The sequence below is a fragment of the Lysobacter sp. Soil_C_59 genome (assembly GCF_057656415.1).
On record NZ_JBDGKK010000002.1, the window covers coordinates 113,615 to 226,639 of the forward strand.

The following is a 113,025-nucleotide window of genomic DNA, read 5'->3' on the forward strand; positions in this document are numbered from 1 at the left end:
GCGCGCCTCGGCGATGCCGACCTTCTCGATGGCCACCGCGGTGGCTTCGCGCACCTGGTTCTCGGCCAGGCCCGGCGCGGCGGTCTCCGCCTTCACGCCTTCGGCGATCAGCTTCTTGGCCTCTGCATCCTTCGACGCGGCTTCCAGCTCGGCCTGCGCCAGGGTCGTGATCTCCACGGCCTTGTGCTTGGCCGCGGTCTCGGAGGCCTCGGCTTCCTTGACGGTGCGCACCAGGTTTTCCTGCGCCTCGGCTTCGGCGGCGATCACCTTGGCCTGGCGGTCGCGCTCGGCCAGCGAGACCACGCGCACTTCCTTGATGCGCTCTTCTTCCTGCGCCACGGTCTTGTCGATGGCGATGCGCTCGCGGGTGATGTTGGCGACGTCCATCTTGCCGGTCTCCACGACCTTGTCGCGCTCCACGCCCTGCAGCTGCACTTCGCGGTCGGTGGTGACCTGCTCGAGCTTGCGCGCGCGCTCGACGCGTTCGGCCTCGATGGCGACGGCGCGCTGGCGGTTCTGCTCGGCCACTTCGACTTCGCGCTGGCGGTTCTGGTCGCGGATCTGGATCTGCTCGTCCGACTGCAGTCGGGCCTGCTCGGAGATCAGGCGCTGCTCTTCCTTCACACGCAGCGTCTCGGCTTCCTCGCGGGCGCGGATCGTCTCGACCTCGCGCTGCTGGCGGGCCTCGGCCTCGGCCTGCTGGCGCTCCAGCGCCAGGGTGGCTTCGCGCGCTTCCACATTCTTCTTGGTGATGGCGAGCTTCTCGTTCTGCTCGAGCTCGTTGGTGATCACGTTCTGGGTGGCGGTCAGCTCGGTGATCTTGCGGATGCCCTCGGCGTCGAGGATGTTGTTCTGGTCGAGCAGGTTCTTCGGCGTCTGCTCCAGATAGTCAATCGCGACGTCCTCAAGGACATAGCCATTGAGGTCGTTGCCGATGATCTTGATGATCTCGTCGCGGAACTCCTGGCGCTGTTCGAACAGCTCGGTGAACTGGAACTTCTTGCCGACCGTCTTCAGCGCCTCGGAGAACTTGGCGTTGAACAGCTCATCGACCGCGTTCTTGTCCGAGGCGCGGTCGGCGCCGATCGCCTTGGCCACGCGCAGCACGTCGGCCTGGGTCTCGTTGACGCGCAGGTAGAAGGCCACGGTGATGTCGGCGCGCATGTTGTCGCGGCAGATCAGGCCTTCCTTGCCGCGGCGGTCGATCTGCAGGGTGATCAGGCTGATTCGCATGTACTCGGCGCGGTACAGCACCGGGATGATCAGGCCGCCGGTGAAGCGCACCTTGGGCATCGAGCTCATGTCGTTGACGATCAGGGCGGTGCCCTGGTCGACCTTGATGTAGAAGGCCTTGAACAGGCCGAAGATGCCAAGCATAACGACCAGCAAGATGCCAGCCCCGACCAGGAACGGGAGGACCAGGGACACGCTCATTTGCAACTTCTCCTTGTTGGATCCGTATCTCTACAGGGTGTTGAACTGTTGTTCGGAAATCACGCGATAGGCATGTTGCGCATCGAGGTACTCGATGAGCACGACCCGGTCACCGCGCTTGAAACGGCCGGATTCGTGATGGCGGACCTGCAGCACCAGCCCGGCGCCGCCGTCGTCGACCGTCGCCTGGCCGTAGCCGGCATCGACGGAGGGCGTGCTGACGGTCGCGGTGCGGCCGAGGATCGAGGGGTCGGCCGGCGGCCGCAGCTTCAGCAGCAACCGGCTCAGTGGGCGCAGCAGCAGCGAGGTCGCGAACAGGCCGGGCACCAGCATGGCCACGGCCACGGTGATGCCGACCACGATCCGCAACGCACCTGGCAAGTGCTGCAGCAACAGCAGCTGCACGAAATAGGTGCCCAGCCAGCCGATGAAGCTGAGCACCGTGGCCACCAGCATCACCGGTACGCCGGCCAGGCCGAGCTTGGCCAGCATCGCGGCGACTCCGGCCGCTTCGCCGTCCCCGTCGCCATCGCCGCCCAGCAGGGCGTCGGGACCGTCGGCATCGACCAGTCCGGTGGCGGCCAGCGCCCAGTACGCCACGCACACGGCGAGGACGATGCTGTACAGCAGCGTCGGGAAGGTCAGGCAGGTCTGCAGGAAGGCATTCATCGCTTGCCCTTGGTGGAGTCGTCGATGCCGCGGCCACGACGGCCGCCGCCGCGCGTGGGAGGTGCAGGCCCGGCCAGTCCGGGCTCTGACAGGCGTTGACCGATGCGGTCGAGCACGAGCTGCGTTCGTGCATCGCGCTCGTTGATGCCGGCCGCTTCGAGCTTGGCGTCCAGTTCGGGATTGCCGGCGACCGCTTCGTGGCGCCCGACGTCCCGCGCTGCCGCGCCTGCGGCCTGGTGGCGGGCACGCAGCAGCGATTCAATTGCCGTCTGCGGCAGCGTCGTCGCACCGGCCTGGCGTCCGGCCACGGTTTCCTGTGCGCGCTGCAGGGTTTCGGCGGCGCGCAATGCATCGAGCTGGTGCTGCAGGCGTCGCAGGCTGCTTTCGCCCTGGTCGATCAGGTGGCGCATCTTCGCCATCCACTCGTCCAGCCGGGCGACGAAGGCGTGCTCTTCGTCGCGCGCTTCTTCCAGTTGCACGACGGCCGCCGCGACTTCGCGGGCCAGTGCGACCTTGCCCGCCTGCAAGGCGGCCAGTGCCTGTGCTTCGCGCTGGGTGATCGCGAGCGTGGTGCTGTCGATGCGCTCCTGCGCGGTCAGTCGCTTGGCCTGGAAGCCGGCGAGGTTGGCGCGCCACTCGTGCAGGTGCGCATCGGTGTCGCGGATCTCTTCGTCGAGGTCGCGCTGGGCCTGGTGGCCGGCGATGGTCTCGCCAAGCTCGGCCAGTTGCTCGCGGACCTGGCCGAAGATGCGCGTGAACGCCTTCATCCAGGCACCTGCGCGGCGAATGCGGCCGGGCGCAGATACGGCCGGTAAGCCTCGGCGGCGCTGAGCACGTTCTCAGCCAGCGTCTCGATCTCGAACAGTACGTTGGCCAGGCTCGAATGCGTGTCGAGCAGGCCGAACATGATGTAGCAGGCGACGCCGCCGATGACTTCGATGCCCATCGTCGACAGCGGCAGCACCTTGTGCGTGCGCAGTACGTGCAGGTTGAAGGTGGCCGGGTCGATGACGTCCTCGACCGGCCACATCAGCGACTCGACGATGATCTGCTCGCCGCTGACGGCGATGAACACCGGCAGGTCGCCGTGGTCGTGCATTACCAGGTGCAGGCTTGGCTCGGTGCCCTCCACGACCTCCAGGCCGACGCTGCCCGACTGCACCGGCGCGGTCTCGGCCAGCGCCGTATACAGCGAGCGCACGGTCCAGCCGCTCGTTTCGCCGCTGTCGCTGCGGACTCCCATCGCCTCCGGGGTCTTGCGCAGGCGGCGCTCGACGGCGGCCAGCTCCTGGGCGTGCTCGGGCAGGATCCAGACGTCCTTTTTTACATAGCCCTCGCCCCGCATCCGCTCGCGGAACTCGCGCACGTACTCAGTCGACGACTTGGGACGCGGACCTTTCATGTAATCGAGCGTAGAACTTACATGAAACCTCCGCAAGCGGTCCTGGAGGGGGTTCCGACGAACGGTAGCGACCAGGATCTCCTGGCTGCCCGCCTACTGACCCACACCGTCCAACGCGGACAACCACCGTCATGGCTGCCCGGATGCGACCCCACTGCCCGACATCGGATGAGGCCACGACGCCGCAGGCACGTGTCGTCGTTGTCGGCAAACTGAGCACACTGAATGCTTCAGAAAGCCTCCCTCTGCACCTCACTTGCCGAACGACCGCAGGCGTATGCTGATGTTGCCGCCACCTGGGAGCCGGCCATGAAACGCACAATCATTCTGTTCGTCGCGATGGGCATCGCGATGCTGTCCGGCTGCGCCACCACGCCGGCCGTGTTCACCGACTACGACCCGGGCGTGAGCTTCGGCCAGTACCGGACCTACCGCTGGGCGCAGAAGCCGGAAGGCTATTCGCCGCTCGAGCAGCAACGCCTGGTCGCCGCGGTCGACGCCAAGCTGCGCGAGCGCGGCTGGACGCAGTCCACCGAAGCGCAGATCGACATCGTCGCCAACGTCGCCACCGAGACGCGCTACAGCCTCGACAGTTTCTACAGCGGCCCCGGATGGGGCGGCTGGGGCTGGGGCGGCGGCTGGGGTGGCTGGGGATGCTGCGGCGGTTGGGGCTGGGGTGCGAGCTACGGCTCGACCACGACCCGCGCCTACACCTACGGCACGCTGGTGCTGGACATGTTCGATGCGCAGAGCAAGCGCGCGATCTGGCGCGGCATCGCGCAGGGTACGGTACCGTCCAAACCGCAGCAGCAGACCATCAACATGCTCGCCAGCGTCGACAAGATGTTCGCGACGTTCCCGCCTGGCGCGCCGGTCGCACAGGCGCAGTAACAAGTCAGAACCTGCTGGTGCGGCGCCGGGGAGAGATCCGGCGCCGCACCGTTTCAGCCGCCCCCTTGCGGCGTGAACAGCAGGTCGTGGTAATCCCAGCTGAAATCCGCGAGCGGCGACACCGCCTTCATCGTGATGCGGTCGACCTTGCCGTCGGCGTCGATCCCGAAGCTCACGTAAGCCGGCTCGGCCGTGCGATCGTCCCAGCTGACCTTGAACGTGTCGTACTGCCAGTGCTCCAGCGTGCCGACCATGTTCGGCGTCTGCTTGAAGTCCAGGCGCAGGCGGCCCTTCTCCTGTCGGATCTCGATCGGCCCGTACCACGGGTCGGCAAACTTGCCGGCATAGCCGTTCAACGGCAGGGACGGGCGTGACGGCTTCTTCTCCGCCTTGCCCTTGGCGAGGAAGTCGAGTGCTCCCTGGACGCGGGCCTTCTTGTAGGCGGCGAAGTCGCCGACCCAATCGCGCTTGGGTCCGCCAAGGTAGTGGTCGAGTAGCTCAAAGGTGAGGCCGCGCAGGACCACGCCATCCTCGGAGTTGATCTGCAGCGAGAAGGCGACCTGCTTTTCCGGGATCAGCACCACCATCGTCTGCACGCCAAAGACTGCGCCGCCGTGTTCGATGATCTTGGCGCCGCGGTAGTCGCGCACGTCCCAGCCCAGCGCGTACGCCGAGAACTGCGGAGTGGCTTCCGCGATCGGCGCCGGATAGGCGTTGATCGGCATCAGCACCTGCGGCGTCCACATCTCGCGCGAGGCGTCCTCGCTGAAGAGACGGCCCTTGCCTTCCGGCAGCGCGCCGTGGGCGAGCTGGATCTGCAGCCAATGTCCGAAGTCGTTCGCGCTTGAGGACACGCCGCCGGCAGGCGACGCGTTGGCGCCCAGGCTCTGGCGCTCGTCGAGCACTTCCTGCTTGCCGACGCCGCGGAAGCCGCCGTCCATGCGCGCATGCGGCTGCACGCGGTTGGCGGTGGCCCAGCGGTCGACATCGCGCGTGGTCGAGGTGACCATGCCGGCCGGCTTGAGCACGCGCTCGCGCACGAAGGTTTCCCAGTCCTGGCCGCTGACCTCCTCGATCAGCTGGCCGGCGACGGCGTACAGCAGGTTGTCGTAGGCGTAGCCGCTGCGGAAGCTGGTGGCCGGCTTGATGTAGCGCAGGCGGCGCACGGTTTCGGCGCGGCTGAGCGAGGAGCGCGGCACGAACATCAGGTCGCCCGCGCCCAGGCCCAGGCCACTGCGATGCACGAGCAAGTCGCGGATGGTCATCTCGCGCGTGACCCAGGCGTCATACATCTGGAAGCCGGGGATGTGGTCGATGACCTTGTCGTCCCAGCCGATCTTGCCTTCGTCTACCAGCACGGCCAGTGCCGCGGTGGTGATCGCCTTGCCGGTCGAACCGGTCGGGAAGATCGTGTCGGCGTCGACCGGCTCGGGCGAGCCGAGTTTGCGCACGCCGTAACCCTTGGCGTGTACCACCTTGCCCTGCTCGACGATGGTGACGGCCATGCCGGGCACGCCCTGTTCGCGGATCACCGCGTTGACGTGCTCTTCCAGGTCGGCCGGCGGCGCCGCCCACGCGGCAAAGCTGAAGGCGACGCCGGCCACTGCCGGGACGATTCGCAGCAGGGTTCGCTTGTGCATGCGCTTGGCGGAGGTGCTCATCACAGAAGTGTTCATCCCAGACATTCGTTGATCAGTGCTTCGAACTCGGCGCCGCCGCGGATCGGGTCGGCGACGGCGCAACCGAGGCGGTCGCTTTCAGCCGCCAGCAGGCGGCGCGCGGCATCCTCGTCGAGGTGGGCGGTATTGAGGCTGACACCACCGCAGTGGATCCGCGGATTGGTGCGGCGGCCCAGCTGCAGGTTCAGCGCGATGGTGTCTTCGATGCTCGGCAACGCGTAGTGCGCATGGCCCAGCACGCGATCCCGGCCGGGCTGGTGGCAGACCACGACCACGTCGGGCTGGCTGCCATGGAGCAATGCCAGCGACACGCCGGCGTAGGCCGGATGGAACAGCGAGCCCTGGCCTTCGATCACATCCCAATGGCCAGTGGCCGCGTCCGGCGTGAGCAACTCGGCCGCGCCGGCAGCGAAGTCGGCGATCACCGCATCCATCGGAATGCCGCCGCCGGCGATCAGGATCCCGGTCTGGCCGGTGGCGCGGAAGTCCGCATCCAGGCCGCGGGAAGAGAAGGCGCGTGCCAATGCCAGCGCGGTGTACTTCTTGCCCAGCGCGCAATCGGTGCCGACGGTCAGCAATCGATTGCCGCTGCGCTTGCGGCCGGTGGCGATCGGCAGCTTGTCCGGCGGTCGCCGCACATCGATCAACTCGCGGCCATGGCACGTGGCGGCGCGCTGCAACGCAGGCAGTTCCGACAGGCGCATGTGCATGCCGCTGATGATGTCCAGGCCGGCCTCCACCGCGGTGATCAGCGCGGCCACCCAATGCTCGGGGATGACACCCCCGGCATTGGCGACGCCGATGACCAGCGCGCGCGCACCGGCCGCGTAGGCCTGCGTCGGCGACATCGCCGGCAGGCCCGTGCTGACACGGGCGCCAGGTAGCAGGTACTCGCCCACGCACCGCTCCGGTGCCCAGTCACGCAGACCGAAGGCGGTCTTGGCGTAACCGGGCTCCACCGTGTCCCCCAGGAACAGCAGGTACGGCGCGGGCAGCGCGGGCGATTCGGGTTGGTGCAACGAACGGGCGGCGTGCATCTTCGATCAGAACCTGTAGTCGACCTCGATGCCGAAGGTCCGCGGCTGGATGGGCGCGGCGACGAGCTTCTCGGTGACGTCGGTCAGCTCACTGGTGACGTCGCCGATGGACTGGTACGCGCGCTCGTCGCTGACATTCTTCACGTACGCGCGGAACGTCCAGTTCTCGTTGCTGATATAGGCGTTGAGGTCGGCAACGGTGTAGGCGTCCAGCTCCAGCGGCAGCGTGACATCGCTCATCAGCAGCGTCGGCGGCGTGGTGCTGGGATCGAGGATGTCCTGGCGCGTGGTGGTGCCATTGCGGCGCTCGCTGACGTAGCGCAGGGCGCCGCCGAAGTGCGCGGTCCAGCCGTTGGACAGCGGCAGGTAGTAGTCGGCCGTCGCATTCCACGACCACTCGGGCACGTACGGGAGGGCATCACCCTTGGCGCCGCTGGTGATCTCCACCAGGTACGGCGGCGACGAAGCCCGGATCACCGGGAAGCTCTCGTCGAGCTTGGCGTCGGTGTAGGATCCGTTAAGGCCGACCTGGAAGTTCTCGGTGGCATGGAACACCGTGGACAGCTCCATGCCGGTGCTGCTGGCCTTGCCGGCGTTGACCAGGCCGGACACGCCGTTGACCACCGAGGCCACCTGGATGTCTTCCCACGCGATATGGAAACCGGTCAGGTCGACCTGCACGCGGTTGTCGAGCCACAGCGACTTCAGGCCCAGCTCGTAATTGGTCAGCGTCGAGGAATCGACCTGCGACGGCAGACCTTCAACCAGCACGTTCGGGCCGCCCGGCTGGTAGCCGGTGGCGACGCGCGCGTAGATCATCGCCTCGTCGCTGAGCTCCAGCTGCGGGCTCAGGCTCCAGGTGAACACGTCCTCGGAGGAGCTGTTGGGCGTGTTGCCGATCGGAAGCAGGATGCCTTCAGTGACATTCTGCGAGAAGTCCTGGTCATTGCGCGCCCAACGCACGCCGGCGCCGATCTTGAAGTCGTCGGTGAAGTTGTAGGCACCGTTGGCGAAGAACGCGGTTTCCTCGTAGGTGCTCGGGATCGCCATCACCGCCAGCGTGCCGGCGATGCTGTCGTACGGCGCCGGCAGCGGCGAGCCGTCGAGCTGGTTCAACTTGGCGACCTGGGTCTGGACGGCGTCTTCCTTGGTGTAGAACACGCCGGCCATCCATTCGAACGGGCCGTTGTCCTTCGAGACCAGGCGGAACTCCTGGGTGAACTTGTCCAGGTCCAGGCCGATGTCGAACGACGAGCTGCCCGGCTCGGGCAGGCCGAGGAGCAGGTCGGCGACGCCGCCGAACTGGATGGTCGAGTCCTGGCGCTGGTTGCTGCGCGATTCCGAGTAGCCGGTGGCGGACACGAAGTCGGCCCAGCCCAGGTTCCAGTTGACGGTGGCCGAGTAGAAGTCGACGTCCTTGTAGAACGGTTCGTCGACGAAGACGTTGTTGGTGAGGTCGCCGAACATCGGCTTGAGCGACTCCGGATCGAGCGCGACCTGGGCGTTGTTGTCGCTGTCGACGGTCTGCCGCATCGCGGTCAGGTCGAGCGTTGCAGCCTCGCCCTGCCAGCGCATCGCCACGCGCGCACTGGTCTGCTTGCCCGAGTTGATGTCTTCCTCGCCGTTGACGCCGTTGTCGATGTAGCCCGGCAGCTCGTTCTGGGCGTAGCTCACGCGCAGGCCGAGGCGATCGTCGACCAGCGGAACGTTGGCGCCGAAGCGCGCGTTCCAGCCCAGGTCACCGGAATCCTCGACGCTCGACAGGCCGCCGCCGACGCGGAATTCGGTGGCGCTCAGGTCAGGCGCGACCGACACGTACTTGATCAGGCCGCCCATCGCGCTGGCGCCGTACAACGTACCCTGCGGTCCGCGCAACACTTCGATGCGGCCGATGTCGTAGGGCAGCAGGTCGAGGGCGAAGAAGTTGGCCGCCTGGTAGATGCCGCTGGAGCCCAGCGGGGTTTCGTCCAGGTAGGTGCCCACGGTCGCGCTGGACGACAGCGGCGACACGCCGCGCAGCGAGACCTGGGTCTTGCCGGGCGAACCATTGGTGCTGATGTACAGGCCCGGCACGGTGGCCTGGAAGTCGCTGAGCTGGGTGGCGTGCGCGTTCTCGATGCTCTCTTCGGTGATCACGCTGATCGAGGACGGCACCTCGCGGATGTTCTCCGAGCGCTTGTTGGCCGTGACCACGACCTTGTCGAGCTCGGTCGCGCTGTGACCGCCGGCGGAGGCGGCGTCCTGTGCGAAGGCCGATCCAGCCACTGCCATCGCCAGCGTGCCGGTGATGACCATCGCCAGCGGGCTGCGGCGCAGCGTTCGCATCGACGCGCGCGTGGATGCCATCGGGTTGCTGCTTGCGTCAACGTGATGCTGCATGTCGTCTTTCCCCTGGTGGTCTGTCAATGCGAACTAAGGAGTCGTCGGGGCCACGATCGTGGCCGCCGCCGGCAACTGCGCGACCGCTTCCACCCGGCGGGTGGGACGGTCGAGCAGCCACAGCAGGACGCCGGCGGCGATGCCGACAGCGCCCATGAGTACGAAGAAGGAGGAAGGCCCGAGCACGCTCCAGTACGTGCCCAGCAAGCCTGCAAGCAGGCTGCCGCCGAAGGTCGCCGAGAACCACGCGGCGATGGTGGTGGCGCCGTGGCCGGCCGGCGCCAGGCGCGCGAATAGGCCCAGGCCGATCGGCAGGATGAAAAGTTCGCCCGAGGTCAGCACCAGGAAGAACAGCGCCAGCCAGATCCAGCTGGCCTGCCCCGCCGGCGTGCTTGCGCTGACCGCGGCGAGCATCAGGTAGGCGCAGGCGACGCCGATCGCGCCCATCGCCATCTTGCGCGCCGGCGCGGGTTCGCGACCGTGTCGCGCCTGCCGCGTCCAGTGCGCCACGAACAACGGCGTGAGCACGATCACCAGCAGCGGATTGAGCGACTGGAACCAGGTCATCGGGATCTGGAATCCAGCGAACATCCGGTTGATGCCGGTGTCGGCCCACAGCGCGATCGTGTTGCCGACCTGCTCGTAGGCGCCGCGGAACAGCATCACCGTCAGTGCGATGGCGACCAGCACGCGCAGGCGCTGCCAAAGTTCATGGCGCTGCAACGCGACGGCGGGCGGGGCGGTCGTGTCCTTGCGCGTCGGATGCAGCCCTTCTTCGGGCAGGTGGCGAGCGCCGAGCACGTAGATCAGCAGGCCGGCGACCATGCCGATGCCGGCGGCGCCGAAGCCGTAGTGCCAGCCGTAGAGTTCGCCCAGCGTTCCGCAGACCAGCGGCGCCAGCAGGCCGCCGACATTGATGCCGACGTAGTAGACGTTGTAGGCCGAGCCGCGACGCGGGTCGTCCTTGGCGTACAGGCCGTCGATCTGGCTCGGCAGGCTCGGCAGGAACAGGCCGTTGCCGAGTGCGATCGCGGCCAGTGCGAAGTAGAACAGGCTTTCGGAGGCCATCAGGAAATGGCCGAACGCCATGATCGAGGCGCCGATGATCACGGCGCGACGACGGCCGAGCCAGCGATCGGAGATCACGCCGCCGATGATCGGGGTGAAGTAGACGGTAGCGGTGTACACGCCGTACACCAGCGACGCCTGCTGTTGGCCGAGCAGCAGCTGCTTGGTCATGTAATAGACCAGCAGCGAGCGCATGCCGTAGTAGGAGAAGATCTCCCACATCTGCGTCAGGAACAGCACCGAGAGGCCACGCGGCTGGCCGAACAGGTCCCGGCTGCGCGCGTTTGCGACCATGATCAGCGGCCGCCCCAGACGTTGCCGGGGCAGTCGACCTGGCCGTCGGCGTAGATCACCCCCGGGCTGCGGTCCTGCGCCAGGAACAACGCACCGTCGAGGTCGACGATGTCGCAATGCTGGCCGAGCACGAAGCCGGCGCCCATCGCCCAGCTGGTGCCGATCATGTTGCCGACCATCACCTGCAGGCCCAGCGCGCGTGCACGCTCGGCCATCAGCAGGCCTTCGGTGATGCCACCGCACTTGTCGAGCTTGATGTTGACCACGTCGAAGCGGCCCAGCAGCGGTTCGATCTCGTCCAGGCCCTGCACGCTTTCGTCGGCGGCGATGGCGACCGAGCAATCAAGACCGTCGAGGATGGATTCGTCGCCGCGCGCGCACGGCTGCTCGAGCAGCGAGACGTCCTCGTCGACCAGCACCGGCACCAGGCGCTGCAGGGTATCGGCGACATAGCCCTGGTTGGCATCGACGCCGAGCCAGACGTCGGGCCGCGCAGCGCGCACGGCGCGGACGCGGGCGATGTCGATGTCGACCTCACCGGTCAGCTTCATCTTGATCGCGCGGGCATGGGAGTAGGCCACCGCACCGGCGCCCATCACCTGCGGCTCGTCGGCACCCAGCGTGTAGGTCGTCAGCAGCGGCCGCGCCGATTCCAGGCCGGCGAGCTTCCACACCGGCATGCCGGCGCGGCTTGCTTCCAGCTCCCACAGCGCGCAGTCGAGCGCGTTGCGGGCGCCGCCGGGCGGCAGCAGCGAGCGAAGCTCGTCGCGGCTGAGCCCGGACTCGATCACTTCGCGATGCGATTCCAGCGTCGCCAGCATGTCGGCGGGCTCGTCGCGAAGGTAGTAGACCCCTGCCCCTTCGCCACGGCCCGTATGCGGGCCATGGCGCAGGGTCACCACCGTCACCGGCGAATCGCGGAAGACGTGACCGGAGATGCGGAACGGCTTGGCAAGGCGAAGCAGTTCATTGCGGATATCGACATTGACGGCAGTAGCCACTGAAGTATTCCTGCCGTCGTCAGTAGTTGGCGCCGTAGCCGAGGATGTTCTGGGCGATGCCGAACCACAGCAGCCCCAGCATCGACAGCGCGAGCACCACGCTCCACAGCTTGGCCGGCCAGCGGCGAGCGCCGCGCAGCACGTGCCATGCATTGGCCAGGCCGATCAATGCGCCCAGCGGCAGCACCACCAGGTTCAGCAGGCGCAGCGTGTTGACCCATATGTCGTTGGCCGGCGAGAGCATGTCGAGGCTGCTGAGCATGGCTATGGCCATTGCCACCGCGCCGCCCAGTGCGACCAGCACGGCCAGCGAGGCGATGCGGATGCGCTTGTGCCAGATCGCATCGGAACCGGTGAGCTGATACGGCACGCGGTAGTGGCGGCGCACGAGGGCCGAGATCGGCCAGGCCAGCACGGTCAGCAGCAGCGCGCCCAGGCCGATGGCGAGGATCGGCAGGAACACACCGCCCGAGCGGTACCAGGGCGTGCGATCGAAGACCATGAAGGGCGAGATCGGATCGGTGCTGAAGCGCACGACCTTGCCGTCGACCACCTTGGCGGCAATGCGATCCGGGCCGTCGACATCGCGCCAGACATACGGCGCTACTTCGCGCCACTTGCGCGGTGCACCGTTGGCGCCGAGCAGGTCGGGCACCGTGATGGTGCCGTCTTCGTTGGCGACCACGGTCGGTTGTCCGAGCAGGTAGGCCAGCGCGACGAAGCCATCCTCGGAACGGCGGCTGTTGTCGTAACGGCCGGCGATCTGCGCGGCGTGCTGCTTGGCCGTGGCTTCGTCGACCTTGCCTTCGGCGTTCGGGCCGGGCAGGTAGCGTTCGGCGAACTGCTGGAACAGTTCGGTGCGGACCACGTGCGCCGCGCCTTCCTTGCCGCCGGAGTTGACCGAGATGTACAGGCCGACGCCGTCATCCGGGAACAGGTGCAGGTCGCTGTGGAACCACTGCGTGTCGCCGGCGTGCGCCACCGAGCGGTGGCCATTGATGTTGGCCTCGTAGAAACCCAGCGCCATGCGGTTGAGCGGCGGCAGTATCGTCAGCGTGGTGTCGTGCATCTGCCGCGCGGTCGCGTCCGACAGGATGCGCGCATCACCGTAAGCGCCGTTGTTGAGGTGGGCGATCATGAACTTGGCCATGTCCGCGCCAGTGGCGGCCAGGCTGCCGGCCGGTGCCGGGTTGACGATCTCGTACGACTTGGCCTTGCCGTCCGACGCCTTCGCGTAACCGCTGGCCATCAGCGGCTGCAGGTGCTTGGGCAACGGCTGGCGGAAGCTCGAGTGCTGCATGTCGAGCGGCTTGAAGATGTGCTGGTCGATGTAGTCGTCGAACGACTGACCCGACACGCGCTGGACCACGTAGCCGGCCAGTGCGGTGGCGTAGTTGGAGTACGACGGCGTGGTGCCCGGGTCGTAGATGCGCGTGGGCACCCAGTGCTTGAGGTAGGCCTCGAGCGGGATCAGGCCTTTTTCCTCGTTGGCGATCAGCGCGCGCGCGGTTTCTTCCATGCCCGTGGTGTGGGTCATGGCCTGGCGCAGCGTCACCGGCTTGCCGTCGCGGGCGGGCACGGCGAAATCGAGGTACTTGTTGATGTCCTCGTCGAGGTTGAGCTTGCCCTGCTCGACCAGCTGCATCACCGCGGTCCAGGTCAGCAGCTTGGACACCGAGCCCGGGCGGAACAGCGTCTTGTCCGGATCGACTGGCTTGCGCGAAGCGACATCGGCGTAGCCGTAGCCCTTCTGCAGCAGCACCTGCCCGTCCTTCACCACCACCACGACCGAGCCGGCGATGTCGCCGCGCTTGAGCGCGTAGGGCATGAAGCCGTCGAGCCAGGCTTCGACGTCGGCACGGTTGAGCGCGGCCACGCCGGGCACCGGCGCCTCGGTCGCCACGGCCGGCGCATTCGACAGCGCCGCCGCCGGGGCGTCCGGTACCGGCACCGCAGGCTTCAGTTCCTGACCCTGCTGGGCCAGCGCAGGCGAACCTTGCAGGGCCAGGATCATCCCGATCAGGCACGAGACTGCAGTCAGACGCATCGACACGTACTCCCCAAGTTCAGGCCCGAAGGCGGATTCCCACTGGCGCATCCGGGGAAACCGGGCGCAGTCAGGTCGATTCGCGACCTGTTTGGGCAAGAATGATCCTAATCAGAGAATTGTCAACCCGTTCTGGCCAATCTCGGCAAAAGGCAGGATCATGGCTACCAGTCCCCGGTCCGCCGCCAGGCGCATCCGGACGAAGTGCCCGGCAGGAGCCCCCGCTAGATGACTTCGCAACACCCCACGATTGGCAGCCTGCTGCGCTCGCTGCGCGCGCGTAACGGCTGGACGCTCAAGGAAATGAGCGTGAAGTGCGGCATCCCGCTGTCGACGCTGTCCAAGATCGAGCACGACCGCCTGACGCTGAGCTACGACAAGCTGCTGCAGCTGAGCCAGCGGCTGAACATGCGCATGTCCGAACTGTTCGCCGAAACCGACGAGGCCTCCGAGCCGGCGGTGACCGCGCGTCGCAGCATCGGCCGCATCGACGACTCGATCCGCGTCAACACGCCCAACTACGACTACTACTACCTGTGCCCGGAACTGCGCCGCAAACGCATGATTCCGGTGGTGACGCGCGTACGCGCCAAGAACATCCGCGAGTTCGGCGACCTGGTCCGGCATTCGGGCGAGGAGTACATCTACGTGCTCGAAGGGCGCGCGGAAGTGCACACCGAGTTCTACGACCCGATCGTGCTGGAGGCCGGCGAGTCGGTGTACATCGACTCCAACATGGGCCACGCCTATGTCGCCGCCGAAGGCTGCGAGGAAGTCGTCCTGCTCGGCGTTTGCTCCAGCAGCGACGAGCAGCTGATGCAGTCGCTGATGACGCTGCACGGGGACGAAACGGCCCGCTGACGCTGTAGGAGCGAGCTTGCTCGCGAAAGGTCCGCTTCAGACCCTCAGTTCGCGAGCAAGCTCGCTCCCACACTGGCCGCGCACCCTGCCCGGCCACGTTGTTCAGCAGACTCCGGTTTGCCGAGGTGCCGCATGAACGACGAGCTGACTCCTGCCCGGATCATCGAGGTCGGCATGGGTTTCTGGCCGGCCAAGACCCTGCTTTCGGCGGTGGACCTGGACCTGTTCACGCGCCTGGGCCCGGCCGCGATGACCGGCGCCGAACTGCAGGCCGCGCTGGGACTGAGCCCGCGCGCCAACCCCGACTTCTTCGACACCCTGCTGGCGCTGGGCTTCCTCGAGCGCGACGGCGACGGCCCGCTAGCGCGTTACCGGAACACCGCCGAGACGGCGCTGTTCCTCGACCGCGCCAGCAAGGGCTACGTCGGCGGCTTCCTGTCGATGGCCAATGACCGCCTCTACCCGTTCTGGGGCGACCTGAGCGAAGCGTTGCGCAGCGGACAGCCGCAGAACGAGATCAAGCGCACCGGAGCCTCGATGTTCGACGAGCTGTACCGCGATCCGGCCCGGCTTGAGCAGTTCATGGGTGCGATGGCGGGCATCTCGGCCGGCAACTTCCGCGCCTTCGCCGAGGCCTTCGACTTCTCGCGCTGCACCACGCTGTGCGACGTCGGCGGCGCCACCGGCCAGCTGTCGATGGCGGTGGCCCGGCGCCACCCGCACATGCGCTGCATCAGCGCCGACCTGCCAGTGGTGACGCCCATCGCCGAGCGCGAGATCGCCAAGGCCGGGCTGTCGGACCAGGTGCGCGCGCAGTCGGTGGATTTCCTTACCCAGCCATTGCCCGGCGCCGACATCATCACGATGGGCATGATCCTGCACGACTGGAACCTTGAAGGTAAGCGTCACCTGGTGCGCGCCGCCTACGAGTCGCTGCGCAAGGGCGGCGCGTTCGTCGTCATTGAGAACCTCATCGATGACGCGCGTCGCGAGAATGCCTTCGGCCTGATGATGTCGCTGAACATGCTGATCGAGTTCGGCGACGCGTTCGACTTCACCGCGCGCGACTTCGACGGCTGGTGCCGGGAAGCGGGGTTCGAGCGTACCGAGGTTATTCCGTTGGGCGGGCCAGCCAGCGCGGCGGTGGCCTGGAAGTAGTCCCGGGCGCCGTTGGAGCGTGATTGCTCGCGAACCACCTGCCCTCGGCAGATCCGCCTCGCGAGCAAGCTCGCTCCTACACCTCGCGACCGCGCGGACGCAGCCACTCCAGGTCGCGCAGCGCCGCGTCGTAGGCAAGGTCGAGCTGTTCGCTGCGGTATCGGCTCATCTCGCGGATATCGGCTGCCAGATGCGCAACCCGCGCCGGATCGTATTCGGCCTTCTTTGCCCGGTACGCCGCCTCGATCTGCTCGCGGCTGGCATTGGCGGGCACGCCCAGCTCCTCATGCCACATCACCACCTGCCCCTGCGGAACAGGAGGCGGCCCCGCGCGGCCGCCCTGGCGCAGGTTGGGCCACATCACCGCCACCAGCCAGTAACCGAGCGCACCTGCGCCCACGATCACCATCAGCTCGGTCGTCGTCATCGCAACACCTCCAATCGCTGCTTCGCCTTCAGCAACCGCACATCGTCTTCGGCAAAATCCAGGGCCAGTTCCATGCGCTCGCCAATGGCGCGACCGGTGCGCGCGGCATCCTCGGCGGGCAGCACACGGCTGGCCACGTCGATGGCATTGCCACGCAAGCCCCTACGCAGCGACAAGCGCCGAATCAGGTTGATCGCATGCGGCGGGCAACACATCACTTCGAAACCTACCGAGCGCACCTCGCTGCCGCTCAGCCCCAGCACACGCCGGTACCGCCACAGCTGCAGCACCAGCCAGGCACACGTGGCGTACACCATCGCGGTCAATGCCAGCAGCGCCAGCGGATGCGCAAATCGCCACAACAGCAACGGCAGCGCCAGCAGCAGCAACAGCCACAGCAGCCGGCAACCACCCTTCAGTGCCGCCAGCCCGGCGACGAAATGATTCAGTCCGGCCCAGTGCTCCGGCCGCACGTCGGCATCATCGTCGAGCCAGGTCAGCCGAAACGACACGACGGTCGGACGCCACGGATTGGGAACGTAAAGGCGCCGACCGGCCAGTTCGAAGCCCGAACCAGTCGAAGCCCGCCAGCGCCAGCCCGAACGTTCGAGCACCACTTCGTCGTAGTGCAGCAACAGCATGGAGTCCTGCAGGTAGAGCGCAAGGACGCCAACCACCAGCAGGACCTCCATCGGCAGGTTCATTGCACCGTGCCGTCCTTCTTGCCGAAGAACTTGCGGAACGCCGCCCAGCCACCGGCCACGCCCACCAGGACCAGCTTCCAGGCCTTGGCAAGGAACAAGCCGATCGCCGCGAAGAAGCCCTTCTTGGAGGCCACCGCCGCGGCACCGCCGGTGATCAGCGCGGCCAGGCCGTACTCTGCAACGTGATCGCCGGCCTTGAACTCGGCGTACTTCTCGCCGGCGTTGAACGAGTAACCGGGCACCAGGCCCTTGAAGTCGGCAATGGCGGCATCGAGGCCTTCCGGATCGGCGACCAGGATCACTTCCATCACGCCGTGGCGGCCCAGCAGGCGGGTGTTGTAATTGACCACCTTGTGGCGCGACGGCTGGACCTCGGCGAGAACCGCCCATTCCAGCAACTGCAGGTTCTTGTCGTACTGCGGCTTGAAGCTCCAGCCTTCGATGTGCATCGTCTCCCAGCCGCGCTGGCGGCGTTCGACGTTGGATTCCTCGGTGCCTTCCTTGATCGAAGCAAGGATGTCGTCGGGCTCGAGCTTCTCGTCATCCTTCACGTAGCCGACTTCGTCGAAGCTGAAGAACGAGAACCAGCTCAGGTCTTCCGGCGCCAGCGTGTACTCGTCGCCTTCGCCGGAGGGGTTGTGCATCATCTCGTTGAGCTTGCGCGTGCCTGCCGCGCCGAGAAAGGCATAGCCCTTCGGAACGTCGATGGTGGCCTTGCCGGCGATCACGCCCTTGCTCGGACCGACCTGCCACGGCAGATTCGAAATTTCCGAGTCGCCGTCCGATTCCTGCGCGATCGCAGGCATGAGCCCGGCTGCCAGCGTCAGCGCAATCGCCGCCAGCACGGAAAACAGATGCTTCCGCATGATTCGTTCTTCCCCTGGTTGATGTGGTTTCGCACGAGCCAGCGGTCCCCACCGCCGGTCCCGCCGATGTTGCACATGCGCAGGACGGGGCCAAGCCTAAGGGCTGCGGCCCCGCGCGGGCAACAGGCAAGGCCGCTCCCGGCCTCCGGCGACCTCCGGAACTTCAGGCGAGCACGATGTCGAAGTGAAGCAGGCTCGCACCGGGCTCGATGTCCGGCGTCGGCGCGATCACCTTGGCGATGACCGTGTCCTTGCTTCCCTTGATCGCGTTGAAGATGCGGTCCTGGGTGTTGAGCTTCTCGCCCGGGAAGTACATCTGCGTCACCAGGTGCTCGTCGGCCGCGACCACGTCCAGGTGGATATGCGGTGGACGGACGTTGACCGGGTTGGCCGGGTTCATCGGATAGGCGCCCGGCTTGATCGTCTTGAACCGGTAGCGCCCTTCCGCGTCGGTCAGCTGCGTGGCGAAACCCTGGAAGTCGGGATCCAGCGGTTCCGGATTGGCGTCGTCGGGATGGTCGTAACGACCACCGGCATTGGCCTGCCACAGTTCGATGCGGGCTCCCGGCACGGGCTTGCCGTTGCTGTCCAGCACGCGCCCGGTCAGATGGATGACCTGCCCCTTTGCGCGCCCGGAACGTCCGGCGACAACGGTCAGATCCATGTCCTGGTCGAGCGGTCGCAGCGTGGGGTAGAACGGGCCGCTGGTCTGCGCGGGCGTGGCCGGGAGCAGGTTCCGTGCCAGGGCGCCGCCCCAGCGCGACGCCAGGACGAAGCCCGCGATTGCACCGAGCAGGTATCGACGCGGACTCGGCGCCTCGGGCACCTTGGGCACGTTGGGCATGCGCTGCACTCCCGCTGGACGTGATGATGGAAGAACGCTGCCGCTGCCGCGACGCGGACAACGCCATGCGGCGTCCCGGTTCAGGCCCACAGCCGCAGCGGCAACAGTCCCCAGTACGCCAGCACCAACGTCAGTTGCAGCACCGCCAGCATCGCCAGCAGGTCGACCCGGGTTGCTGCCGACAACGGCCGCCGCCGGTAACCCGTCGCAAGACCGATCAGCATCGTCACCGGCAACAGCAGCGTCACTGCGAACAGCAGGCCGCTGGCGACAGTCAGGTCACCCAGTTGCAGGAACGACTGTCGCAGGAAGAAGGGCAACGGCACGAGCAATGCCAGCACGCCGAGCAATGGAACGAACACCGGCCGCGGCACCAGCGCGCGCGGCGCGGTCACCAGTCTGGTCATGCCTGCGAGCAGCAACCAGGCCAGTCCGAGCAGGCCTGCGGCAAGGCTCGTCCACAGCGATGCCAGCTTCAGCAGCGACGTCTGCTCGTACGATTGCAACCCGGTGCTGATGACACGCGTGCCATCGCCGAGGGTCAGCGCCACGTGCGAAGCGATCGTGCGATCGTCGGCGCGGAACAGCGCTCCGCCCGCCGGCACCAGTGTCACTTCGGGCGACTGGAACGGCTTCAGGCTCAGGCCACCGCGGTCGCCGCGAACACGGACGAAGTTCAGCGTCGTGTCCAGCCAGGCGAATGATGCGAAACGGTTTGGTGCCGGAATGTAGTAGCCGTTCCAGCGTGAGGCATCGACCGGTGCGGATGCGGCCGGAGTTCCTGGCGTTCGCACACCGAGTGCGTCCACCAGCGCGCGATCCAGTCGGCCGTAGTCCGCGCCTTCGACATCGGCGTTGACGGCGACGAAGAAGGCACGCTGCTGCGCGGGGAACAGGCACAACATCGCCCGGTACCCGACCGTGCTGCCGCCATGGCACTTGCCGACGGCACCGTGGCGATCGCGGGTCGCCAGGCCAAGCCCGTAACCCACGCGCAATCCGCCCCGCGCTGCCTCGGTGGCCACGGGCTGCCCCATCGACTGCAGCAATGCGGCGTCGATGAAGGGCTCACCGTCGATGCGCCCATCACCCATCAGGAAGCGCGCCAGCCGGCCCATGTCGTCGGCGGTCGTCGTGAACTGCGACGCCGGCCTGAGGTCGATCGGCACCGCGAACTGCCGCTCCCCATCTTCGAAGTGCCCCATCGCCAGGCGCGGGTCGGCACCTGCGCCTTGCTGGGTGGTGAATGCGAACGTGCTGTCGTGCATGCCCAGCGGCCTGAGCAGGTGCGCATCGAGGTAGTCCTCGTACCGCGACCCGACCACCGCCTCCACGACCATCCCCAGCAAGGTGTAGCCGCTGTTGGAGTAGGAATGCCTGCTGCCCGGGCGACTGCGCACCTGCAACGGCATGGTTCGCGCGAAGGCTTTCGCCAATGGCGCATTGGCGTCCGCCTCCAGGCTGAAGACCTGCGAGAAGCGGGCGTCGTCGAGGCCGCTGGTGTGGTCGAGCAGATGGCGCACGCGCACCGGATCGCTCGCCTGCCACGGGTTATCGAACGCGATCCCGGGCAGCAGCGCCGATACTGGCGTATCCAGCGTGAGTCGCTTCTGGCTGACCAGATGCAACACGCCGGTGGCAAGCAGGGTCTTGGCGATCGAACCGACATGCACTCGAGCGTCGGCGGCCAATGCAGCACCGCCACGAGCATCCCTGATGCCTGCTGCGTCGGTGACGGTGCGACCTTCCGTCACCAGCGCCCAGACTGCGCCCTGCAGTTGCTGGTTTCGCAGCTGGTCCACCATGGTCGCTTGCAGGGCGTGTGTCTGGACGGGCGCCATGGCGGTAGCGGCCGACAACGGCAACAATGAAAGCACGCAGGCCAGGACCAGCCACGGGGCGCGCCGGAATGCGCCGGTTCCATCCTTGGGACGTGATGCCATGGCTGCCTGCTGGAATGCGGTGCTGGCCAGTGTCGGCCATCCACCGTCGAACAGACAAACAGCCGGGGTGAGGCACCCCGGCTGCGGCATGGCCTCAGCGCGTCACGCGCGTTCCGGCAGCACCCAGTCCGGCCGGATGAAATGGCAGGTGTAGCCCTCGGGGTAGCGCTCCAGGTAATCCTGGTGCTCCGGCTCCGCTTCCCAGAAGGGACCCGCCGGGGCGACTTCGGTGACGGCCTTGCCGGGCCACAACCCGGAAGCGTCGACGTCGGCGATGGTGTTTTCCGCCGTCTTCTTCTGCTCTTCGCTGGTGTAGAAAATCGCCGAGCGGTAGCTCAGGCCGACGTCGTTGCCCTGGCGGTTCTTCGTGGTCGGATCGTGGATCTGGAAGAACAGCTCCAGGATCTTGCGATAGCTGATCACCGCGGGGTCGAACACCAGCTCGATGGCCTCGGCATGGGTGCCGTGGTTGCGATAAGTGGCATTGGGGACATCACCTCCGCTATACCCGACGCGCGTGGACACGATGCCGGGATAACGACGCAGCAGGTCCTGCATTCCCCAGAAGCAGCCGCCGGCCAGGATGGCGGTCTCGGTTGCAGTGGTCATATCGGTACTCTCCAAGTGTTCAATCTATGTTAATCGCATGCGGGTTGATCGGACGCGATGTACAAGATGGAGCCGGTGCGGTGGAATTCAATGGGGCCCGGCCATGGTCGGGCTGACTCCGGTCGGAATATACCACGCTAGCGATTGCATCGCATACGTGATACGATCCCGGCCATCGATTCGGAGGCATCCATGAAAGCCAAACAGAATGAACGGGCCGCGGACCGGAAGCTGTCCGAGTTCCTGTGCTTCGCCGTCTACTCGGCCAACCTCGCCTTCGGCAAGGCCTACCGGCCCATCCTCGACGCGCTCGGCCTCACCTACACCCAGTACGTCACGCTCGTGGCGCTGTGGGAGCAGGACGACCAGACCGTCAGCGGGCTGGGCGAGAAGCTGTTCCTGGAGTCCAACACGCTCACCCCCATCCTGAAGAAGCTCGAGGCGATGGGCTTCGTGGAGCGCGCGCGCGATCCCGCCGACGAGCGCCAGGTGCGCGTGCGGGTGACCCGCGCCGGCCATCGCCTGCGCGAGCGCGCCGATGTCGACCTCGGCAATGCGACCGGACTGACCGCGAAGGACTTCAACCGGCTGCAGAAGGAAATCGTCACGCTGCGCAACAACGTGCTGGATGCCACCGAGCAGCGCGACGCGTGATCTTGATTCTCACCGCAAGGTCCTGAAACCGGCGCGGACTTCCTCGCAGAACAGTTCCGGCTGCTCCCACGACGGGAAGTGCCCTCCCCGCGAAAGGCTGTTGTAGCGCACCAGGTTCGGATACGCCCTCTCGCACCAGCTTCGGGGTGCCTGGTAGAGCTCGTCTGGAAAGGCACTGACCGCCACCGGCAGCGTCACGCCTTTCACGCTGAAGTACGCCGTCCTGTTTTCCCAGTACAGGCGCGCCGCGGAAATGACGGTGCCGGTCAGCCAGAACAGGGTGACGCTGTCGAGCACATCGTCCGGCGTCAGCCCTTCCGGATGGCCGTCGATCGAGCGCGCGATCATCTCGTAGCTCTTTGGATACAGATCGATCAGGTACGCGGCCAGGCCGATCGGCGAATCGGCCAGACCCGTCATCGTCTGCGGCCGATCGCCGTTCATCCGCGCGTAGCCGATGTGCTTGTACGCAAGCGCGAGTTGGTCGTACGCGTGCGATTCCTCCTCTGACATTCCAGTCGGCGGCGGCTCCCCACGCGAGGCCGCAGCATCGATGTGCCCCGGCACCGCGCCCGCCATGTTGGTGTGGATGCCGGCCAATCCCGGCGGATTCGTCGACGCCATCAGGTCGACGACTATCGCGCCCCAGTCCGTCCCCGAAGCCACCCATCGGCGGTAGCCGAGCCGATCCATCAATGCCGCGTAGGCGTCGGCGATGCGCGGCGGATTCCAACCGGTCGCGGCGGGCCGGGCCGAGAAGCCGTAGCCTGGCATCGACGGAATCACCAGGTGGAAGGCATCGGATGCATCCGCGCCGTGTCCGGTTGGATCGGTCAGCGGCGCGATGACCTTCATCCGCTCCACGAACGTGCCGGGCCATCCGTGCGCGAGAAGCAATGGCAGCGCGTCGTCATGCATGGACCGCACGTGGATGAAATGGAAGTTCAGTGCGTCGATGGTCGTGAGGAAGTTCGGCACGGCGTTGATCCGCGCCTCGAACCTGCGCCAGTCGTAGCCACCCGCCCAATGCCGCGCGAGCTTGCGCATCGTCGCCAGCCTTGCACCCTGGCTGGAGTCGTTGACTGTCTCGCCATCGGGCCAACGCGTGGCTTCGATTCGCCTGCGAAGCTCGGCCAGCTCGGCATCCGATGCGGTGAACCGGAACGGACGCATCCCGGCGGAGCTCGTGCCCGCAAGCTGGTTCATGTCGCAGTTCCTCTGGGCGAGGGCCCCGCGGGTCCCGGCAGGAACCCGCGGGGAGGTCGCATTACCGCAGGGTCTTGAATCCCGCACGGATCTCTTCGGAGTAGAACTTGGGCTGCTCCCAGGCGGCGAAGTGCCCGCCCTTGGGGAGCCGGTTGTAGTGCACCAGTTTCGGATACGCCTTCTCGGCCCAGCTCTTGGGTGCCTGGAACAGCTCGTCGGGGAAGGCGCTGACGGCAACCGGAATCGTCACGCCCTTGACCGCGAAGAACGGAACCTTGTTCTCCCAGTACAAGCGGCCCGCAGAGATCGCCGTGTTGGTCAGCCAGAACAACGTGATGTTGTCGAGCACGTCATCCGGTGTCAGCCCTTCCGGCGTGCCGTTGATCGAGCGGGCGATCATGTCGTAGCTGACCGGGTCGTGGTCGATCATGAAGGCGGCAAGGCCGACCGGTGAATCGGTCAGGCCCGTCAGCGTCTGCGGCCGGTCGCCCATCAGCAGCGCATAGCCGATGTGCCGGTAGAACTCGTGGAGCTGGTCGGCGGCCTTCTTCTCGTCGCCGGTCAGGTCCGCGGGCACCGGCTCGCCGATGAAGAGTTTCTTGTCGAGGTCCGGCGGAACCACATTGGCCATGTTGGTGTGGATTCCGACCAGGCCAGGCGGCGTCTTCAACGCCATCTGTTCGACGACAATCGCGCCCCAGTCGCCACCGGCCGCGCCCCACTTCTTGTAGCCCAGGCGTGGCATCAGCGTGTTGTAGGCGGCGGCGATGCGAACCGGGTCCCAGCCGGTCGTGGTCGGCCGGGCGGAGAACCCGTAACCGGGCATCGACGGGATCACGAGATGGAACGCGTCCGCTTCGGTCCCGCCGTGCGCGGTGGGATCGGTCAGCGGGCCGATGATCTTCATCTGCTCGATGATCGAGCCCGGCCAGCCGTGCGCGACGAGCAACGGGAATGCATTCTCGTGCTTGGAGCGGATATGCATGAAGTGGAAATCCAGCCCATCGATGTTGGTGATGAAGTTGGGAACGGCGTTGATCCGTTCTTCGACCTTGCGCCAGTCGTGCTTGGTGGCCCAGTGCTGGGCGAGCTTCTGGATCGTGGCCAGCTGGACACCCTGTCTGGAATCCTTGACCGTCTCGCTGTCCGGCCACCGCGTTGCCTCGATGCGCCTGCGCAGGTCGGCCAGGTCGGTGTCGGATGCCTTGTAGGTGAATGGGCGCAGCTCGGCCGAACCTGCGGCCGGCGCTGCTTTCTTCTCTGCAACTTCGTTCATGGCTTCTTTCCTTTCTGAGCAACCGATCAGACCCAATGGGGCAGCAGCAAGCGTGGTCGCCGTGGCGACGCACAATCTGCGTCTGGTTTGGAAAGTCGAACTTTCGGTGTCTGGCATGCAGCCTCCTTCGGCGTGCAGTTACCCGCCACGTGGAGCTGGCTCCACGCGAAGTTCTCAAGGCTCGGAATTTCCCGCTTCAATGCGGATATGGCCAAAACGGCAAAACACCGGCCGTCCGCGAGCGTCCTGCTCGCAGATGCGTTTCGTCCATCGGGGCGCGCGTACTCCGTACGCGACACGTGGGCGCAAGGCCCTGGAAGCTGTGCGGCTCACCGAGTCCAGGGCAACCGTTGCGGTTGCCAGGTGACCGTCTTCTGCGTGTCTGCCGCCATCAGTTCTACGCCGCGGCAATTACGTCCGCAAGCCCCTATGCGTGCTTGCTTTTTCGGCAGATCGCGACGGCGCGCTCCCGCATTGTTGGCCTGAAACTTGTCAGGCGGTAGTCGTGCCGGTCAGTTGCGCGTACGCAGCTGCGTGCCCAGTTGCTCGATCGCCGTGACCGCCGTTGCCAGGCCGTTTTCCTCGCGCATGCGCGCACCCAGTTCGCGCGCACGCTCGCGCACCGGTGCGGCCAATGCCTCGTCGATACGCCGTGCAAGAACATCTGCGGTGATGTCGCGCCCTTTGACCGCATCGGGAGCGACGCCGCGCCGCTGCATCTGCGCCGCCCAGAAGAACTGGTCGCCGGCAAACGGCACCACCACCGATGGAATGCCCGCACGGCATGCCGAATGCGACGTACCCGAACCACCGTGGTGGATCGCCAGCGCGGTGCGCGGCAGCAGCCAGTCATGCGCGGTCTCGCCGACCACGAGCACGTTGTCCGGCAGGTCGCTGGTATCCACGCCGCTCCAGCCGGGATAGAACAGCGCGCGCCGGCCGCGCAGTCCTGCGGTCAGTGCCTGCTTCAGGCGCGAGGTATCGAAGCCGGTCATGCTGCCAAAGCCGATGTACACCGGTGCTTCGCCTGCGGCGAGGAAGTCCTGCAACTCGCGCGGCGGCGCCCAGTCCGGTGACGGCAACAACCATTGGCCGCAGGCCAATGTGTTGGACGGCCAGTCATCCGGTTTCGACAGCAATGACGGCGACACGCCGTAGAGCATCGGATGACCTTCCCACATGCGCTTGCGCGGCGGCAGGCCACCGACCTGGGTGAGCGCCGCGTTGGTCGATCCCTTGAAGGCCCGCCACATCATCGCGCTGACGAAGCTGTGGCTGGCGCGATTGAGGAAGCCTGGCACCAGCGATGGCGGCAGGAACGGAGACGCAAATGCACGCGTTGGCGACAGCGGGATCATGCCGGCCCCGATCACCGGGATCCGCAGGCAATCACCGGCGGCCAATCCGACGAAGGCCGCCAGGCCGGAGACCAGCAACAGGTCCGCATCCCTGCCCTCATCGAGGATCGTGCGCAGCCACGATGACGCGTGGGCATTGGCGATCGCAGCCAGGGCCTTGGCCGTGGCATTGAGATCGCTGCTGCCGCCGACCACGGTGCCGATGCCGTGGCCGGGTTCGAGCGCCCCGCGGATGTCGCCTGCCAGGGCCTTGCTCGGCACCCCCAGCGCATGCGCGCTGCCGAGTGTCCCGGCATCCGCGAGCAGCAGCGTGTCATGGCCGGCGTTGCGCAGCGCGTGGCACAGCGCGGCCAACGGGCGGGTATCGCCCTCGGTGCCATAGGTGGCGGCGACAATTTTCACGCAGCGTCTCCTTCGGCTGGCATGGACAGGCGGTCTGCGCGCCAATGATCGCACCACCCCCGGCGCGTGCGCGACGGTGGCGGCGCGCGACCACGGTCACGTTTATGCTCTGGGCACGCCGGAGGGGAGTTCCCGGCGACATCGACGATCAACAGGGGGAATCCAATGCAGGCATGGAGGATGGCGGCTGTGTGCGCCACGATGGGCTTGGCAACGGGCTGCGCTTCGCTACCGGACGCGCGCGTCAATTACTACCTGCCGCGAGCGGAAGTCGTGCTCAAGGTGGAGCGTTATGTCACCTGCAAGAACGATAGGTTGCGGATGTGGCCGATGGCGACGCTGACCTCCGCTTACTCGGCCGATCCCGCGCGCGGTCCGATGCAGCTGGACCTGGCGGCGCTGGACCGCTGGTATGCCGGATCGGAGCTGGCGATAGCGCTCACCGCGGACGGTCGCCTCGCGTCCATCAACAGCACCAACCAGGGCGATGGCCCGGCCTGGGCGAAGACTGCGGCGTCGTTGGCGGGAATGGCGATCTCGCTGGGAACGGTGCCGGCACTACCGGTGGCGAAGATGGGTGGCCCGCTGGCGACCGAAGGGGAGGAAGCCCAGGCTCGCCGCCTGCTTTGTGGCCTTGCCAAGGACGCGCCGGAGGGTGTGGCCGTGTTCCCGTACAAGGCGCGGTTGCAATTCGACGATCCCATGGACAAGGGTGCGGTCGATGACGACTTCCCGGTCTATGAGTATCCGCGCGAGACCTGGCGCCTGGAGCCCGCGTTCGACGACACGTGGGCCGAGCGGGCGCTGGCACGCCTGGCCGGCGAGATGCACGCTTCCGCACATGCCCAGAGCACGCAGGCGCCGACGGCGGCGTTGACCGTCTGCACGGCAAAGGAAGGTGCGCGTTGCCCGGACTATCCGGTGATCCGCGCACGCGTGCCCGTGCAATACGAAGTAAGACTGCTGGAGAAGGACCGCGAGCGCTCCGTCGGCGTGGTTGCCGTGCCACAGGCCGGACGGATCTATGACCTGCCGCTGCCCGCCCCTCGCCTGTTTGGCAAGCAGACCGCGGGGCTCGTCTTCGCTGCCGACGGCAGCCTCACCGGCATCGCCTATGGCAGCACCGGCGGCGCAGCGGCCCTTGCCGAAGGCGGCACGTCGCTGGCGGACAGCATCACTGACACTCCAGCCGAACGCGCTGAGCGCATGAACCAACAGGCAGACGAGATCGCCGGCCAGGCGCGCCTGGAGCGCTGCCTCAGCGACCCGGCCAAGTGCGAACTGAGGTGACAGGCATTGCCAGTGCGCCGCAGATCAGCCGGCGCGCTGGCAACTATCCCAGGACCACCATCGCCCAAAGGCCGATGACGGCCAGGAAGTTGATCGTGAAGACAGCGCCGCGCAGGCGGATGTTGCTCGTCAGGATCTGCACGAGGCTGTGCAGCACGCGTCCGACGACGAAGATCCATGCCAGCACCAGCGCGTGGTCAGCCGCGTCTGTTTGCAGCAGGATGATGCAGGCCGCGTAGAAGAACAGCGGCCATTCGAACTGGTTGGAAAGGTTGGCGCTGATGCGCGGTTCGATGCGTGCCCACGGATTGCTGCCATCGGCGCGACGGCCGATGCCCCAGATCGCGGGCGCGCGCGCCAAGGTGAGCACCACGTACAGGAATGCGGCCAGCGCGACGTGCGCCGCCATGGGCAGGATCATTGGCGAGATCAGCGGATGCGACATCGTGGCCCCGGATCGATCGGACAGCGTCCATGCTGCCTGCTTCAAATCGGGGCCACAAGCGCACTCGCAGGTGAGCTCAGACGGTGACCTTGACGGCCACGTCAATGTTGCCGTGGGTGGCCTTCGAGTAAGGACAGATCTCGTGCCCCCTGTGCGCGAGCGCTTCGGCATCGGCCTGCGACATGCCCGGCAGGATCACGTTGAAACGGGCCTCGATGAAGTAGGCATCACCGGTCTGGCCAAGGTCGATCTCGATCTCCACGGCCAGGCCATCGGGCAGCTTGATCTTCTTCTCCTGTGCCGCCACGCCGATCGCCGAGTGATAGCAGGCCGACCAGGCACCTGCGAACAGCTGCTCCGCCGTCGGATGCGGCAGCACTGCGTCGAACGACTGTTCCTGGCTGGTGCCGGAGCCCGACGCCGAGGTCTTGATGTCGATGCGGCCGTGACCGCCGCGCGCCGCAGCATCGCGGGCGCTGGAGGCGGTGTGGGTTTTGCCTGTGAACAGGACTTTCTCGATCTTGGACATGGGGAGATTCCTCTTCGTTCCGGGAGGCGAGCAGACTCCCAATCGTCAGCGGCCCGGTCCGCGTGACTACGGCTTGTGCGCGAGCGGATCGGGGTGATGGACGTGCGGGATCTCGATGGCGCCGGTCAGGTAACCGTCGAGCCAGTCCTTGAAGTAGGTGTTCGCGATCAACGCCTGCGTGTCGGGCGTGAGCGTGTGGTCGTCGAGGATCGCGCCGTAGTAGCTGGCTGCCGGGTCTGCGATCACCGGCCGGTCGTCCTGGTAGCTGTACATGACCCACTGCACGAGTTCGCACAGCCGGTAGGTCTCCGGACCGGCGATCTCGATGGTGGAATTCGACGGTCGCCCGGCCACCAGGTCGGCCAGTCGAACGGCTACGTCGTCCGCCGCCACCGGCTGCACCAGCGCTGGCGACAGATGGACGATGTCCTTGCCGCTGCCTGGCGGAATGATGTTGGCCATGAACTCGAAGAACTGCGTCGCCTGCACCAGCGAATGCGGCACGTCGGAGCGTTTCACCAAACGCTCCTGCGCATCCTTGGCGCGGAAGTAGCCGCTGGTCTGCAGCCGTTGCGTGCCGACCACCGAAAGCGCGAGGTAATGCGAGACGCCGGCGCGCTCGGCGGCGGCCAGCAGCCGCTCGCTCGAACGCGTGAAGAACTCCGTAACTTCCGGCTCGTCGAACGAGGGCGCGTTGGTCACGTCGACGACGACGTCCGCGCCGTCCAGCGCCGACTGCAATCCTTCGCCGGTGACGGTGTTGACGCCAGACCTGCGCGAAGCGGCCAGCACGTCGTGCCCGCGGGCCTTCAATCGCGCGACGAGCTTGGATCCGACGAGGCCATGGCCGCCGGCTACTACGATCTTCATTGCGCCGATTCCTTCTGCAGCCGGCTTCGCGGCCGGCTACAGCAGACCCGGTTTCGAGTCCCGCCGGTAGACCGGGGGGTGGACACCCCGTGTTGCCCCATTGGCAACAATGCCGGGCAAGGCTGGCAAGAGGATGTCCAGGCCCCGTTCGGAGCAGCGTCGCACATCGAGATCGCGGGCCTGATCGACGGCAGTGCGTGACGATCATCACGATCGACAGCGGCCCTGCCAGTGCGCTGAGAAAAAGTCTCGTCATGTCGGCCGCAACGCGCAGCTTTGCGCGCGCAGGCCGATGCATACTCTCGCCGCTGTGTGATTCCCGGAAGCACCCGGGACGCTCTTGGGGAGCCGTCGCAGCTTGAGCGCAAGGTCGGCCGCAATGGCCACCGGCAGGGATGAATTCACTACCAGGGGATGCAATGAAGAAGGAACTCGTACTGGCGGCATTGCTGGCGGCGGCACCGTTTACCGCGTTTGCCGGCTCGTTGAACTACTCGTATATCGAAGGCGGTTACGCGCACCTGGCGAAAGATGATGTTCCCTCGTTCCGGATTGCGAGATTTCTCTCGGGGCGCCCCCAGGGGGAAGTGAAGAGCGACGGCTTCTTCGGCGTCGTCTCGGTGGCGGTGGGAGAGTCGTTCTACGGTTTTGGCAGTGTCCGCCGAGGCACTGACACCGTGGAGGTGCAGGTCCACGACACGTTCATGGGAGTCGTTTCCCGGACGTACGATGTCGACGTCACCGTGACGCGGGTCAACCTGGGTGCCGGCTATCACTACGGACTGTCGGATCGCACCGACCTGCTTGCCGAAGTCTCGGCTATTGATACCGACCTGGACATCGAGGACGAGGCCGAAGACGACAGCCGCTACCCGAATGGCTTCGGTGGCCGTGTTTCGGTTGGCGCGCGCTCGGCATTGACCGACGCTTTGGAGATCTGGGGCAAGGGCAACTACACCAGCGGAGACTTCTACGATTCCGAGCTCAGCGCCAGCGTCGGCATGCAGTTCCGCTTCGCCCCGAACTGGGGCATCACCGGCGAACTCGAGAGCGGCAGCGGCTACTCGCAGTACACGCTCGGCGTCCGCGCCAGCTTCTGATCTGCTCCTGGGCCCGGGCGCATGGCGCTCGGGCCTTTCAAGACCGCCAGGTCACTTCGGCTTGGAGTACCAAAGCGCGTTGACGATGATCCAGCGGTCGTCGAACTTGCCCATGTGGAAGAAGTCGACGAACCACGGCGTCTCCGCGCGCACTGCCGCGGTATTGCCGGCGACGTCCAGCACGGTGCAGGCGCGGTTCCATTGTTCTTTCGGCGTCTTCAGCGCGCCCTGCCGCGTCAGTTCGACCAGTTCTTCCTTGCTCATGCGCCGCAGTCCCAGGCGCTCGTCCGGGGTATCGCCCAGCACGCGCCGCTTGGCCAGATCCGGGTGCAGCGCGCGCGCGACGCGTTGCGGATCACCCTCAAGCTGCCCGTCGACATAGTCGAAGCACGTCGCCTCGATGGCGGCACGGGTGGTCGGGTCGATTGCGGCGGGCGACACTGCAGGCGACGCGGCGGTCGCTGCCGATGCTGCGGCAAGCACGAGGCTCATCATGGACACGCATTGCTCCTTGTCTGCGGGGAAGGGACTTAGCCGGAGCCTAGCGCCTCGTCTTGCCCGAGGAGAAGTGCGACATGGCACGGTCGGCCGGACCAGCGTCCGGCCAACACGGCCAAGGCCGTCAGAACGAGTCCGCGGGAACCCTGACCGCGCCTTCCATCAGCACGCGCGCACTGCGGCTCATGACCGCCTTGGTGACGGCCCACTCGCCGTCGACCAGTTTGGCCTGCGCACCGACGCGAAGCGTTCCCGACGGATGACCGAAGCGCACCGCATCGGGTTCGCCACCGCCGGCGGCTACGTTGACCAGGGTGCCGGGGACGGAAGCGGCGGTGCCGATCGCAACCGACGCGGTGCCCATCATCGCGTGGTGCAACTTGCCCATCGACATCGCGCGCACGTGCAGGTCGATGTCGGATGCGGCGATGTGCTTGCCGCTGGAGGCGACGTAGTCCTGTGCCGGCGCGACGATCGCGACCTTGGGCGAATGCTGGCGGGTGGCGGCCTCCTCAATGTTCTTGATGAGTCCCATGCGCACGGCGCCGTGCGCGCGGATCGCCTCGAAGCGCGCCAGCGCCTTCGGGTCGTCGTTGAAGGTCGGCTGCAGCTCGGTGCCGGTGTAGCCCAGGTCGGCGGCGTTGACGAAGATGGTCGGGATGCCGGCGGTGATCATCGTCACCTTGAGCGTGCCGACACCCGGCACTTCCAGGTCGTCGACAAGATTCCCAGTAGGGAACATCGAGCCACCGTCGCTGTCGTCAGCCGGATCGAGGAACTCCAGCGCGATCTCGGCTGCCGGGAACGTCACGCCGTCGAGTTCGAAGTCGCCGGTTTCCTGCACCTGGCCGTTGCTCATCGGCACGTGCGCGATGATGGTCTTGCCTATGTTCGCCTGCCAGATCCGCACCACGGCAATGCCGTCGGCCGGCACGCGGCTGGCGTCGACCAGGCCTGCACTGATCGCGAACGGACCAACGGCGGAGCTGAGGTTGCCACAGTTGCCGCTCCAGTCGACGAAAGGCTTGTCGATCAGGACCTGGCCATAGAGGTAATCGACATCATGGTCGGGCACCGACGCCTTGGAGATGATCACGCACTTGCTGGTGCTGGACGTCGCGCCGCCCATGCCATCGGTGTGCTTGCCGTAGGGATCGGGCGAGCCGATCACGCGCATCAGCAGCGCATCGCGCTTCGGGCCGGGGACCTGCGCCACTTCGGGCAGGTCCTGCAGGCGGAAGAACACGCCCTTGCTGGTACCGCCACGCATATAGGTGGCGGGGATGCGGATCTGGGGGAGATGGGACATTGGAATTCCGTCGGCCTTGGTGCGGTCAGGGGTTGTCAGGGAGCGGGCTCGTCCGGGATCTCGGCTTCGATCAGCTGCGCCAGCAGCGTCAGCGACTCCTGCCAGCCCAGGTAGCAGAACTCGACCGGGATCATCGCCGGGATGCCTTCCTGCACGATGTTGATCTCGGTACCGCAGACGACCGTCTTCAGGTTCACGGTGACCTGCATCTGCCCGGGCATGTTCGGGTCTTCGAACTCGTCGACATAGCGCAGCAGCTCGCCGGGCACCAGCTCCAGGTACTTGCCGCCGAAGGAATGGCTCTTGCCGGTGGCGAAGTTGGTGAACGACATGCGGTAGCTGCCGCCGACCTTGGCGTCCATGTGGTGCACCTTGCCGGTGAAACCGTGCGGCGGCAGCCACTTCGCCATTGCATCGGGATCGAGGAACGCACGGTAGATGCGTTCGGCGGGCGCGCGAAGCACGCGATGGAGACGCACGGTTCCGGTAGCTGCTGACATTGCCTTCTCTCCTTCCTGGGGGGACTGCAGGTTGCAGGCGGCCTAGGCGGCCTGCGCGGACTCAAGGAAATCGTTGGCGAAGCGCTGCAATACGCCGCCGGCGTCGTAGATCGACACTTCCTCGGCGGTATCGAGGCGGCAGGTCACCGGCACCTCGACGCGCTCGCCGTTGCGGCGGTTGATGACCAGCGTCAGCTGCGCGCGCGGCGTGCGCTCGCCGATCACGTCATAGGTCTCGGTGCCATCGATCGCCAGCGTGGTGCGGTTGGTGCCCGGCAGGAACTCCAGCGGCAGCACGCCCATGCCGATCAGGTTGGTGCGGTGGATGCGCTCGAAGCCCTCGGCGGCGATCGCCTCGACACCCGCCAGGCGCACGCCCTTGGCCGCCCAGTCGCGCGACGAGCCCTGGCCGTAGTCGGCGCCGGCGATGATGATCAGCGGCTGGCGACGCTCCATGTAGGTTTCGATCGCCTCCCACATGCGCGTGACCTGCCCTTCCGGCTCGATCCGCGCCAGCGAACCCTGCTTAACGTTGCCGGCCTCGTCACGCACCATCTCGTTGAGCAGCTTCGGGTTGGCGAACGTGGCGCGCTGCGCGGTGAGGTGATCGCCGCGGTGGGTCGCGTAGGAATTGAAGTCCTCTTCCGGCAGGCCCATCTTCGCCAGGTACTCGCCGGCGGCGCTGGACGCCATGATCGCGTTCGACGGCGACAGGTGGTCGGTGGTGATGTTGTCGCCCAGCACCGCCAGCGGACGCATGCCGCTGAGCGTGCGCTCACCGGCCAGCGCGCCTTCCCAGTACGGCGGACGACGGATGTAGGTGCTCTGCGGGCGCCAGTCGTACAGAGGGCCAACCTTCTCGCCGTGCTTTTCGCTGATGCGGAACATCGGCTCGTAAACCTGGCGGAAGTGGTCCGGCTTGACGCTGCTGGCGACAATCGCGTCGATCTCCTCGTCGCTCGGCCAGATGTCCTTGAGCGTGATCGGGTTGCCATCGGCGTCGTGGCCGAGCGCGTCGCGCTCGATGTCGAAGCGCACGGTGCCGGCGATGGCATAGGCCACGACCAGCGGCGGCGAGGCAAGGAAGGCCTGCTTGGCGTACGGATGGATGCGGCCGTCGAAGTTGCGGTTGCCCGACAGCACCGCAGTTGCGTACAGGTCGCGATCGATCACTTCCTGCTGGATCGCCGGATCCAGCGCACCGCTCATGCCGTTGCAGGTGGTGCAGGCGAAGGCCACGATGCCGAAGCCCAGCTTCTCCAGCTCCGACAGCAGGCCGGCTTCTTCCAGGTACAGCTGCACGGCCTTGGAGCCCGGTGCCAGCGACGACTTCACCCACGGCCGGCGAACCAGCCCACGGGCGTTGGCGTTGCGCGCGATCAGGCCGGCGGCAATCACGTTGCGCGGGTTGCTGGTGTTGGTGCAGCTGGTGATGGCGGCGATGATCACCGCGCCATCGGGCATCTGCCCCGGCACGTCTTCCCATGCACCGGCGATGCCGCGCGCGGCCAGGTCGGAGGTCGGCAGGCGCTTGTGCGGGTTGGACGGGCCGGCCATGTTGCGCACCACCGACGACAGGTCGAAGGTGAGTTCGCGCTCGTACTCGGCGGTCTCGAGCGCATCGCCCCACAGGCCAGCCTGCTTCGCATAGGTCTCGACCAGCTTGACCTGCGCGTCCTCGCGGCCGGTCAGGCGCAGGTAGTCGATGGTCTTGTCGTCGATGAAGAACATCGCCGCAGTCGCGCCGTACTCCGGCGCCATGTTGGAAATCGTCGCGCGGTCGCCCAAGGTCAGCGCCGAGGCGCCTACGCCGTGGAATTCCAGGTACGCGCCGACCACCTTCGACTGGCGCAGGAACTCGGTCAGGGCCAGCACGATGTCGGTGGCGGTGATGCCGGGCTGCGGCTTGCCGGTGAGGTTGACGCCGATGATGTCGGGCAGGCGCATCCACGAGGCGCGGCCGAGCATCACGCTCTCCGCTTCCAGGCCGCCTACGCCAATTGCGATCACGCCGAGCGCGTCGACGTGCGGGGTGTGGCTGTCGGTGCCGACCAGCGTGTCGGGGAAGGCGACGCCATCGCGCGCATGCACCACCGGCGACATCCGCTCCAGGTTGATCTGATGCATGATGCCGTTGCCCGGCGGAATCACGTCGACGTTGCGGAACGCCTTCTTCGTCCAGTTGATGAAGTGGAAGCGGTCCTCGTTGCGACGGTCCTCGACGGCGCGGTTCTTGGCGAACGCGTCCTTGTCGAAGCCGCCGTACTCCACTGCCAGCGAGTGGTCGACGATCAGCTGCGTCGGCACCACCGGATTGATCTGCGACGGGTCACCGCCACGCTCGGCGATCGCATCGCGCAGGCCGGCCAGGTCGACCAGCGCGGTCTGGCCGAGGATGTCGTGGCAAACCACGCGCGCCGGGAACCACGGGAAGTCGAGGTCGCGACGACGCTCGATCAGCTGCGTGAGGTAGGCGTCGAGCATCTTCGGTTCGGCGCGGCGCACCAGGTTCTCGGCGTGCACGCGCGAGGTGTACGGAAGCCGGTCGTAGGCGCCGGGCGCGATCGCCTCGATCGCGGCGCGTGCATCGAAGTAGTCGAGCGCGGTGCCCGGGAGCGGCTTGCGGTATTGGCTGTTCATGGCGGCTGCTGTGGTCTTGATCGGAGTGCGGCAGCGACACTCGGGCGCGGACTTCGCATCGTGTGGCCATGCGGAGCCCGGTCGGGCGAGTGCGCTGGGGCCGGGGAGATCCGGCACAGGCGATTATCCCGCAATTGGACGGGGGCCGGACCCCAATACTTGCCTTTGGACGTCAACTTGCCGCCGGAAGTGCCGCACCTGGGGCTCAGCGCAGGCGCTTGCGCAGGTCGACCAGGGCCTGGTCGGCCGAATCCACGCGGATCAGGCCCATGCGCGGGTATTCGATCTCGATCGTCACATACACCGTCAACGTCAGGATGGCGGCGAACACGAACCGGTGCAGCCAGCTGCGATCGGGGTTGATCGAGGTGCCGTAGCCGACCAGGAGCCCGGCGATCAGGCACAGGCCCGCCAGCAGCCAGTAGACGATGCGCGGCGGATGGTTGCGGGTCGCCGCGACGCGGGTGTCGGTGATGTCGAACATCTCGTTCAAGGAGTTGATCACCAGCGACGTCGCCGGCGGCGACGCATCGGGTCGACGGGTCGCCTGCACGGCCTTGCGCCAGATCTCGTCCTGCAGTGCCGAGCCCTGGTCCAGTTCCTGCTGCGTGTACTCGCGGTTCTCGGCGTCGCGGTAGGTCGCCAGGCGCACTTCCAGGTAGCGGCGGAACAGCGCACGCAGTTCCGGCTGTGCTTCGTCAGGCAACAGGTCGAGCCGCTGGTAGGCCGTGCCGATGGTGTTGGCCTCCTCGGCCACCAGATGGCGGCGATCGTCGAAGCGCGACGCCGCACCGAAGAAGGTGAAGGCGATCAGCAGCGCGAGCAGCCCGAACACGGCCCCTTCGGCGGCCTCGGCGCCCTTGGTCAGGCCGCGGTTCTCGCGGACAAGGTGGGAGATGCCCAGCCGTCGCCCGAGCTCGATGCACAGCACGATCCCCGCGAACAGGCCGGCCGAGAACAGCAGTACCTGCGCTGCGAAGCCCACGCTCGTCGCTCCACGGCGCCAGGTGCCGGCGCCCGGCCATGCAGTCTTGGCGAGCCGCCATTAGGCGGTTGTGAAGCCGTGAAACCGGGCGGCTCAGTCCGCGACGTGGACCACCAGCTTGCCGAAGTTCCTGCCTTCGAGCAGGCCGATGAAGGCCGCAGGCGCGTTCTCCAGCCCATCGACGATGTCTTCGCGCAGCTTCACCTTGCCCGCCGCGACCCAGGCGCTCATGTCGCGGTAGAACGGCGCGAAGCCATCGGCGTAGTGATCCATGATGATGTAGCCCTGCAGGCGGATGCGCTTGCGCAGCACCAGGCCCAGCAGCAGCGGCAGGCGATCGGGCCCGGCAGGAAGCTTCTGGTCGTTGTAGTGGGCAATCAGTCCGCACACCGGCACGCGTGCGCCATCGTTGAGCAGCGGCAGCACGGCATCGAGCACCGCGCCGCCGACGTTCTCGAAGTAGACGTCGATGCCGTCCTTGCAGGCCTCTGCCAGTTTCTGCGCGAACTGCGGGTCATTGCGGTCGATGCAGGCATCGAAGCCGAGTTCGTCTAGCACGTAGCGGCACTTGTCGGCACCACCGGCCACGCCGACAACGCGCGCGCCCTTGATCCTGGCGATCTGCCCGACCACCGCCCCGACCGCGCCACTGGCTGCGGCAACGACCACGGTCTCGCCGGGTTTGGGCTCGCCGATGTTCAACAGGCCGTGGTACGCCGTGAAGCCCGGCATCCCGAGCACGCTCAACGCGAGCGAAGGACGCGCGGCATTGCCAAGCGCCATCAGGTCGCGGCCGTTCGATAGCGAGTAGTCCTGCCAGCCGGAGCCGCCGAGGACGAGATCACCTTCGGCGAACTTCGGGTTGCGCGATGCGACCACGCGGCTGACGGTGCCGCCGACCATCACCTCGCCGATCGCGGTCGGCGGCGCATAGGACGGCGCCTCGCTCATGCGACCTCGCATGTAGGGATCGAGTGACAGATACAGCGTTCGCAGCAGGACCTCGCCTTCGGCGGGCGTGGCCACATCGAGTTGTTCGAGGCGGAAGTCCTGCGGCGTGGGCGCACCCTTGGGGCGCGAAGCGAGGACGATGCGGCGATTCACGTTTGCGGTCTGCGGCATGGGAGCTCCGGTGGCGATGCGACAGTGCTGCCGCGATCAGGCCGACATCTTATGCCCACCGCATGCCGCGCGGTCCGCGACACTGTGTTGCGCGTGCGGACCGGTGGAGTGCCTCCTGCCCGTCACGCAGGCATCACCGCAGGCGGCTGTAATGAGCGCCGTCCCCCGGCTGGCGTGCCCCGTCATGAAATCGCTCCTGCTCCCCATCGTGGTAGTCGTGTCGTCCCTGTGCGCATTCAGCGCGCAGGCGAAGTTGCCGCTGATCAACGCCACCTGTCCTGGCAAGCTGGACGTGCACGTCGACCAGGGCGGGCCGGTCTATGTCAACGGCAAGGAAGCCAAGCTCAACGCAGTCAACGAGAACTACTACGAAGCCAAGGATGCGGCGACGGGCACGACCATCTCCATTTCCATCAACCCCGATGGCTCGCCCGACGTTTCGTACACGGGCAAGAACCGCGCTAATGGTGTGTGCACGATCGCCAGCGATGCGACGGCCGCTCCGGCGGCTGCGGCCGCGCCCGCGGCTGCGTCCGGGCAGTCGCACCCTGCCTCGGAGAAGGCTTGCCTTGCGGCGGTGTCCAAAAAGACCAATGTCGCCAGCAGCAAACTTTCCGTGGCCGGGTCCGAGTTCAGTGAGGCCGGCATTTCCGTCTCGGTGCAGGTGCCTGGCGCGGACGCGCCCTGGGCCTGCATGACCGACCAGAAGGGCAAGGTCTGGAACGTCAGCTACACCGGGTCGGAAGGCAAGCTGTAACGCTACCCCGCGCGTTACGCCTCCGGCGTTCCGGTGTCCTTCCCGCCCCGGTCGAGGTCCTTGCGCGCATGCGTGGCGAGCGCCTGGTACTTGGCCTTGAACTCGTCCAGGGTCATCTCCTCCAGTTCCTCCAGGTCGAGCAGCGCGTTGTGCGCGCCGGCCGTGGCCCGGATCAGTTCGTCGAGCTTGACCTGGATCGCCTCGGTGTCGCGGTTCTGCGTGTTCTGGATCAGGAAGACCATCAGGAAGGTGATGATGGTCGTGCCGGTGTTGATCACCAGCTGCCAGGTGTCGCTGAAGCCGAAGATCGGCCCGGTCACCACCCAGACCACGATCAACAGCGCGGCCAGGGCGAAGACACGGGGCCGGCCGGCGAAATGTGCGGCGGCCTTGGCGAACCGCGTGTACCAGGACTTGTGCGTGCGCATGGGAGGACCTCGCTGGTCGGCAGACCATGGCCCCGCGTGCGTGGAGGCGCGGTCAACGATGGAACCGGACGCTGACCGCTCGGCGAATCCTGCCCTGCCCGTTGCTATCGCAGCAGGAGCAGCGCCGCACCTGCCAAAGCCAAGGCGGCGGTCCATGCGTTGCGCGCCGCGGCGCCGATCCACAGGCCGGGAGTCATCGCGATGCCCCGGCAGACGACGCTTGCGATGGCACCTGTCGTGCCCAACATCGTCGCCATGTGCACTCCAACCGCCGCCAACGCGAGCGTGATCGAGCCGGAGGCGGTGATCGCCCGGGCCGGGCTGTCGCTGATGCACAGCGGCACCAGCGCCGGGACCAGCATCAGTCCGGCGCCGTGGACGGTGGCCATCAGGCAGGACCAGAGCGCGATGCCAGCGTCGCTCGCACGCGAGCCCAGACTCGTGACCAGGCGATGCGGACCGGCGACGCGCAGCCAGCGATACGTCGCCGCGCCGATCAGCATTGCGCCCGCCAGGCCCTGGACCCGCGTGCGCTCCACCAGGATGCCACCGTAGACGGCAGCGACCACGATCGCGATCGATGCGAAGTGACCGATCGCGATTGGCAGCAGCGCTCGCCACGCCTGGTCACCATCGCGCGCATGCACGCCGCGCCGTGCGGCGAACATCCAGCCGTTGACCGGGCTCAGCCCATGCAACACGCCGAGTCCGGCAACAGCCAGCCAAGGCCACCAGGTTTCCATCGCCGCCCGGGCTCAGGCCTTCGACGCGCAGCACGACGCGGCGGGCGCGGCGGCCTCGTAGCGATCGTGGTGGCGGACCCATGCCATCGGGTAGTCAAACTCGTCCTCGTCGCGGCCTTTGGGCGTGAGCTCGAGCAGGTTGTAGGCATGCATCATCACCTCCACGCCGCGACCGTAGCGCGAGTAGGTGTGGAAGACCTGGCCGGCCTCGTCGCGATGGAACACGCTGATGCCCGGTGCCTCCTCGTGCGGGAACGGCTGCCGCGTGTAGTTGTAGTCGACCTTGCCGCTCGACATCTCGTCCTGGCTGAAGTTGACGCCGAAGTCATGGTTGAAGGTGGTGCCGTGCGATGACACCCACTTGAACTTCCAGCCCATGCGCTGGCGGAATCGTTCGATCTCGGCCAGCGGAGCGCGCGAGACAGCAAGCAGCGTGACGTCGCGTTGCGCCAGGTGCAGGTTGGCGCCGTCGTTGTGGTCGGCCATGAAGGAGCAGCTCTTGCAACCCTGCTCCCAGCCAGGCGCGAACATGAAGTGCTGCACCAGCAGCTGGCTGCGACCATCGAACAGTTCCGCCAGCGTCTTCAGGCCTTCGGGCGTATCGAAGACGTAGTCCTTCTGCACGCGCACCCACGGCAGTGCGCGGCGTTCACGGGCGATCTGGTCCTGCAGGCGGGTGAGTTCCTTCTCGCGTGCCAGCAGTGCCTTGCGTGCGGCGAGCCATTGTTCCCTGCCGACGACCGGGTGGTCAGCGGGTGAAAGGTCGATGGTCGGTTCGTTGAGTGCGGTGTTCATGATGTTCTCCGGGGTTGCGGATGGGCGGCTGCCCAGTCGCAGAGCAAGCCGCGCCCGTCTCCGGTCGGTCGACCGGAGGTTGAATGCAGCAGGAGGGGCGCTGTGCCGCTCGGGATCAGCGCGGTGGTCGGCGGACGGCGCGGACCTTTCCGCTCGGTCCGCCACCGCAATAAAACGTTCCGGCGCCGTCGGATTCGAGGCCACTTACGCCGGTGCCTTGCGGCATCTCGAGCCGCTCGAGCACGGCGCCGGAGTCGGCATCGATGCGTCGCAGTTCGCTCTCGTCCCCATCCCACACGCCGTGCCAAAGCTCGCCGTCGACCCAGGTCACACCGGTTACGAACTGGTTGGACTCGATGGTGCGGATGATGGCGCCGGTGTCGGGGTTGATCTGATGGATCTTCCGGTCGCGGTACTGGCCAACCCAAAGGCTGCCCTCGGCCCACGCCATCCCCGAATCGCCACCGTTGCCCGGCGCGGGGATCGACGCGACAACGGCACCGGTGGACGGATCGATCTTGTCGATTCGCGCTTCGGCGATCTGGTAGAGGTGCGTGCCATCGAAGGCGGTGCCGGCGTCGGCGGCGCACTCGACAGAGCGTTCGACCTCACCGTTTGCGGGATCGAAGGCGACCACTTTCGATCCGATCGCGGTCCATACATGGTGGCCATCGAAGGTGACGCCGGCGACGTTCCTTGCGCCGTCGAACGGCCCGTACTCGCGCACGATCTCGGCGGCGCGCGTGGGTACCTGTGCTGACGTGCTGGTTGCTGGATTGCGGCTCATCGGGGGCTCCTGGTGGCGCGCGTGGCGGCGCCGTGGGACCAATCTACTCAGGCGGCAGTGCGGCAGGGAGTAACAAGGTCGTCGTGAATCCGACCAGTGGCGGGGCCAGCCAGCGCTGCGCGCGGGCGCGGCCGATCGACCGCACCTGCCCGGCGGCTTCGAGCTCGGCGAGTGCGCGCTGGACCGTGCGCTGGCTGTCGCCCAGCGCCAGCGCCAGGGCCGACGTGGACCAGGCCGCACCATCGGCGAGCAATGCCAACAACGAGGCCTGGTCGCCATCGATCGGCGGTACCAGCACGACGATGCCGCGGTCGTCGGTAGGCACGAGCGCGAATCCGCGCGCACTTGCCTGGATGTCCAGCATCGGCGCAACCAGCGAGCGCAGGCGACCGATCTCGACGCGCAATCGCGCGCGGTGCGTCTCGTCCGGCTGGCGCGTGCGGAAGACGCGGGCGATCAGAGTGTTGCGCTCGACGTCGCCGGGCCAGCTTTCGGCGAGTGCACGCAGCAACGCGAACAGGACGGGGCGTCGCGCCAGCGGCAGCCATGCGTCACCGGAGCGCAGTCCGCGACGGCAAGCGTCGACGACGAGCACGTGCGAGCCCATCAGCGTCTCGATCTGCTCAAGGCGAAGCGGCTCTTCATGTCCGGCGTGGATGCGCCTGGCGGCGGCGCGGTCGAGTGCGGCGCGTGCCTCGGTCACCTCGGCCAGCAGCGCGGGGATGGCTGCGCGTTGCGCCGCCGCAAAGGCGCGATCGAGCGCCGAGCGCGCGTCCGCCGTGCGCAGTGAACGCAACGCCAGTTCCGCCGTGGCCAGTTCGGTGATCGCCGCCAGCGACGGCGGCAGGCCTTTTGCGTCGAGACCGATCAGCGCGGCGTTGGCCTCGTCGAGACGCCCCAGCAGAAGCAGCCGCCGTACCGCGATCAGTCGCGCCTGCAATGCATTGGCACGGTCGCCGCGTGTATCGAGCGCAGTGGCGGCTTCGGCCAGCGTGCGCGGCGAGCCACCTAGGTCGCGCATGGCCAGCGCCACCTCGGCCTCGGCGACGACACAGCGCGCACGCGCCAGCGCCTCACGCGCACCAAAGCCACGTGCCGCACGCCGCAGCAGTTCCCGTGCGCGCGGATACTCACCCAGCTGCGCCATCGCGATACCGCGCAGGGCAAGGGCCGGCGGGTCATCGCGCAAGGCAACACGCTTGAGCGCACCGAGCGCATCGCCGGCGACCAGCGCGCGACCGGCGGCGGCAATGAGGGAGTCCATCGCGGCAGGCTACCGCGCCTTCAGGCCCTCGCGATAGGCGCTCACGATCACTTCTTCTTGCTCTTGTTGAAGGCAACGGCGGCGCGGATGAGTGCCTTCAACGCCTTCTCGTCGATCTCGTCGCCTTCGTGGATGTCTATCGCGCGGCGAGTGTTGCCTTCGAGGCTGGAATTGAACAGCCCCAACGGGTCATCCAGCGAAGCGCCCTGGGCGAAGGTCATCTTCACCGCCTTCTTGTACGTCTCGCCCGTGCAGATGATGCCGTCATGCGACCAGGTCGGGACGCCCCGCCACTTCAATTCCTCGACCACGTCGGGATCGGCTTGCTTGACGAGGGCGCGCACCCTGGCGAGCGTCTCGCCCCGCCAATCGCCCAGATCCCTGATCTGCGCATCGATCTGCTCGGAGACCGTTCCTTCACCTACTTCCTTCGAGCCGCTCTTCATGGTGGTTGTCACTTCCCCAATTGCCTGCCAAATCGAAGAGCCGGGATTATAGGAGCAAGGCGTGAAGAGGCCGCCTGCCCCGCCTGGCATTCACAGAAAACGAGCGCATGCTGGACGAAATTGGTGGCCCCGAACCGTTCCGGAGGCACCATGTCGGCCACGACGACGCACGCCCACGAACGCCCCAACTCCTCGGTCTTCGCCAGGCGCCCGCTGGCCACTGGCGTTGCCGTCGGCATCGGCTCGCTGTTGCCTCACTTCTTCCTGACGCCGCAGGCCTCGCTCGGCTTCGCCGCGATACTCATCGCACTCATCGCCGGCATCTATTTCGGCTTCGCCGTGATGAACGGCTCCAGCCGCGACCAGATGGTGGAGTTCAACGTCGCCGGCCTGTTCGCTGTCGCGGGCCTGCTCGGACTGCTGCTGTGGCCGGTGCTGGTGGCCATCGCCTACTTCGCGCACGCCGCCTGGGACTTCGCCCACCACAACCGCTCGCGCCTGTCGCTGGTCAGGATCCCGAGCTGGTACGTGCCGTGGTGCGTGGTGATCGACGTGATCGTGGGAATCGGGTTGCTGGTGATATGGAGCCGCAACGGGTTGATCTGACCGCGTGTGGCGCGTTGATCGCCGGTGCTATGCAGGCCCGCCAAGGTGTAGCGGAGTACCGCCGTCGGCGAAGCCTAGTCTTCGATTCGGAAGGCCAGCTTCAGCCTCTTTACGGTCTCAGGCCAAAGCGGAGTCGTCGGCTGAGCTGCGGAGTTCTGATTTCCGAATAGCCCGGCTTCACGAACGGCTTTGGTCAACGGGACTGTCGCCAGCCACTTTATCGGTACGAATCGATCGGCTCGAACTGGATCGTGCGCGTCCGCGCGGATATCCGCGTGAATACTGCCAACATCCAAGTACTTCATTGGCCCATCCGGCGTTTCAACCAGGAAGTCCGCGGCAATGACAGGCTCGCCGGTAACGATTCCGACGCCAAGGTATCCAGTGCCGGGGCGATTGACCCAGACCCGTCGCCCGGGGACAAGCAAGCGCAATGTGCGGCTATACCACTCGCTGCCGCCAGCACTGATGAACCCGTACTTCTGCGCGTCATCCCAAGATCGCTGGCTGTCGCCATAGTTCGCGTACAGCTCACCATTCCAAGGCACGCGCTCACGCCGCGCAGTCTGGACTTCATGCTGCTTGTTGCGAACCTTGACCTGGTATTCCTCGGCTTCCTTCAGCGGAATGATCTGCTGAAACTCCAGGAGCAGGCGCTCGTCAAGCTTGTAAGCACCCATCCGGAAGCAGGTGATATCGAGCCCCTTCTGATTCAGCCATAGGATCGATGACGTCAGTTCCCGAGAGTAATCTTCAGAGAACAGGATGACCCTTACATCCGCGGCAAAATCGTCTTCATTCGGCTCAGCCCACCCGAGAAACTCGAGAATTCGCTCGCGGGCAAATCGCGCTTCCTCTGACCCGAGGAATCCTTCAAACGTGGAAATCGCCTGATCGAAGGTCATGGTCGAAACCATCGATGCGTAGCGAATGGCTTGGAGTTCCATATGGCTTCCCGTGTCACCGCGCTTCAGCTCGATGACGACCAGGTTTGCCTTACGATCCAGCGCCAGCAGGTCGATTCGCCGCTTCGACTCGTCCCAATCTCCGAACTCCTCGGCTATCACAAGGAGATCAGGAATGAGGTCGGAAATCTGCTCTCGCAGAAGCGCCTGAAGATCGCGTCGTTCACGAACCTCCGCGCGCGCGAGACTGATCCGCGAAACTCGCGCCAATCGACCGCTTTCGACCTCGTAGAAAGCCATAAGATCCTCTCAATCGGGTCAGCGATTGCGACCTTCATCTTGCCTGTATTGGGCAGCCGTCAGGTCTGGTCTGAAGACCGTTCTGAAGCAAGGCTGTCGTCGCCCTGGCAACGATTCAGATATGGGCCCACCAGGATTCGAACCTGGAACCAAGGGATTATGAGTCCCCTGCTCTAACCGTTGAGCTATAGGCCCGTGGGCTGCGCATCTTACCAGCCCACGCTTTCAGCCGGCTCGCCTCCCGGGCGAGCCCGCCGCTCCCTCAACGCCCCGCAGAGCCCGACATCGAATACGGCCGCTCCGCCGCCCCCGTAGCCCACGCCTTATCCGCCTGCGCCTGCATCGTGAAGTGCAACTCCCCGCCAGCCATGATCTCCTCATGCCGGATAAAAGCGCGCTCCAGCGGCTTGCCATTGAGCATCGCCCGGCCGATATACGGATGCGCCGCATCAAGCCCTTTGGCCACCACCGTGAAGCGCTTGCCATTGGGCAAGTTGAGGCTCGCACGCGGCAGGAACGGTCGGCCGATGATGTACTCGTTGCTGCCCGGCGCCACCGGGTAGAAGCCCAGCGCGGTGAACACATACCAGGCCGACATCTGCCCCAGGTCGTCATTGCCCGCCAGCCCATCCGGCCGCGCGGCGTACTGCGTCGCCATGATCTGCCCCAGGCGTTCCTGGGTGCGCCAAGGCTGGCCGGCGTACGCGTACAGGTAGGCGACGTGGTGGCTGGGTTCGTTGCCGTGCGCGTACCAGCCGATCAGGCCGGTGATGTCTTCCATGTGCTCGAAGATCTTCGGGTCGACCTTGGCGTCGAACACCGCGTCCAGGCGCGCGACCAGCTTGTCCTCGCCGCCGTGCGCGGCGGCCAGGCCGGCGACGTCCTGCGGTACGTACCACGAGTACTGCCAGGCGTTGCCTTCGGTGTAGTCGCTGCCGTAGCCGCTGGCGGTGGCGTCGAAGGGTTCGCGGAAGCTGCCATCGCGCTTGCGTGCGCGCATGAAGCCGGTCTTCTCGTCGAAGGCGTGGCGCCAGTTGGCGGCGCGCTTGCCGAACTTGTCCGCGACGTCCTTGTTGCCCATCGACTCGGCCATGCGCGCGATGGTCCAGTCGTCGAACGCGTACTCGAGCGTCTTCGAGGCGGCTTCGCCTTCCTCGTCGATCGGCACGTAACCCAGCTGCATGTACTGGGCGATGCCGTCGTAGGGGCCGTAGCTGGCGCTGTCGACCATGGCCTTGAGCGCCTTGTTGGTGTCATAGCCGCGGATGCCCTTCATGTAGGCATCGGCGATCACCGGCACGGCGTGGTAGCCGATCATGCACCACGTCTCCTGGCCGTGGAACGCCCACACCGGCAGCACGCCGTACGGGCTGTGCTCGTGCGAGGCCAGCAGCGAGTTGATGAAGTCGTTGTTGCGCTGCTCCGGCTGCACCAGCGTCAGCAGCGGATGCAGCGCGCGGTAGGTGTCCCACAGCGAGAACGTCGAGTAGTTCGTGAAGCCCTTCGCCTGGTGGACGGCGTTGTCCGGGCCGCGGTAACGGCCGTCGCTGTCCATGAAGAGGCTCGGGCCCATCAGCGTGTGGTACAGCGCGGTGTAGAAGCTGCGGCGCTGGGCTTCGGGCGCGTCGACATCGACGGCGCCGAGTGCCTGCATCCACTGCGCTTTCGCGGCGTTGCGCACGCCGTCGAAATCGAAGGCCGGCACTTCGGCGTCGAGGTTGGCGATCGCGCTGTCCTCGCTCACCGGAGAGATCGCGACCTTCACCACCATCGACTTGCCGGCGGCACCGTCGAAGTCGAACGCGCCGACCAACTGGCGGCCTTCGATCTGCGCACGCTGGCGCGGGTCCTTTTCACCCGGCGGCGGGAAGCCCTTGTAGGGAACGTCCTGCTCGGTGTCGTTGAACTGGTGGCCGCTGACCGGCTGCGAGAAACGCATGGCGAAGTACAGCTGGCGGCCCGGCGCCCAGCCGCGGGTTTCGCGGAAGCCGGTGACGGTGCCGTCCGCGCGCAGGCGCATGCGCGACCACTGCACCTTGCCCGGGTAGTCGTACATGCTGGTGCGCAGGTCGACCAGCACGTGCGCCGGCTTGCCCTTGGGGAACTGGTAGCGGTGCACGCCGACGCGCGGGCTGGCGGTGAGTTCGGCGCGGATGCCGTAGTCCTGCAACGTCACCGCGTAGTAGCCGGGCTGGGCGATCTCACCGTCGTGGCTGAAGCGCGACATGTAGCCGCTGCCGGGCTTGGCGACGTCGCCGCGCTCGAGCTTCACTTCGCCGGCGATCGGCATCACCAGCACGTCGCCGAGGTCGGAGTGGCCGGTGCCGGAAAAGTGCGTGTGCGAGAAGCCGGTGATCGTCTTGTCGTCGTAACGGTAGCCGGCGGCCCAGCCGTAGCCTTCCTTGCGCGATTTGATCTGGGTGTCCGGACTCAGCTGCACCATGCCGAACGGAACCACCGCACCCGGGAAGGTGTGACCTTCGCCGCCGGTGCCGATGAAGGGATCGACCGCGGCGTAGGCGCGGGATGCGGCGGCATCGGGTTTGGGCGCGGGGGCGGCGACGACCATCCCGGCCATCGCCCAGGTGCACACCGCCGCCAGCAGGAACAGGCGAGGTGGGACGGGTGATGAGGTGGTCTGGCGGGCAAGGCGGGGCATGGTCGCTCCTGGGGTCCGCGGCGTTGGCGGACAGAAAATTTGGATCGTTCTAAACCGCCGCAACCTAGCACGCGACCGCGCCCAAGTTCATGCTGCGGTGCAGAATGCGCCATCCGGGCCCCGGGGGCAGGATGTACGCAATTTAGAACGATCCAAATCCAACCAGATGCCTTCCGGACTTCCGCGATGACCCTACCGGTGCGTACCCGCGCCCGGGTAACCCTGGCCGACATCGCCAGCGCCTGCGACCTGTCGCGGGCGACGATCTCGCTGGTCCTGCGCGGCAGCCCGCTGGTCAACGCCGAGACGCGGGCGCGGGTGGAGGCCGAACTCAAGCGTCAGCGCTACGTCTATCACCGCGGCGCCGCCAACCTGCGCCGCAACGTGTCCTCGACCGTGGCGCTGGTCATCAACGACCTGTCCAACCCGTTCTTCGCCGAGTTCGCGGCGGGCGTCGACGAGGCCCTGGCCGCGGCCGGCTACGTCACCCTGCTCGGCAGCACCGGCGAGTCGGCCGAACGCCAGCAGACGGTGCTGGCCTCCCTGCTCGAGCACGACCCGGCCGGCATCATCCTCTCCCCCGCCGAAGGCAGCGACGGTGCGCGCCTGCGCGGCCTGCTCGGCCTGCATACGCCAACGTTGGTGTTCAACCGCGAGCTCGGCGCCGACTGGGATTTCCTCTCGCTCGACAACGTGCGCGGCGCGCGCATGGCGACGGAACACTTGCTGGCGCAGGGCCATCGCCGCATCGCCTTCTTCGGCGGGCACCAGGACTCCAGTTCGTGCCATCAGCGTCGCGAGGGCTACCGCGAGGCGCTGATCGCGGCCGGCGTCACGCCTGAGCCGCAGTGGCTGGTCGAATGCGCGCCGACGCGCCTGGAAGCGGCACGCCAGACCGGCGCGTTGTTCGTGCGCGATCCCGCTCCCACGGCAGCGGTTTGCTACAACGACGCGGTCGCGCTTGGGCTGATGGCAGGGCTGGCCACGCGTGGCCGTCGCGCCGGACAGGACTTCGCCCTCACCGGTTTCGACGACATCCCCGAAGCCGCCGTCAGCGCGCCGCCGCTGACCACCATCGCCGTCGACCCGCGCGCACGCGGGCGGCAGGCGGCCGAACTGATCCTGCAGCGATTGCGCGACCCGTCCGCCAACGTCGCCACCGTCGTCGCGCCGGTTCAACTGCAAGTTCGTAGCAGCAGCACCACCACGCAACCCCAAGGAGGAACCATCGCATGATGCGAAATGACCAGACTTCATCCACCTCGTCGCCCGCCACCGCCATCGCGGTACTGACCACGATCTTCTTCACCTGGGGCGCGCTGACCAGCCTCAATGACGTGCTGATCCCGCACCTGAAAGCCGTGTTCGAGATGAACTACGCGCAGACGATGCTGATCCAGTTCACCTTCTTCAGCACGTACCTTGTGATGTCGCTTCCGGCCGGCAAGGTGGTCGCGCGCTTCGGCTACAAGCGCAGCATCGTGATCGGCCTGGTCGTGGCCGGCATCGGTGCGCTGGCGTTCTTCCCGGCTGCCAGGATCCCGTCATACCCGTTGTTCCTGTTCGCGCTGTACGTGCTCGCCAGCGGCATCACGCTGCTGCAGGTCTCGGCCAATCCGTACATCGCGCTGCTCGGCGATGCGCCCAGTGCGTCGAGCCGGCTGACGCTGGCGCAGGCGTTGAATTCGTTCGGCCATGCGATCGCGCCGGCGTTGATCGGTCCGCTGATCCTGTCGGTCGCGGTGATCGGCGGCGCCGAGCTGGCGCAGATGCCGGTGGCCGAGCAGACCGCCTACCGCATCGCCCAGGCCGAATCGGTGCAGCTGCCCTACCTCGGGCTGGCCGTGGGCCTGTTCGCGCTGGCGGCGTTCGTGCTGCTGTTCCGCCTGCCGACGCTGACCGAGGCCACCGAGGGTGCCGACCACAAGCTCCACACCTTTGCCGAAGCCCTGCGCCATCGCCACCTGCGCCTGGGCGTGGTCGCGATCTTCGTTTACGTCGGCGCGGAGGTCGCCATCGGCAGCTTCCTGATCAACTACATCGCCAGCCCGGGCATCGGCGCGATGGACGAGTCGGCCGCGGCCAAGTACGTGTCCTATTACTGGGGCGCGGCGATGGTCGGCCGCTTCGTCGGTTCGGCGCTGCTGCGCAAGATCGAGCCGCGGATCCTGCTGGGCCTGTTCGCGATCGTCGCGATGGCACTGCTTGCGACCACCATCGCCACCGGCGGCCCGGTCGCGATGTGGAGCGTGATTGCCATTGGCCTGTTCAACTCGATCATGTTCCCGACCATCTTCACCCTCGGCATCGAGGGCCTGGGCCCACTGACCAGCAAGGCGTCGAGCCTGCTGGTGATGGCCATCGTCGGCGGCGCGGTGGTGCCGCTGCTGCAGGGCGTTCTGGCGGATCGCATCGGCATCCAGCACGCCTTCGTGCTGCCGCTGCTGTGCTACGTCTACGTCGCCTGGTACGGCTTCCGCGGTGCGCGGCGCGAGCCGGTACCGGTACTGGAACCGGCAGTGAGCACGCCATGAGCACGACGCAGGGCCGCACCGCGATCGCCTGCTTCGGCGAGGCGCTGATCGATTTCCTCGCGGTGCCGGCCGTGGCCGGGCAGCCGCGCCAGTTCGCCGAGTACGCCGGCGGCGCGCCGGCCAATGTCGCCGCCGCCGTGGCGCGGCTGGGTGGCAACGCGCGCTTCGTCGGCATGCTCGGCGCGGACATGTTCGGCGAGTTCCTGATGTCGCAGCTGCGCGCGATGGGCGTGGACACGCGCTACACCGTGCACACGTCGGCGGCGCGCACGGCCCTGGCCTTCGTCTCGCTCGACGCCGACGGCGAACGCAGTTTCAGCTTCTACCGCCCGCCGGCGGCCGACCTGCTGTTCCGCGAGGAACACTTCGACCCGGCCTGCTTCGACGACGCGGCCGTGCTGCACGTGTGCTCGAACAGTCTCACCGAGGCCGACATCGCTGACACCACGCTCGCCGGCATGCGCCTGGCGCGCGAGGCCGGTGCGATGGTGAGCATGGACCTGAACCTGCGTCCGTCGTTGTGGCCGGAAGGCGTCGACCCGGCGCCGCGCCTGTGGGACGCACTCGGGCAGGCGGACCTGGTGAAGCTGTGCCGCAGCGAGGCCGATTTCCTGATCCGTCGCGCCGGCGATGAGAAGGCGATGCTGCGCCGCCTGTGGCAGGGGCACGCCAAGTGCGTGCTCATCACCGACGGCGGCCAGCCGGTGCGCTGGTTCACACGCGATGCCGACGGCGTGGCACCTACTTTCGCCGTGACGGTGATCGACACCACGGCGGCCGGCGATGCTTTTGTCGGCGCGCTGCTGCACCGTCTGGTCGAACGCGGCGCCGGCGTGGACTCGCTGGTGACGCTGCTCGACGACCGCGTCGCACTCACCGATGCACTCCGACACGCCGCGGCCGGCGGCGCGCTGGCGACCACGCGCCACGGCGCGTTCGCCGCGATGCCAGGCCGCGACGACCTCGACCAACTACTGCGCCCCATTTCACGGACGGAACCATGAGCCGCATCCCCCCTTCATCGCCTGACTTCCGCAGCCAGGACTTCCTGCGTTCGCACATCGCCGAGACGATGGCGTTCTACCACCCGCGCGCGATCGATCCGCAGGGCGGTTTCTTCCATTACTTCCGCGACGACGGCAGCGTCTACGACGCCTCCCACCGGCACCTGGTGAGCAGCACGCGCTTCGTCTTCAACTACGCGATGGCAGCGCGCGAGTTCGGCAATGCCGAGTACCTGGACGTGGCGCGCCATGGCCTGCGCTACCTGCGCGAGGTCCACCGCGACCCGCGCAGCGGTGGCTATGCCTGGACCATCCGCGACGGCGTCGCCGAGGACCGCACCAATCACTGCTACGGCGTCGCCTTCGTGCTGCTCGCCTACTCCACCGCGCTCAAGGCCGGCATCAGCGAAGCCGCGCCGTGGATGGACGAAACCTGGGAGCTGTTGGAATCGCGCTTCTGGGAGCCGGCGCACGGCCTCTACCGCGACGAGGCCGACGCCGACTGGAACTTCTCCGGCTATCGCGGCCAGAACGCCAACATGCACATGTGCGAGGCGATGCTGGCTGCGTTCGAGGCCAGCGGCCAGCCGCGTTACCTCGAGCGTGCGCTGATGCTCGCCGACCACATGACGCGTCGCCAGGCCGCACACGCCGGTGGCCTGGTGTGGGAGCACTACGACCGCGACTGGAACATCGACTGGGATTACCACCGCGACGATCCCAGGCACCTGTTCCGCCCGTGGGGCTTCCAGCCCGGCCACCAGACCGAGTGGAGCAAGCTGCTGCTGATCCTCGATGGCCACCTGCGCAAGCGCGGCGTCTTCGCGCCGTGGTTGCGCGAGCGCGCGGCGCATCTGTTCGACACTGCGGTCGCTGCCTCCTGGGATTCGCGCCAGGGCGGTCTGTTCTACGGCTTTTCGCCCGAGACCGGTTACCCGGTCTGCGACCACGACAAGTACTTCTGGGTGCAGGCCGAGTCGCTCGCCGCGGCGGCGCGTTTGGCCCAGGCCACCGGTGACGCGCGCTACTGGGACTGGTACCAGCGCCTGTGGGATTACTCGTGGCGCTTCTTCATCGATCACGAGCACGGCGCCTGGTACCGCATCCTCGATCGCAACAACCGCAAGTACAGCGACGAGAAGAGCCCGGCCGGCAAGACCGACTACCACACCATGGGCGCGTGCTACGACGTCCTCCACCTGCTGCGCGCGCACGCGCCGGAGCCTGTTGTCTGATGAACCTTCGTCCCCTGCTTCTGAGTGTTCTGTTGTTCCCCACGGTCGGCGTCGCGGCTCCTCCCTCCCCGAAGAAACCCGCGACGCCGCCCGTACTTACCCAGGCGCAGGCCGCGCAGAGCGCCGAGCGCGTCAAGGCCGAGTTCCTGCATGCGTGGCGCGGCTATCGCCAGTACGCATGGGGCCATGACGGCCTCAAGCCGCTGAGCAACGCGCCGCACGACTGGTACGGCCAGTCGCTGCTGATGACGCCGGTCGACGCCCTCGACACGATGATCCTGATGGGCCTGGACGACGAAGCCCGCGACGCGCGCGAACTGATCGCCACGCAGCTGTCGTTCGACAAGGACATCGACGTCAAGCACTTCGAGATCACGATCCGCCTGTTGGGTGGATTGCTGTCGGGCTACCAGCTCAGCGGCGACGAGCGCCTGCTCAAGCTGGCCGAAGACCTCGGCACGCGCCTGTTGCCGGCGTTCGATTCACCGACCGGCCTGCCCTACGTCTACGTGAACCTGCGCACCGGCAAGGCCCACGGCAACGACAGCAACCCGGCCGAGTCGGGCACGCTGCTGCTCGAATACGGCACGCTCAGCAAGCTCACCGGCAATCCGGTGTTCTACCAGAAGGCCAAGCGTGCGCTGGTCGCAACCTACGAGCGCCGCTCGAAGATCGGCCTGGTCGGCGAGCGCTTCGATGTCGAGAGCGGCAAGTGGACGCAGACGCGCAGCCATGTCGGCGCCCGCATCGACTCGTACTACGAGTACCTGTGGAAGTGCTGGAAGCTGTTCGGCGACCGCGACTGCCTGGCGATGTGGAAGACCAGCATCGCCGCGGCCAACCGCTACTACCCGGAAGAGGTCAACGGCGCGCTGTGGGTCGGCCACGTCGACATGAACACCGGCAAGCGCACGGGCAGCCTGTACGGCGCGCTCGATGCGTTCTACCCGGGCCTGCTGGCGTACTCGGGTGACGTCGACCGCGCGCGCCGCCTGCAGGCGTCATCGTTCGCGATGTGGCGCGTGCACGGCATCGAGCCGGAGCAGTACGACTACCGCAAGGGCGAGGTCACGCATGCCGGTTACCCGCTGCGGCCGGAGATCATCGAATCGGCGTGGTACCTGCACCGCCTGACCGGCGACAAGCAGTACCAGGCAATGGGCCAGGAGATGTTCGAGGACTTCGTCCGCTACACCCGCACCGATTCGGGCTTCGCCACGCTCAAGAGCGTGGTGACCAAGGAGAAGGAGGACGACATGGAGAGCTTCGTGCTGGCCGAGACGTTCAAGTACTTCTACCTGCTGTTCGCGCCGGCGCAGACGCTGGACCCGGGTAAGGTGGTGCTCAACACCGAGGCGCATCCGTTGCGTAAAACCTGGAAGTAGCAGTTCCCGTCGTCCCGGCGAAAGCCGGGACCCAGGCCCGTAACGTCAAGGCAAGGACAAAGACACTGGGTTCCCGCCTACGCGGGAATGACGGCGTGAGGCAGCGTCACTGGATCCCGGCTTTCGCCGGGATGACGAGCAAATGCCGGGCAAAAAAAAAGCCCCGCGAATGCGGGGCTTTTTCGTCACAACTCTCGACAACCAATCAATCGATATCGAGGAAGCTGCGCAGCTGTTCCGAACGACTCGGGTGACGCAGCTTGCGCAGCGCCTTTGCCTCGATCTGGCGGATGCGCTCACGCGTCACATCGAACTGCTTGCCGACTTCCTCGAGGGTGTGGTCGGTGTTCATGTCGATGCCGAAGCGCATGCGCAGCACCTTGGCTTCCCTTGGGGTCAGGCCGGCGAGCACGTCGCGGACCGTCTCGGTCAGGTTGATGTTGGTGGTGGCCTCGACCGGGGACTCGATGTTCGTGTCCTCGATGAAATCGCCCAGATGCGAATCCTCGTCGTCGCCGATCGGGGTTTCCATCGAGATCGGTTCCTTGGCGATCTTCATGACCTTCCGGATCTTGTCCTCCGGCATGTCCATTTCTTTCGCCAGCTCTTCCGGAGTCGCTTCGCGGCCGTACTGCTGCAGCATCTGGCGGCTGATGCGGTTGAGCTTGTTGATCGTCTCGATCATGTGCACCGGGATACGGATGGTGCGCGCCTGGTCGGCGATCGAACGCGTGATCGCCTGGCGGATCCACCAGGTCGCATAGGTCGAGAACTTGAAGCCGCGACGGAACTCGAACTTGTCGACCGCCTTCATCAGGCCGATGTTGCCTTCCTGGATCAGGTCGAGGAACTGCAGGCCACGGTTGGTGTACTTCTTGGCGATCGAGATCACCAGGCGCAGGTTGGCCTCGACCATTTCCTTCTTGGCCTTGCGCGCCTTGGCTTCGCCATAGGCCATCTGGCGGGAGATGTCCTTGATGTCGGCCAGGGTCAGCAGCGATGCGGTTTCGACCGCGATCGTGGCTTCCTGCTCGGAGATGATCTGGTCCTTGACGTCACGCAGGCCCGACGACCACTTCTGCTTGCGCTTGAGCAGCTCGTCCACCCACTCCAGGTTGGTCTGGTTGCCTTCCCAGGCGCGGATGAAGTCCTTGCGCGGCATCTTGGCGACGCGCGTGGACAGGTCGAGGATGCGGCGCTCGTGGTCCTTGATCTTGTTGACGACCTCGCGCAGGTTGCGCACCAGCACGTCGGTCAGCGGCAGCGGCAGCTTGAAGGTGACGAACACCGCGGCCATGTCCTCGCGCAGCTTCAGCGCAGTCTTGTGGCCGGCACCGTGCTTGGCATGCGCCTTGAGGAACTTGTTGTAGTGGTCGGCCAACGCTTCCATGCGCGAGGCGACCTCGACCGGATCGGGGCCGCTGACGACCTCTTCGGCTTCCTCGGCGACGGGCGCTTCTTCCTCGTCGTCGTCGACTTCTGCATCGGGATCCACCACCACGACCGGCGCCGGCGGTTCCGGCACGTCGTCGAGGTGATCGTTGAAGCCAACAATGATTTCAGCCAGGCGCTTCTTGCCCGCCTTGTGCTGCTCGTAGTCTTCGAGGATCGAGGCGATGGTCGCCGGGAAGATACCCAGCGATGCCTGGACCTGGCCCAGGCCTTCCTCGATGCGCTTGGCGATGGCGATTTCGCCTTCGCGGGTAAGCAGCTCGACCGTACCCATTTCGCGCATGTACATGCGCACCGGGTCGGTGGTGCGACCGCCTTCGCCGTCGAGCGCGGTCAGCGCTGCGGCAGCTTCTTCGGCGGCGGTGTCGTCGACTTCACGGTTGCCCGTGCCGCCGTCTGCGAGCAGCAGGGTTTCGGCATCGGGGGCCACTTCGTGGACCTCGATACCCATGCCGTTGATCATGCCGATGATGTCTTCGATCTGCTCGGCATCGACGAGGTCGTCGGGCAGGTGATCGTTGACCTCGGCATAGGTCAGGTAGCCCTGCTCCAGGCCCTTGCTGATCAACTGCTTGATATCGGAGGAGGGGGGCTGACGTTCGTTGGCCATGTGCTGCGCCACCGCGCTATGAGAGGGTTGGGAACGTTCCAGTATATCAGGCCGGAGGGGTCGGGGCCGGACTCAGGAACGCAGAAGGAAGGTGACCGGGCCGTCGTTGACCAGGCTGATCACCATATGGGCACCGAAGCGCCCCGTTTCCAGCCCCCCTGTGTGTTTTTGCCTGCAGATTTCGACCAGCCTGCTGAACAAAGGTTCAGCCAGCTCGGGCGCGGCGGCGGTACTGAAGCCCGGACGCATGCCGCTGCGGGTATCGGCCGCCAGGGTGAACTGGCTGACCAGAAGCAACCCGCCACCGGTGTCCGCCAGACCGAGATTCATTCGGCCGGCCTCGTCGGCAAATACACGGTATCCGAGCAGACGTTCGGCCATCCGCTGCGCCTGGGCTTCGCCATCGCCCGGCTCCACGCCCACCAGGGCCAGCAGGCCGGGGCCGATGGCGCCGACAGTTTCGCCTTCGACCCGGACGGTCGCCTCGGTCACGCGTTGGATCAGGGCCAGCATGCGATTGGTCGGTCCGGTCGGCGGAAGCAGGATTCGGGGCTGTTGTAGCCTAATGCGCGCTCCGGGCGGAACCCCGGCGCGCTTCCCCCTCCTCGCCGAACCCTGCCATGACCGGCTTTGCCGCCCGCCTGCTCTACGCCTCCGCTGCCCTGCTCGGCCGCCTGCCCTGGTCGTGGCTGCTGCGCCTTGGCGATGCACTGGCGGCGTGGTGGCGCTGGCGCGACGTCCGCGAAAGCCGGGTGGCGCGGATCAACCTGGAACTGGCCTACCCGGACCTGCTGCCGGCGCAGCGCGACGAGCTGCACCGCGCGATCCTGCGCACCACCGCGCGCCAGGTGCTGGAAACCGTACGCCTGTGGACCCGCCCGCACGCCGAGAACCTGGGCCTGCTGCGCGAGCAGCACGGCACCGGACTGATGGATGCGGCGATCGCGGCCGGCCGCGGCGTGATCATCGCCGCCCCGCACCACGGCAACTGGGAGCTGCTCAACCAGTGGCTGGCCTGGCGCACGCCGCTGGCGATCCTGTACCGGCCGCCGGAGTCGGCGGTGGTCGAGGCGTTCCTCAACCTGGTGCGTGCTGACGCAGGGCACGACGACAGCGGCAGCGGCGAGCGCGTCACCCAGGTCCGCGCCGAAGGGCCGGCGATCCGCCAGCTGTTCAAGCGCCTCAACGACGGTGGCGTGGTCGGCATCCTTCCCGACCAGCAACCCAAGGCCGGCGACGGCGAGTTCGCGCCGTTCTTCGGCGTGCAGGCGCTGACGATGACCCTGCTCGGCCGCCTGGCTTCGCGCACCGGCGCGACCGTGCTGTTCGCCTGGTGCGAGCGCGTGGACACGCATACCGGCCACCCCGGCTTCGCCCTGCACATCGAGGCGGCACCTGCGGCGATGTCCGATCCGGATCCGAAGGTGGCCGTGGCCGCGCTCAACGCCGCGGTCGAGCACATCGCCCGCCGCGACCCGGCGCAATACCAGTGGACCTACAAACGCTATACGCTGCGACCGCCGGGTTCTGGGGAAGAGAACCCGTACTGGAACCGCTGACCGGGCGACGCCGTCGAACCACGGGCATCGCTGGCGCGGCCGACGCCTGACAGCTGACGGATGCCCATGCTCACGCCCGACCCGCCGCAAGCCTCAACCGACACTGGCGCCGATTCCGCCGCCGACTGGCAGCCGTTGCCGCCCCGCTCCCGCGCGCTGTTCCTGCTGGCAACGGTGCCGGTGGCGATCCCGTTTGCGTTCGGCGGGTTCATCTTCACGCGGGTCTTCAATCTGTCGCCGCTACTTGCCCCGCTGGGTCTGATCATCGGTCTGGCGCTTGGCATCTGGCTGGGCCTGAAGCAGTACCGCCACACCTTCTGGCGCCTCGACGAGGACGGCCTGGGGCTCCGCCGCGGCCGCCTGTGGCAGCGCGAGACGCGGGTACCGGCCACGCGCGTGCAGCACCTGGACCTCAAGCGCGGCCCGCTGCAGCGCCGGCGCAACCTGGCGACGCTGGTGGTGCACACCGCCGGCACGCGCCACAGCTCGGTGTCGGTGCCCAATCTGGACGCCGACGACGCAGAGCGACTGCGCGACCGTCTCGGCCGCCAGATCGACCACGATGACGACCAGTAACGGCCGCCGCGCGCACGGAGGGACCCCATGAACGGACCCGTGACCGCTACCGAGCCCGAGCGCCGCCTGCATCCGATGTCGTGGCTGTTCGTGCTGCTGCAGCAGCTCAAGCAGTTCATCGTGCCGTTGGCGGTGCTGCTGTTCTTCGGTCGAGGCGACCGCAACGAACTGTGGCCACTGATCGGCGTCGCCGTGCTGGTGGTGACCTCGCTGTGGCAGTACTTCACCTACCGCTACGGCGTTGCCGGCGACCACCTGGTGGTGCGCAGTGGCCTTCTCGAGCGCAGCCTGCGGGTGATCCCGTTCGCGCGCATCCACAACGTCGCCCTGCAGCAGTCGCTGCTGCACCGCCTGTTCGGCGTGGCCGAAGTGCGCCTGGAGTCGGCCGGCGGGGCCAAGCCCGAGGCGCAGATGCGCGTGCTCAAGCTCGACGATGCGCTTGCGTTGGAAGCACTGGTGCGACGTCGCGGCGCCGCCGTTTCCGCCGATGCGGTCGTCGATGAGCCCGCTGCCCACCCCCTGCTGACCCTGCCGCTGGGCGAAGTGCTGCGGCTGGGCCTGGTTTCCAACCGCGGCATGATCGTGGTGGGTGCGGCGTTCGCCGGCTCGGCGCAGTTCAATCCCAAGCTCATCCCGAACGTGTTTGAAGCCTTCGGCATGCGCCTGTTCGGCTATGCCGGCGAGCACGGCTTCGGCCCGGTCGAATATGCCGCCGCCGGATTGGCCGTGTTCGCGGTGCTGGTCGGCGCGCTGCGGCTGTTGTCGGTGATGCTCTCGCTGCTGCAGTACTACGGCTTCCAGTTGAGCGAGCACGGTCGCCGGCTCACGGTCGAACGCGGCCTGCTCGCCCGCTGGCGCACCAGCGCGTCGCGCCGGCGCATCCAGGCCTGGACGCTGCGCGAAGGCGTGCTGCACCGGCTGCTGAAGCGCCGCAGCCTCGAGGTCGATACCGCGGTGGCCGAGGATGGACGGCAGCAGCGCGCACTTCGCGAGCTGGCGCCGATCGCGACGCCGGCCGCCTGCGACGGCCTGATCGAACACCTGCTGCCGCGCGCTGACTGGTTGCAGCTGACGTGGAATCCGCTGCCCGTGTCGAGCTGGTGGCGGCTGTTCCTGCCGTCGGTGCCGTTCGTGCTGATCGTGTCGGCGGTGCTGTGCGTGCGCTTCGGCGCGTGGGGCCTGCTGGTCCTGCTGTGGCTGCCGTGGTCGGCGTACAAGGCACGCCGGCGCGCGCAGCGAGCCGCCTACGCCGTCGGCGCGGACATCATCGCGGTGCGCGAAGGCTGGTGGACCCGGCATTGGCGCTTCGCCGAGATCGACAAGCTGCAGGCCCTGCAACTGACGCGCTCGCCGATCGACCGCCGCTGCGGCACGGCCACGCTGTGGATGGACACGAGCGGCGCCGGCGCGCTGGCACCGCCGTTGCGCGTGCGCTTCCTGCCCGAGGCGCAGGCACGGGCGCTGTATGCGCGGCTGTCGCGGACGCTGGCGCAGCGGCCCTTGCGCTGGTGACTGCCTGGGTAGGAGCGAGCTTGCTCGCGATGGGCGCAGGAGACGTGGTTCGCGAGCAAGCTCGCTCCTACAGGTTCAGGGGCGCCAGTAGCCCAGCTCTTTGCGGATCTGCAGCGCGCGCCACCACGATGACAGCGGCTTGCGCCGCAGCGTGCCGAGCTCGCCGTTGAGCAGCGCCTCGGTCGCAGCCATCACGCGCTCGGAAGAGTGACCGTCGCGGTAGGGATGGATCGAATCGGCGTAGGCCGACAAAGCCGCGAGCAAGGAAGGCTCCGGCGCGAAGGCGCGCTCGAGCATCTGCGGCAGTCGTGCCGGGTCGTCGAAGTCGAGCATGTGCGGCTTGGGCGCGCGATTGCGGAACGTCACCACCGGCTTGCGCTGCACGACGAACTCCGACACCACCGAGGTCGTGTCGGCCAGCAGCACGTCGGCGGCACGCTGCGCGGCGACCAGTTGCTCGGTTTCGAAGAACGCGGCATTGGCACCGGCCAGCGAGCTATAGCGCGCGAACAGTTCCGGCGGGCACTTGGGGTGCAGGGTCAGCAGCCAGTAGCGGTCACCCCTGGCCACTTCCGCGGCGATCGCGTCGAACAGGTGGGGGGCGGCGCTCAGGCGTTCCGTGAAAGTGGAGGCGAACATCACCACCGGCCGCGAACCGGCCGGCGCGCGCAGCGCCGCCGAGGCACCTTCATCGTCGCGGAACAGTGGATCGAGCTTGGGCCAGCCGGTCTCGACCACGGCGAAGTGGCCGGCCTGCGCCGCCAGCGCCCGGAACGGCGCCGTCGTCGCCGGTCCCTGCGTGCAGTACAGGTCGAACAGCCCGCGCACGCGGAAATGGCCGCGTTCGTCCGAGCGCTTCTCGACATTGAAGCCATGGAACAGCTGCACCTTGGCGCCGGACACGAAGGGCGGCACCCAGTTGGCGGCGCTGAACACCGCGCGCGGTTTCAGCGCGACCGCCTCGTGCAGGCCTATCATTCGCACCGGCGCCGGCAGTTCGGCGCCGGCGGCGCCGTCGACGAACCAGGCGTGCACGCCGTGCCCCGCTGCTTGCAGCGCCTGCGCCAGCGGTTGCAGGATGGGCAGCGCATAGCGTTCGCTCGCGAACAACAGGTAATCGGCCATCAACGCTTCCTCGAATACGCCATCGACGCAGGACACGCCGGGCAGGACGCAGCCAGCGTCAGCATGCCCGTTGTCGGGCTGCATTATCGCGTTCAACGAGGCCGACCGCATCGGCGACTGCATCGACTCCCTGGCGTTCTGCGACGAGGTCGTCGTGGTCGACTCGCATTCCACCGACGCCACCGCGCAGATCGCCCGCGACCTCGGCGCCCGCGTGATCCAGCGCCCGTTCGAGGGTTTCCGCAGCCAGAAGCAGTTCGCCATCGAGCAGGCCACGCACGACTGGGTGCTGTGCCTGGATGCCGACGAGCGCGTCAGCGACGCCCTGCGCACGTCGATCGAGGCCGAACGTGCGAGCTCGTTCGGCGATGCCGCCGGCTTTCGCTTCTCCCGCCTGAGCGAGTACTTCGGCAAGTTCCTGCGCCACGGCAACGCCTATCCCGACCGGGTCCTGCGCCTGTTCGACCGCCGTCGCGGCGGCTGGCGCGGCACGCGCGAGGTGCACGAGGCCGCCAGCGTCGACGGTCCGGTGCGGACCATTGCCGGCGACCTGATCCACTACCCCTACCGCTCGCTCGAGCAGCAGCTGCTCAAGACCCAGCGCTATGCGCGGATGATGGCCGAGCACGACTTCGCCCGCGGCAAGCGGGCGACGCTGACCGGCCTGGTGCTGTCGCCGGCGTGGCGGTTCTGGCGCGGCTACCTGCTGCGTGGCGGCTTCCGCGACGGCTGGCATGGCCTGGTCTATGCCTACGTCCGCGCCAACTACGTGCGGCAGAAGACGATCATGCTGTGGATGCTGCAGAACGGGCAGCCGGTGAGCGGGCCCGACCGATGAACGCCAGCGTCGTCATCACCACCTACAACTGGCCGCAGGCGCTGGAACTGGCGCTGGAAGCACTGGCGCGCCAGCACGCGCTTCCATCTGAAGTCGTGGTCGCCGACGATGGCTCGCGCGACGACACCCGCGCCATGCTCGAACGCATCGCGCCCGCCTTCCCGGTGCCGTTGCGGCACAGCTGGATCGAGGACCGCGGCTTCCGCGTCTCGCTCGCGCGCAACCGCGCCATCGCCGCGACCAGCGGCGACTACGTGCTGCTGCTCGACGGGGACATGCTGCCGCACCCGATGTTCGTCGCCGACCACCTGCACGCCGCCGAACGCGGCAGCTTCGTCCAGGGCATGCGCGTGCTGACCGACGAGGAAGGCCGCGACCGCCTGCTCAGGCACGAGGTGTCGCAGCTGGGATTCTTCGACAGCGGCCTCACCCGCCGCCGTCACACGCTGCGGATTCCGCCGCTGGCGGCGTTGTCACTGCGCAGCACGCGCGGCCAGAGCGAAAGCGCGATCAAGACCTGCAACCAGGGCTGGTGGCGCGACGACCTTGTCATGCTCAACGGCTTCGACGAGCGTTTCGAGGGCTGGGGCCGCGAAGACAAGGACCTGGCCGTGCGCGCGTTCCATGCCGGGCTGGAGCGCCGTTCGCTGCGCTTCGCCGGACTGGCCACGCACCTGTACCACCCGGAGCGGCACGAGGAAGGCGCCAGCCCCAACGACGGCCTGCTCGCCGAAACCCGCGCCACCGGCCGCGTGCGCAGCCCGCAGGGACTGGACCGGCATATCGCCGAGTTCGCCGCGAATCCCCTGCCAGACCTGCGCGCAGGCTGATCCGGCCTAGCGGCAAGCCATCGCGGCGGCACCGGGCACCAGCGTCCATCCGCGCCGGTTGGCGTTGCCCAGGTGCTGCGTCTTGCCACTGTCGATGCATTCGGCCAGGGCCACGTCCTGCACCAGCAGCCAGCGCGTCGCCGGCGCCTCGCGCTGCCAGGCCAGGCCGCGCAGCATCTGTTCGTCAAAGTCGACCTTGAAGCCGAACTCGGCGACGCGACGGTCGGCCATCAGCAGGTTCTGTTCGCGCCATGCAACCAGGCCGAGCTCGGCCTGCGGGCCGATGCGACGACCGACTTCGGTCATCAGTCCGCGTGCCGACGAGGAATCGTTGAGCAGCGGCGCCAACGCCAGACCGAAACACACCCACAGACCCGTGAGTATCGCCAGCATCGCCGCGATCGGACGCGCGCGGCCGAACCAGAGCAGGCAACCGACGCAGAAAAATCCCAGTGCGGTGATGCTGGCGGCGAGCGCGGTGGATACGTCTTCGATCGATCGCTCGGCGACGAAGCGGCGCTCGAATCCGGGATCGCCCAGCAGCATCGCCAGGCCACCGGCGAGCAGGCCCACGGCCAGCACCGCGCTGAAGCCGAAGGCGAGCCGGCGCACGCCCTTGCGCCGGATCAGGCCCGGCAGCAACGGTCCCAGCGCCAGCGCCATCATCGGCAGTGCCGGCAGGATGTACATGTCGCGCTTGCCGTTGGGCAGGGTGAAGAACACCAGCACCAGTGCCCACCATGCCAGCGGCAACAGGTAGCGCGGATCACGACGACGCAGTCGTCGCCACCATGCCGGGATTGCCCACGGCAGCACCAGCACCGTCGGCAACCACATCGTCGCCATCACTTCCAGGAAGTACCAGACCGGCTGGCCGTGGTCCCACGAGGCGCCGTAACGTTTGGCGGTCTGGCGGATCAGGATGTCGTCGATGTAGGCGCGGTACTCGGGGCCGGAATTGCCCAGCGCCGCGATCAGCATCGGCACCAGCCACACGCATGCGGCCAGCACGAAGGCGAGCGGACCGAGCCAGAACTTCGCACGGCCGGCGTGCACCTTCACGTCCCAGCCGCGCAGCGAGGCGATGCCGGCGGGAATCAGCATCAGCAGCGCGATGAAGCCCACGCCCTTGCTGATCGTGCCCAGCGCCGCCGCGGCCCAGCCGAGCATCCACATCGGCCAGTTTGGCCCCTGGTTTCGCGACACTTGCAACACATGCCGCAGCAGTCCGTAGTTGGCCAGCGTGATCCAGAACACCACCAGCGGATCGATCTGCGCCTTCTTCGCCTGCCAGGTGAACTGCAGCGCGAACAGCAGCGCGTAGCCGGCGTAGAGGCCAACGCGACGGGTCCACAAACGGCGGCCGAGATCGACCACGCACCACAGCGTGCCCAGCGCGGCCAGCAGCGACGGCAACAGGAAGGCGATGCGCCAGTTGCCGAACACCGTGTATGCGATCGCCTGCAACCACATGAACAACGGCGGCTTGTCCGAGTACAGCTCGCTGCCGCGATGCGGGAACAACCAGTCGCCGCTTTCGATCATGTGCTTGGCGACGAGGGTGAAGCGCGGTTCGTCCGCCGGCCACGGATCGCGAAGACCCAGGCCCGCGCCGAGCACGAGCACGGCGATGATCCAGAACAGCGTGGTGTCGTTGCGCCAGGTCGGGCGCGAGGCGAGCGGCTTGAGCATGCGGCGGATGATAACGGGCGGGCGTCGTGACGATGTCGGAACAGGAGTCAATCCCGTCATCACAGGCGCGAGTCCCGTCATCCCCGCGAAGGCGGGGACCCAGCGACTTCGTTTTTGCCAGGCCGCCCGCACAAGCAACGACACTGGGTCCCCGCCTTCGCGGGGATGACGGGCACGGGGCGAACGGAGGTTTTAGCCCTTCCTGCGCAACCGTGCGTAGAAGAACCCGTCGCAGCCCAGTTCGCCCGGCAGCCGCTGGCGACCCACGCCGCTGGGTCGCCCGAAACGATCGTCCAGTGGCTCGGCGACCGCATCCGGCGTGCGCGCCAGGAACGCATCGACCTGCGCTTCGTTCTCGGCCTTGAGGATCGAACACGTCGCGTACAGCAGCACGCCGCCCGGCGCGACGGTCGCCCACAACGCATCGAGCAGGCGCGCCTGCGTCGCCACCAGCGCGGTCAGGTCGGAGGCGCGACGGTGCTGCAGCACGTCGGGCTGGCGGCGGATGATGCCGGTGGCCGAACACGGCGCATCCAGCAGCACCGCATCGAACGGCGTGCCGTCCCACCAGGCCTGCGTGTCGGCGGCATCGGCGGCGAGCAGCTGCACGCGATCACCCAGGCGCAGGCGGGTGAAGCCCGAACGCATGCGATCCAGGCGTTGTGCGTCGATGTCGAGTGCGACCAGGCGCAGCGATGCATCGCGCTCGAGCAGGTGCGCGGTCTTGCCGCCGGGTGCGGCGCAGGCATCGAGCACGCGCCCGGACGGCGGCGCGGCCAATGCCTCGACCACCAGCTGCGCGGAAGCGTCCTGCACGGACGCGGCGCCTTCGGCAAAGCCGGGCAGCGCCGCGACCGCGGCCGGCGTGTCCAGGCGCAGTGCATCGGGCAAGCGCTCGTCGACCTGCGCCTCGATGCCGGCTTCATGCATGCGGATGCGGTAGTCATCGCGCGACTGCTGGCGACGGTTCACGCGCAGCCACATCGGCGGTTCGGCGGCGCTGGCGTCGAGGATGGCCTCGGCGTCGTCGGGCCAGTCGCGATTGATCTGGTCGCGCAGCCATTTCGGCCAGTGCGCGTGCGGCTCGCCCGCCGGCAAGCCTTCGCGCTGGGCGCGGCGCAACAGCGCATTGACCATGCCGGCCTGGTGGCGTCGGCCCAGCGTGCGCGCGGCTTCGACCGTGGCCGCAACCGCGGCATGGGCCGGCAGGCCCAGAGGATCCAGCTGGGCGAAGCCGACGAACAGCAGCGCCTTCAGTTCGCTGTCGCGCTTGGGCAGCGGCCGTGGCACCCATGCCAGCAGCGCTGATTCAAAACGCGCAGGCTGGCGTAGCACGGCAAAGCAGATCGCTTCGACCAGCGCGCGATCGCGCGGATCGGCAATGCGAGGCAAGGCCAGCGCGAGTTCGGCCTTCAGCGAGCGGCCGTGGTTGAGCACCGCGTCGAGCACGCGTGCGGCGGCGGCGCGCGATGCAGCGCCACTGTGGCTCGTGCCGGATGTCTGGTCTGGGCGTGCCATGGCGGCCGTCAGCGCAGGTCCGGACGGCCGTTGAGGTAGTCGGCCGCGGTGATCGCCTTGCCACCGTCGCGCTGCAGCACGCGGATGCGCAGCACGCCGGCGGCGCAGGCGACATCGAGGCCATCGCGGCCGGCACGAATCAGCGTTCCCGGCGCGGCGCCGTGGGCCTCGTCCAGCGCGACCGCGCCGTGCAGGCGCAACCGCTCACCGGCGACGACCGCTTCGGCCATCGGCCAGGGGTTGAACGCGCGCACCTTGTTGGCCAGCACCGTCGCCGGCTGCGACCAGTCGAGGCGGGCCTCGGCCTTGTCGAGCTTGTGCGCGTAGGTGACGCCTTCCTCGGGCTGCGGCTGTGGCACCGGCCGGATGTCGGCGCGCAGCAGTCCCAGGCCATCGGCCAGCACCTGCGCACCCAGCGCGGACAGGCGGTCGTGCAACTGGCCGCCGGTTTCCTGTTCGCCGATCTGCAGCGACTGCGAGAGCAGCACCGGCCCGGTGTCCAGGCCCTTCTCCATCTGCATCAGGCACACGCCCGACTCGCTGTCGCCGGCTTCGATCGCGCGCTGGATCGGCGCCGCACCGCGCCAGCGCGGCAGCAGCGAAGCGTGGACGTTCCAGCAACCGTAGGTGGGGATGTCGAGCACCGACTGCGGCAGGATCAGGCCGTAGGCCACCACCACCATCAGGTCCGGCTTCAGCGCGCGCAGTGCGTCCTTGGACACGACCGACTTGAAGTTCTCCGGCTGGAAGACCTCGATGCCGCGCAGCAGCGCTTCGCGCTTGACCGGCGACGGCGTCAGTTCGCGACCGCGTCCGGCCGGGCGATCGGGCTGGGTATAGACGGCGACGACCTCACCGCGCTGCGAGGCCGCGCGCAGGCACGGCACGGCGAAGTCGGGTGTGCCGGCGAAGACGATTCTCATCGGGGTTTGGGGGCCAGGGGCGGGAGTGGTGAAGCGGGAAGGGGGAATGGGGAGCGTCAGGTTGACGCGCCAGACCGGATACGGGCTACTGGAGCCGGACGGGGAGCGTTACGAAGGCCAGTGCGGCGAATCACCGGCACGCCATCGTTCCCCATTCCCCCTTCCCGCTTCACGATTCCCGCGACTCAGGCCGCGGCCTGGCGCTTCTGCTTGGCCAGCTTCTTGCGCACCATCTCGCGCTTGAGCGGCGAGAGGTAGTCGACGAACAGCTTGCCGGCCAGGTGGTCCATCTCGTGCTGGATGCACACCGCCAGCAGGCCTTCGGCTTCGAGGGTCTGCGCCCTGGCGTCGCGGTCGAGGAAGCTGACGGTGATGCGGTCGGCGCGGGTCACGTCGGCAAAGATGCCGGGCACCGACAGGCAGCCTTCCTGGTACACCTGCTCGCCATCGCGGGCGGTGATCTCCGGATTGATGAACACCCGCGGCTGGTCGTGCTCCTCGCTGATATCCATGACCATGAAGCGCTGGTGCACGTCGACCTGGCTGGCGGCCAGGCCGATGCCCGGGGCCTCGTACATGGTCTCGAACATGTCATCGAGCAGCTTCTGGAATTCGGCGCTGGTGATGCGCGCAGGGTCGACCGGCGCGGCGACGGTGCGCAGGCGCGGGTCGGGGAATTCGAGAATCGGTAGCAGGGCCATGGCGAATGCGGACAGTGTTCTGGGACAGCGAATTAAATGGGGGCGTGTGTCACAACCACAACAAGTAGTGCGATTGTAACCCCGTTGGGGGGCTGCCACGCTTGCAACCGTGCGGTTCTTCTGGGCTATATTGCCGCGGGGCCCCGCCTTTACCGGCGGATGGGGAAGCTGCCTTGGGGCAGCACGTCACGGGGCCGTCGAACCAGGCTCATTTAGGGGAAAACCAGATGGTCACCATTTTCAAACCGTTGCGCACGGTGCTGACCGCTGCGTTGCTGACGGTCGCCACCTACGGCGTGGCCGCCGAGGTCGCGGGCAACCATCCTGACACCTACGTGGTCAAGAAAGGCGACACCCTCTGGGACATCGCCGGCAAGTTCCTGCAGAAGCCGTGGCTGTGGCCGGAGATCTGGCAGGCCAACCCGCAGGTCAAGAACCCGCACCTGATCTACCCCGGCGACGTGCTCTCGCTGGCCTACCTGGACCGCGTCGCGGTGCAGGAAGGTCCGCGTGAAGAGGCGCCGATCAACGCCATTCCGCTGTCCGACGTCGAGGCCTTCCTCAAGGACATGCGCGTGGTCGAGGAGTTCGAGAGCCTGCCCTACGTGGTCGGCCTGGAAGAAGACCGCCTCGCCGGCAGCCTCGACCAGGTGGCCTACATCAAGGGTCTGGCCGACGCCCAGCCGGGCCAGCGCTACGCGGTCGTCCGCCCGACCAACCGCTACCTCTCGATGGATCCGGAGCGTTGCTGCGACAACTCCGGTCGCCGCGCCGCCGACCTCGACTTCCGCGGCAAGCGCAACATCGGCCTGGAGTCGCTGTGGAACTACCAGATGCCGGCCGGCGGTGGCGAGTTCCTGGGCTACGAGCTGACCAAGCAGACCACCGGCACCATCAGCCGCGGCATCACCGGTGACGCCGAGGCCGCCACGCTGGTGATCGACGGCAACGGCCGCGAAGTCCGCGTCGGCGACCGCCTGATCCCGGTCGAGGCCCAGGCTTACGACCTGCAGTTCATGCCGCACGCTCCCAGCCAGGAGCTGGCGATCGACAAGGCCCGCGTGATCGCCGTGGCCGACATGCTCACCAGCGGCGGCAGCCGCGACGTCGTGGCGCTGTCGGTCGGCACCGCCGACGGCATCGACAACGGCACCGTGCTGTCGACCTGGCGCCAGGGCAGCGTCGAAGTGGACCGCGTCAAGGTCGGCCTCGACCGCAGCTACGACGCCACCGCCGGTAGCAGCCAGGTCAAGCTGCCGGACGAGTTCGCCAGCCACGTCATGGTCTTCCGCACCTTCGAGAAGGTCAGCTACGCGCTGGTCATGGACGGCATCCGCCCGACCCGCCTGGGCTACCGCCTGAAGCATCCGGACGCGACCAACTGATCGCGGCACTGGTCCTACGTACCAAGCCGACGGCGCCCTAGGGCGCCGTCGTCGTTTCCGGCCCAGGCTTGGGCGATGCCGCCCGCCACGCCAGCGCCCCCTGCCATTGCCGACGACCTCCACGCCCTGCTACGGCTCGTGCTTGCCGGGGGCGCGGCCGCTCCACGGCAACACCTGCTCGAACGCCATGGCGGCCCCGCACGGGCGCTGGCTGCGGGTGCGGCCGCCTGGCGCGAATGCGGCCTGACGGCTGCACAGGCAAGCAAGTTGTCCAAGCCCGACTCACCACGCCTGGCAAATGCCGAGCAGTGGCTGCGACAGCCTGGGCACCATCTGCTCGGCTGCCATCACCCGGACTATCCGGCGCTGTTGCTGCGCGCACCGAACCCGCCGCTGGCGCTGTTCGTCGCCGGCGATCCTTCCCGTCTCTGGCATCCCTCGGTCGCCATCGTCGGCACTCGCGGGCCCACGCCTGCGGGAATCGCGCATGCGGCCGAGTTCGCCCGCGCACTGGCGCGATCAGGGCTGGCGGTGACCAGTGGCCTGGCCGCGGGCATCGACACCGCGGCCCATGAAGCCACCCTCGCCTCCGATGGCATCACCGTGGCCGTGCTGGGCACCGGTCCGGACGTCGCCTACCCGCGCGGCAACGCCCGCCTGCTGGCGCGAATCGCGTCCGGCGGCGCGGTGGTCAGCGAGCATCTGCCTGGCACGGGTCCGTTGGCATCCCATTTCCCAAGCCGCAACCGGATCATTGCCGGCCTGTCGCTGGCGACCCTGGTGATCGAAGCGGCCTGGCAGTCCGGCGCGCTGATCACCGCCCGCCTCGCCGCCGAAGCCGGACGCGATGTCTTCGCCCTGCCCGGCTCGATCCGCAACCCGATGGCCCGCGGCTGCCACCGGCTGATCCGCGAAGGGGCCGGACTGGTCGAGGACCCGGCCGAGGTCATTGCCGCGCTGGCGCCGCAGGCACAGGTGCTGGCGCAGGACTTGAGGACGCGCCTGAACGCCCCAATTCACCCCCGTGACGAAATCGTTGGAGGGGCGGCGAGTGATTCAGCCGCCAGTGACCCCGACTACCAGCAGTTGTGGCTGGCACTGGGTCACGACCCCACCAATATGGATGAACTTGTCACACGGACTGGATTGACGGCCGCAGCAGTGTCCTCCATGCTGCTGCTCATGGAGCTTGATGGTCGTGTTCAGGCACAACACGGCCGGTACTTCCGCAATCGCTGAATGCGTCTTCGTCAGCGACCCGCGGGTCACCCGCAAGTTTCTGCCCACCGCGCCGCATGCGGCGCAGGCCGAGGGAAATGAAAGAGAGCATTCTGGACGTCCTGCTGTACCTGTTCGAGCACTACTTCACTGAAGACGCGGACCTTGTCCGCGACCACGATTCGCTCCGCAGCGGTCCTCTCTTTGACGAGCTCGGCAAAGCCGGGTTCAGCCCCGCCGAGATCAACAAAGCCTTCGAATGGCTCGATGCGCTGGCCCAGCAACGGCCCAGTGCAAGTACGCCGCGCGCCGACGGCCCGACCCGCATATATTTCGGCCCCGAGCTCGACCGGCTCGATGTCGAATGCCGTGGCTTCCTGATGTTCCTGGAGCAGCACGGCGTGCTCGATGCCGGCCAGCGCGAGCTGGTGCTCGACCGCGCCATGGCGCTGGACCAGGACGAACTCGACCTGGACGACCTGAAATGGGTCGTGCTGATGGTCCTGTTCAACCAGCCCGGTTCCGAGGCGGCCTACGCCTGGATGGAAACCCAGATGTTCGAGGACGAGCCCGAGCCGGTGCACTGAGCCGGCCCGCGCCTGCCCGAACCGACAGTCGCCCCCACCCGGGGGCCTCGCCAGAGCGCCTCGCGGTGCTGCCGCGGCGGAACGACCGCCGCGAGTTCCTGGCTGAACGCAGCGCCGCCGCATGCGCCGGCGATCCCGACTTCACGCAGTCGCGCTTGACAGCCGTGGCAGGCGCGTGCCCTCAATAAATAAAAGGAAGCCCCCCTGCGCCCGCCCCGATTGCCGGCCCAGCCTTCCTCAGACCTCAACCGTTACAACCGCCAGCAGCGCCGGAACAGGTCCTGCGGAGCCCCCATGGCCAAGAATCTCCTAATCGTCGAGTCGCCTGCCAAGGCCAAGACGATCAACAAGTACCTAGGCAAGGACTTCACCGTCCTGGCCTCCTATGGCCACGTCCGCGATCTGGTGCCCAAGGAGGGCGCGGTCGATCCCGACCGCGGCTTCGCGATGCGCTACGACCTGATCGAGAAGAACGAGAAGCACGTCGACGCCATCGCCAAGGCCGCCAAGAGCGCCGACGCGCTGTACCTGGCGACCGACCCGGACCGCGAGGGCGAAGCGATCAGCTGGCACATCGCCGAGATCCTGCGCGAGCGCGGCCTGCTCGAGGGCAAGACGCTGCAGCGCGTGGTCTTCACCGAGATCACCCCGCGCGCCATCAAGGAAGCGATGACGCAGCCGCGGCAGATCGCCACCGACCTGGTCGATGCGCAGCAGGCACGCCGCGCGCTGGATTACCTGGTCGGCTTCAACCTGTCGCCGGTGCTGTGGCGCAAGGTCCAGCGCGGCCTGTCCGCCGGCCGCGTGCAGTCGCCGGCACTGCGCATGATCGTCGAGCGCGAGGAAGAGATCGAAGCCTTCATCGCCCGCGAGTACTGGTCGATCGAAGCCGAGTGCGCGCATCCGACCCAGACCTTCACCGCCAAGCTCAACAAGCTCGACGGCAAGAAGTTCGAGCAGTTCACCGTCACCGACGGCGACACCGCCGAATCGGCGCGCCAGCGCATCGTCAAGGCCGCCAACGGCGCCCTGCATGTCACCGACGTGGCCAGCAAGGAACGCAAGCGCCGCCCGTCGCCGCCGTTCACCACCTCCACGCTGCAGCAGGAAGGCTCGCGCAAGCTCGGCTTCACCACGCGCAAGACCATGCAGGTCGCGCAGAAGCTGTACGAAGGCGTGACCCTCGGCGACGAGGGCACGGTCGGTTTGATCAGCTACATGCGTACCGACTCGGTGAGCCTGTCGGAAGAAGCGCTGGGCGAGATCCGCGACGTGATCGCCCGCGACTACGGCACGCGCGCGCTGCCGGACAAGCCCAACACCTACCAGACCAAGTCCAAGAACGCGCAGGAAGCGCACGAAGCGGTTCGCCCGACGTCGGCGCTGCGCACGCCGGCGCAGGTGTCGCGTTTCCTCAGCGACGACGAGCGCCGTCTGTACGAACTGATCTGGAAGCGCGCCGTCGCTTCGCAGATGGTCCCGGCCACGCTCAACACCGTCTCGGTCGACCTGGCCGCCGGCAGCGAACACAGCTTCCGCGCCTCGGGCACTACCGTGGTCGATCCGGGCTTCCTTGCCGTCTACGAGGAAGGCAAGGACACCAAGACCAGCGAGGACGAGGACGAGGGCCGCAAGCTGCCGGCGATGAAGATCGGCGACCGCGTGCCGCTCGAGCGCATCCACGCCGACCAGCATTTCACCCAGCCGCCGCCGCGCTTCACCGAAGCGGCGCTGGTGAAGGCGCTCGAGGAATACGGCATCGGCCGTCCCTCGACCTACGCCTCGATCATCCAGACCCTGCTGTTCCGCAAGTACGTCGAGATGGAAGGCCGCAGCTTCCGCCCGTCCGACGTCGGCCGCGCGGTCAGCAAGTTCCTCTCCAGCCACTTCACCCAGTACGTCGACTACGACTTCACCGCCAAGCTCGAGGATGAGCTCGACGCGGTGTCGCGCGGCGAAGAGGAATGGGTGCCGCTGATGGAGAAGTTCTGGGGCCCGTTCAAGGAGCTGGTGCTCGACAAGACCGAGTCGGTCGATCGCAGCGAAGCCACTGGCGCGCGCGAACTGGGCACCGATCCCAAGAGCGGCAAGCCGGTCAGCGTGCGGCTGGGCCGTTATGGGCCGTACGCGCAGATCGGCACGGTCGAGGACGAGGAGAAGCCGGAATTCGCTTCGCTGCGTCCGGGCCAGAGCATGCACACCATCGAACTGGCCGACGCGCTGGAGCTGTTCAAGCTGCCGCGCAAGCTCGGCCAGAGCAACGGCCACGAAGTCAGCGTCGGCATCGGCCGCTTCGGTCCGTTCGCCAAGCGCGGCACCGTGTACGCCTCGCTGCCGAAGGAAGACGACCCGCACACCATCGATTTCGACCGCGCGGTGTTCCTGATCGAAGAGAAGGAAGAAATCGCGCGCAATCGCATCATCAAGCAGTGGGACGACAGCGACATCCAGGTCCTCAACGGCCGCTTCGGTCCGTACATCAGCGACGGCAAGCTCAACGGCAAGATTCCCAAGGACCGTGAGCCGGCATCGCTGACGCTGGAGGAAGTCACCCAGCTGCTGGCCGATACCGGCAAGCCGGTGCGCGGCCGCTTCGGCAAGAAGAAGACGGCGGCGAAGAAGGAACCGGCGGTCAAGGTGGCCAAGAAGGCAGTGGTAAAGAAGGCCGTCGCGAAGAAGGCGCCGGCCAAGAAGGCTGCCAAGAAGGCCACCAAGAAGACGGCAGCCAGCAAGGCACCGGCGAAGAAGGCCGTGGCCAAGAAAGCGCCTGCGAAGAAAGTGGTGAAGAAGGTCGCCAAGGCCTGAGTTCTGCCAGCAGCCTGGCCCGGGCGCATTGCGCTCGGGCTATGCTTGTTCCATGTCGCTGCTGACCCCCAACGAAGCCGCCAGCACGCTCCATCGGGGCGCCGTCATCGCCTACCCGACCGAAGCGGTCTGGGGCCTGGGCTGTGATCCCTTCGACGAGTCCGCGGTCATGCGACTGCTTGCGATCAAGCAGCGGCCGGTCGAGAAAGGCATGATCCTGATCGCCGGTTCATTGGATCAGATCGACGGTCTGCTCGACTGGCAGGCACTATCGCCGCCGCGCCGCGAGGCCGTGCTGGCGACCTGGCCGGGTCCCAACACCTGGATCGTGCCGACCACCGCGCGCGTGCCGCGCTGGATCACCGGCGCCCACGACGGCGTCGCCGTGCGCGTCAGCGCCCATCCCACGGTCATCGCGCTGTGCGCTGCGTTTGGCGGGCCACTGGTCTCCACCAGCGCCAACCTCACCGGCGAGCCGCCCGTACACGCCCGCGAAGCGCTGGATCCGCGCCTGCTCGCGCAGCTCGACGGCGTGACCGAAGGCGAAACCGGCGGGCTCGGCTCGCCCACCACCATCCGCGACGCCTCCAGCGGCGCCCAACTGCGCGCGTAGCCGTCACGGGCACCGGCACGCCGGCTTAACGGCCAAGGTCGTAGCGTCCCGGCGCCGGGCGTTGATCGGCAACGCCGCGCGGACCAGGCCCATCAGGAGGCCGTCATGAAGATCTCGCAGATCTCGCTGCTGACGCTGGCGCTGCTCGTCGCGGTTCCACTCGCGGCACAGGACAAGGCGGCCAGGGCAGCGCAGCTCACGCCCGAGCAGCAGGCGATGATGCAGGCCTGGGAAGCGGCGGCGAAGCCGGGCGAACAGCACAAGCAGCTGGCCGAAATGGTCGGCAAATGGACCACGAAGCAGACGATGTGGATGGATCCGGCCACACCGCCGTTGACCGAGACCGGCACGGCGACCAACACGCTGGTGCTCGGCGGCCGCCACATCCGCCAGGACTTCAGCAGCAAGTGGATGGGCCAGCCATTCGAGGGCGTCGGCTTCATCGGTTACGACAACGTCACCGGCAAGTACTACAGCACCTGGATGGACAGCGGCTCGACCGGCATCTTCGTTTCGCACGGCGATTACGATCCGGCGACGAAGACCTACACCTACCTGGGCGAGATGGCGGATCCGGCGTCCAAGGGCGCGAAGGTCCCGGTGCGCCAGGTCGTGCACGTGGTGGACAACGATCACCAGGTGTTCGAGATGTACGAGACCCGTGGCGGCAAGGAAGCCAAGACGATGCAGATCGACTACACGCGACAGAAATGAAGGAGCAGCGGCCATGACCGCCCACTCGCACCTATCGCCGATGCCGTCGACGGCGCATGCTGCACGCATGTCGCGCCGTGCCATCCCCTCCGCTTTCCTGCTCGCTTCGCTGCTGGCCGCGCCGGCGATCGTCAGCGCCGGCGACATCACCATCTATCGCTGCACCGGTGCCGACGGCAAGCTGACCCTGCGCGACACGCCGTGCCACAAGGGCGAGACCCAGCAGGCCAAGGAAATGCAGCGGCCCAAGGATCCACCCAAGCGCGCCAAGGCCACGACGACGCGCGCTTCGTCGCGCGCCGTGGCAGCCACGGCCGCCACGGCGGCGGCGCCTGTCGCCACCACGCGCTACATCGTGATGACACCGCCCAAGCCCATGTACGAATGCACCACGCCCGACGGCACCAGCTACATGAGCGACACCGCCGAGGGCAACCCGCGCTGGATGCCGCTGTGGGCGCTGGGCTACCCGGTGGTGGATTCGCGCACTTCGCTCGGCGACAACATCGGCGGACGTCCCGGCCGGCCTTCGGGCACGCAACCCGGACCGCCGATGGGTGGCCAGTTCGTCTATGACCCCTATGGCCCCGGTTCCTGGGTCCGCGACGCGTGCAGCGAGCTGCCACAGCAGGAAGTCTGCGCACGCCTGCGCGATCGCCGCTGGGAACTCGGGCGCGCCTACAACAGTGCCCTGCAGAGCGAGCGTCAGCAGATCGACGTGGAGCAGCGCGGCATCGATGCACGCTTGGCCAATGATTGCGGTGATGCCTGATGCGGTTGACCGGGGGGAGCGTCGCGCGTCGACGACTGATCTGCTTGCTGTTGTTGCTTGCCGCGGCGCCGCTCGCGCAGGCGCAGGTGGTGATCTATCGCTGCACCGATGCCAGCGGCGAGGTGACGCTGCAGAACGGCACCCCGTGCCCGAAGGGCAGCAAGGAGGTCAAGCGCGTGGTCGAGGCGGCACCCTCGCAGTCTCGCGAGCAGTTCCTCTCCGGTAGCACCGCGCCGGCCCGGGCCGCACCGCCCGCAGTGCCCATGGCTCCGCCGGCAACGCCGGCTGCTGCTGCACCTGTGGCTGCGCCGGTTGCGTCGGCATCCGCGCCAGCAGTGCCTGCTACTGACCGCGGCCTGCGGACACCTCCGCCGCTGTTCGAATGCCGCACCTGGGAAGGCCGCCGTTACCTCGGCGACGACGCCCAGCCGCCGCCGCGCTGCATACCCGTGGCGGTGACCGGCCTGGACGGAACCAGTGCGACCGCCGCCGCCGGCTCGGCGTGCCAGATGGTCGACGACCAGTGCCAGGCGGTGCCCGATGCCCTGCTCTGCCAAGGCTGGACGCAGCGGCTGAACGATGTCGAGTCGCAGTCGGTTGGTGGCGGCGACAATCGCGCGTACGCTCAGGCCGAGGCCAAGCGCCTGCGCGCGATCATCGACGGGAGCAGTTGCGCGGCTCCGTGAGCACGCGACGCTGGCCTGGTCACACTGGCCTGCCCACACTGGCCTGCCCACACTGGCCTGGCCACACTGGCCTGAATCAGCGGCTCAATGCGTTTCCCCAAGCGTCGCGCGCGCTGTCCGGCGACTATCCCGACTACCGCGTGTGCCGCAAGGAACGCCGACTTGGAGATGGAATTGTCCGCGGTCCGTCCTGCTTCCTTCTGGTGGCTGCTGATCATCACGAGCCTGATGGTCGCGTCGGTGGCTGCCGGCCTGGTCTACACCCTGCGCGGTTACATCCCGGCGCATTGGCAGGTGCCGGTGCGTGCGTTGCTGTTCAACGTGCGCATCGACGACCGCGTCTGGGTCACGATGCCCGACGGCGTCCGCCTTGCCGGCACGCTGTACCGGCCGCGCGGCGCGAGCGGACCGCTGGCGACCGTCTTCATCCGCCTGCCCTACGACCGCAGGCACTACGGCGAGGCGCTGGGCGATGCGATGTTCTTCGCACGCCACGGCTATGCGGTGCTGGTGCAGGACGTGCGCGGCAAGTTCGAATCCGAGGGCGAAGGCTTCGTGCCGTGGCGCCATGCCACCGGCGACGGCGTGGCGACGCTGGACTGGATCACGCAGCAGTCGTGGTCGAACGGCAAGGTCGGCACGATCGGCTGTTCGGCTCTGGGCGAACTGCAGTACTCGCTGGCTCGTGCGAACCATCCCGCGCATGCGGCGATGATCCCCGAGGCAGCGGGCGGGGCCGCCGGACTGCTCGCCGGCAACGCCGACTATTTCGGCTCGTACGAGGGCGGCGTGATGCAGCTGGCGGGCACCGCCGGCTGGTTCTCGCGGCACGGCAGCAAGCTGCCGCACTCGGGATCTCCGGAAGTGCCGGGCATGGCCGGAATGCTGGGGCAGTTGCCCGTGGCGGACCTGGTCCAGCGCGCGCGGCCGGGCCCGAATTCCTACGTCGACGTCGTCACCACGCCCCTGGGTGACGCCGGCTGGAACGACCTGGACTACGTCACCGACGCCGACCGCATCACCACGCCGGCGCTGGTGATCAACACCTGGGGCGACCCGACCATCGCCGGCACGCTGGCGATCAGCGAAGCAACGCGCCGCGGATCCGCGCAGGCGGGAGCCAACCAGCACGTCATCATCGCCCCGGGCAACCACTGCGAGCACGAACTCATCGCCGACACGGGCCGCTTCGGCGAACTGCCGGTTCGCAATGCCGAACAGCCGTACCGCGAGTGGTACCTGAAGTGGTTCGACTACTGGCTGCTCGGCAAGGGCGACGGCCTGGCGAGCCTGCCGCCGTATCTGTACTTCGTCATCGGCGAGCAGCGCTGGCTGAGTTCGACCACCTGGCCGCCGGTGCAGTCACGGCACCAGCGCTGGTACCTGCGCAGTGGCGGCAAGGCCAACGGCCGCGACGGCGATGGCACGCTGGGTGCGCAACCCGATGGCAGCGAGCATTCCGACGGTTACCTCTACGACCCGCTCGATCCGGCGCCCTCGCGCGGCGGGCCGCTGTGTTGCAGCGCCGATCCGCATGCGCTGTCCGGGCCGGTCGACCAGCGCGACGTCGAAACCCGCAACGACGTGCTGGTCTACACCTCCGAGCCGCTGGAGGCGCCGATGCGCATCGTCGGACCGTTGCGTGCACACCTGACGGTCTCGTCCTCGGCGCCCGATACCGACTTCGTCGCCCGCCTCGTGCACGTATGGCCCGACGGGCGCGCCACCAACATCCAGGAAGGGGCGCTGCGCGCACGCTATCGCGACGGCATCTTCTGTCCGACCCGGATGGAGCCCGGACAGACCTACCAGTTGACCGTCGACATGCGTTCGATCGCCTACCTGGTGCCGCGCGGACACCGCATCCGCCTCGATGTCACCAGCAGCAGCTTTCCGCGGCTGGAGCGCAACCTCAACACCGGCGGCCTCAACTTCGACGAGTCCGTGCCGGCGCGGGCGCTCAATCGCGTCCACCTCGGCGGCGAAAGCGGCTCCTACCTGGAACTTCCCGTGCTGGCGACGCCGGAGCCGGAGGAATAGCGGTCCATCCTCCCTGCACGTCGGAAAGGTATGCTCGGCATCCCGAAGCGCTGGTGGCGCGGACGCCCCAGCCGACAACCTGTGGAGACCGTCATGCCGAACCCTCCTCGCCTGAAGGCCACCGACTTCGATCCCGAAGTGCTGCGACTGTTCGACCAGTATGTCCACGGCGCGATCGACCGACGCGGCTTCCTCGCCGGCGCGGCGCGATTCGCCGCCGGCGCCGCCGGTGCGGCCGGACTGCTCGCCGCGCTGAGCCCGCAGTTCGCCGCGGCGCAGCAGGTCAAGCCCGACGACAAGCGCCTGCTCGCCAGGCACATCGAGTTCCCTTCGCCCAAGGGTTACGGCACCGGTCGCGGTTACCTGGTGCGCCCGGCCAAGGCGCGCGGCCCGCTGCCGCTGGTGCTGGTGGCGCACGAGAATCGCGGCCTCAATCCGCACATCGAAGACATCACGCGGCGACTGGCGCTGGCCGACTTCATCGCCTTCGCACCCGATGCGTTGTTCCCGCTGGGCGGCTATCCGGGTGACGAGGATTCGGCGCGCACGTTGTTCGGCCAGCTCGACCAGGCCAAGACGCGCGAGGACTTCGTCGCCGCGGCCGGCATGCTGGCAGGTATCGAAGGTGGCAACGGAAAGCTGGGTGCGGTCGGCTTCTGCTACGGCGGCGGCATCGCCAATTTCCTTGCGACTCGCTTGCCCGATCTGAAAGCCGCGGCGCCGTTCTACGGCGCAGCCGCACCGCTGGAAGACGTGCCGAAGATCAAGGCCGAGCTGCTGGTGGTGCTCGCGGCCAGCGATGAACGCATCAACGCCAACTGGCCCGCGTACGAGGCGGCGCTGAAGGCTGCCAACGTGCGCTACACCTTGTTCCAGCCACCCGGCACGCAACACGGTTTCAACAACGACACCACGCCGCGTTACGACGAAGCCGCAGCGAAGCAGGCCTGGGAGCGCACGCTCGCGTTGTTCAACCGGACGCTGCGCGAAGGCGGCTGACAGGCGCAGCCACGCGGGAACACTGCGTTCCCTGCGTGACGACAACGTGTCCCGTATGCTTTGCGCGTTCCCACGGGATACAGCGCCATGGCTACCGACCGCTTTGCGTCCGCCGTGTTCGACGAATACCTGGAGAAGGCGGCCGGGCACGCCTCGGCCTACCTGCGCACGCTGCCCGATCGCCACGTCGGCGCGCGTGCGAGCCGCGAAGAACTGCTGCAGGCACTGAGCGTGCCGCTGCCCCGAAAAGGCGACGAGGGCGGTGAGGTGATCGACCTGCTCGCCGCGCAGGTTGCACGCGGTGCGGTCGCCTGCAACTCGCCGCGCTACTTCGGCTTCGTCATCGGCGGCGCCTACCCGGTCGCACTCGCCGCTGACTGCCTCGTCTCGACCTGGGACCAGAACGCCGGCATCTACGCGATCTCGCCGCTGGTGGCGGTGGTCGAGGAAGTCGCCGCACAGTGGCTGCTGGAACTGTTCGACCTGCCGCGCGAATCCGGTGTCGGCTTCGTCACCGGCTGCCAGATGGCCAACTTCACCTGCCTGGCCGCGGCGCGCCATGGCGTGCTGCGACGCGTCGGCTGGGATGTCGAGACCGACGGACTGGCCGGCGCGCCACGCATCAACGTCATCGCCTCGGCCGAGTCGCACATCACCATCGACGTGGCGATGCGCTACCTCGGCCTTGGCACGCGTGCCTTGCAGCGGGTCGAGAGCGACGGACAAGGGCGCATGCGCGTCGATGCGCTGCGCGAGAAGATCGCATCGTTGCAGGGCCCGACCATCATCTGCGCCCAGGCCGGCAACGTGAACACCGGCGCCTGCGACCCGCTGCGCGAGATCGGCCGCATCGCCAACGATGCCGGCGCGTGGTTGCACGTCGACGGCGCGTTCGGCCTGTGGGCGCGCGCCAGCGACGCGCAGCGCCACCTCGCCGACGGCATCGAGCTGGCCGACTCGTGGGCGACCGACGCGCACAAATGGCTGAACGTGCCTTACGACAGCGGCGTGGCGATGGTCCGCCATGCGCAGGACCATCGCGCCGCGATGACCTCGGCCGCCGCCTACCTGATCCAGACCCAGGGCGCCGAACGCGACGCCGTCGACTGGGTGCCCGAGTTCTCGCGCCGTGCCCGCGGCGTACCGGTCTACGCGACGCTGCGTGCGCTCGGACGCGACGGCATCGCCGACCTGGTCGAGCGCAGTTGCGCGCGGGCAAGGCAGATGGCCGAACTGCTCGCGCGCGAACCTGGCGTGCGCATCCTCAACGAGGTGGTGCTTAACCAGGTGCTGGTCCGCTTCGACGATGACGACGACACCACCCGCGCCGTCATCGCCGGCGTGCAGGCCGACGGCACCTGCTGGCTGGGCGGCACCAACTGGCAAGGCCAGGCGGCGATGCGGATTTCGGTGTCCAACTGGGCCACGACCGAGGACGACGCGGAGCGCAGCGTTGCGGCGATAGCGCGCGTATTCCGTTCATCGCGCCATCGCCCGAAGCAATCGTGAGAGGAGCAACACCGTGATCGAAATCATCCTGCTGCTGGGCAAGGACGACTACGCAATCGTGCATTGGGAGCAGGCCCCCGACGTGGTCGACTACAAGGGCAAGCCCTTTTCGCTGCGCGCCGGCCCGCGCGCCCCCGTGCCGACCGACGGCAGCGAGCCTGAGCCGGTGGCCGTCTATGCGCCGGACGAACTCACCGAAGAAGAGTTCCAGGACCTGTTCTATGCGCTGCAGCCGAAGATCCCGGAGCTTGCGCTGAAATACGCCTAGGCCCTGGCGGCCTGTCGCTTCCGCGTCCACTGCACCAGCGCCACCATGCTCGCCAGCACCACCACCGCGGTGATGATCGACGTCTCCGGCCCGAACTCGCCCCCGGTCAGCCAGGCCGGTCCGTGGTAGATGCTTTCCAGCGGCGCCTTCGCGCGCCAGTCTTCCAGGCCCGACAGCGGGATGCCGGTGGCGAAGATCGCGAAGTTCCAGGCGGCGTGGTGCAAGCCGACGACCCACAGGTTGCGCGAGGCGATGAAGACGCAGGTCCAGAACGCGCCGATCAGCGTCAACGCCAGCACCATCGCCACGTCGGCACCGGCGTTGAACCAGTGCATGACCGCGAAAGCCAGCGATTGCAGCAGCACCGCCGCGACCGTTCCCATCGCACCTTCGAGGGCGCGGAACACGATGCCGCGGAACACGATCTCCTCGATCACCGCCGCCGCCAGGATCGCGCCCGCGATCGGCGGCACGCCCTGCATCCCGCGGACCGCGACCACTTCGTAGTTGCCCATTGCGAACAGCGACAGTGTGGTGATCGAGATCAGCAGCGCGCCCGACAGCGCGCCAAGGACGATGCCCAGCGGAACGATGCGCAGCTCCGTGGCCGCGCGCTTCTCGTGGAAACGGACGTAGAGCCAGTAGCCGAGCAGGGCGAACGCCAGGATGCCGCTGCGCCTGAGCACGGCCGTCGCCGGCTCGGCCAGGTGGAATACCGCCGTCAGCGCGGGCAGCAGCAGTGAGCGGAACAGCAGCATCGACAGGGTGACCGCGGCCAGTCCCAGCACCAGCTTCAGCAGCGCCTGCCAGGCCCGCCGCGGAATCGAAGGTGACGCTGTCATGGCGACGCGACGCCGCGCGCCCGGTCGCGGCTGACCAGCCAGCCGAAGACCGCGGCGGTGACAAACATGATCAGGCTGTAGATCGCCGCGGGAATCGCCATCGTCGGATTATCGAGCAGGCTCGGGCTCAAGGCGACGGCAATGGCCAGCGTGCCGTTGTGGATGCCGATCTCCATGCCGATGGCGATGGCCTGGCGCTTGTCCATGCCGATGAGCCGGGGCACCCAGTAACCGACCAGCAGGCTGGCCACGTTGAAGGCGAGCGCGGCCAATCCGATGACCGGCGCGTAGGTGACCAGGGTCGTCCAGTCGCGCGCCACGGCCACGGCGATGATCGCCACCAGCACCACCACCGACGCGATCCGCACCGGACGGGTCATGCGCTGCGCGAATGCGGAGCGGCGCGCACGCACGGCCATGCCGATCGCCACAGGCACCAGCACGATCGCGAACACCTGCAGCACCTTGTCGAACTGCAGCGGCAATACATGGCTGTCGCCCATGAAGTACTGCAACGACAGGTTCACCAGCACCGGCAGCGTCACCACGGCCAGGACCGAGTTGACCGCGGTCAGGCTGATGTTGAGCGCGACATCGCCATGCGCGAGATGGCTGAAGAGGTTGGCCGTGGTGCCGCCCGGCGAGGCGGCCAAGAGCATCAGGCCGACGGCCAGCGCCGGGGCGAGACCGAAGGCCTTCACCAGCGCGAAGCACAGCAGCGGCAGCAGCACCGTCTGGCATAGCAGCGCGACCAGGATCGGACCAGGTTGGCGGGCAACGCGGCGGAAGTCCTCCAGGGTCAGCGACAGGCCCAGCCCGAGCATGATCACGCCCAGGGCCAGTGGCAGCAGCACGGTCAGCAACGATCCGGATGTCACGGTGGAACTCCCCTTCCTGGCCGGCGAGTGGACAGTAGGGGGATTCGGCCTGGGCCGCAATCGTCGCGACCGCAGCACGCTGCCATCGGATCAGCGGCCGATCATCTTCCTCAGTTTCGCCACCACCTCGGGCGTCAGCGGGCCGAGGATGCCGCGCCTGGCTGCTGGAATGTGTGCGGCCGGGTCTTCGTCGGCGAAGACGTAGTGGTCGACGATCGCCTTCCACGCCGAACGTTCGGCCGGCGGCAACGACTTGAATGCGAGGATGCAGTGCGCCAGCGCATCCAGTCCCGGTTCGGCGACATGGCCCGGATACGCCTCCGGCCGCCACCAGTAGTTCACCAGGGCGTTGAGCGTTTCCAGCGATTCGACGTGATGCCACCACACCGGCGGGATGTAGATCGCGTCACCGGGTTCGAGGTCGGCCACCTGGGCGTGCTCGATCGCGTCACGCAGGCGCGGAAAGCGCGGATCGTCCTGGTCCTGCAATCGCGGCAGGCTGATCGCCGCCGCGGTGGGGGCGAAATCGAGTGGACCCACGTACAAGTTGCGCACCTGCTCCGGCGGGAACAGCGTGAAGCGGCGCCGGCCGCAGACGACGACGGCGAGATTGTGCGAACTGTCGAAATGCGCCGGCGTGGTGACGCGGTTGCCCATCCACAGTCGCGGTCGCGCAGATGGGCCGAGCAGAGGCAGCGCATGCTCGTCCAGGATTCCCGGAAGGCTGTCGGCGATCAGCGCGCTCTGCATGGCAACGCCCGGCGTCTGCCCTTCCTCCTGCCGGCTATACGAAGCCAGTCGCTGCAGGACCTGGGTCACGGTCACGCGGAACCGCTTGTAGTTGAAGCCCTCCAGCTGCGCGTCGTAGCCAACCACGCCGCCGGCGTCGGGCGGCATGACGAGCGCGTCGACCGGCGTGCCGTTGTCGTAGCCGACCAGTGCCTGCGCGAACGCCGTGTCCGATTGCGTTGCGAGTGCCACCAGCGGCCAGTCCCGGCACAGGCCGCGCAGTACCACGGGCCGGCCGCCGTCGACGAGGCGCTCGGTGTTGATCGGTGGCGCATCGCGCGCGATTTCCTCGATGGCGGTCGGCATCAGGCTCGTGCAAGTCGCAGGGTGCGGATGTCGATGCTAACGGATCGGACGTTGCGGTGGCCCCGCTCAGGTCCTGCTCAGTCCGGCCCGCGAAGGCACAGCTGGCGCGCCGGCGACGCCACGCCGGTGACGTACTCGACCACCGAGCGCAGGCCGTCCTTGAGGCCGCGGTAGTGGACCAGCGCGAGCGCCTCCTCCGCCGTGACCCAGCGATGCTCGCCATGCTCGTCCGGATTGAGTCGGACGTCATCGGCCTCGACCTGCACGGCGAACACGCTGAACAGCTGCATCTCGTCGAAGCGGCGGTTGTAGATGGTGTACGTGTGCTCGGCAGCCCAGATCGCCAGCGCTGCCAGGCCATACGAAGCGAGCACGCGGTCGATGGCCTGCGTCATCGACTCGTCGTCGCCGCGCGGATTGCTGGGGATCTGCCAGAAACGGCCGCCGTTGAAGTAGCGGTCGGCTTTCAACTGCGAGCTGTGCAGCAGCAGGTAGCGGACCGCATCGGCATCACGCCGGAAGACCCACAGATCGAAGACGCCGGGGTTGAGTTTCATGGCCGGTTACCAGGTGCGCGCCGCGGGGACGCGCCGACTCTAGCATCGGACCGGCGCTCTATTCCTGGTCCGTAACCAGCTTCGATGTCGGCTGCGCGGCGCGTGCGCGGGGGTCCGCCCAGACACTGTTGGCCTCGCCATCGCGGGCGCGTCGCGCAGTGGCGCGTGCCAGCCAGGCGAAGCCAAAGGCCATGGCCAATGCGCCGGCATCGATGGCAAACAGCGGCCATTCGCCCTTCATCGCCGCCACCCACAGCCAGGCCCCGGTCACCAGGCCGTGCGCGACCGGCACGAAGGCGGTGGTTACGGCCGCCGCCCACAGCAGTTCCTGCGCCGCCCGCACCGGCGGCCGCAGCGCCGCCCAAAGTGCGCACAGCGCCCAGGTGACGAAGCAGGCGGTCTTGATCGTCAGCTCGACGTCGCCGGCTATGCGCAACGCCGGCCACTGCGCCAGCTGGGTGGCGACGAACGCCACAGAGATCGCCACGCACACGCCGATGCACACGCCGACCGTGGCCCGCGCCATGCCGAGCTGCGCCGCGCCCTGGCCGGGCTGGCGACGCTTGCGGCGCGACTCGACCCACAGCAGGTTGCCGGAGTAGAACAGGAACGCACCGCCGATGCCGAGCACGAAGTACAGCACGCGCACCCAGGTGTTGCCGTACTCGCCGAAGTGCAGCGCGTAGGCCGAGGCCAGCGTGGCGTGGTTGGCATCGCGGCTTCCGGGCAACTGCGTTGCCAGCAGCGCGCCGGTGTTGGCATTCATCGCCACCGCGCCGATCGGGCCGAGCGAGCCGGGCGATTCGCCCGAGATCTCGATGGTGGCATTGGCATCGCCGGCATGCGCCAGCTTGAAGTAGGCCGGCTCGAACGAGGCCAGGCCCTGCGCGCGCGCAATCTCCATGGAGCGCGCATGCAGCATCGCCAGCGAACCCATCGGCTGTTCGCGACCGGCGGCCGAGGCCACCGGTGCGGTGTCCATCGCAGGTCCCAGCGCGGCCATCAGTTCGCCGCGATAGATCAGCGGATTGAGCGCCATCATCACGACCATCACCAGGCACAGCAGCGCGCCGGTGACCGCGAACATCACGTGCATCGGCAGGCTCAGCACGCCGATGACGTTGTGCGCGTCCTGCCAGAAGCGCTTGAGGTTGCGACCCGGGCGCAGCGCGAACAGATCGTCGGCGAGCTTCGGCAGGTGGATCACCACACCGGAAATCAGCGCCAGCCCGTACAGCAGGCTGACGATGCCCATCAGGTACTGGCCGGCAACGGGGATGCCGAGCGAGTAGTGCAGCGCATTGACCAGTTCCGACAATGCGCCTCCCGGCATCCTGTCGCTGCCGTCGAGGTTGTCGAGCGTGGCGTAGCGCCACGTGCCGCTTTCGTCCTGCCAGTAGCTGGCCGCCTGCGGGTACTCGCCACCGGGGAAGACCATGCCGACGTGTTCACGCGCCTTGGGGTGGCGGGCCAGCGTCTCGTCGAGCAGTCGCTGCGCATCATTCAGGCCCTGCTGCGTCGACATCGGCGCATGCGGTGTCTGCCAGGCCTGCAGGTCGTGGTGGAACACGGTGATCGCGCCGGCGTAGAACGCCACGAACAGTGCGAAGCCGGCGACCAGGCCAACCCAGGTATGCACGCTGGTGAAGGTGCGCAGGGTGCTGGACTTGAGCTTGATCACGTCAGCGCACCCACTGCAGCGTCTGCAGCAGCCACAACGTGGCGAGGCTGACCACCGCGCCGCCACCGAACCACGCCCACGCGCGCTTGCCGTCGCGGAACTGGAAGGCGAGCGCCATCGCCGCCATCCACACCGCGAGGAAAGCAACGATGCCGGCGACCAGCGTCGACTGCCACGGGCCTGGCAGCAGCCAGCAGACCAGGCCGGTCACGCCGGCCGACAGCAGGAAGCCGGGAATCGCAGCGGCGGTGGCACGGCCCCACATCAGCGCGACTTCCTGGTTTGCGACGGCGTGGTTTGCGACGGCGCGGCTTGCGACGGCGTGGCTTGCGCGGGCGAGCGCAGCGCCAGGTACGGCAACGCCATCATGCCCAGCATCCACGTGCCGAGCATCGCGCACAGGCCGGCGCCGCCGCCGAGCAGGCGCATCCACAGCACCAGCCCGACCACCGCCAGCGCCAGGCCAATGCGCGTGGAGCGATGCGGATGCTTCGGCTTCGGCGTCCAGCGACAGTTGCGCGAACCGGCATACAGCGCCAGCGCCGACAGCAGCGTGCTGATCAGGGCCGACAATGCCAGTGCGGTCGTCACCATGCGTGTTTCATGCCTGCGTGCTTACCAGTGGAAGCGCGCAGTCGCGGTGACCGTGCGCGGATAGCCGTAGTAGCACCAGGCCGCGCTGTTGCAGGCGCTGATGTACTCCTTGTCGGTCAGGTTGTTGGCGTTGAGCTGCAGGCGCCATTGGCCAATGTCGTAGTGCACGGCGGCGTCGAACAGCGTGTACGACGGCGTCTGCCACAGGTTGTAGGCATCGCCGTAGTGATCGCCGGTGTAGCGCACGCCGCCGCCGAAGCCCAGGCCCGAGAGCGCGCCGGAGGTGATCGTGTAGTCCGCACCCAGCGAAGCCACCTGCTCGGGCTGCAGCGCGATTTCCTTGCCCAGCGACAGCGGGTCGTTAGAGCGGGTCACTTCCGAGTCGGTGTAGGTGTAGGCGCCGTAGACGCTGAAGCCGTTGCCGACGTTCCAGCGGCCTTCCAGTTCGATGCCGTTGACCTCGGTCTCGCCCTGCTGGACCGAGAACAGGGTGTGGTTGGGATCGACCGTCAGCGTGTTCTCCTGCACCAGTCGATAGACCGCCACGGTGGCGAGGACGCGGTTGTGCGCCGGCTGGTACTTCACGCCGGCCTCGATCTGCTCGCCGGTGGTCGGCACGAACGCGTTGCCGTTGAAGTCGGTGCCCACCGTCGGCTGGAACGATTGCGAGTAACCGATGTACGGCGCCAGGCCGTTGTCGAACAGGTAGTTGATGCCGACGCGACCGGAGAACTCGTCGTCGCTCTGGTGACCGCGGGTGCCGCCGATCAGCTCGCGCGTATCGGTGCCGACCCAGTCCTGGCGCCCGCCGAGGGTTACCACCCAGCGATCGAGCTTGATCTGGTCCTGGATGTACAGGCCGGTCTGGTCCTGGTCCTGCACGGTGCGCGAGGTGTAGTCGGGCTTGACGATCGGACTGCCGTAGACCGGGTTGAAGATGTCCAGCGTCGGCGCGGTGAAGGCGAATGCCTGCGCGTACTCGTTGCGCGAGTCGCGGTAATCAAGCCCGGCAAGCAGCGTGTGCTCGGCGCGACCGGTGTTGAAGGCGAACGTCAGCTGGTTGTCGATGCCGGTGTTCTTCGACTCTTCCTCGGTCGCCCACAGGTAGCGGAAGAGCGTGCGCTGGTCGGCGAGCAGGCCGAACGCACCGACGGTGACCGCCGGATCGATGTCGGTGGTGCCGTAACGCACGTTCTGCTTGAACACCGTGCCGCCGCCGAAGTCATGGCTGTATTCCCAGCCAAGCGACTTCATCGTCTTGTCGTAGCCGTTGTAGCCCGGCTCGCCGGTGAAGCGGTTGATCGGGATCTTGCCGTTCGGGTTCGGCAGCAGCGTGCCTTGCGACGGCAGGAACCCGCCACCGGCGACGGTGTCGTTGCGCTGGTAGCGCGCGAGCAGGGTCAGCGTGTTGGCTTCGTCCGGCTTCCAGGTCAGCGCCGGCGCGACGTAGTAGCGGTCGTCATGGACGTAGTCGACGACGTCGTCGCTGTTGCGGGCCAGGCCGGTGAGGCGGTACGACCACTCGCCGCTGCCACCAATGGCACCGCCGAAGTCGAACGCGGCCTGCACCATGTCGTAGCTGCCGACCTGCAGTTCGACTTCATGCAGTGCTTCGGTGACCGGGCGCTTGCTGACGTAGTTGATCAGGCCGCCGGGTGGCATCGCGCCATAGGTCACCGAGGCCGGCCCCTTCAGCACTTCGATGCGCTCCAGGCCGAACGGCTCGACGCGTGTGATGCTGGTGCCCGAGCCATCGGCCAGGGCGAGGCCATCGAGATAGCGAGCCGGGGTGAAGCCGCGCACCAGCAGCCAGTCGCTTCGGGGATCCGGGCCGTAACCGCCACCCTGGGTACCGGCCGTGTACCACACCGCTTCCTCGGCGCCGTGCACTGCGCGGTCGCGCAGCTGCTCGTCGGTGATCACCGACACCGAGGCCGGGATCTCGCGCAGCGGCGTATCGGTCTTGGTCGCGCTGCCGCTGCTGCGGGCGAGCGGCGCATGCACCTCGACCGAGTCCAGTTCGGTGGCCGAGGGCGACGCAGCCTGGGCACTGGCGACGACCGGCGCGGCCATGGCGGTTGCGAGGGCCAGGGCGAGGGCATGGCGGGAGACAGCTGCGGTGCGTGCAAGGGACATTTGGAGACCAGGCAGGGAGGTGGGCACCCCGTCCATGGGGTGTTGCGGCGGCCACCGGGTGAACCGGTAGACATTCCGCTCGGCAAGAGATGGGAATGATTCGCATTCTAAAGGCCGGGCCGGCCGAAGGGCAAACGTCCACGGACCCGTCATTCCCGCGCAGGCGGGAATCCAAGGACGTGGCCCCGGAGCCGTCATTCCCGCGAAGGCGGGAACCCAGCGTCGTCAGCTGTGCAATTCGGATCACGCAGCGAGAACCCGAGCAAAGTCACTGGGTTCCCGCCTTCGCGGGAATGACGGGGTGAGGGGGAACGTCCATGGGTTCCCGCCTGCGCGGGAATGACGGGGTGAGGGGGAACGTCCATGGGTTCCCGCCTTCGCGGGAATGACGGGGTGAGGGGGAAACGTCCTTGGATTCCCGCCTGCGCGGGAACGACGTGCCTCAGAACCCGTAGCGCAGGAACCCGCCATCCACCGCGATGCACTCGCCGGTGACATACCCGGCAGCTGGCAGGCACAGGAACGCCACCGCCGCCGCCACTTCCTCCGGCTCACCGATACGCCCCAGCGGCGTGCGCAGCAACACCTCGTCGAGGTAGTCCGGATCGGCCAGCTTGTCGGAGGTACGGCGCGTGCGGATGTACCACGGTGCCACCGCATTGACGCGGATGCCGTCCTCGGCCCATTCCACCGCGAGGTTGCGCGTCATCTGGTGCATCGCCGCCTTGCTCATGCCGTACGGCGCGCCAGTGCGCACGTGGGTCATGCCCGAGACGCTGCCGACGTTGACGATGCTCGACGCGGCGTGCCGGGTCAGCAACGGATGCGCGTAGCGCGAAAGCTCGAACGCGGAAAACACGTTCACTTCGAACACCTGCCGCCACTCGTCCTCGGTGTAATCGGTGGCGACCTTGCTGATGTTGCCACCGGCGTTGTTGACCAGGATATGCAGGCCTTCGCCGAAATCCTCGACCCAGTCGAGCAGCTCGCGGCGCTGCTCCTCGTCGGCGACGTCGGCGACGAAGCCCTGGATGTCGCGGTCGGGGAAGTCCTCGACCAGCTCGCTGCGCGCGGTGTCGAGCGCGGTCGAGTCACGCGCGGCGAGCAGCACGTCGGCACCGAAGCCGAGCAGTTCGCGCGCGATCGCGCGCCCGATGCCGGCGCTGCCGCCGGTGACCAGGGCCAGTTGTCCGTCCAGGCGCCAACGCTTCGGGTCCATGCCGCTCTCCGTATCGCACTGCGTGAAGGTGGTCGCGGCTGGGCACGTTGCCGCCGCTGTAGCATAGCCGGCAGACCAATCGAGGGTGCCCGGATGTCGCGATCGCTGCTGTGCGCGTTGATGGCGTTGGCATTGCTGGCCGGGTGCTCCAAGCCGAAGCCGCCGGACAAGGACCGGCCGCCCGAGCCGCAGGCGACGCAGTTGCGCGACGCGATGCAGGCGCCGCTGGAGCAGGCAAAGCAGGCCCAGGAAGAGGCGAAGCAGGCTGCGGAGGAGCAGCGAAAGGCGATCGAAGCGGCCACGGACGCGGCCTCGAACTAGGCGCGGCGACCGTCAGTCCGCAACGAAAAACGCCCGGCATGGCCGGGCGTTTTTCTGTTCAACCCTGCCGCATCACAACCCGCAGAAGCAGTACGCCAGCGCCTTGACCGGCACGCCCCTGGTCGGCTGGATCGCACTCTCGAGGAAGCGCAGGTCGGCCGCGGCCTGCGGCGAGGCCTTCGCCAGCAGGCTGCGGGCAATGTCGGACTCGCGCAGCCAGGCACCACCGGCACGGCTGCCGACGAAGCCGGTGAAGAAGCGCTCGAACGGCGTCGCCGCCTTCTCGATGTAGCGCACGTGGTAGCTGTCCTTGTCGAGCTTGGCCTTGCTGGCGGCGAAATCGATCGCCTGCTGCAGGCCGCCGAGCTCGTCGACCAGGCCGCGTTCCTTGGCCTGCTCGCCGCTCCAGACGCGGCCGCGGGCGATCGAGTCGACCTGCTCGACCGGCTTGTTGCGGGCCGTGGCGACGCGACCGGTGAAGTCGCGGTAACCCTTGTCGATCACCGACTGGATCACCTGGCCGACTTCCGGCTGCAGCGGACGGGTGATGTCGAAGGCACCGGCAAAGCGCGTGGTGCCGACGCCGTCGGAATGCACGCCGATCTTGTCGAGCGCGCGCGGAATGGTCGGGATCAGGCCGAAGATGCCGATCGAACCGGTGATGGTCGAGGCATCGGCGTAGATGCGGTCGGCATCCATCGAGATCCAGTAACCGCCCGAAGCGGCCAGGTCGCCCATCGACACCGACACCGGCTTGCCGGCCTTCTTCAGCGCGACCACTTCGCGACGGATCTGCTCGGAGGCGAACACTTCGCCGCCCGGCGAATCCACGCGCAGCACCACCGCCTTCACGTTGTCGTCGTCGCGGGCTTCGCGCAGCAGGGCCGCGGTGGACTCGCCACCGACCGTGCCCGGCGGCTGCTCGCCGCCGCGAATCTCGCCTTCTGCCACGACCACGGCGACCTGCGGACGACGCAGGTCGACCGCGTCCAGGCCGCTGTCGAGCTGCACCAGGTACTCGTCGAGCGAGGCCTGGCGGAAACCGCCTTCGGCATCGTCGTCGGCGATGCCACGCTGCACCAGCAGGTCGTCGACCTCTTCGCGCGTCTTCAGGCCGTCGACCAGCTTGGTCTGCAGCGCGAACTTGGCCAGGTCGCCCTGGGCACTGGCGATGCCGGTCGGCATCTGCTCGATGCCCTGCGCCAGCTGCGCGGCGTCGAGCTTGCGCGCCTTGGCGACGTCGCCGAGGTAGCGCTGCCAGACGTCGCTCATCCAGAACAGGTCGGCTTCCTTGGCTTCCGGCGATGCCGCGTCGAGCACGTAGGGTTCCGCCGCCGACTTGTACTCGCCGACCTTGAACAGATGCACGTCGACGCCGAGCTTGTCCTGCAGGCCCTGGCGGTAATAGGTGCGGTAGCGGCCAAGGCCTTCCAGCAGCATCCCGCCCATCGGGTCGAGGTAGACCTCGTTGGCCTGCGCGGCCAGCAGGTACTGCTTCTGGTCCATCATCTCGGCGAAGGCCACGACCTGCTTGCCGCTGGCCTTGACCCGCGCCACGGCCTGCGCGACTTCGCGCAGCGAGGCGAAGCCACCGGCCTGCAGTTCGTCGAGGTCGAGCACGACGCGTTCGATCCGCTTGTCCTGGCGCGCTGCATCGAGTGCGCGCACCAGATCACGCAGCTGCACTTCGCCGCCGCGCTCGCCCAGGGCCTTGCCCAGCGCGCGCGTCAGCGGATCGCTGCTGTACTGCTCGACCAGGGTGCCTTCCGGGGCGATGACCAGGGTCGTGCGGTCCAGCAGCGGCTTGGTCCGTGGACCGGAAAAGACGATCGCCAGGAACAGGAACAACAAGAAGAAGAACACCAGGTTGAAGACCAACCGGCGGGTGAAGTTCATCGCATCCCACAGCCCGACGAAGAACCGGGCGATCGGGCCACGACGGGCAGTGTCATTCATTGCAAAGGCTCCTGGCGTACGTTTCCAGCCTAATGGCAGGCAGCTTGGAATTCACCCGCCATTCGTAACACGGCCCACCGGCCCTCGGCGTGAGAGGCATGTAACGGGCCTGGACTAGTGGACAAGCAGTGGCGAAAAGGAAATGGCGGCGGGCGCGGAGAAGCTCAAGGGCCGCGCATCACCAGCCGGTCGGGCTGGCTCGAACGCAGGAAGCGGGTGCACAGCAGCAGCGCGGCCACGGTCAGTCCGGCGATCAGGCCGATCCACATGCCCTTCGGGCCCCAGCCCAGCCCCAGACCGAGGCCGGCGCCGAGCGGCATGCCGATGCCCCAGTAGGCCATCGCCGCGAGCAGCATCGGCACGCGCGTGTCCTTGAGGCCACGCAGTGCCCCGGCGGACAGGACCTGCACGCCGTCCGGGAACTGGAACGCCGCCGCGTACAGCAACAGTGACGCGGCCAGCGACGCCACCGCGGCATCGCTGGTGTAGAAGCTGACCAGCAGGTCGTTGCCGGTCAGCAGCACCAGTCCCGAGAACAGCTGGGTGCCGATGACGATCGTGTAGCCGGCATAGGCGGCACGGCGCACGCCGGCAAAATCGCCACGACCCAGGGCATGGCCGACCCGCACGGTGGTGGCTTCGGCCAGGCCCATCGGCACCATGAAGCACAGCGATGCCAGGTTGATCGCGATCTGGTGCGCGGCTGCCGGCACTTCGCCCAGGCGGCCCATCAGCAGCGCGGTGGCGATGAACAGGCCGCCTTCCATCAGCACCGTCACGCCGATCGGCAAGCCGGTGGCGAGCAGGCCGCGAATGATCGACCACTCGGGCAGGTCGAAGCGCTCGAACAGCTTGAGATCGGCGAAACGCCTGGACCGCCACAGCACGACGGCAAAACCAATCGCCTGCAGCCACAGCATGATCGCCGAGGCCACGCCAAGTCCGCCCGCGCCCATCTCCGGCAAGCCGAACTTGCCGAATGTGAGCACGTAGCCGACCGGCAACAACACCAGCAGGCCGCCGGCGCTCAACACCAGAGTCGGCAAAGTCCAGTGCAGGCCTTCGCTGAGATAGCGCATGCAGAAGAACAATGTCAGCGCCACCACGCCCCAGCGGATGCCGTGCAGGAAGGCGGTCGCGCCGGGGATGATCTCGGCGGTGATGCCCATCGGCCCCAGCGCCAGCGGGATGAAGGTCAGGAACGCGAACAGCACCAGCCCCAGCCCGAGCGCCAGCCACAGCGCCTGCCGGAACAGCGCGCCGATCTGCTCGCGCTGACCGGCGCCATCGAGCTGGGACACCGACGGCGGCACCGACAGCAGCGTGCCGATCGGCACCATCATCGGCAGCCACCACAGCGCGGTGCCAATCGTCACCGACGCCAGCGTGGTGGTGCTGTGGTGACCGGCCAGGACGTTGTCGACGAAGGCGATCAGGCCGGTCGACACGTGCCCGCCCACCAGCGGCGCGGCGAGGATGGCGGTGGTGCGGACTTCGCCGAGCAGCCCCTTGCGGGCGGGAATGGCGAGGGAAGCAGGCGGGGACATCGTTACAACCAGACGCACGACTGCGGCCGCGCGACCGAATCCGATGTCGGGCGCTGGCGCCGGGTCGCGGCGGGCCGCTATCTTAGCGGCTTGATCTGAACGGCTCGTTGCCATGGCCTGCACATGCCTTGGCGCCCAGGGGAGAGGGAAGTAGCGAATGAGCGCAAAAGGACACGAAGTTCCCAGCCATTGCGAGAACTGCAATGCGCAGCTCGAGGGACACTACTGCCATGACTGCGGGCAGTCGGTGGTCAATCCGGTGCGCGATGCCGGGCATGCGCTGGAGGAAGTGTTCGAGTCGTTCTGGCACCTCGACGGCCGCATCTTCCGCACCCTGCGCGACCTGATCTTCCCGGGCCGTGTCGCCAACAACTACCTCGCCGGGCAGCGCGCGCGCTACGTTGCGCCGCTGCGCCTGTTCCTGGTGCTGAGCGTGGTGACGTTCTTCTTCGCGCAGATGGTCATCCACGTCGACAACAACGACAAGGCCAATCCAATGGTGCAGCTCGAGGACGGCGTCTCGAGCAACAACAAGAATTCCGCCAAGCAGTCCAAGGCGTTCGCCAAGGCGAGCAGCATCGCCGACGTCGAACAGATCCGGCGCAAGAACCTCGCCGACCTGGCCGAAGCACGCGAGGCGATCCCGGCGGTGCTGCTGCATGCGCGCAAGGCGATCGATGTTGCCGTCGACGACGTCAACCGCGCCGCCGACGGCCGCATCGAGGCGATCGGCCGCGAGAAAGGCATGAGTGGCGAACAGATCGCCGCTGCCAAGGCCGAGGGCGCGCAACGGGCCGCCGCCGCGATGGAAACGGCCAAGCAGACCCTCGAGAAGGCCGCCGACCTGCCGACGCTGCAACGCCTGCGCGAAGAGCGACTGGCGCCGCACCACGTCAAGCTGGCGACCTTGCCGGCCACCGCCACGGCGGCGCGTCGCCATGAGCTCAACGAGATCCGCGACATCAACATCGCCGCCGGCTGCCGCGCCGCGCAGCTGCAGATCGCCGACGCGACCAGCACCGAAGGCAACCGCGTGCGCAAGGAGTCCGAGGACGCGCGCATCTATGGCGACCCCGACTGCTACGACCGCCTGACCCTGTTCGGCAGCGAGGAACCCTGGGACGAGGAAACCAATCCGCTGGTCATCGGTTGGGCACCGGCGTTCTTCAACCACTGGATCAACCGGCAGATCGCCCACGGCCGCGAGAACGTCTCGCGCGCGCAGAAGGATCCTGGCCTGTGGGTGCGCGCCCTGCTCGCCGCGGTGCCGTCGGCGCTGTTCCTGCTGGTGCCGGTGTTCGCCCTGCTGCTGAAGCTCGCCTACCTGGGCTCGGGCCGCCTGTACCTGGAGCACCTGGTCATCGCGCTCTACAGCCATGCCTACATGTGCCTGACGATGCTGGCGTTCTTCATCGTGATCGCGCTCGACAATGCGATCTCGCCGCACTGGGCCGGCTTCAGCTGGATCGGCGGCACGCTTGGCACGCTGCTGTGGCTGTGGCTGCCGGTCTACCTGTTGCTGATGCAGAAGCGGGTGTACCGCAACGGCTGGCCGGTGACCGTGCTGCGTTACCTGGTGATCGGCAACCTGTACTTCGTGCTGCTCGCCTTCGCCGCGACCTTCCTCGCCCTGGCGAGCCTGGTGCGGATGTGAGCACGGGCGGCGGCGAGGTTGTCTACGAGGTCAACCTCGACCTCGACGCCGCGATCGCCGACGACTATCGCGCCTGGCTGCAGGCGCACATCGTCGAGATCCTTGCCCTGCCCGGCTTCCTCGCTGCGACCCTGTCGCAACCGACGGAGCCGGCGGCGGCCCCGGGACGCGTGCTGCTGTGCGTGCAGTACACGCTGCAGGATGCCAGTTCGCTCGATGCCTACCTGCGCGACCACGCGCCACGGATGCGCAGCGAAGGCACGGCGCGGTTCGGCGATGCGTTCCGCGCGCAACGCCGCGTACTGGATGTGCTGGAGCGCTTCGCCCCGCCCTTGTAGGAGCGAGCTTGCTCGCGAAGCTTGTCCGTCGCCGCCAGGGTGATCGCGAGCAAGCTCGCTCCTACCAGCCAGCGGACAAAGGCCCTAGTGCTGCATCTGCTGCCACAGCCAGTCGCCGCGTCCATCGGCACCGGCGGTCAGCAGGCCGCGGCGCAATTCCTCGCGCCGGGCCGGCGGGGTTCGTTGAGCGAGCACGCCCAGATCCTTGCGCTGCTGCGGCGTCATCGTCCGCAGCGCCTGCAGCAGCGCCGCGTGTTCCTGCTCCGGCACCTGCGCCAGCAGCGGCTGCAACATGGCGTAGTCGCCGCCAATCGATGGCCCGAGCAACCAGCCACGACGTTCGCTGCGATCGAGCGCGTCGAACTGCGCGCGCCAGGCGCGCTGCTGCTCGGCCGGCATCGTCGCCAGCTGCGTCGCGGCTGCCTGGATGCGTACCTGCTCCTGCGCCGGTAGCGCACGCCAGGCCTGGTATCGCTCGCGAATCGCATCGCGTTCGCCGCGCGGCAGCGCATCCCATTCCGCCGCGCGTCGTGAATAGTCCGCGCGCTGCTGCGGCGACCATGCAGCCCACTGCTGCGTTTGCCGCTGCAACTGCGCGTGCGCCTTCGGCGGCAGCCTGGCCAGGACGTCGCGCAGCTCCGGTGGGGTCGACCCGGCCGAAGCGATGGCCAGCAACAGCGCCAGGGGAAGGAACCGATGGTTACGGCGCATCGGAGGACTCCGTCTCGGTCTCGCTGCCCGCCGGCGGTCCGGCCGCCTGAGACGGGGCGATGGTGTCGGCTGGCGGCACGTCGGCGGGGGGCGTCGGTTCGGTCACGCCCGCGTCCTGTTGCGCGGCGTACCAACTGTGGAACTCGAGGTCACGGGCGTCTGCCTGCGCCTGCGGATCGGCCAGCAGGTCGAAGTCACGGTGGGCGATCAGGGCGGTTTCGGGGGAATAGCGCGCGGCCGGCTCGTCGCCTTCCGGCAACGGTTCCACGCGCACGCGTTTCACGCCCGGTTCCAGGCCCAGCGCACGCTGCCAGGGTGTCAGCAGGTCGGGCCAGATGAAGCTGGCCGCCAGCGCCAGCACGCACGTCGCCAGCATCACCCACAGCGAGGCCATCAGCCAGCGCGGCCGTGGCCGCGCCGCAGTCGGCGCGGTGGGCGACGATGCCGGTGCTGGGCCGCGCATCACCGCGTCGCGGGCAGCGCTGAGGCGCACCAGGCGGTCGGTCGGCAGGGTCTTGATGCGGCGATGGATCTGCTCGCGCAGGCGCTGCCACGCCTCCGGATCGGCTCGGCCATCCTCGTGGTGCGGCAGCGCCCGCTGCAGCGCCAGGCGGAAGCTGGGCTGGGACACGCCCAGGACGGCCGCGCCCTCGTCTTCCGACAGCCCGGCGGCGACACGCAGCAGCAAGGCCGCACGCGGGCCGCTGCCGAGCTCGCCAAGGCGGTCGGTCACATCGATCGGCAAGGCCACCGCGGTGCGGTTGCGCAGTTGCGGCTGGGCCAGCAGCAGGCCCCAGAACCGGGTCGGCCAGGCCGGCATCGCCAGCGACTCGGCCTCGCTTCGGAACTGCGCCATCGCCGCCGCCAGGGCGGCATCGCCCAGGCTGGCATCGCCGGCCTGGAGCTCGGCCAGGACCGCGCCACGACGCTCCACCCCGCGCAGGAACGCGGACAGTGCAGGGGGCGGGGTCGGGTTGTGGGAGGGGGAAGAAACGCTCATCGGGACTGCATCACCATGCCCCGCATCATAGCGATGACGACATGCCACAAAACCGCTTGACAACGCGCTAACACGTGCTCCGCGAAGCAGGACGCGGCCCGCACCCGAAAAGCGGTTGTGCACAGCAGTAATGGAATCGTCACACCGGGACGCCCGACCCCGCCCCATGACTGCATGACAGCGATGTTTCACAGTTAACTGATTGATTAAAAACAGAATAACCGCGTTGGCACTTTTTTCACCAACTTGCCCGCAAGGCCTGTTTTTCTGTAGTCGGACCAATCTCCCGACAGACCATGCACAGATTTATCCACAGGCGATGTGGATAAGGCTCAATTGCCTTGTACTTCCACCACTTGCGTGACTTTTGTCACAGAGCGGGGAGCAATGCCCCGCAACTTTCCCCGGGTGCCATGCCTGCCCTCGCGCCTCGGTAGACTGCGCCGATGCCCGATGCCCCGATGCCTGATTCGCCAGTCTGGCGACTGGCCCTGCCGCTGCCATTGCCCCGCCTGTTCGACTACTTGCCACCCGTGGGCGAGGCAGCGAGCGCGGGCGATGTCGGCAGCCGGGTGCGGGTGCCGTTCGGCAGCCGGGAACTGGTCGGGGTGATCGCCGAAGTCGGCGCCGCCGGCGACGACGCGCCGCAGCTCAAGCACGCCCTGGCGCGTTTGGATCCACAGCCGGTGTTCCACGGCGAGCTGTTCGAATCGCTGCGCTGGCTGGCGCGCTACACCCACGCCCCGCTTGGCGAAGTGCTGGCGACCGCCTTGCCGGCGACCCTGCGCCGCGGCGAGCCCCTGGCCGATACCCACGCCTGGGCCTGGCAACTGACCGAAGCCGGGCAGACGGCGCGCGAGCGCCTGCGCGCCGGCAAGCCGCGACGCCTGGCGGACCGCCTGCAGGACGGCGCCTGCGACGAAGACACCCTCGACGACGACCTTGGTGACTGGCGCAGCGCCGCCCGCGCCCTGGCCAAGCGCGAGCTGGCCGAACGGATCGCAGTACCGGTGTCGACGAGGGCACCCGCGCCCCGCCCCGGCCCGTCCCTCAACGCCGAGCAGCAGACCGCCGTCGACGCGGTGCTGGCCAGCCGCGACAGCTTCGCCGCCCACCTGCTCGACGGCGTCACCGGCAGCGGCAAGACCGAGGTCTACCTGCACGCGATCGCCGACTGCCTCGCGCGCGGCCGCCAGGCCCTGGTGCTGGTGCCGGAGATCGGCCTGACGCCACAGACGCTGGCGCGGTTCCGCGCCCGCCTCGGCGTGCCGGTACACGCGCTGCACTCGGGACTGGGCGACGCCGAGCGCGCCCGCACCTGGGCTGCCTTCGCCCGCGGCGAAGCGCGAGTGGTGGTCGGCACGCGCTCGGCGGTGTTCCTGCCGATGCCCGATGCCGGCCTGATCGTGATCGACGAAGAACACGACGGCAGCTTCAAGCAGCTCGACGGCATCCGTTACCACGCGCGGGACTTCGCCCTGGTGCGCGGCAAGACGCTCGGCATACCGGTGGTGATGGGCAGCGCGACGCCGTCGCTGGAAACCCTGCGCAACGCCCAGATTGGTCGCTACACACACCTGCGCCTGCGCGAACGCGCCGGCGATGCACAGCCACCGACCGTGCGCGTGTGCGACGTGCGCAAGCGCCCGCTGGAAGCCGGCCTGTCGCAGGAACTGCTCGACACGATCGGCCGCGCCCTCGATGCCGACGGCCAGGTGCTGGTGTTCAAGAACCGGCGCGGTTATGCGCCGGTATTGTTGTGCCACGACTGCGGTTGGAGCGCGCAGTGCCAGCGATGTGATTCGCCGATGACGGTGCATGCCGGCGGACGTCGCCTGCAGTGCCACCATTGCGGTGCGCGGCGGCCGGTGCCCAATGCCTGCCCCGATTGCGGCGGACTGGCGCTGCAGGCGCAGGGCGCGGGCACTGAACGCATCGAGGAGGCCCTGGCCACACGCTTCCCCGACGTCCCCGTTTTGCGCATCGATCGCGGCACCACCCAGCACCGAGATGCACTGGAGCAGCACCTGGCCCGCTTCGGCACGCAGCGCGGCATCCTGGTCGGCACGCAGATGCTGGCCAAGGGCCACGACCTGCCGCAGCTGACATTGGTGGCGGTGGTCGGCATCGACGAAGGCCTGTTCTCGGCCGACTTCCGCGCGCCGGAGAAGCTGGCGCAATTGCTGATCCAGGTCGCCGGTCGCGCCGGCCGCGCCGAACGCCGCGGTGAAGTGCTGCTGCAGACGCACCACCCGGGCCATCCGTTGCTGGCCACGTTGTTGACCGGTGGCTATTCCGCATTCGCCGAGGAAGAACTGGCGCAGCGCGAGGCCGCCGGTTTCCCGCCGTTCGCGCACCTGGCGATGCTGCGCGCGGAAGCCAAGCACACCGAGGCCTGCGAAGGCTTCCTGCGTGCAGCGCGCGCGATCGTGCACGACACCGGCGCCGCCCTCGACCTGCACGGGCCGCTGCCGGCGCCGATGCCACGTCGTGCCGGTTACCAGCGCGCGCAGTTGCTGCTTTCGGCGGCCGATCGACGCACTTTGCATTCGGCGCTGGATGCCGCGATGCCGGCAATCCATGCGCTGCCTGATGCGCGCAAGGTGCGCTGGTCACTGGATGTCGACCCGGTCGATCTCTACTGATCCAAGCCCGGCGTAGGAGCGAGCTTGCTCGCGAAGGGCTACGGACGCGCTCGATCGCGAGCAAGCTCGCTCCTACGGTGACGGTGTCCGCACAGGCCAGACCCACGCCGCAAACACGTACAGCACCAGCGCGATCAGCAGCGTCGCGCGCAGGCCGAACGCCATCGCCAGCAGCAGCGCCAGGATCGCCGCCAGCACCGACGCGCAACCGTTGAGACCCCACGCCCACGGCACGAATCCGGGCGCCGTTCGTGCCAGCCTCGCCAGCCCGAGCGGGAACGGCATCCCCATCGCGAACGCCATCGGCGCGATTCCGACCAGCCCCAGCAGTGCGCGGGCCATGGGCGACCACGACGCGGCGTACTCCATGGCGATGGCGAACACCGCCACCTGCCACAGCACTCCCAACGCGATCGCACGAACCGCCCAGCGGATGTGCAACGTGATGGCCTGAGGTGAGGCGTCATGCCGGGCCAGCCAGCGCTGCGCCTGCAGGCTTCCCGCGCCGGCGAAGAGCAGCACGCCGGCGAGCCCGGCGGTCGCCGCCAGCAACGGATGCCCCACCAGCAGCGTCAACCGCGACAGCGTCGCGATCTCGATCAGCAGGAACGCCAGCCCAAGCGCGGTGAAGTAGGCCGCAGCGCGCGTGCGCGAGATCTCGCCCGGTTGCGCTGCATCGCCTTGCCCCAGCACCCGCAGCGGCAGCAGCACCAGAAGCAACGCCAACGGCAATGCCTGTACCAGCGCCGCCACCAGCAGCAGATACCCGGAGTCGAGCAGCACCGCACTGCCCTCCCCCCGCAACTTCCACAGCTCCGGCAGGCTGCGCCAGCGGAAGTAGTGACCGAAGTACGGACGGTCATCGCTGGCGGGCTCGATCATGAACTTGTAGTCGTCGGCGAACCGGTTCGCACGCGGCGACAGCAACGCCTGCGCGCCATTGAACAGGTACGGCGGGTCGAGCACGTGCAGATTGTTTGCCGGATCGAGCCGGACGCCCGGAAGAAGCACCGCATCGAAGCCGCGTTGTTCCGCGAAGCGCGCCACCGCCGTGACTTCGTCCTGCGTGAAGGGGCGCCGCGACAACAGCCAGGTGCTCGCATCCCAGTTGCGGATCGCCGCGACGTGTCGGGCGGGCATGGCAACGCCGCGCAATCGCAGCGCTCCGGCCATCGTCGCCGCCAGCTTGAGCTCATCGCGCGGTGGCTGCTTGCTCCAGCGCGTGATGGCAATCATTCCGGTCGGCGACAGGCGTTCGAGGTAGTCACCCATCGCTTCGACGGTCAGCGCGTACTGCTCGCTCGCCGACTGCACGCCGGCACCGCCGCTGGCGAATGATTCACCACCGGCCAGCACGATCAGGTCGTGTTGCCTGCGGTCGGCGCGCACATGCGCACGCGGCTCGGCGACGACGGTGTGCACGCGTGGATCACGATAGAACTGGCCGGCATAGCGGCCCTCGTCGTCGCGCACCATCGCCAGGCGTTGCGCGGACAACTCGACCGCGTCGACGCGGGCCGCTCCCAGCGCCAGCGCCTGCAAGACCTCCATGCCGCCGCCCGCGCCCAGCACCAGCACCGATCGCGGTTTCCGCGCGTGATAGGGCAGCGCGGACGTCATCGCGTCAAGCCATTGCCGAGGCTGCGCGGCGGCAGTTCGCGTGATCACCGACAAGCCGTCGCCGTCGGTGAACAGACCACGCTGCGCCGGCGGTTCGCCGACGTAGCCGAGGCTCATGCCAGGCGCGTACCGCAACGGCACCCGCGGACTATCAAGTACCGTCATCCAGCCGTAAGGTCCCCAACGTTGCGCAACGACGTGGGCCTGCGGCAACAGAAGCGCCTTGCTCAAGCCCTTGTACGGGTTCGATTGCGGCAGCAGGAGCTTCGTCGGGATCATTGCCACCAGCAGGACCGCCACGAGCAGAGCCACGATCCGGCGCCAGTTGACGCGTGATACCAGGAAGGCCGCCCAGACACCGCCCAGTGCCGCCAGCACCAGGCCGCGGCCGGTCGGCAGGTAGCTCAGCGCCAGTGCTGCCATTGCACCGACGCCGGCGCCGATCAGGTCGGCACCGTACAGCGCCGGGATGCGCGCCCCGTAACGGGCGAAGGCGAGCCCGAAACAGCTGGCGGCGAAGAAGAACGGCACGGCCATCACCAGGTAGAGCGCGCCGAGCCACAGCAACTGGCGCAGATCCCAGACCAGCTCGAGGCCATTGAACGGAACCATTCGTGCCACCAGCAGGGCCAGCGCCGCGGTGACCGCGAACAGCAATGCGCACACCGCGAACACACCCTCGAATCGCGGCGCCAGATACTCGTTGCCGCGCCCGCGCAGCCACACCGCAAGCCAGCTACCGCTGGCGCCATGCCCCAGCAGTGCGAGGCTGATGATCATCACCGCGAACGGGTGCCAGTGTTCGATCGCCAGCCAGCGCATCAACAGCAACTGGTATGCGAGCGCGGCAGCCGAGATCAATCCGATGGCGAATGGCAATCGCCCGCGGGCTTCCTCCGGAACCGCGGCAAAAAGGCCGGCGTCGGCAGCTTCCGCCACGGTCGTCAGTGCCCGCCCGTCAACGGCACGAACCGCACCGGCAGCACCTGTCGCGTTCGCGCGCGCCCCTGCGCGTCCTTCTCCACCAGCATCAGCGTCTGGGTGAAGAAGCTGCTGCCGACCGGGATCACCATGCGCCCGCCGGGCTTTAACTGGGCCAGCAGCGGCGGCGGTATCGACGACGCGGCCGCCGTCACGATGATCGAGTCGAACGGCGCCTGCTCCTTCCAGCCGTAGTAGCCGTCGCCCTTTCGCGTGCTGACGTTGGCATGGCGCTTGAGCCGTTTCGCCGCCTGCTCGGCCAGCGGCGCGATGATCTCGATCGAGTACACCTGCACGTCGAACTCTGCCAGCACCGCCGCCTGGTACCCCGAGCCGGTGCCGATCTCGAGGATCTTCTGTCCCGTGCGCGGCCGCACCAGCGTGGTCATCAGGGCGACGATGTAGGGCTGCGAGATGGTCTGGCCGTGGCCGATCGCGAGCGGACGGTTCTCGTAGGCATGGCGGCGCTCGTTTGCCGGCACGTACTCGTGGCGCGGCACGCGGGCGAGTACATCGAGCACGTCGCGGTCGATGCGTGCGGTGGTGCCGGCGTCGGCGCGCGCCTCGGCTTGCAGCTCCGCGATCAGCGCGCGCCGTGGCTGCGCATAGGCATCGCCCTGCCGTGCGTGCGCGGTGGCGCAGCACAGCACCGCGACCGCGACCACTGTCACTGCCGCGGCCATGCGCGCGATTCCGGCGATGGTGGCACCGCCCTGCATGGCGGCGAGTCTAGGAGCTGTCCCGTTACCCTTTCGGCAAGGGAGGCGTGAAGGCCTCAGGTTTTCTTGGCGACCTTGGGTTTGGCCCGCTGCCTGGGCCGGATCCACAGGATCTGGTCTTCGCGATTGACCTCGAACAGGCCGGTGGCCTCGATCAGGTCGCTGAGTTTGCGGAAACCGTAATTGCGCGGATCGAACGAGGCCTGGTTGCTGATCTGGTGGCCGACCTGCCCCAGGTGTGCCCAGCCGTCATCGCCGCTGGCCGATTCCACCGCACTGCGCAGCATCTGCAGCAGGCGCGTGTCGTCGCGCAGTTCCTTGGCGCTGCGCGGCTTGTTGGTGACTGCCGTGGCTTCGGTGCTCGGCTCCCCCAGCGCTTCCAGGTAGGTGAACTTGGAACATGCATTGACGAACGGCAGCGGCGTTTTCTTCTCGCCGAAGCCATACACCTTCACGCCTTCGGTCAGTAGCCGCATCACCAATGGAGTGAAGTCGGCATCACTGGAGACGATCGCGAAACCGTCGAGATTGCGCGCGTAGAGCAGGTCCATCGCGTCGATGACCATCGCCATGTCGGAGGCGTTCTTGCCGCTGCTGTAGGCGAACTGCTGGATCGGCCGGATCGCGTACTCGTGCAGCGTCACCTCCCAGCTCTTGAGGTGCGGGCTCTTCCAGTTGCCGTAGGCGCGGCGGACGTTGGCCACGCCATGGCGCGCCACCTCGGCCAGGATCACGTCGATCTTGGCGGCCGGCGCGTTGTCGGCGTCGATCAGCAGGGCAATGCGGCGCTCGGGTTCGGCCATGACACGCTTCCTGGCAGGGCTCGGGGGTCCCGGCGAGCCTACCCCAGGCCGGCGGTGACGGCATGACGGGGGTGGGCGTACGAATGTTAGCGCTACCATGATCTAATCGGAGAGAATGAGCCCGACACCGAAGCCACCGACACCATGACCAGCCAGCTCGAACAACTGCGCACCCTGTCCGCCGTCGTCGCCGACACCGGCGACATCGAGGCGATCGCCCGCTTCCATCCGCTCGACGCCACCACAAATCCCTCGCTGCTGCTCAAAGCCGCCTCGATCCCGGCGTATTCGCCGCTGATCGACTCGGCGCTGGCGCAGGCGCGCGGCTCCGACCTGAGCGAGCGCGTCGCCGACGCGTCCGACGTCCTGGCCGTCACCATCGGCACCGAAATCCTCAAGCTGATCCCGGGCCGGGTCTCGACCGAAGTCGATGCGCGCCTGAGCTTCGACACCGACGCCACCCTGGCCAAGGCACGCAAGCTGGTCGCGCTGTACGAGAAGGCCGGCATCGGCCGCGAGCGCCTGCTGATCAAGACCGCCTCGACCTGGGAAGGCATCCGTGCCGCCGAGCAGCTCGAGCGCGAAGGCATCAACTGCAACCTGACCCTGCTGTTCTCCTTCGCCCAGGCCGTGGCCTGCGCCGAGGCGGGCGTGTTCCTGATCTCGCCCTTCGTTGGCCGCATCCTCGACTGGCACCTGGCCAACGGCGGCGAGAAGCCGGCCACGCCGCAGGACGATCCGGGCGTGCAGTCGGTCACGCGCATCTGGCACCACTACAAGCGCCACGGCTTCAACACCGTGGTGATGGGCGCGAGCTTCCGCAATACCGGGCAGGTGCTGGCGCTGGCCGGTTGCGATCGCCTCACCATCTCGCCGGAGCTGCTGGCCGAACTGGCCGCCAGCGAAGGCGGCGTGCCGCGCGCATTGAATGACACCGGCGACCGCGCACCGGCCCCGGCCGTGCTCGATGAAGCGGCCTTCCGCTGGCAGCACAACGAAGACGCAATGGCCAACGACAAGCTCGCCGACGGCATCCGCCGCTTCGCCGCCGACCAGCGCAAGCTCGAGGCATTGCTGGCCGATCGGCTGCGCTGATCGCCGCCCGTGGTCGCGGCATCAGCCGCGACCTGCCAACTTCCGGTCGGAGCGGCTGAAGCCGCCCCCGTCGGCTTGAGGCAAACTGTGCGCATGGATGCGACGACCCGGATCACTCCCGCCAACCGCCTGCGCAGCATCTTCAGCGGTTCGGTCGGCAACCTGGTGGAGTGGTACGACTGGTACGCCTACTCCGCGTTCGCCATCTACTTCGCACCGCATTTCTTCCCCAAGGGCGACAGCACCGCGCAGTTGCTCGACACCGCCGCGGTGTTCGCAGTCGGCTTCCTGATGCGTCCGGTCGGCGGCTGGCTGATGGGAATCTACGCCGACCGCCACGGCCGCAAGGCGGCGCTGATGCTGTCGGTGCTGCTGATGTGCGCCGGCTCGCTGCTGATCGCGGTGGCGCCGGGGCACGACAGCATCGGACTGGCCGCTCCCGCATTGCTGGTGTTCGCGCGGCTGCTGCAGGGCCTCAGCGTCGGCGGCGAGTACGGCACCTCGGCGACCTACCTGAGCGAGATGGCCGACGCTCGCCGACGTGGCTTCTGGTCAAGCTTCCAGTACGTGACGCTGGTGATGGGACAACTGCTCGCACTCGGGCTGCTGGTGCTGCTGCAGCGGCTGTTGCTGACCGAAGAGCAGCTGCACGACTGGGGCTGGCGCATCCCGTTCGTGGTCGGCGCGCTGTGCGCGGTGACTGCCTTGTACCTGCGTCGCGGCATGCAGGAGACCGAGTCCTTCATGGCCGCCCGCAGCCACGACGTGAAGCGTCGCGGCAGCCTGCGCGCGCTGCTGCAGCACCCGCGCGAAGTGCTGACCGTCATCGGCCTCACCATGGGCGGCACGCTGTCGTTCTACACCTTCACCACGTACCCGCAAAAGTTCCTGGTCAACACCGGTGGCTTCAGCAAGGCCGATGCCACGCTCATCTCGGCGGCGTCCCTGCTGGTGTTCATGCTCCTGCAACCGCTGGTTGGCGCGCTGTCCGACCGCACGGGGCGGCGCCCGATCCTGATCGCCTTCGGCGTGCTCGGCACGCTGTGCACGTACACCATCCTCAGCGGCCTCGCGGCGGCGGGCAGCGTCTGGAGCGCGTTCGCGTGGGTGATGACCGGGCTGGTGATTGTCAGCGGTTACACGTCGATCAATGCGGTGGTGAAGGCCGAGCTGTTCCCGGCTCACATACGCGCGCTCGGCGTGGGTTTGCCGTATGCGCTGACCGTGTCGGTGTTCGGCGGCACCGCCGAGTACCTGGCGCTGTGGTTCAAGAAGATCGGCCATGAATCGTATTTCTACTGGTACGTGACCGCATGCGTCGCGGTGTCGCTGTCGGTCTACGTGTTCATGCGCGACACCAAGCTTCATTCCCGCATCGACCGGGATCAGGATGATGCACAACAAGGAGCTGCCAACGCATGAGACCGCGTCCACGCATCGTTGTCGTCGGCGGCGGCTTTGGCGGCCTCTGGGCGACACGCGCACTGTCCGGCGATGACGTCGACATCACCCTGATCGACCGGCGCAACCACCACCTGTTCCAGCCGCTGCTCTACCAGGTCGCCACCGCCGGCCTGTCGTCGCCTGACATCGCCGCGCCGCTGCGCCACATCCTGCGCAACCAGCGCAACGTGGAGGTGCGCCTGGGCGAGGTCACCGGCATCGACATGCCGTCGCGCACGGTCACGCTCGCCGATGGCGAACAGCTTCCCTACGACTGCCTGCTGCTTGCCAGCGGTGCCACGCACGCCTACTTCGGCCACGACGAATGGAGCGGCGACGCGCCCGGGCTGAAGACGCTCGACGACGCGCTGGCGATACGTCGCCGGCTGCTGCTGGCATTCGAGCGCGCGGAGGCGTGTGACGATGCCGACGAGCGTGCCGCGTGGCTGAGCTTCGCCGTGGTTGGCGGCGGACCGACCGGCGTCGAACTGGCCGGCACGCTGGCCGAGATCGCGCGGCACACGCTCAAGCGCGAGTTCCGCAACATCGATCCGTCGCATGCCCGCGTACGGCTGATCGAAGCCGGCCCACGCGTGCTGGCTTCATTCCCGGAGTCGTTGTCTGCGAAGGCGCAGCGGCAGCTGGAGAAACTTGGCGTCGAAGTCGTGACTGGCACGCCGGTCAGCGCGATCGATGCGCGTGGCTTCACCCTTGGCGACCAGTTCGTGCCCGCGCGCACCGTGCTATGGGCCGCCGGTGTCGCCGCCTCGCCACTGGGCGCATTGCTTGGCGTCGAGCGCGATCGCGCCGGGCGCGTGCCGGTGGCGTCCGACCTGAGCGTGCCCGGCCATCCGGAGATCTTCATCGCCGGCGACCTCGCCAGCGTCGTGCAGGACGGGAAGCCCGTGCCCGGCGTGGCGCCTGCGGCCAAGCAGATGGGCGCGCATGTGGCCACGGCGATCCGTGCGCGCCTGGCCGGCAAACCGGCGCCGCCGTTCCGCTACCGGGACTTCGGCAACCTCGCCACCATCGGCCGCATGGCCGCGGTGGTCGACCTGCACGGGTTCAAGCTGTCCGGCCTGCTGGCGTGGTGGTTCTGGCTGGCCGCGCACGTGTTCTTCCTGATCGGCTTCCGCAACCGGATCATCGTGCTGATCAACTGGGCGTGGGCGTACTGGAGCTACCAGCGGCACGCACGGATCATCCTGGGGCAGGACAACCTAGACCGTCATCCCGGCGAAGGCCGGGATCCAGGCTCGCAGCCTTCGAAGTGACAGCGCGTCTGGACGCTTGATGCTCCGACACTGGATCCCGGCGTTCGCCGGGATGACGGTGAGGGGGTGGCGGCTTGGAGATGGCTGCAAAAGAAACGGCCCGGTTTCCCGGGCCGTTTCGCAAATCGCATCGCTGATGCTTACGCCGCGAACAGCGCGCGCATCTTCTTGAGCGCGTTCGCCTCGATCTGGCGGATGCGCTCGGCGCTGACGCCGTACTCGTCGGCCAGCTCCTGCAGCGTGATCTTGCTTTCGTCGTCGAGCCAGCGGCGCTTGATGATGTCGCGCGAACGCGCATCGAGTTCCGACAGGCCTTCGCGCAGCAGCGCCAGGTGGCCGTCTTCCTCGTCTTCGCGCTCGTAGGTCTGCGAGGGATCCTCGCCGTCCGCGCGCAGGTAGGCGACCGGCGACGGCGGCGCGCCATCGTCGTCTTCATCCGGCGCGTCGAAGCCGATGTCACGGCCCGACAGGCGCGATTCCATCTCAAGCACTTCGCGCTCGGAGACGTTGAGGTCCTTGGCGACCGCGCGCACTTCCTCGGCGTTCATCCAGCCCAGGCGGGTCTTGGACTTGCGCAGGTTGAAGAACAGCTTGCGCTGCGCCTTGGTCGTGGCGACCTTGACGATGCGCCAGTTCTTGAGGATGAACTCGTGCATCTCGGCACGGATCCAGTGCACGGCGAACGACACCAGGCGCACGCCCTGGTCGGGGTCGAAACGCTTCACCGCCTTCATCAGGCCGATGTTGCCTTCCTGGATGAGGTCGCCGATCTGCAGGCCGTAGCCGTTGTAGCCACGGGCAACATGCACGACGAAGCGCAGGTGCGAGTGCACCAGCTCACGGGCGGCATCGAGGTCTTCGCCTTCGCGGAACCGGCGGGCCAGCGCCTGCTCGTCCTCCACGGTCAGCACCGGGATGCGGTGCACCGCGTTGACGTAGGCGTCCAGCGAGCCAAGCGCGCTCGGCACGGGGATGTTGTTGGCGACCAGCGCAGTGGACAGGCCGCTATTGGTAAGGCTGTTCGTGGTCATGGCAGGCATCTTAGCAGTCGGGTTGTAGGACTGCTAAAGGGCCTGGAAGTTCCGCACTGTTGCGGTGGCAGAACAATGGAACCGTTCAGGTTGGGGAAGACGCCAAAGGCGGAGTCAGACAGCCAGCTGGCCACGGGGCGGCAGGGACCAGTCGATTCCTGCCTGCCCGCGCCGCTGCAGGTACTCGTTGGCGGCCGAGAAATGGCCGCACCCCAGGAACCCGCGGTGGGCCGACAGCGGCGAGGGATGCGGCGCCTTGAGCACCCGGTGCCGGCGGGTATCGATGACCTTGCCCTTGGCCTGGGCATAGCTGCCCCAGAGCAGGAACACCAGGCCCTCGCGTTCGCGGTTGAGGGTGTCCACGACATGGTCGGTGAAGCCTTCCCAGCCCTTGCCCTGGTGGGCGCCGGCGCGGCCTTCCTCGACCGTCAGCACGGCATTGAGCAGCAGCACGCCGCGCTGCGCCCATGGCAGCAGGCAACCGTGGTCGGGCCGGGCGACGCCCAGGTCGCGCTCGATTTCCTTGTAGATGTTGAGCAGCGACGGCGGCACCGGCACGCCGGGCAGCACCGAGAAGCACAGGCCATGGGCCTGGCCGTGGCCGTGATACGGGTCCTGGCCGAGGATGACGACCTTGGCCGCATCGAACGGCGTCGCGTCGAACGCGGCGAAGATGTTCGGGCCGGGCGGATAGACATTGGCGCCGGCGGCCTTGCGCTCGCGCAGGAACGTCGACAGCGCCTGCATGTCGGGACGCTGCAGGTAGTCGCCTATCCGCTCTTTCCAGGATGGCTCGAGTGCGATCCTGTGGGCGCGCTCGCCGCCGTCGTTCATGCGTCCAGCGTCGCCTGCTCCGGCAACCGCGACAGGCGCAGCTGGAACAGCGTCTTGGTGATCAGCAGGCGCTCTTCGATCGGCTTGAGCACCAGATCATTCGCGCCGGCGCGCAGCAGCGCGCTCTGGTTGTGGGCGTTCGCATCGCCGGTCATCACCAGCACCGGCAGGCGGCGCTTGCCGTGGCCGAAGTCCTGGCGCAGGCGCTCGAGCAGGTCGTTGCCACTGAGCGCGCCTTTCAGATACACGTCGGTCAGCACCAGGTCGGCGCCGATGTCGTCCTGGCCGCGGCGCGTCTCGAGGAACTCCAGCGCTTCCTCGACACCGATGAAGTGCAGCACGCTCAGGCCGGCACGCTCGAGCATGCGCTTGGTCGCCAGCGCGACGACCTTGCTGTCCTCGACGTAGAGCACGCGCGCGCCGGGGATCGGCTGCGGGTGCACGTAGCCGCGGATGAAGGCCGCCAGCGCGGTGTGTCCCAGCGCCTTGTCGAAATAGTCGGTGACGTCCTCGGTGAAGCTGCGCGACTCCAGGTGCGACTGCGCATCACCGGAGACCACGATGATCGGCACGTAGGCCTGCCCTGCCGCCTCGCGCACTGCCCGGGCGAGGGCGATGCCGTCGCCGTCGGGCAGCGACAGCGAGGTGGTGACCAGGTCGACGGCGCCGGCTTCGAGCGCGGCGCGCGCCTCGGCGATGCCGGCGCAGGGCACGACCACCGCATCGGCGAGTTCGCGCGTGAGCACGTCGCCGATGAGCTTGCGCACCAGCTTGGAACCGTCCACCACCATGATCCGCGGCGCGGTGCTGGCGAGGTGGCGAAGATCGTGGGAGGTCATGCGTTCACTGCTTACGAAATGGGCCGGGTCTGGCGCAGGTAATGACCGGTCACGAGACCGGCGCCGATCCAGCCGAGCAGGCCGGACCCGAAGACAATCGCCGCTGCCTGGCGCAGGTCGAAGCCGCGCAGGGTAAAGCTGCTGCCATAGCTGCGGGCTAGGTCGGCCAGCGGATCGCGCAGCGCCTGGTCGGCCGCCGTCAGCAGCGCCAGCGCGATCGCGCCTGCGACCAGGCCATAGCTCAGGCCGAGATAAAGGAAGGGGCGACGAATGAAGCCGTCGGTGGCGCCGAGCTGCTGGAGCACGGCGATTTCCTCGCGGCGCGACTGGATGTCCAGGCGCACGGTGTTGCCGACGACCAACAGTGCGCCCAGGCCGAGCAGGATCGCCAGCACCCAGGCCAGGCGCACGCCGAAGCGCAGCCAGCTGTCCAGGCGCTCGCGCCAGCCGGCATCGTGCTGGACGACGTCGACCTCGGGCAGGTTTTTCAGCGAGGCGGCGAGCATGGCTTCGTCGCCCTTGGGGCTGACGATCAGCACGCTCGGCAGTGGGTTGCCTTCAACGGCCGAGATGGCTTCGCCCAGTCCGCTGCGTTCGCGCAGCTCCTGCATGCCCTGCTCGGGCGTGCGCAGTTCCAGCGCGGCGACATCGGCGCGGCCTCGCAACTCGTCGGCGAGCGCACGAGCGCGGTCGAGCGCGACCGCCGGCTTGAGGAAGAGGCTGATCTGGCGCGCCTGCTGCACCGAGCCGGTGAAACGCTCGATGTTGCCCAGCGCCGCCCACAGACCCAGCGGCAGCGTGATCGCCACCGCCATCACGCCGATGGTCAGCGCGGTTGCCCAGGGCTTGTGGAACATGCGGCCGAGGCTGGCGACCAGGCTGTAGAGGTGGTGGTCGAACCAGGTGCCCAGGCGCGAACGCGGCGCCTGCGGACGCGCCTTGGCGGCCGGGGCCTGCGGCTTGGTCGCTTCCGAAGGCGCGCTCACTGGGCCAGGTCCTGCGGCGAGATGTCGTCGACCAGGCGACCCTGGTTGAGCACCAGCACGCGCTTTTTCATGCGCTTGACCAGCGCCAGGTCGTGGCTGGCGACCAGCACGCTGGTACCGCGCTCGGGCAGCGACTCGAACAGCGCCATGATTTCGGCCGACAGGGTCGGGTCGAGGTTGCCGGTGGGTTCGTCCGCGACCAGCAGGCGCGGTTCGCCGACGATGGCGCGGGCGATGCCGACGCGTTGCTGCTCGCCGGCAGACAGTTGCGTCGGCAGGGCTTCGGCACGCGCGCCCAGGCCGACCTTGTCGAGCACGCTGCGCACGCGCTTGCCGATGTCGCCACGGCGCAGGCCGCGCAGGATCAGCGGCAGCGCGACGTTGTCGGCGACGCTGCGGTCGGCGAGCAGGCGGTGGTCCTGGAAGACCACGCCGACCTCGCGCCGATGCAGGGCGATACGGCGGCCGCGCACCTTGAGCAGGTTCCGATCGCCGAACAGCACGGCGCCGCGGCTGGGCCGCTCGGACAGATGGATGAGTTTGAGCAGGGTGCTCTTGCCGGCACCGGAATGGCCGGTCACGAACAGCATCTCGCCCGGCGCCACTTCAAAGCTGACTTCGCTCAGCGCGTCGTGGCCGCCGCTGTATCGCTTGCTGACATTGTCGAAGCGCAGGACGCTCATCGCTCACCGGTGCTTGCTCGTGCCGCCAAGTATCGGTGGCGCGGGCGAGGAAGGCCAGCGGCCTCAATAAAACCGCGACGGTGATCGTGAAAGTCCCCTCTCCCGCTGGCGGGAGAGGGGCTCGGAGCGTCAGTGCTGGCTGCGCGGTGCGCGCGTGATCAGCGACTTCAGGCTGCGGCCGATGCGGTTGAGCAGGCCCGTCTTCTCGCCCGACGCAGCGGCCTTCGGCGGCTTCTGCGCGTGCACCTGAGTGGCCTTGCCGCCCTGCTGTGCCGGTGCTGCGGCGACGGCCGCTTCACCGTTGCCCTCGACGCGCTTGCCGCCACGACGGCGACGGCGCTTGCGCGGTGCGCGCTCGGCATCGGCCAGGCCCGGCGTCGGTGCGGCGGCTACGGCTGCGACCGGCGCTGCCACGACCGATGCACCGGCCTCGGCCACGGCTGCGGCCGCGCGCGGCTTGCGCTCGCCACGCGGCGCGCCGCCTACACGACGCTCGCCAGGACGGCCGCCACTGCTGCGACGCGGACCACCGGCGCCACTGCCGCTGCGACCACCCTTGCCACCGCCACGACGCTCTTCGTCGGCCGCACGCTGCTCGCGTGCTTCCTTGAAGATCGCGCCGATGCTTTCTTCTTCCTCGCCCGGCTCGCCGGCCGGCACTTCGCGCGGCGTACGCGGCAGCGCGACCAGCAGGTCGGGTTCGACCGCCACCACCGGCAGCTTCTGCTCGATGTAGGCCTCGATGTCCGGCAGCGACATCGCATAGCGCTCGCAGGCGAAGCTGATCGCGTCGCCTTCGGCGCCCAGGCGGGCGGTACGGCCGATGCGGTGGACGTAGTCCTCGGCATCGAACGGCAGGTCGTAGTTGTAGACGTGCGAGACGCCGTCGATGTGCAGGCCGCGCGCGGCCACGTCGGTGGCGACGAGGATCTCGAGCTGGCCCTTCTGGAACTTGTTGAGCAGCGACTCGCGCTTCTTCTGCGGCACGTCGCCCGACAGCACGCCGACGCGGTAACCGCCGCGCTCGAGCGCACGGGCAACGCGTTCGACGAACGCCTTGGTGTTGACGAACACCATCGTGCGCGCGCCTTCGCTGCGCGACAGCAGGCCGAGCAGCAACGGGATCTTTTCCTCGTCGGCCGGGAAGTAGACCTTCTGGCGGACCTTGGCGGCGGTGATGAACTCGGTCTCGACGACCACCTTCTCAGGCTCGTTCATGTGCTCGTACGCCAGCTCCAGCACGCGGTGGCTGAGCGTGGCCGAGAA

General features: G+C 67.6%; 102 protein-coding genes and 1 tRNA gene (2 of these 103 only partly in view). 37 read left to right on the top strand and 66 right to left on the bottom strand.

Going from position 1 to position 113,025, the window contains the following annotated elements; translation table 11 throughout:
• The 4 genes in view from AC3A3Q_RS04030 to AC3A3Q_RS04045 are tightly spaced (at most 30 nt apart) and all read right to left on the bottom strand, a layout consistent with a single transcriptional unit that may run on beyond the window.
• Positions 1-1,434 carry the 5' portion of a flotillin family protein gene (locus tag AC3A3Q_RS04030; RefSeq protein ID WP_487585008.1) on the bottom strand. The gene continues 594 nt to the left of window position 1, outside the view, so the window shows 1,434 of its 2,028 coding nt (coding positions 1-1,434); it begins with the start codon at positions 1,432-1,434; the stop codon falls past the left edge of the window.
• A gap of 30 nt (positions 1,435-1,464) precedes the next feature.
• Complete coding sequence (locus AC3A3Q_RS04035) at positions 1,465-2,103, bottom strand: hypothetical protein (protein WP_487585009.1); 639 nt, start codon at positions 2,101-2,103, stop codon at positions 1,465-1,467.
• Positions 2,100-2,870: a PspA/IM30 family protein gene (locus tag AC3A3Q_RS04040; RefSeq protein WP_487585010.1), complete on the bottom strand. Its 771-nt coding sequence runs from the start codon at positions 2,868-2,870 to the stop codon at positions 2,100-2,102. Before AC3A3Q_RS04040 ends, AC3A3Q_RS04035 begins: the two co-directional genes overlap by 4 nt.
• Entirely contained in the window at positions 2,867-3,505 is a 639-nt protein-coding gene (locus AC3A3Q_RS04045) for a YjfI family protein (protein WP_487585011.1), read from the bottom strand. The genes AC3A3Q_RS04040 and AC3A3Q_RS04045 overlap by 4 nt, the downstream gene beginning before the upstream one ends.
• Positions 3,506-3,814: 309 nt before the next feature.
• On the opposite strand from AC3A3Q_RS04045, the gene AC3A3Q_RS04050 reads away from it, so the two are divergent.
• A complete protein-coding gene (locus tag AC3A3Q_RS04050; protein WP_487585012.1) occupies positions 3,815-4,396 on the top strand; it encodes a DUF4136 domain-containing protein in 582 nt (193 codons plus the stop codon).
• Positions 4,397-4,449: 53 nt separating this feature from the next.
• Here the strand turns inward: AC3A3Q_RS04050 and AC3A3Q_RS04055 are convergent, their stop codons facing one another.
• The 6 genes from AC3A3Q_RS04055 to AC3A3Q_RS04080 are packed head-to-tail and all read right to left on the bottom strand — an operon-like array spanning position 4,450 to position 13,901.
• On the bottom strand, positions 4,450-6,057 hold the full coding sequence (locus tag AC3A3Q_RS04055) for a serine hydrolase (RefSeq protein WP_487585013.1): 1,608 nt from the start codon (positions 6,055-6,057) through the stop codon (positions 4,450-4,452).
• 11 nt (positions 6,058-6,068) lie between these two features.
• Entirely contained in the window at positions 6,069-7,112 is a 1,044-nt protein-coding gene (locus AC3A3Q_RS04060) for an N-acetyltransferase DgcN family protein (protein WP_487585014.1), read from the bottom strand.
• 6 nt (positions 7,113-7,118) lie between these two features.
• Positions 7,119-9,491, bottom strand: coding sequence for a TonB-dependent receptor (locus AC3A3Q_RS04065; RefSeq protein WP_487585015.1), 2,373 nt, complete (start codon positions 9,489-9,491; stop codon positions 7,119-7,121).
• A 33-nt stretch (positions 9,492-9,524) separates the two neighbouring features.
• Complete coding sequence (locus AC3A3Q_RS04070) at positions 9,525-10,853, bottom strand: peptide MFS transporter (protein WP_487585016.1); 1,329 nt, start codon at positions 10,851-10,853, stop codon at positions 9,525-9,527.
• A 2-nt stretch (positions 10,854-10,855) separates the two neighbouring features.
• The gene (locus tag AC3A3Q_RS04075) at positions 10,856-11,854 is read right to left on the bottom strand and encodes a dipeptide epimerase (protein WP_487585017.1); all 999 of its coding nucleotides are present in this window, start codon (positions 11,852-11,854) and stop codon (positions 10,856-10,858) included.
• A gap of 19 nt (positions 11,855-11,873) precedes the next feature.
• Positions 11,874-13,901 (bottom strand): serine hydrolase domain-containing protein, encoded by a 2,028-nt coding sequence (locus tag AC3A3Q_RS04080; RefSeq protein ID WP_487585018.1) that lies wholly within the window; start codon positions 13,899-13,901, stop codon positions 11,874-11,876.
• A gap of 228 nt (positions 13,902-14,129) precedes the next feature.
• Between AC3A3Q_RS04080 and AC3A3Q_RS04085 the strand changes: the two genes are divergently transcribed.
• Both AC3A3Q_RS04085 and AC3A3Q_RS04090 read left to right on the top strand, forming a co-directional pair.
• Positions 14,130-14,762 (top strand): helix-turn-helix domain-containing protein, encoded by a 633-nt coding sequence (locus tag AC3A3Q_RS04085; protein ID WP_487585019.1) that lies wholly within the window; start codon positions 14,130-14,132, stop codon positions 14,760-14,762.
• 132 nt (positions 14,763-14,894) lie between these two features.
• Positions 14,895-15,920: a methyltransferase gene (locus tag AC3A3Q_RS04090; protein WP_487585020.1), complete on the top strand. Its 1,026-nt coding sequence runs from the start codon at positions 14,895-14,897 to the stop codon at positions 15,918-15,920.
• 76 nt (positions 15,921-15,996) lie between these two features.
• Here AC3A3Q_RS04090 and AC3A3Q_RS04095 read toward each other — a convergent pair whose 3' ends face one another.
• From AC3A3Q_RS04095 to msrA, 6 genes are all read right to left on the bottom strand, one after another.
• Complete coding sequence (locus tag AC3A3Q_RS04095) at positions 15,997-16,347, bottom strand: hypothetical protein (RefSeq protein ID WP_487585021.1); 351 nt, start codon at positions 16,345-16,347, stop codon at positions 15,997-15,999.
• Complete coding sequence (locus tag AC3A3Q_RS04100) at positions 16,344-17,051, bottom strand: hypothetical protein (protein WP_487585022.1); 708 nt, start codon at positions 17,049-17,051, stop codon at positions 16,344-16,346. The genes AC3A3Q_RS04095 and AC3A3Q_RS04100 overlap by 4 nt, the downstream gene beginning before the upstream one ends.
• The gene (locus AC3A3Q_RS04105; protein WP_487585023.1) at positions 17,048-17,917 is read right to left on the bottom strand and encodes a DUF2167 domain-containing protein; all 870 of its coding nucleotides are present in this window, start codon (positions 17,915-17,917) and stop codon (positions 17,048-17,050) included. Before AC3A3Q_RS04105 ends, AC3A3Q_RS04100 begins: the two co-directional genes overlap by 4 nt.
• A gap of 163 nt (positions 17,918-18,080) precedes the next feature.
• Positions 18,081-18,761 (bottom strand): dioxygenase family protein, encoded by a 681-nt coding sequence (locus tag AC3A3Q_RS04110; protein WP_487585024.1) that lies wholly within the window; start codon positions 18,759-18,761, stop codon positions 18,081-18,083.
• An 80-nt stretch (positions 18,762-18,841) separates the two neighbouring features.
• Positions 18,842-20,704, bottom strand: coding sequence for a serine hydrolase domain-containing protein (locus AC3A3Q_RS04115; protein WP_487585025.1), 1,863 nt, complete (start codon positions 20,702-20,704; stop codon positions 18,842-18,844).
• A 102-nt stretch (positions 20,705-20,806) separates the two neighbouring features.
• Positions 20,807-21,313 (bottom strand): peptide-methionine (S)-S-oxide reductase MsrA, encoded by a 507-nt coding sequence (gene msrA / locus AC3A3Q_RS04120; RefSeq protein ID WP_487585026.1) that lies wholly within the window; start codon positions 21,311-21,313, stop codon positions 20,807-20,809.
• A gap of 192 nt (positions 21,314-21,505) precedes the next feature.
• On the opposite strand from msrA, the gene AC3A3Q_RS04125 reads away from it, so the two are divergent.
• Positions 21,506-21,967 (top strand): MarR family winged helix-turn-helix transcriptional regulator, encoded by a 462-nt coding sequence (locus tag AC3A3Q_RS04125; protein WP_487585027.1) that lies wholly within the window; start codon positions 21,506-21,508, stop codon positions 21,965-21,967.
• A gap of 9 nt (positions 21,968-21,976) precedes the next feature.
• Here AC3A3Q_RS04125 and AC3A3Q_RS04130 read toward each other — a convergent pair whose 3' ends face one another.
• The 3 genes from AC3A3Q_RS04130 to AC3A3Q_RS04140 all read right to left on the bottom strand — a co-directional run bounded on the left by AC3A3Q_RS04130 (position 21,977) and on the right by AC3A3Q_RS04140 (position 26,209).
• A complete protein-coding gene (locus tag AC3A3Q_RS04130) occupies positions 21,977-23,173 on the bottom strand; it encodes an epoxide hydrolase family protein (RefSeq protein WP_487585028.1) in 1,197 nt (398 codons plus the stop codon).
• 61 nt (positions 23,174-23,234) lie between these two features.
• Entirely contained in the window at positions 23,235-24,449 is a 1,215-nt protein-coding gene (locus AC3A3Q_RS04135; protein WP_487585029.1) for an epoxide hydrolase family protein, read from the bottom strand.
• A gap of 512 nt (positions 24,450-24,961) precedes the next feature.
• Positions 24,962-26,209 (bottom strand): glycosyltransferase, encoded by a 1,248-nt coding sequence (locus AC3A3Q_RS04140; RefSeq protein ID WP_487585030.1) that lies wholly within the window; start codon positions 26,207-26,209, stop codon positions 24,962-24,964.
• A 207-nt stretch (positions 26,210-26,416) separates the two neighbouring features.
• Here AC3A3Q_RS04140 and AC3A3Q_RS04145 point away from each other — a divergent pair, with 207 nt between their 5' ends.
• Positions 26,417-27,499 carry a hypothetical protein gene (locus AC3A3Q_RS04145; protein ID WP_487585031.1) on the top strand — a complete coding sequence of 361 codons (1,083 nt, stop codon included), beginning with the start codon at positions 26,417-26,419 and terminating at the stop codon, positions 27,497-27,499.
• 43 nt (positions 27,500-27,542) lie between these two features.
• Here AC3A3Q_RS04145 and AC3A3Q_RS04150 read toward each other — a convergent pair whose 3' ends face one another.
• From AC3A3Q_RS04150 to AC3A3Q_RS04160, 3 genes are all read right to left on the bottom strand, one after another.
• Positions 27,543-27,944 carry an MAPEG family protein gene (locus AC3A3Q_RS04150; protein WP_487585032.1) on the bottom strand — a complete coding sequence of 134 codons (402 nt, stop codon included), beginning with the start codon at positions 27,942-27,944 and terminating at the stop codon, positions 27,543-27,545.
• A 76-nt stretch (positions 27,945-28,020) separates the two neighbouring features.
• Positions 28,021-28,473 carry an Ohr family peroxiredoxin gene (locus AC3A3Q_RS04155; protein WP_487585033.1) on the bottom strand — a complete coding sequence of 151 codons (453 nt, stop codon included), beginning with the start codon at positions 28,471-28,473 and terminating at the stop codon, positions 28,021-28,023.
• Between the two features lie 66 nt (positions 28,474-28,539).
• Positions 28,540-29,343, bottom strand: coding sequence for an SDR family oxidoreductase (locus tag AC3A3Q_RS04160; RefSeq protein WP_487585034.1), 804 nt, complete (start codon positions 29,341-29,343; stop codon positions 28,540-28,542).
• A gap of 419 nt (positions 29,344-29,762) precedes the next feature.
• On the opposite strand from AC3A3Q_RS04160, the gene AC3A3Q_RS04165 reads away from it, so the two are divergent.
• Positions 29,763-30,443, top strand: coding sequence for an outer membrane beta-barrel protein (locus AC3A3Q_RS04165; RefSeq protein WP_487585035.1), 681 nt, complete (start codon positions 29,763-29,765; stop codon positions 30,441-30,443).
• Between the two features lie 51 nt (positions 30,444-30,494).
• Here the strand turns inward: AC3A3Q_RS04165 and AC3A3Q_RS04170 are convergent, their stop codons facing one another.
• The 6 genes from AC3A3Q_RS04170 to AC3A3Q_RS04195 form a co-directional block, all read right to left on the bottom strand.
• A complete protein-coding gene (locus AC3A3Q_RS04170) occupies positions 30,495-30,938 on the bottom strand; it encodes a nuclear transport factor 2 family protein (RefSeq protein WP_487585491.1) in 444 nt (147 codons plus the stop codon).
• A gap of 127 nt (positions 30,939-31,065) precedes the next feature.
• Positions 31,066-32,250, bottom strand: a complete 1,185-nt coding sequence (gene prpF / locus AC3A3Q_RS04175; protein WP_487585036.1) for a 2-methylaconitate cis-trans isomerase PrpF — start codon at positions 32,248-32,250, stop codon at positions 31,066-31,068.
• Between the two features lie 35 nt (positions 32,251-32,285).
• Positions 32,286-32,750 (bottom strand): SRPBCC family protein, encoded by a 465-nt coding sequence (locus AC3A3Q_RS04180; protein ID WP_487585037.1) that lies wholly within the window; start codon positions 32,748-32,750, stop codon positions 32,286-32,288.
• Positions 32,751-32,792: 42 nt separating this feature from the next.
• Positions 32,793-35,390 carry a Fe/S-dependent 2-methylisocitrate dehydratase AcnD gene (gene acnD / locus AC3A3Q_RS04185; RefSeq protein WP_487585038.1) on the bottom strand — a complete coding sequence of 866 codons (2,598 nt, stop codon included), beginning with the start codon at positions 35,388-35,390 and terminating at the stop codon, positions 32,793-32,795.
• Between the two features lie 205 nt (positions 35,391-35,595).
• Complete coding sequence (locus tag AC3A3Q_RS04190; RefSeq protein WP_487585039.1) at positions 35,596-36,375, bottom strand: bestrophin-like domain; 780 nt, start codon at positions 36,373-36,375, stop codon at positions 35,596-35,598.
• Positions 36,376-36,468: 93 nt separating this feature from the next.
• A complete protein-coding gene (locus AC3A3Q_RS04195; protein ID WP_487585040.1) occupies positions 36,469-37,497 on the bottom strand; it encodes an NADP-dependent oxidoreductase in 1,029 nt (342 codons plus the stop codon).
• Positions 37,498-37,648: 151 nt separating this feature from the next.
• Here AC3A3Q_RS04195 and AC3A3Q_RS04200 point away from each other — a divergent pair, with 151 nt between their 5' ends.
• Positions 37,649-38,254 carry a hypothetical protein gene (locus AC3A3Q_RS04200; RefSeq protein ID WP_487585041.1) on the top strand — a complete coding sequence of 202 codons (606 nt, stop codon included), beginning with the start codon at positions 37,649-37,651 and terminating at the stop codon, positions 38,252-38,254.
• Between the two features lie 14 nt (positions 38,255-38,268).
• Here AC3A3Q_RS04200 and AC3A3Q_RS04205 read toward each other — a convergent pair whose 3' ends face one another.
• The 6 genes from AC3A3Q_RS04205 to AC3A3Q_RS04230 all read right to left on the bottom strand — a co-directional run bounded on the left by AC3A3Q_RS04205 (position 38,269) and on the right by AC3A3Q_RS04230 (position 42,717).
• Positions 38,269-38,682 carry a low affinity iron permease family protein gene (locus AC3A3Q_RS04205; protein ID WP_487585042.1) on the bottom strand — a complete coding sequence of 138 codons (414 nt, stop codon included), beginning with the start codon at positions 38,680-38,682 and terminating at the stop codon, positions 38,269-38,271.
• 104 nt (positions 38,683-38,786) lie between these two features.
• Entirely contained in the window at positions 38,787-39,425 is a 639-nt protein-coding gene (locus tag AC3A3Q_RS04210; protein WP_487585043.1) for a hypothetical protein, read from the bottom strand.
• Positions 39,426-39,437: 12 nt separating this feature from the next.
• A complete protein-coding gene (locus tag AC3A3Q_RS04215) occupies positions 39,438-40,220 on the bottom strand; it encodes a DUF899 domain-containing protein (RefSeq protein WP_487585044.1) in 783 nt (260 codons plus the stop codon).
• Between the two features lie 115 nt (positions 40,221-40,335).
• On the bottom strand, positions 40,336-41,007 hold the full coding sequence (locus AC3A3Q_RS04220) for a Vgb family protein (protein ID WP_487585045.1): 672 nt from the start codon (positions 41,005-41,007) through the stop codon (positions 40,336-40,338).
• 43 nt (positions 41,008-41,050) lie between these two features.
• Positions 41,051-42,271 (bottom strand): helix-turn-helix domain-containing protein, encoded by a 1,221-nt coding sequence (locus tag AC3A3Q_RS04225; RefSeq protein ID WP_487585046.1) that lies wholly within the window; start codon positions 42,269-42,271, stop codon positions 41,051-41,053.
• A 47-nt stretch (positions 42,272-42,318) separates the two neighbouring features.
• Positions 42,319-42,717: a DUF1801 domain-containing protein gene (locus tag AC3A3Q_RS04230; protein WP_487585492.1), complete on the bottom strand. Its 399-nt coding sequence runs from the start codon at positions 42,715-42,717 to the stop codon at positions 42,319-42,321.
• A 150-nt stretch (positions 42,718-42,867) separates the two neighbouring features.
• Between AC3A3Q_RS04230 and AC3A3Q_RS04235 the strand changes: the two genes are divergently transcribed.
• Positions 42,868-43,323 carry a DUF6010 family protein gene (locus AC3A3Q_RS04235; protein WP_487585047.1) on the top strand — a complete coding sequence of 152 codons (456 nt, stop codon included), beginning with the start codon at positions 42,868-42,870 and terminating at the stop codon, positions 43,321-43,323.
• Between the two features lie 74 nt (positions 43,324-43,397).
• On the opposite strand, the gene AC3A3Q_RS04240 is transcribed toward AC3A3Q_RS04235, so the two are convergent.
• From AC3A3Q_RS04240 to AC3A3Q_RS04250, 3 genes are all read right to left on the bottom strand, one after another.
• Positions 43,398-44,528, bottom strand: a complete 1,131-nt coding sequence (locus AC3A3Q_RS04240; RefSeq protein WP_487585048.1) for a hypothetical protein — start codon at positions 44,526-44,528, stop codon at positions 43,398-43,400.
• Positions 44,529-44,650: 122 nt separating this feature from the next.
• Positions 44,651-44,723 (bottom strand) — tRNA-Ile (locus AC3A3Q_RS04245).
• A 67-nt stretch (positions 44,724-44,790) separates the two neighbouring features.
• Entirely contained in the window at positions 44,791-47,106 is a 2,316-nt protein-coding gene (locus tag AC3A3Q_RS04250; protein ID WP_487585493.1) for a GH92 family glycosyl hydrolase, read from the bottom strand.
• Between the two features lie 267 nt (positions 47,107-47,373).
• On the opposite strand from AC3A3Q_RS04250, the gene AC3A3Q_RS04255 reads away from it, so the two are divergent.
• The 5 genes from AC3A3Q_RS04255 to AC3A3Q_RS04275 are packed head-to-tail and all read left to right on the top strand — an operon-like array spanning position 47,374 to position 53,345.
• Positions 47,374-48,423, top strand: coding sequence for a LacI family DNA-binding transcriptional regulator (locus tag AC3A3Q_RS04255; RefSeq protein ID WP_487585049.1), 1,050 nt, complete (start codon positions 47,374-47,376; stop codon positions 48,421-48,423).
• Complete coding sequence (locus tag AC3A3Q_RS04260; protein ID WP_487585494.1) at positions 48,423-49,721, top strand: sugar MFS transporter; 1,299 nt, start codon at positions 48,423-48,425, stop codon at positions 49,719-49,721. The genes AC3A3Q_RS04255 and AC3A3Q_RS04260 overlap by 1 nt, the downstream gene beginning before the upstream one ends.
• On the top strand, positions 49,718-50,725 hold the full coding sequence (locus AC3A3Q_RS04265) for a carbohydrate kinase family protein (protein WP_487585050.1): 1,008 nt from the start codon (positions 49,718-49,720) through the stop codon (positions 50,723-50,725). Before AC3A3Q_RS04260 ends, AC3A3Q_RS04265 begins: the two co-directional genes overlap by 4 nt.
• Positions 50,722-51,960 (top strand): AGE family epimerase/isomerase, encoded by a 1,239-nt coding sequence (locus AC3A3Q_RS04270; protein WP_487585051.1) that lies wholly within the window; start codon positions 50,722-50,724, stop codon positions 51,958-51,960. Before AC3A3Q_RS04265 ends, AC3A3Q_RS04270 begins: the two co-directional genes overlap by 4 nt.
• Positions 51,960-53,345, top strand: coding sequence for a glycoside hydrolase family 47 protein (locus tag AC3A3Q_RS04275; protein ID WP_487585052.1), 1,386 nt, complete (start codon positions 51,960-51,962; stop codon positions 53,343-53,345). The genes AC3A3Q_RS04270 and AC3A3Q_RS04275 overlap by 1 nt, the downstream gene beginning before the upstream one ends.
• 205 nt (positions 53,346-53,550) lie before the next feature.
• Here the strand turns inward: AC3A3Q_RS04275 and rpoD are convergent, their stop codons facing one another.
• Positions 53,551-55,407, bottom strand: a complete 1,857-nt coding sequence (gene rpoD, locus AC3A3Q_RS04280) for an RNA polymerase sigma factor RpoD (RefSeq protein WP_487585053.1) — start codon at positions 55,405-55,407, stop codon at positions 53,551-53,553.
• Positions 55,408-55,479: 72 nt separating this feature from the next.
• Positions 55,480-55,920, bottom strand: a complete 441-nt coding sequence (gene dtd / locus AC3A3Q_RS04285) for a D-aminoacyl-tRNA deacylase (protein WP_487585054.1) — start codon at positions 55,918-55,920, stop codon at positions 55,480-55,482.
• A gap of 107 nt (positions 55,921-56,027) precedes the next feature.
• Here dtd and AC3A3Q_RS04290 point away from each other — a divergent pair, with 107 nt between their 5' ends.
• From AC3A3Q_RS04290 to AC3A3Q_RS04300, 3 genes are all read left to right on the top strand, one after another.
• Complete coding sequence (locus tag AC3A3Q_RS04290; protein WP_487585055.1) at positions 56,028-56,966, top strand: lauroyl acyltransferase; 939 nt, start codon at positions 56,028-56,030, stop codon at positions 56,964-56,966.
• A 66-nt stretch (positions 56,967-57,032) separates the two neighbouring features.
• Positions 57,033-57,542 carry a PH domain-containing protein gene (locus tag AC3A3Q_RS04295; protein WP_487585056.1) on the top strand — a complete coding sequence of 170 codons (510 nt, stop codon included), beginning with the start codon at positions 57,033-57,035 and terminating at the stop codon, positions 57,540-57,542.
• A gap of 27 nt (positions 57,543-57,569) precedes the next feature.
• Positions 57,570-59,054, top strand: coding sequence for a PH domain-containing protein (locus AC3A3Q_RS04300; protein ID WP_487585057.1), 1,485 nt, complete (start codon positions 57,570-57,572; stop codon positions 59,052-59,054).
• Between the two features lie 75 nt (positions 59,055-59,129).
• Here AC3A3Q_RS04300 and AC3A3Q_RS04305 read toward each other — a convergent pair whose 3' ends face one another.
• Positions 59,130-60,182 carry a CDP-glycerol glycerophosphotransferase family protein gene (locus AC3A3Q_RS04305; RefSeq protein WP_487585495.1) on the bottom strand — a complete coding sequence of 351 codons (1,053 nt, stop codon included), beginning with the start codon at positions 60,180-60,182 and terminating at the stop codon, positions 59,130-59,132.
• Between the two features lie 67 nt (positions 60,183-60,249).
• On the opposite strand from AC3A3Q_RS04305, the gene AC3A3Q_RS04310 reads away from it, so the two are divergent.
• Positions 60,250-61,017, top strand: coding sequence for a glycosyltransferase family 2 protein (locus AC3A3Q_RS04310; protein WP_487585058.1), 768 nt, complete (start codon positions 60,250-60,252; stop codon positions 61,015-61,017).
• Positions 61,014-61,847: a glycosyltransferase family 2 protein gene (locus tag AC3A3Q_RS04315; RefSeq protein ID WP_487585059.1), complete on the top strand. Its 834-nt coding sequence runs from the start codon at positions 61,014-61,016 to the stop codon at positions 61,845-61,847. Before AC3A3Q_RS04310 ends, AC3A3Q_RS04315 begins: the two co-directional genes overlap by 4 nt.
• A 6-nt stretch (positions 61,848-61,853) precedes the next feature.
• Here AC3A3Q_RS04315 and AC3A3Q_RS04320 read toward each other — a convergent pair whose 3' ends face one another.
• The 4 genes from AC3A3Q_RS04320 to def form a co-directional block, all read right to left on the bottom strand.
• Positions 61,854-63,539, bottom strand: a complete 1,686-nt coding sequence (locus AC3A3Q_RS04320) for an ArnT family glycosyltransferase (protein ID WP_487585060.1) — start codon at positions 63,537-63,539, stop codon at positions 61,854-61,856.
• 192 nt (positions 63,540-63,731) lie between these two features.
• Positions 63,732-65,057 (bottom strand): 16S rRNA (cytosine(967)-C(5))-methyltransferase RsmB, encoded by a 1,326-nt coding sequence (gene rsmB, locus AC3A3Q_RS04325; RefSeq protein WP_487585061.1) that lies wholly within the window; start codon positions 65,055-65,057, stop codon positions 63,732-63,734.
• Between the two features lie 8 nt (positions 65,058-65,065).
• The gene (fmt, locus tag AC3A3Q_RS04330) at positions 65,066-65,980 is read right to left on the bottom strand and encodes a methionyl-tRNA formyltransferase (RefSeq protein ID WP_487585062.1); all 915 of its coding nucleotides are present in this window, start codon (positions 65,978-65,980) and stop codon (positions 65,066-65,068) included.
• A gap of 185 nt (positions 65,981-66,165) precedes the next feature.
• Entirely contained in the window at positions 66,166-66,681 is a 516-nt protein-coding gene (def, locus tag AC3A3Q_RS04335; protein ID WP_487585063.1) for a peptide deformylase, read from the bottom strand.
• Positions 66,682-66,917: 236 nt separating this feature from the next.
• Between def and AC3A3Q_RS04340 the strand changes: the two genes are divergently transcribed.
• The 12 genes from AC3A3Q_RS04340 to AC3A3Q_RS04395 all read left to right on the top strand — a co-directional run bounded on the left by AC3A3Q_RS04340 (position 66,918) and on the right by AC3A3Q_RS04395 (position 80,277).
• On the top strand, positions 66,918-68,066 hold the full coding sequence (locus AC3A3Q_RS04340) for a LysM peptidoglycan-binding domain-containing protein (RefSeq protein ID WP_487585496.1): 1,149 nt from the start codon (positions 66,918-66,920) through the stop codon (positions 68,064-68,066).
• Between the two features lie 75 nt (positions 68,067-68,141).
• Positions 68,142-69,305, top strand: coding sequence for a DNA-processing protein DprA (dprA, locus tag AC3A3Q_RS04345; protein WP_487585064.1), 1,164 nt, complete (start codon positions 68,142-68,144; stop codon positions 69,303-69,305).
• A gap of 77 nt (positions 69,306-69,382) precedes the next feature.
• Positions 69,383-69,871, top strand: coding sequence for a DUF494 family protein (locus AC3A3Q_RS04350; protein ID WP_487585065.1), 489 nt, complete (start codon positions 69,383-69,385; stop codon positions 69,869-69,871).
• Between the two features lie 294 nt (positions 69,872-70,165).
• Positions 70,166-72,676 (top strand): DNA topoisomerase I, encoded by a 2,511-nt coding sequence (locus AC3A3Q_RS04355; protein WP_487585066.1) that lies wholly within the window; start codon positions 70,166-70,168, stop codon positions 72,674-72,676.
• A gap of 52 nt (positions 72,677-72,728) precedes the next feature.
• Positions 72,729-73,289: an L-threonylcarbamoyladenylate synthase type 1 TsaC gene (tsaC, locus tag AC3A3Q_RS04360; RefSeq protein ID WP_487585067.1), complete on the top strand. Its 561-nt coding sequence runs from the start codon at positions 72,729-72,731 to the stop codon at positions 73,287-73,289.
• 105 nt (positions 73,290-73,394) lie between these two features.
• Positions 73,395-74,003, top strand: a complete 609-nt coding sequence (locus AC3A3Q_RS04365) for a DUF1579 domain-containing protein (RefSeq protein WP_487585068.1) — start codon at positions 73,395-73,397, stop codon at positions 74,001-74,003.
• A 13-nt stretch (positions 74,004-74,016) separates the two neighbouring features.
• Positions 74,017-74,775: a hypothetical protein gene (locus tag AC3A3Q_RS04370; RefSeq protein ID WP_487585069.1), complete on the top strand. Its 759-nt coding sequence runs from the start codon at positions 74,017-74,019 to the stop codon at positions 74,773-74,775.
• Between the two features lie 44 nt (positions 74,776-74,819).
• A complete protein-coding gene (locus AC3A3Q_RS04375) occupies positions 74,820-75,461 on the top strand; it encodes a DUF4124 domain-containing protein (protein ID WP_487585070.1) in 642 nt (213 codons plus the stop codon).
• A gap of 168 nt (positions 75,462-75,629) precedes the next feature.
• Positions 75,630-77,501, top strand: a complete 1,872-nt coding sequence (locus tag AC3A3Q_RS04380) for a CocE/NonD family hydrolase (protein ID WP_487585071.1) — start codon at positions 75,630-75,632, stop codon at positions 77,499-77,501.
• Positions 77,502-77,594: 93 nt separating this feature from the next.
• On the top strand, positions 77,595-78,500 hold the full coding sequence (locus tag AC3A3Q_RS04385) for a dienelactone hydrolase family protein (protein WP_487585072.1): 906 nt from the start codon (positions 77,595-77,597) through the stop codon (positions 78,498-78,500).
• Positions 78,501-78,587: 87 nt separating this feature from the next.
• Positions 78,588-80,009: a pyridoxal phosphate-dependent decarboxylase family protein gene (locus AC3A3Q_RS04390; RefSeq protein ID WP_487585073.1), complete on the top strand. Its 1,422-nt coding sequence runs from the start codon at positions 78,588-78,590 to the stop codon at positions 80,007-80,009.
• A 13-nt stretch (positions 80,010-80,022) separates the two neighbouring features.
• Entirely contained in the window at positions 80,023-80,277 is a 255-nt protein-coding gene (locus tag AC3A3Q_RS04395; RefSeq protein ID WP_487585074.1) for a hypothetical protein, read from the top strand.
• Here AC3A3Q_RS04395 and AC3A3Q_RS04400 read toward each other — a convergent pair.
• From AC3A3Q_RS04400 to AC3A3Q_RS04440, 9 genes are all read right to left on the bottom strand, one after another.
• The gene (locus AC3A3Q_RS04400) at positions 80,274-81,119 is read right to left on the bottom strand and encodes a CPBP family intramembrane glutamic endopeptidase (RefSeq protein ID WP_487585075.1); all 846 of its coding nucleotides are present in this window, start codon (positions 81,117-81,119) and stop codon (positions 80,274-80,276) included. The two genes, AC3A3Q_RS04395 and AC3A3Q_RS04400, sit on opposite strands and share 4 nt — an antisense overlap.
• A complete protein-coding gene (locus AC3A3Q_RS04405; protein ID WP_487585076.1) occupies positions 81,116-81,997 on the bottom strand; it encodes a bile acid:sodium symporter family protein in 882 nt (293 codons plus the stop codon). The genes AC3A3Q_RS04400 and AC3A3Q_RS04405 overlap by 4 nt, the downstream gene beginning before the upstream one ends.
• A 90-nt stretch (positions 81,998-82,087) precedes the next feature.
• Positions 82,088-83,092: a cupin-like domain-containing protein gene (locus AC3A3Q_RS04410; RefSeq protein ID WP_487585077.1), complete on the bottom strand. Its 1,005-nt coding sequence runs from the start codon at positions 83,090-83,092 to the stop codon at positions 82,088-82,090.
• A gap of 77 nt (positions 83,093-83,169) precedes the next feature.
• Complete coding sequence (locus AC3A3Q_RS04415; protein WP_487585078.1) at positions 83,170-83,649, bottom strand: NUDIX hydrolase; 480 nt, start codon at positions 83,647-83,649, stop codon at positions 83,170-83,172.
• Between the two features lie 58 nt (positions 83,650-83,707).
• Positions 83,708-85,327 carry a PepSY-associated TM helix domain-containing protein gene (locus AC3A3Q_RS04420; RefSeq protein ID WP_487585497.1) on the bottom strand — a complete coding sequence of 540 codons (1,620 nt, stop codon included), beginning with the start codon at positions 85,325-85,327 and terminating at the stop codon, positions 83,708-83,710.
• A 4-nt stretch (positions 85,328-85,331) separates the two neighbouring features.
• Positions 85,332-85,595, bottom strand: coding sequence for a hypothetical protein (locus AC3A3Q_RS04425; RefSeq protein ID WP_487585079.1), 264 nt, complete (start codon positions 85,593-85,595; stop codon positions 85,332-85,334).
• Positions 85,595-85,924 carry a hypothetical protein gene (locus tag AC3A3Q_RS04430; RefSeq protein ID WP_487585080.1) on the bottom strand — a complete coding sequence of 110 codons (330 nt, stop codon included), beginning with the start codon at positions 85,922-85,924 and terminating at the stop codon, positions 85,595-85,597. The genes AC3A3Q_RS04425 and AC3A3Q_RS04430 overlap by 1 nt, the downstream gene beginning before the upstream one ends.
• 21 nt (positions 85,925-85,945) lie before the next feature.
• Positions 85,946-88,060: a TonB-dependent siderophore receptor gene (locus tag AC3A3Q_RS04435; RefSeq protein WP_487585081.1), complete on the bottom strand. Its 2,115-nt coding sequence runs from the start codon at positions 88,058-88,060 to the stop codon at positions 85,946-85,948.
• 442 nt (positions 88,061-88,502) lie between these two features.
• Positions 88,503-89,279 (bottom strand): SDR family oxidoreductase, encoded by a 777-nt coding sequence (locus AC3A3Q_RS04440; RefSeq protein WP_487585082.1) that lies wholly within the window; start codon positions 89,277-89,279, stop codon positions 88,503-88,505.
• 93 nt (positions 89,280-89,372) lie between these two features.
• Between AC3A3Q_RS04440 and AC3A3Q_RS04445 the strand changes: the two genes are divergently transcribed.
• A complete protein-coding gene (locus AC3A3Q_RS04445) occupies positions 89,373-89,600 on the top strand; it encodes a hypothetical protein (RefSeq protein ID WP_487585083.1) in 228 nt (75 codons plus the stop codon).
• 72 nt (positions 89,601-89,672) lie between these two features.
• Here AC3A3Q_RS04445 and sppA read toward each other — a convergent pair whose 3' ends face one another.
• Both sppA and AC3A3Q_RS04455 read right to left on the bottom strand, forming a co-directional pair.
• Positions 89,673-91,556 (bottom strand): signal peptide peptidase SppA, encoded by a 1,884-nt coding sequence (sppA, locus tag AC3A3Q_RS04450; protein WP_487585084.1) that lies wholly within the window; start codon positions 91,554-91,556, stop codon positions 89,673-89,675.
• Positions 91,557-91,720: 164 nt separating this feature from the next.
• On the bottom strand, positions 91,721-93,103 hold the full coding sequence (locus tag AC3A3Q_RS04455) for an MATE family efflux transporter (RefSeq protein ID WP_487585085.1): 1,383 nt from the start codon (positions 93,101-93,103) through the stop codon (positions 91,721-91,723).
• 157 nt (positions 93,104-93,260) lie between these two features.
• On the opposite strand from AC3A3Q_RS04455, the gene AC3A3Q_RS04460 reads away from it, so the two are divergent.
• Together AC3A3Q_RS04460 and AC3A3Q_RS04465 are read left to right on the top strand one after the other, a co-directional pair.
• Positions 93,261-94,757, top strand: coding sequence for a DUF3667 domain-containing protein (locus AC3A3Q_RS04460; protein WP_487585086.1), 1,497 nt, complete (start codon positions 93,261-93,263; stop codon positions 94,755-94,757).
• Complete coding sequence (locus AC3A3Q_RS04465; protein ID WP_487585087.1) at positions 94,754-95,095, top strand: DUF4286 family protein; 342 nt, start codon at positions 94,754-94,756, stop codon at positions 95,093-95,095. Before AC3A3Q_RS04460 ends, AC3A3Q_RS04465 begins: the two co-directional genes overlap by 4 nt.
• An 84-nt stretch (positions 95,096-95,179) precedes the next feature.
• Here the strand turns inward: AC3A3Q_RS04465 and AC3A3Q_RS04470 are convergent, their stop codons facing one another.
• Together AC3A3Q_RS04470 and AC3A3Q_RS04475 are read right to left on the bottom strand one after the other, a co-directional pair.
• On the bottom strand, positions 95,180-95,806 hold the full coding sequence (locus AC3A3Q_RS04470) for a DUF3106 domain-containing protein (RefSeq protein WP_487585088.1): 627 nt from the start codon (positions 95,804-95,806) through the stop codon (positions 95,180-95,182).
• Positions 95,796-96,806 (bottom strand): sigma factor-like helix-turn-helix DNA-binding protein, encoded by a 1,011-nt coding sequence (locus AC3A3Q_RS04475; RefSeq protein ID WP_487585089.1) that lies wholly within the window; start codon positions 96,804-96,806, stop codon positions 95,796-95,798. The genes AC3A3Q_RS04470 and AC3A3Q_RS04475 overlap by 11 nt, the downstream gene beginning before the upstream one ends.
• 461 nt (positions 96,807-97,267) lie before the next feature.
• Here AC3A3Q_RS04475 and AC3A3Q_RS04480 point away from each other — a divergent pair, with 461 nt between their 5' ends.
• A complete protein-coding gene (locus tag AC3A3Q_RS04480; RefSeq protein WP_487585498.1) occupies positions 97,268-99,451 on the top strand; it encodes a primosomal protein N' in 2,184 nt (727 codons plus the stop codon).
• Between the two features lie 72 nt (positions 99,452-99,523).
• Here the strand turns inward: AC3A3Q_RS04480 and AC3A3Q_RS04485 are convergent, their stop codons facing one another.
• Genes AC3A3Q_RS04485 through AC3A3Q_RS04495 form a run of 3 tightly spaced genes read right to left on the bottom strand, consistent with a single transcriptional unit; the run spans position 99,524 to position 103,574 of the window.
• Entirely contained in the window at positions 99,524-102,010 is a 2,487-nt protein-coding gene (locus tag AC3A3Q_RS04485) for a spermidine synthase family protein (RefSeq protein WP_487585090.1), read from the bottom strand.
• A gap of 5 nt (positions 102,011-102,015) precedes the next feature.
• Positions 102,016-102,771, bottom strand: a complete 756-nt coding sequence (locus AC3A3Q_RS04490) for a protein-L-isoaspartate(D-aspartate) O-methyltransferase (RefSeq protein ID WP_487585091.1) — start codon at positions 102,769-102,771, stop codon at positions 102,016-102,018.
• A 56-nt stretch (positions 102,772-102,827) separates the two neighbouring features.
• Positions 102,828-103,574 carry an NYN domain-containing protein gene (locus AC3A3Q_RS04495; RefSeq protein WP_487585092.1) on the bottom strand — a complete coding sequence of 249 codons (747 nt, stop codon included), beginning with the start codon at positions 103,572-103,574 and terminating at the stop codon, positions 102,828-102,830.
• 144 nt (positions 103,575-103,718) lie between these two features.
• Here AC3A3Q_RS04495 and tal point away from each other — a divergent pair, with 144 nt between their 5' ends.
• The 3 genes from tal to AC3A3Q_RS04510 all read left to right on the top strand — a co-directional run bounded on the left by tal (position 103,719) and on the right by AC3A3Q_RS04510 (position 107,386).
• Positions 103,719-104,669, top strand: coding sequence for a transaldolase (gene tal / locus AC3A3Q_RS04500; protein WP_487585093.1), 951 nt, complete (start codon positions 103,719-103,721; stop codon positions 104,667-104,669).
• Between the two features lie 93 nt (positions 104,670-104,762).
• Positions 104,763-106,091 carry an MFS transporter gene (locus AC3A3Q_RS04505; RefSeq protein WP_487585094.1) on the top strand — a complete coding sequence of 443 codons (1,329 nt, stop codon included), beginning with the start codon at positions 104,763-104,765 and terminating at the stop codon, positions 106,089-106,091.
• Positions 106,088-107,386, top strand: a complete 1,299-nt coding sequence (locus AC3A3Q_RS04510; RefSeq protein WP_487585095.1) for an NAD(P)/FAD-dependent oxidoreductase — start codon at positions 106,088-106,090, stop codon at positions 107,384-107,386. Before AC3A3Q_RS04505 ends, AC3A3Q_RS04510 begins: the two co-directional genes overlap by 4 nt.
• Positions 107,387-107,526: 140 nt before the next feature.
• Here the strand turns inward: AC3A3Q_RS04510 and rpoH are convergent, their stop codons facing one another.
• The 6 genes from rpoH to rhlB all read right to left on the bottom strand — a co-directional run.
• Entirely contained in the window at positions 107,527-108,417 is an 891-nt protein-coding gene (rpoH, locus tag AC3A3Q_RS04515; protein ID WP_200607617.1) for an RNA polymerase sigma factor RpoH, read from the bottom strand.
• A gap of 114 nt (positions 108,418-108,531) precedes the next feature.
• The gene (gene ung / locus AC3A3Q_RS04520) at positions 108,532-109,251 is read right to left on the bottom strand and encodes a uracil-DNA glycosylase (RefSeq protein ID WP_487585096.1); all 720 of its coding nucleotides are present in this window, start codon (positions 109,249-109,251) and stop codon (positions 108,532-108,534) included.
• Positions 109,248-110,090: a response regulator gene (locus AC3A3Q_RS04525; RefSeq protein WP_487581203.1), complete on the bottom strand. Its 843-nt coding sequence runs from the start codon at positions 110,088-110,090 to the stop codon at positions 109,248-109,250. Before AC3A3Q_RS04525 ends, ung begins: the two co-directional genes overlap by 4 nt.
• 11 nt (positions 110,091-110,101) lie before the next feature.
• On the bottom strand, positions 110,102-111,001 hold the full coding sequence (gene ftsX, locus AC3A3Q_RS04530; RefSeq protein WP_487585499.1) for a permease-like cell division protein FtsX: 900 nt from the start codon (positions 110,999-111,001) through the stop codon (positions 110,102-110,104).
• A 71-nt stretch (positions 111,002-111,072) separates the two neighbouring features.
• On the bottom strand, positions 111,073-111,759 hold the full coding sequence (gene ftsE / locus AC3A3Q_RS04535) for a cell division ATP-binding protein FtsE (RefSeq protein WP_487585097.1): 687 nt from the start codon (positions 111,757-111,759) through the stop codon (positions 111,073-111,075).
• Positions 111,760-111,888: 129 nt separating this feature from the next.
• Positions 111,889-113,025, bottom strand: partial view of an ATP-dependent RNA helicase RhlB gene (rhlB, locus tag AC3A3Q_RS04540; protein ID WP_487585098.1) — the 3' portion only. Its footprint extends 591 nt past the window's final position; 1,137 of the gene's 1,728 nt are visible here — the last part of the coding sequence; the start codon falls outside the window, past its right edge; its stop codon occupies positions 111,889-111,891.

Coding starts and splice junctions, on each gene's coding strand:
- AC3A3Q_RS04035 (WP_487585009.1), bottom strand. CDS start 2,103: ATGAATGCCTTCCTGCAGACCTGCCTGACCTTCCCGACGCTGCTGTAC.
- AC3A3Q_RS04040 (WP_487585010.1), bottom strand. CDS start 2,870: ATGAAGGCGTTCACGCGCATCTTCGGCCAGGTCCGCGAGCAACTGGCC.
- AC3A3Q_RS04045 (WP_487585011.1), bottom strand. CDS start 3,505: ATGAAAGGTCCGCGTCCCAAGTCGTCGACTGAGTACGTGCGCGAGTTC.
- AC3A3Q_RS04050 (WP_487585012.1), top strand. CDS start 3,815: ATGAAACGCACAATCATTCTGTTCGTCGCGATGGGCATCGCGATGCTG.
- AC3A3Q_RS04055 (WP_487585013.1), bottom strand. CDS start 6,057: ATGAGCACCTCCGCCAAGCGCATGCACAAGCGAACCCTGCTGCGAATC.
- AC3A3Q_RS04060 (WP_487585014.1), bottom strand. CDS start 7,112: ATGCACGCCGCCCGTTCGTTGCACCAACCCGAATCGCCCGCGCTGCCC.
- AC3A3Q_RS04065 (WP_487585015.1), bottom strand. CDS start 9,491: ATGCAGCATCACGTTGACGCAAGCAGCAACCCGATGGCATCCACGCGC.
- AC3A3Q_RS04070 (WP_487585016.1), bottom strand. CDS start 10,853: ATGGTCGCAAACGCGCGCAGCCGGGACCTGTTCGGCCAGCCGCGTGGC.
- AC3A3Q_RS04080 (WP_487585018.1), bottom strand. CDS start 13,901: ATGCGTCTGACTGCAGTCTCGTGCCTGATCGGGATGATCCTGGCCCTG.
- AC3A3Q_RS04085 (WP_487585019.1), top strand. CDS start 14,130: ATGACTTCGCAACACCCCACGATTGGCAGCCTGCTGCGCTCGCTGCGC.
- AC3A3Q_RS04090 (WP_487585020.1), top strand. CDS start 14,895: ATGAACGACGAGCTGACTCCTGCCCGGATCATCGAGGTCGGCATGGGT.
- AC3A3Q_RS04095 (WP_487585021.1), bottom strand. CDS start 16,347: ATGACGACGACCGAGCTGATGGTGATCGTGGGCGCAGGTGCGCTCGGT.
- AC3A3Q_RS04100 (WP_487585022.1), bottom strand. CDS start 17,051: ATGAACCTGCCGATGGAGGTCCTGCTGGTGGTTGGCGTCCTTGCGCTC.
- AC3A3Q_RS04105 (WP_487585023.1), bottom strand. CDS start 17,917: ATGCGGAAGCATCTGTTTTCCGTGCTGGCGGCGATTGCGCTGACGCTG.
- AC3A3Q_RS04110 (WP_487585024.1), bottom strand. CDS start 18,761: ATGCCCAACGTGCCCAAGGTGCCCGAGGCGCCGAGTCCGCGTCGATAC.
- AC3A3Q_RS04115 (WP_487585025.1), bottom strand. CDS start 20,704: ATGGCATCACGTCCCAAGGATGGAACCGGCGCATTCCGGCGCGCCCCG.
- msrA (WP_487585026.1), bottom strand. CDS start 21,313: ATGACCACTGCAACCGAGACCGCCATCCTGGCCGGCGGCTGCTTCTGG.
- AC3A3Q_RS04125 (WP_487585027.1), top strand. CDS start 21,506: ATGAAAGCCAAACAGAATGAACGGGCCGCGGACCGGAAGCTGTCCGAG.
- AC3A3Q_RS04130 (WP_487585028.1), bottom strand. CDS start 23,173: ATGAACCAGCTTGCGGGCACGAGCTCCGCCGGGATGCGTCCGTTCCGG.
- AC3A3Q_RS04135 (WP_487585029.1), bottom strand. CDS start 24,449: ATGAACGAAGTTGCAGAGAAGAAAGCAGCGCCGGCCGCAGGTTCGGCC.
- AC3A3Q_RS04150 (WP_487585032.1), bottom strand. CDS start 27,944: ATGTCGCATCCGCTGATCTCGCCAATGATCCTGCCCATGGCGGCGCAC.
- AC3A3Q_RS04155 (WP_487585033.1), bottom strand. CDS start 28,473: ATGTCCAAGATCGAGAAAGTCCTGTTCACAGGCAAAACCCACACCGCC.
- AC3A3Q_RS04160 (WP_487585034.1), bottom strand. CDS start 29,343: ATGAAGATCGTAGTAGCCGGCGGCCATGGCCTCGTCGGATCCAAGCTC.
- AC3A3Q_RS04165 (WP_487585035.1), top strand. CDS start 29,763: ATGAAGAAGGAACTCGTACTGGCGGCATTGCTGGCGGCGGCACCGTTT.
- AC3A3Q_RS04170 (WP_487585491.1), bottom strand. CDS start 30,938: ATGATGAGCCTCGTGCTTGCCGCAGCATCGGCAGCGACCGCCGCGTCG.
- prpF (WP_487585036.1), bottom strand. CDS start 32,250: ATGTCCCATCTCCCCCAGATCCGCATCCCCGCCACCTATATGCGTGGC.
- AC3A3Q_RS04180 (WP_487585037.1), bottom strand. CDS start 32,750: ATGTCAGCAGCTACCGGAACCGTGCGTCTCCATCGCGTGCTTCGCGCG.
- acnD (WP_487585038.1), bottom strand. CDS start 35,390: ATGAACAGCCAATACCGCAAGCCGCTCCCGGGCACCGCGCTCGACTAC.
- AC3A3Q_RS04195 (WP_487585040.1), bottom strand. CDS start 37,497: ATGCCGCAGACCGCAAACGTGAATCGCCGCATCGTCCTCGCTTCGCGC.
- AC3A3Q_RS04200 (WP_487585041.1), top strand. CDS start 37,649: ATGAGCGCCGTCCCCCGGCTGGCGTGCCCCGTCATGAAATCGCTCCTG.
- AC3A3Q_RS04205 (WP_487585042.1), bottom strand. CDS start 38,682: ATGCGCACGCACAAGTCCTGGTACACGCGGTTCGCCAAGGCCGCCGCA.
- AC3A3Q_RS04210 (WP_487585043.1), bottom strand. CDS start 39,425: ATGGAAACCTGGTGGCCTTGGCTGGCTGTTGCCGGACTCGGCGTGTTG.
- AC3A3Q_RS04215 (WP_487585044.1), bottom strand. CDS start 40,220: ATGAACACCGCACTCAACGAACCGACCATCGACCTTTCACCCGCTGAC.
- AC3A3Q_RS04220 (WP_487585045.1), bottom strand. CDS start 41,007: ATGAGCCGCAATCCAGCAACCAGCACGTCAGCACAGGTACCCACGCGC.
- AC3A3Q_RS04225 (WP_487585046.1), bottom strand. CDS start 42,271: ATGGACTCCCTCATTGCCGCCGCCGGTCGCGCGCTGGTCGCCGGCGAT.
- AC3A3Q_RS04230 (WP_487585492.1), bottom strand. CDS start 42,717: ATGAAGAGCGGCTCGAAGGAAGTAGGTGAAGGAACGGTCTCCGAGCAG.
- AC3A3Q_RS04235 (WP_487585047.1), top strand. CDS start 42,868: ATGTCGGCCACGACGACGCACGCCCACGAACGCCCCAACTCCTCGGTC.
- AC3A3Q_RS04240 (WP_487585048.1), bottom strand. CDS start 44,528: ATGGCTTTCTACGAGGTCGAAAGCGGTCGATTGGCGCGAGTTTCGCGG.
- AC3A3Q_RS04250 (WP_487585493.1), bottom strand. CDS start 47,106: ATGGCCGGGATGGTCGTCGCCGCCCCCGCGCCCAAACCCGATGCCGCC.
- AC3A3Q_RS04255 (WP_487585049.1), top strand. CDS start 47,374: ATGACCCTACCGGTGCGTACCCGCGCCCGGGTAACCCTGGCCGACATC.
- AC3A3Q_RS04260 (WP_487585494.1), top strand. CDS start 48,423: ATGCGAAATGACCAGACTTCATCCACCTCGTCGCCCGCCACCGCCATC.
- AC3A3Q_RS04265 (WP_487585050.1), top strand. CDS start 49,718: ATGAGCACGACGCAGGGCCGCACCGCGATCGCCTGCTTCGGCGAGGCG.
- AC3A3Q_RS04270 (WP_487585051.1), top strand. CDS start 50,722: ATGAGCCGCATCCCCCCTTCATCGCCTGACTTCCGCAGCCAGGACTTC.
- AC3A3Q_RS04275 (WP_487585052.1), top strand. CDS start 51,960: ATGAACCTTCGTCCCCTGCTTCTGAGTGTTCTGTTGTTCCCCACGGTC.
- rpoD (WP_487585053.1), bottom strand. CDS start 55,407: ATGGCCAACGAACGTCAGCCCCCCTCCTCCGATATCAAGCAGTTGATC.
- dtd (WP_487585054.1), bottom strand. CDS start 55,920: ATGCTGGCCCTGATCCAACGCGTGACCGAGGCGACCGTCCGGGTCGAA.
- AC3A3Q_RS04290 (WP_487585055.1), top strand. CDS start 56,028: ATGACCGGCTTTGCCGCCCGCCTGCTCTACGCCTCCGCTGCCCTGCTC.
- AC3A3Q_RS04295 (WP_487585056.1), top strand. CDS start 57,033: ATGCTCACGCCCGACCCGCCGCAAGCCTCAACCGACACTGGCGCCGAT.
- AC3A3Q_RS04300 (WP_487585057.1), top strand. CDS start 57,570: ATGAACGGACCCGTGACCGCTACCGAGCCCGAGCGCCGCCTGCATCCG.
- AC3A3Q_RS04315 (WP_487585059.1), top strand. CDS start 61,014: ATGAACGCCAGCGTCGTCATCACCACCTACAACTGGCCGCAGGCGCTG.
- AC3A3Q_RS04320 (WP_487585060.1), bottom strand. CDS start 63,539: ATGCTCAAGCCGCTCGCCTCGCGCCCGACCTGGCGCAACGACACCACG.
- rsmB (WP_487585061.1), bottom strand. CDS start 65,057: ATGGCACGCCCAGACCAGACATCCGGCACGAGCCACAGTGGCGCTGCA.
- fmt (WP_487585062.1), bottom strand. CDS start 65,980: ATGAGAATCGTCTTCGCCGGCACACCCGACTTCGCCGTGCCGTGCCTG.
- def (WP_487585063.1), bottom strand. CDS start 66,681: ATGGCCCTGCTACCGATTCTCGAATTCCCCGACCCGCGCCTGCGCACC.
- dprA (WP_487585064.1), top strand. CDS start 68,142: ATGCCGCCCGCCACGCCAGCGCCCCCTGCCATTGCCGACGACCTCCAC.
- AC3A3Q_RS04350 (WP_487585065.1), top strand. CDS start 69,383: ATGAAAGAGAGCATTCTGGACGTCCTGCTGTACCTGTTCGAGCACTAC.
- AC3A3Q_RS04355 (WP_487585066.1), top strand. CDS start 70,166: ATGGCCAAGAATCTCCTAATCGTCGAGTCGCCTGCCAAGGCCAAGACG.
- tsaC (WP_487585067.1), top strand. CDS start 72,729: ATGTCGCTGCTGACCCCCAACGAAGCCGCCAGCACGCTCCATCGGGGC.
- AC3A3Q_RS04365 (WP_487585068.1), top strand. CDS start 73,395: ATGAAGATCTCGCAGATCTCGCTGCTGACGCTGGCGCTGCTCGTCGCG.
- AC3A3Q_RS04370 (WP_487585069.1), top strand. CDS start 74,017: ATGACCGCCCACTCGCACCTATCGCCGATGCCGTCGACGGCGCATGCT.
- AC3A3Q_RS04380 (WP_487585071.1), top strand. CDS start 75,630: ATGGAATTGTCCGCGGTCCGTCCTGCTTCCTTCTGGTGGCTGCTGATC.
- AC3A3Q_RS04385 (WP_487585072.1), top strand. CDS start 77,595: ATGCCGAACCCTCCTCGCCTGAAGGCCACCGACTTCGATCCCGAAGTG.
- AC3A3Q_RS04390 (WP_487585073.1), top strand. CDS start 78,588: ATGGCTACCGACCGCTTTGCGTCCGCCGTGTTCGACGAATACCTGGAG.
- AC3A3Q_RS04400 (WP_487585075.1), bottom strand. CDS start 81,119: ATGACAGCGTCACCTTCGATTCCGCGGCGGGCCTGGCAGGCGCTGCTG.
- AC3A3Q_RS04410 (WP_487585077.1), bottom strand. CDS start 83,092: ATGCCGACCGCCATCGAGGAAATCGCGCGCGATGCGCCACCGATCAAC.
- AC3A3Q_RS04415 (WP_487585078.1), bottom strand. CDS start 83,649: ATGAAACTCAACCCCGGCGTCTTCGATCTGTGGGTCTTCCGGCGTGAT.
- AC3A3Q_RS04425 (WP_487585079.1), bottom strand. CDS start 85,595: ATGTGGGGCCGTGCCACCGCCGCTGCGATTCCCGGCTTCCTGCTGTCG.
- AC3A3Q_RS04430 (WP_487585080.1), bottom strand. CDS start 85,924: ATGGTGACGACCGCACTGGCATTGTCGGCCCTGATCAGCACGCTGCTG.
- AC3A3Q_RS04435 (WP_487585081.1), bottom strand. CDS start 88,060: ATGTCCCTTGCACGCACCGCAGCTGTCTCCCGCCATGCCCTCGCCCTG.
- AC3A3Q_RS04440 (WP_487585082.1), bottom strand. CDS start 89,279: ATGGACCCGAAGCGTTGGCGCCTGGACGGACAACTGGCCCTGGTCACC.
- AC3A3Q_RS04445 (WP_487585083.1), top strand. CDS start 89,373: ATGTCGCGATCGCTGCTGTGCGCGTTGATGGCGTTGGCATTGCTGGCC.
- sppA (WP_487585084.1), bottom strand. CDS start 91,556: ATGAATGACACTGCCCGTCGTGGCCCGATCGCCCGGTTCTTCGTCGGG.
- AC3A3Q_RS04455 (WP_487585085.1), bottom strand. CDS start 93,103: ATGTCCCCGCCTGCTTCCCTCGCCATTCCCGCCCGCAAGGGGCTGCTC.
- AC3A3Q_RS04460 (WP_487585086.1), top strand. CDS start 93,261: ATGAGCGCAAAAGGACACGAAGTTCCCAGCCATTGCGAGAACTGCAAT.
- AC3A3Q_RS04470 (WP_487585088.1), bottom strand. CDS start 95,806: ATGCGCCGTAACCATCGGTTCCTTCCCCTGGCGCTGTTGCTGGCCATC.
- AC3A3Q_RS04475 (WP_487585089.1), bottom strand. CDS start 96,806: ATGAGCGTTTCTTCCCCCTCCCACAACCCGACCCCGCCCCCTGCACTG.
- AC3A3Q_RS04480 (WP_487585498.1), top strand. CDS start 97,268: ATGCCTGATTCGCCAGTCTGGCGACTGGCCCTGCCGCTGCCATTGCCC.
- AC3A3Q_RS04490 (WP_487585091.1), bottom strand. CDS start 102,771: ATGCAGGGCGGTGCCACCATCGCCGGAATCGCGCGCATGGCCGCGGCA.
- AC3A3Q_RS04495 (WP_487585092.1), bottom strand. CDS start 103,574: ATGGCCGAACCCGAGCGCCGCATTGCCCTGCTGATCGACGCCGACAAC.
- tal (WP_487585093.1), top strand. CDS start 103,719: ATGACCAGCCAGCTCGAACAACTGCGCACCCTGTCCGCCGTCGTCGCC.
- AC3A3Q_RS04505 (WP_487585094.1), top strand. CDS start 104,763: ATGGATGCGACGACCCGGATCACTCCCGCCAACCGCCTGCGCAGCATC.
- AC3A3Q_RS04510 (WP_487585095.1), top strand. CDS start 106,088: ATGAGACCGCGTCCACGCATCGTTGTCGTCGGCGGCGGCTTTGGCGGC.
- rpoH (WP_200607617.1), bottom strand. CDS start 108,417: ATGACCACGAACAGCCTTACCAATAGCGGCCTGTCCACTGCGCTGGTC.
- ung (WP_487585096.1), bottom strand. CDS start 109,251: ATGAACGACGGCGGCGAGCGCGCCCACAGGATCGCACTCGAGCCATCC.
- AC3A3Q_RS04525 (WP_487581203.1), bottom strand. CDS start 110,090: ATGACCTCCCACGATCTTCGCCACCTCGCCAGCACCGCGCCGCGGATC.
- ftsE (WP_487585097.1), bottom strand. CDS start 111,759: ATGAGCGTCCTGCGCTTCGACAATGTCAGCAAGCGATACAGCGGCGGC.